Origin of the sequence: Streptomyces sp. NPDC050504 (genome assembly GCF_044458065.1) — a bacterium.
GTDB lineage: Bacteria > Actinomycetota > Actinomycetes > Streptomycetales > Streptomycetaceae > Streptomyces.
Genome location: NZ_JBITHO010000001.1, coordinates 890,946 through 1,004,308, shown reverse-complemented (window position 1 = coordinate 1,004,308; position 113,363 = coordinate 890,946). Strand labels below are relative to the sequence as shown.

The 113,363-nt window shown below is 73.7% G+C and carries 91 protein-coding genes and 3 pseudogenes (2 of these 94 cut by a window edge); 44 read left to right on the top strand and 50 right to left on the bottom strand.

Going from position 1 to position 113,363, the window contains the following annotated elements; genetic code table 11:
• Positions 1–454: the 3' portion of a MarR family transcriptional regulator gene (locus ACIBNE_RS04150; protein ID WP_399269261.1), read on the top strand. 11 nt of this gene lie to the left of the window's left edge; the window shows 454 of its 465 coding nt (coding positions 12–465); its start codon lies beyond the left edge, outside the window; its stop codon occupies positions 452–454.
• Between the two features lie 19 nt (positions 455–473).
• Here the strand turns inward: ACIBNE_RS04150 and ACIBNE_RS04145 are convergent, their stop codons facing one another.
• Positions 474–914, bottom strand: coding sequence for an Lrp/AsnC family transcriptional regulator (locus ACIBNE_RS04145; protein WP_399269259.1), 441 nt, complete (start codon positions 912–914; stop codon positions 474–476).
• Between the two features lie 124 nt (positions 915–1,038).
• On the opposite strand from ACIBNE_RS04145, the gene ACIBNE_RS04140 reads away from it, so the two are divergent.
• Positions 1,039–1,959, top strand: a complete 921-nt coding sequence (locus ACIBNE_RS04140; RefSeq protein WP_399269257.1) for an SMP-30/gluconolactonase/LRE family protein — start codon at positions 1,039–1,041, stop codon at positions 1,957–1,959.
• Between the two features lie 12 nt (positions 1,960–1,971).
• On the opposite strand, the gene ACIBNE_RS04135 is transcribed toward ACIBNE_RS04140, so the two are convergent.
• The gene (locus tag ACIBNE_RS04135; protein ID WP_399269255.1) at positions 1,972–3,054 is read right to left on the bottom strand and encodes an NAD(P)/FAD-dependent oxidoreductase; all 1,083 of its coding nucleotides are present in this window, start codon (positions 3,052–3,054) and stop codon (positions 1,972–1,974) included.
• A gap of 236 nt (positions 3,055–3,290) precedes the next feature.
• On the opposite strand from ACIBNE_RS04135, the gene ACIBNE_RS04130 reads away from it, so the two are divergent.
• A complete protein-coding gene (locus tag ACIBNE_RS04130; protein ID WP_399269253.1) occupies positions 3,291–4,238 on the top strand; it encodes an RNA polymerase sigma-70 factor in 948 nt (315 codons plus the stop codon).
• 98 nt (positions 4,239–4,336) lie between these two features.
• Here the strand turns inward: ACIBNE_RS04130 and ACIBNE_RS04125 are convergent, their stop codons facing one another.
• Positions 4,337–5,839 (bottom strand): MFS transporter, encoded by a 1,503-nt coding sequence (locus tag ACIBNE_RS04125; RefSeq protein ID WP_399269251.1) that lies wholly within the window; start codon positions 5,837–5,839, stop codon positions 4,337–4,339.
• A 113-nt stretch (positions 5,840–5,952) separates the two neighbouring features.
• Here ACIBNE_RS04125 and ACIBNE_RS04120 point away from each other — a divergent pair, with 113 nt between their 5' ends.
• Positions 5,953–6,387, top strand: a complete 435-nt coding sequence (locus tag ACIBNE_RS04120; RefSeq protein ID WP_399269248.1) for a MarR family winged helix-turn-helix transcriptional regulator — start codon at positions 5,953–5,955, stop codon at positions 6,385–6,387.
• A 15-nt stretch (positions 6,388–6,402) separates the two neighbouring features.
• On the opposite strand, the gene narI is transcribed toward ACIBNE_RS04120, so the two are convergent.
• The 5 genes from narI to ACIBNE_RS04095 form a co-directional block, all read right to left on the bottom strand.
• The gene (narI, locus tag ACIBNE_RS04115) at positions 6,403–7,131 is read right to left on the bottom strand and encodes a respiratory nitrate reductase subunit gamma (protein ID WP_399269246.1); all 729 of its coding nucleotides are present in this window, start codon (positions 7,129–7,131) and stop codon (positions 6,403–6,405) included.
• Positions 7,128–7,763, bottom strand: coding sequence for a nitrate reductase molybdenum cofactor assembly chaperone (gene narJ, locus ACIBNE_RS04110; protein ID WP_399269244.1), 636 nt, complete (start codon positions 7,761–7,763; stop codon positions 7,128–7,130). Before narJ ends, narI begins: the two co-directional genes overlap by 4 nt.
• 1 nt (position 7,764) lies before the next feature.
• On the bottom strand, positions 7,765–9,393 hold the full coding sequence (narH, locus tag ACIBNE_RS04105; protein WP_399269242.1) for a nitrate reductase subunit beta: 1,629 nt from the start codon (positions 9,391–9,393) through the stop codon (positions 7,765–7,767).
• Between the two features lie 10 nt (positions 9,394–9,403).
• Complete coding sequence (locus ACIBNE_RS04100) at positions 9,404–13,102, bottom strand: nitrate reductase subunit alpha (RefSeq protein ID WP_399269240.1); 3,699 nt, start codon at positions 13,100–13,102, stop codon at positions 9,404–9,406.
• 187 nt (positions 13,103–13,289) lie between these two features.
• Positions 13,290–13,901: a hypothetical protein gene (locus ACIBNE_RS04095; RefSeq protein WP_399269238.1), complete on the bottom strand. Its 612-nt coding sequence runs from the start codon at positions 13,899–13,901 to the stop codon at positions 13,290–13,292.
• Positions 13,902–14,082: 181 nt separating this feature from the next.
• Between ACIBNE_RS04095 and ACIBNE_RS04090 the strand changes: the two genes are divergently transcribed.
• Positions 14,083–14,259, top strand: coding sequence for a thiazolylpeptide-type bacteriocin (locus ACIBNE_RS04090; protein WP_399269236.1), 177 nt, complete (start codon positions 14,083–14,085; stop codon positions 14,257–14,259).
• Positions 14,260–14,383: 124 nt separating this feature from the next.
• On the opposite strand, the gene ACIBNE_RS04085 is transcribed toward ACIBNE_RS04090, so the two are convergent.
• Positions 14,384–14,794 (bottom strand): Fur family transcriptional regulator, encoded by a 411-nt coding sequence (locus ACIBNE_RS04085; protein WP_399269234.1) that lies wholly within the window; start codon positions 14,792–14,794, stop codon positions 14,384–14,386.
• A gap of 423 nt (positions 14,795–15,217) precedes the next feature.
• Between ACIBNE_RS04085 and katG the strand changes: the two genes are divergently transcribed.
• Positions 15,218–17,443: a catalase/peroxidase HPI gene (katG, locus tag ACIBNE_RS04080; RefSeq protein WP_399269232.1), complete on the top strand. Its 2,226-nt coding sequence runs from the start codon at positions 15,218–15,220 to the stop codon at positions 17,441–17,443.
• Between the two features lie 69 nt (positions 17,444–17,512).
• Here the strand turns inward: katG and ACIBNE_RS04075 are convergent, their stop codons facing one another.
• Positions 17,513–19,318 carry a protein-arginine deiminase family protein gene (locus tag ACIBNE_RS04075; RefSeq protein ID WP_399269230.1) on the bottom strand — a complete coding sequence of 602 codons (1,806 nt, stop codon included), beginning with the start codon at positions 19,316–19,318 and terminating at the stop codon, positions 17,513–17,515.
• A gap of 317 nt (positions 19,319–19,635) precedes the next feature.
• On the opposite strand from ACIBNE_RS04075, the gene rox reads away from it, so the two are divergent.
• A complete protein-coding gene (gene rox / locus ACIBNE_RS04070) occupies positions 19,636–21,063 on the top strand; it encodes a rifampin monooxygenase (RefSeq protein ID WP_399269227.1) in 1,428 nt (475 codons plus the stop codon).
• 124 nt (positions 21,064–21,187) lie between these two features.
• Here rox and sigJ read toward each other — a convergent pair whose 3' ends face one another.
• Complete coding sequence (gene sigJ / locus ACIBNE_RS04065) at positions 21,188–22,159, bottom strand: RNA polymerase sigma factor SigJ (protein WP_399269225.1); 972 nt, start codon at positions 22,157–22,159, stop codon at positions 21,188–21,190.
• Positions 22,160–22,322: 163 nt separating this feature from the next.
• Between sigJ and ACIBNE_RS04060 the strand changes: the two genes are divergently transcribed.
• The 3 genes from ACIBNE_RS04060 to ACIBNE_RS04050 all read left to right on the top strand — a co-directional run bounded on the left by ACIBNE_RS04060 (position 22,323) and on the right by ACIBNE_RS04050 (position 27,253).
• On the top strand, positions 22,323–22,796 hold the full coding sequence (locus ACIBNE_RS04060; RefSeq protein WP_399269223.1) for a carboxymuconolactone decarboxylase family protein: 474 nt from the start codon (positions 22,323–22,325) through the stop codon (positions 22,794–22,796).
• Between the two features lie 57 nt (positions 22,797–22,853).
• Positions 22,854–23,399 (top strand): YceI family protein, encoded by a 546-nt coding sequence (locus ACIBNE_RS04055; protein ID WP_399269221.1) that lies wholly within the window; start codon positions 22,854–22,856, stop codon positions 23,397–23,399.
• 308 nt (positions 23,400–23,707) lie between these two features.
• A complete protein-coding gene (locus ACIBNE_RS04050) occupies positions 23,708–27,253 on the top strand; it encodes a collagen binding domain-containing protein (RefSeq protein ID WP_399269219.1) in 3,546 nt (1,181 codons plus the stop codon).
• A 106-nt stretch (positions 27,254–27,359) separates the two neighbouring features.
• On the opposite strand, the gene ACIBNE_RS04045 is transcribed toward ACIBNE_RS04050, so the two are convergent.
• Positions 27,360–28,889, bottom strand: a complete 1,530-nt coding sequence (locus ACIBNE_RS04045) for an MFS transporter (protein WP_399269216.1) — start codon at positions 28,887–28,889, stop codon at positions 27,360–27,362.
• Positions 28,890–29,126: 237 nt separating this feature from the next.
• Here ACIBNE_RS04045 and ACIBNE_RS04040 point away from each other — a divergent pair, with 237 nt between their 5' ends.
• A complete protein-coding gene (locus ACIBNE_RS04040; RefSeq protein WP_399269214.1) occupies positions 29,127–30,368 on the top strand; it encodes an amidohydrolase in 1,242 nt (413 codons plus the stop codon).
• Between the two features lie 126 nt (positions 30,369–30,494).
• Here the strand turns inward: ACIBNE_RS04040 and ACIBNE_RS04035 are convergent, their stop codons facing one another.
• The 5 genes and pseudogenes from ACIBNE_RS04035 to ACIBNE_RS04015 form a co-directional block, all read right to left on the bottom strand.
• Positions 30,495–31,166, bottom strand: a complete 672-nt coding sequence (locus tag ACIBNE_RS04035; protein WP_399269212.1) for a GntR family transcriptional regulator — start codon at positions 31,164–31,166, stop codon at positions 30,495–30,497.
• A 63-nt stretch (positions 31,167–31,229) separates the two neighbouring features.
• Complete coding sequence (locus ACIBNE_RS04030; protein WP_399269210.1) at positions 31,230–31,682, bottom strand: pyridoxamine 5'-phosphate oxidase family protein; 453 nt, start codon at positions 31,680–31,682, stop codon at positions 31,230–31,232.
• A 195-nt stretch (positions 31,683–31,877) separates the two neighbouring features.
• Positions 31,878–32,519, bottom strand: coding sequence for a VOC family protein (locus tag ACIBNE_RS04025; RefSeq protein WP_399270070.1), 642 nt, complete (start codon positions 32,517–32,519; stop codon positions 31,878–31,880).
• A 144-nt stretch (positions 32,520–32,663) separates the two neighbouring features.
• Positions 32,664–32,813 (bottom strand): annotated as a pseudogene (locus ACIBNE_RS04020) (helix-turn-helix domain-containing protein); the annotation flags it as partial.
• Between the two features lie 179 nt (positions 32,814–32,992).
• On the bottom strand, positions 32,993–33,403 hold the full coding sequence (locus ACIBNE_RS04015; RefSeq protein WP_399269208.1) for a VOC family protein: 411 nt from the start codon (positions 33,401–33,403) through the stop codon (positions 32,993–32,995).
• 129 nt (positions 33,404–33,532) lie between these two features.
• Between ACIBNE_RS04015 and ACIBNE_RS04010 the strand changes: the two genes are divergently transcribed.
• Complete coding sequence (locus ACIBNE_RS04010; protein WP_399269206.1) at positions 33,533–34,294, top strand: class I SAM-dependent methyltransferase; 762 nt, start codon at positions 33,533–33,535, stop codon at positions 34,292–34,294.
• 136 nt (positions 34,295–34,430) lie between these two features.
• The gene (locus ACIBNE_RS04005) at positions 34,431–34,718 is read left to right on the top strand and encodes an I78 family peptidase inhibitor (protein WP_399269204.1); all 288 of its coding nucleotides are present in this window, start codon (positions 34,431–34,433) and stop codon (positions 34,716–34,718) included.
• Positions 34,719–34,819: 101 nt separating this feature from the next.
• Here the strand turns inward: ACIBNE_RS04005 and ACIBNE_RS04000 are convergent, their stop codons facing one another.
• From ACIBNE_RS04000 to ACIBNE_RS03990, 3 genes are all read right to left on the bottom strand, one after another.
• Positions 34,820–38,323, bottom strand: coding sequence for a S8 family peptidase (locus ACIBNE_RS04000; RefSeq protein WP_399269202.1), 3,504 nt, complete (start codon positions 38,321–38,323; stop codon positions 34,820–34,822).
• A 200-nt stretch (positions 38,324–38,523) separates the two neighbouring features.
• A complete protein-coding gene (locus tag ACIBNE_RS03995; RefSeq protein ID WP_399269200.1) occupies positions 38,524–39,444 on the bottom strand; it encodes an aminoglycoside phosphotransferase family protein in 921 nt (306 codons plus the stop codon).
• Positions 39,441–39,875, bottom strand: a complete 435-nt coding sequence (locus tag ACIBNE_RS03990; RefSeq protein WP_399270068.1) for a MerR family transcriptional regulator — start codon at positions 39,873–39,875, stop codon at positions 39,441–39,443. Before ACIBNE_RS03990 ends, ACIBNE_RS03995 begins: the two co-directional genes overlap by 4 nt.
• Positions 39,876–40,092: 217 nt before the next feature.
• Between ACIBNE_RS03990 and ACIBNE_RS03985 the strand changes: the two genes are divergently transcribed.
• Entirely contained in the window at positions 40,093–41,580 is a 1,488-nt protein-coding gene (locus ACIBNE_RS03985; RefSeq protein ID WP_399269198.1) for a SulP family inorganic anion transporter, read from the top strand.
• Positions 41,581–41,656: 76 nt separating this feature from the next.
• On the opposite strand, the gene ACIBNE_RS03980 is transcribed toward ACIBNE_RS03985, so the two are convergent.
• Positions 41,657–42,223 carry a DUF4291 domain-containing protein gene (locus ACIBNE_RS03980; protein ID WP_399269196.1) on the bottom strand — a complete coding sequence of 189 codons (567 nt, stop codon included), beginning with the start codon at positions 42,221–42,223 and terminating at the stop codon, positions 41,657–41,659.
• Between the two features lie 75 nt (positions 42,224–42,298).
• Here ACIBNE_RS03980 and ACIBNE_RS03975 point away from each other — a divergent pair, with 75 nt between their 5' ends.
• Positions 42,299–43,489, top strand: a complete 1,191-nt coding sequence (locus ACIBNE_RS03975; RefSeq protein WP_399269194.1) for a cytochrome P450 — start codon at positions 42,299–42,301, stop codon at positions 43,487–43,489.
• 98 nt (positions 43,490–43,587) lie between these two features.
• Here the strand turns inward: ACIBNE_RS03975 and ACIBNE_RS03970 are convergent, their stop codons facing one another.
• Positions 43,588–44,817: a cytochrome P450 gene (locus ACIBNE_RS03970; RefSeq protein ID WP_399269192.1), complete on the bottom strand. Its 1,230-nt coding sequence runs from the start codon at positions 44,815–44,817 to the stop codon at positions 43,588–43,590.
• A gap of 52 nt (positions 44,818–44,869) precedes the next feature.
• On the opposite strand from ACIBNE_RS03970, the pseudogene ACIBNE_RS03965 reads away from it, so the two are divergent.
• Positions 44,870–45,694: pseudogene (locus ACIBNE_RS03965) on the top strand (inositol monophosphatase family protein); the annotation flags it as partial.
• 501 nt (positions 45,695–46,195) lie between these two features.
• Here ACIBNE_RS03965 and ACIBNE_RS03960 read toward each other — a convergent pair.
• The gene (locus ACIBNE_RS03960) at positions 46,196–46,654 is read right to left on the bottom strand and encodes a GNAT family N-acetyltransferase (protein ID WP_399270066.1); all 459 of its coding nucleotides are present in this window, start codon (positions 46,652–46,654) and stop codon (positions 46,196–46,198) included.
• 337 nt (positions 46,655–46,991) lie between these two features.
• Here ACIBNE_RS03960 and ACIBNE_RS03955 point away from each other — a divergent pair, with 337 nt between their 5' ends.
• Together ACIBNE_RS03955 and ACIBNE_RS03950 are read left to right on the top strand one after the other, a co-directional pair.
• Positions 46,992–47,369: a VOC family protein gene (locus ACIBNE_RS03955; RefSeq protein ID WP_399269190.1), complete on the top strand. Its 378-nt coding sequence runs from the start codon at positions 46,992–46,994 to the stop codon at positions 47,367–47,369.
• 57 nt (positions 47,370–47,426) lie between these two features.
• The gene (locus tag ACIBNE_RS03950) at positions 47,427–47,849 is read left to right on the top strand and encodes an SsgA family sporulation/cell division regulator (protein WP_399269188.1); all 423 of its coding nucleotides are present in this window, start codon (positions 47,427–47,429) and stop codon (positions 47,847–47,849) included.
• Positions 47,850–47,948: 99 nt separating this feature from the next.
• On the opposite strand, the gene argG is transcribed toward ACIBNE_RS03950, so the two are convergent.
• Positions 47,949–49,403: an argininosuccinate synthase gene (gene argG / locus ACIBNE_RS03945; protein ID WP_399269186.1), complete on the bottom strand. Its 1,455-nt coding sequence runs from the start codon at positions 49,401–49,403 to the stop codon at positions 47,949–47,951.
• Between the two features lie 150 nt (positions 49,404–49,553).
• Here argG and ACIBNE_RS03940 point away from each other — a divergent pair, with 150 nt between their 5' ends.
• The gene (locus ACIBNE_RS03940; RefSeq protein ID WP_399269184.1) at positions 49,554–51,473 is read left to right on the top strand and encodes an AAA family ATPase; all 1,920 of its coding nucleotides are present in this window, start codon (positions 49,554–49,556) and stop codon (positions 51,471–51,473) included.
• Between the two features lie 64 nt (positions 51,474–51,537).
• Here the strand turns inward: ACIBNE_RS03940 and ACIBNE_RS03935 are convergent, their stop codons facing one another.
• Together ACIBNE_RS03935 and ACIBNE_RS03930 are read right to left on the bottom strand one after the other, a co-directional pair.
• Positions 51,538–53,976, bottom strand: coding sequence for a penicillin acylase family protein (locus ACIBNE_RS03935; RefSeq protein ID WP_399269182.1), 2,439 nt, complete (start codon positions 53,974–53,976; stop codon positions 51,538–51,540).
• Between the two features lie 107 nt (positions 53,977–54,083).
• Entirely contained in the window at positions 54,084–54,899 is an 816-nt protein-coding gene (locus tag ACIBNE_RS03930; RefSeq protein WP_399269180.1) for a siderophore-interacting protein, read from the bottom strand.
• A gap of 92 nt (positions 54,900–54,991) precedes the next feature.
• On the opposite strand from ACIBNE_RS03930, the gene ACIBNE_RS03925 reads away from it, so the two are divergent.
• Positions 54,992–56,323 carry a hypothetical protein gene (locus ACIBNE_RS03925; protein ID WP_399269178.1) on the top strand — a complete coding sequence of 444 codons (1,332 nt, stop codon included), beginning with the start codon at positions 54,992–54,994 and terminating at the stop codon, positions 56,321–56,323.
• Between the two features lie 41 nt (positions 56,324–56,364).
• Here the strand turns inward: ACIBNE_RS03925 and ACIBNE_RS03920 are convergent, their stop codons facing one another.
• Both ACIBNE_RS03920 and ACIBNE_RS03915 read right to left on the bottom strand, forming a co-directional pair.
• Positions 56,365–56,886, bottom strand: coding sequence for a hypothetical protein (locus ACIBNE_RS03920; RefSeq protein ID WP_399269176.1), 522 nt, complete (start codon positions 56,884–56,886; stop codon positions 56,365–56,367).
• 99 nt (positions 56,887–56,985) lie between these two features.
• Positions 56,986–58,437, bottom strand: a complete 1,452-nt coding sequence (locus tag ACIBNE_RS03915; protein WP_399269174.1) for an amidohydrolase — start codon at positions 58,435–58,437, stop codon at positions 56,986–56,988.
• A gap of 147 nt (positions 58,438–58,584) precedes the next feature.
• Between ACIBNE_RS03915 and ACIBNE_RS03910 the strand changes: the two genes are divergently transcribed.
• Both ACIBNE_RS03910 and ACIBNE_RS03905 read left to right on the top strand, forming a co-directional pair.
• Positions 58,585–59,451, top strand: coding sequence for a hypothetical protein (locus ACIBNE_RS03910; protein WP_399269172.1), 867 nt, complete (start codon positions 58,585–58,587; stop codon positions 59,449–59,451).
• A gap of 281 nt (positions 59,452–59,732) precedes the next feature.
• A complete protein-coding gene (locus ACIBNE_RS03905) occupies positions 59,733–60,149 on the top strand; it encodes a VOC family protein (RefSeq protein ID WP_399269170.1) in 417 nt (138 codons plus the stop codon).
• Between the two features lie 87 nt (positions 60,150–60,236).
• Here the strand turns inward: ACIBNE_RS03905 and ACIBNE_RS03900 are convergent, their stop codons facing one another.
• Positions 60,237–61,139 carry a DUF4232 domain-containing protein gene (locus ACIBNE_RS03900; RefSeq protein ID WP_399269168.1) on the bottom strand — a complete coding sequence of 301 codons (903 nt, stop codon included), beginning with the start codon at positions 61,137–61,139 and terminating at the stop codon, positions 60,237–60,239.
• A gap of 314 nt (positions 61,140–61,453) precedes the next feature.
• Between ACIBNE_RS03900 and ACIBNE_RS03895 the strand changes: the two genes are divergently transcribed.
• Positions 61,454–61,783, top strand: a complete 330-nt coding sequence (locus tag ACIBNE_RS03895; protein ID WP_399269166.1) for a deoxyxylulose-5-phosphate synthase — start codon at positions 61,454–61,456, stop codon at positions 61,781–61,783.
• A gap of 63 nt (positions 61,784–61,846) precedes the next feature.
• On the opposite strand, the gene ACIBNE_RS03890 is transcribed toward ACIBNE_RS03895, so the two are convergent.
• From ACIBNE_RS03890 to ACIBNE_RS03880, 3 genes are all read right to left on the bottom strand, one after another.
• Complete coding sequence (locus tag ACIBNE_RS03890) at positions 61,847–62,059, bottom strand: hypothetical protein (protein ID WP_399269164.1); 213 nt, start codon at positions 62,057–62,059, stop codon at positions 61,847–61,849.
• 202 nt (positions 62,060–62,261) lie between these two features.
• Positions 62,262–63,182 carry a DUF5829 family protein gene (locus ACIBNE_RS03885; RefSeq protein WP_399269162.1) on the bottom strand — a complete coding sequence of 307 codons (921 nt, stop codon included), beginning with the start codon at positions 63,180–63,182 and terminating at the stop codon, positions 62,262–62,264.
• Positions 63,183–63,294: 112 nt separating this feature from the next.
• Positions 63,295–63,843 (bottom strand): hypothetical protein, encoded by a 549-nt coding sequence (locus ACIBNE_RS03880; RefSeq protein WP_399269160.1) that lies wholly within the window; start codon positions 63,841–63,843, stop codon positions 63,295–63,297.
• Positions 63,844–64,035: 192 nt separating this feature from the next.
• Here ACIBNE_RS03880 and ACIBNE_RS03875 point away from each other — a divergent pair, with 192 nt between their 5' ends.
• Positions 64,036–64,857 (top strand): DUF4389 domain-containing protein, encoded by an 822-nt coding sequence (locus ACIBNE_RS03875; protein WP_399269158.1) that lies wholly within the window; start codon positions 64,036–64,038, stop codon positions 64,855–64,857.
• Here ACIBNE_RS03875 and ACIBNE_RS03870 read toward each other — a convergent pair.
• On the bottom strand, positions 64,841–65,746 hold the full coding sequence (locus tag ACIBNE_RS03870) for a LysR substrate-binding domain-containing protein (RefSeq protein WP_399269156.1): 906 nt from the start codon (positions 65,744–65,746) through the stop codon (positions 64,841–64,843). The two genes, ACIBNE_RS03875 and ACIBNE_RS03870, sit on opposite strands and share 17 nt — an antisense overlap.
• 131 nt (positions 65,747–65,877) lie before the next feature.
• On the opposite strand from ACIBNE_RS03870, the gene ACIBNE_RS03865 reads away from it, so the two are divergent.
• Positions 65,878–66,477: a short chain dehydrogenase gene (locus tag ACIBNE_RS03865; protein WP_399269154.1), complete on the top strand. Its 600-nt coding sequence runs from the start codon at positions 65,878–65,880 to the stop codon at positions 66,475–66,477.
• 63 nt (positions 66,478–66,540) lie between these two features.
• On the opposite strand, the gene ACIBNE_RS03860 is transcribed toward ACIBNE_RS03865, so the two are convergent.
• The gene (locus tag ACIBNE_RS03860) at positions 66,541–66,987 is read right to left on the bottom strand and encodes an SRPBCC family protein (RefSeq protein WP_399269152.1); all 447 of its coding nucleotides are present in this window, start codon (positions 66,985–66,987) and stop codon (positions 66,541–66,543) included.
• Between the two features lie 218 nt (positions 66,988–67,205).
• On the opposite strand from ACIBNE_RS03860, the gene ACIBNE_RS03855 reads away from it, so the two are divergent.
• Both ACIBNE_RS03855 and ACIBNE_RS03850 read left to right on the top strand, forming a co-directional pair.
• Entirely contained in the window at positions 67,206–68,162 is a 957-nt protein-coding gene (locus ACIBNE_RS03855; RefSeq protein ID WP_399269150.1) for a GNAT family N-acetyltransferase, read from the top strand.
• A gap of 18 nt (positions 68,163–68,180) precedes the next feature.
• A pseudogene (locus ACIBNE_RS03850) lies at positions 68,181–68,444 on the top strand (hypothetical protein); the annotation flags it as partial.
• Here ACIBNE_RS03850 and ACIBNE_RS03845 read toward each other — a convergent pair.
• The 3 genes from ACIBNE_RS03845 to ACIBNE_RS03835 form a co-directional block, all read right to left on the bottom strand.
• Positions 68,393–69,682: a VWA-like domain-containing protein gene (locus ACIBNE_RS03845; protein ID WP_399269148.1), complete on the bottom strand. Its 1,290-nt coding sequence runs from the start codon at positions 69,680–69,682 to the stop codon at positions 68,393–68,395. The pseudogene ACIBNE_RS03850 and the gene ACIBNE_RS03845 overlap by 52 nt on opposite strands.
• Complete coding sequence (locus ACIBNE_RS03840) at positions 69,679–70,959, bottom strand: AAA family ATPase (RefSeq protein ID WP_399269146.1); 1,281 nt, start codon at positions 70,957–70,959, stop codon at positions 69,679–69,681. The genes ACIBNE_RS03845 and ACIBNE_RS03840 overlap by 4 nt, the downstream gene beginning before the upstream one ends.
• Before the next feature lie 139 nt (positions 70,960–71,098).
• Positions 71,099–72,535 carry a hypothetical protein gene (locus ACIBNE_RS03835; protein ID WP_399269144.1) on the bottom strand — a complete coding sequence of 479 codons (1,437 nt, stop codon included), beginning with the start codon at positions 72,533–72,535 and terminating at the stop codon, positions 71,099–71,101.
• Positions 72,536–72,723: 188 nt separating this feature from the next.
• Between ACIBNE_RS03835 and ACIBNE_RS03830 the strand changes: the two genes are divergently transcribed.
• On the top strand, positions 72,724–73,398 hold the full coding sequence (locus tag ACIBNE_RS03830) for a TetR/AcrR family transcriptional regulator (protein WP_399269142.1): 675 nt from the start codon (positions 72,724–72,726) through the stop codon (positions 73,396–73,398).
• A 99-nt stretch (positions 73,399–73,497) separates the two neighbouring features.
• Here ACIBNE_RS03830 and ACIBNE_RS03825 read toward each other — a convergent pair whose 3' ends face one another.
• From ACIBNE_RS03825 to ACIBNE_RS03815, 3 genes are all read right to left on the bottom strand, one after another.
• The gene (locus tag ACIBNE_RS03825; protein ID WP_399270064.1) at positions 73,498–74,085 is read right to left on the bottom strand and encodes a phosphatase PAP2 family protein; all 588 of its coding nucleotides are present in this window, start codon (positions 74,083–74,085) and stop codon (positions 73,498–73,500) included.
• 67 nt (positions 74,086–74,152) lie between these two features.
• Positions 74,153–75,505 (bottom strand): diacylglycerol/lipid kinase family protein, encoded by a 1,353-nt coding sequence (locus ACIBNE_RS03820; RefSeq protein ID WP_399270062.1) that lies wholly within the window; start codon positions 75,503–75,505, stop codon positions 74,153–74,155.
• Positions 75,506–75,783: 278 nt separating this feature from the next.
• Positions 75,784–76,176, bottom strand: a complete 393-nt coding sequence (locus ACIBNE_RS03815) for a MerR family transcriptional regulator (RefSeq protein WP_399269140.1) — start codon at positions 76,174–76,176, stop codon at positions 75,784–75,786.
• Between the two features lie 59 nt (positions 76,177–76,235).
• Here ACIBNE_RS03815 and ACIBNE_RS03810 point away from each other — a divergent pair, with 59 nt between their 5' ends.
• Together ACIBNE_RS03810 and ACIBNE_RS03805 are read left to right on the top strand one after the other, a co-directional pair.
• Positions 76,236–77,159, top strand: a complete 924-nt coding sequence (locus tag ACIBNE_RS03810; protein WP_399269138.1) for an NAD(P)-dependent oxidoreductase — start codon at positions 76,236–76,238, stop codon at positions 77,157–77,159.
• Between the two features lie 237 nt (positions 77,160–77,396).
• Complete coding sequence (locus ACIBNE_RS03805; RefSeq protein ID WP_399269136.1) at positions 77,397–78,134, top strand: DUF4232 domain-containing protein; 738 nt, start codon at positions 77,397–77,399, stop codon at positions 78,132–78,134.
• A 221-nt stretch (positions 78,135–78,355) separates the two neighbouring features.
• Here ACIBNE_RS03805 and ACIBNE_RS03800 read toward each other — a convergent pair whose 3' ends face one another.
• Complete coding sequence (locus ACIBNE_RS03800; RefSeq protein ID WP_399270060.1) at positions 78,356–80,428, bottom strand: endo-beta-N-acetylglucosaminidase; 2,073 nt, start codon at positions 80,426–80,428, stop codon at positions 78,356–78,358.
• 356 nt (positions 80,429–80,784) lie between these two features.
• Between ACIBNE_RS03800 and ACIBNE_RS03795 the strand changes: the two genes are divergently transcribed.
• Together ACIBNE_RS03795 and manA are read left to right on the top strand one after the other, a co-directional pair.
• Entirely contained in the window at positions 80,785–85,335 is a 4,551-nt protein-coding gene (locus ACIBNE_RS03795) for an NEW3 domain-containing protein (protein ID WP_399269134.1), read from the top strand.
• A 66-nt stretch (positions 85,336–85,401) separates the two neighbouring features.
• Positions 85,402–86,631: a mannose-6-phosphate isomerase, class I gene (gene manA, locus ACIBNE_RS03790; RefSeq protein WP_399269132.1), complete on the top strand. Its 1,230-nt coding sequence runs from the start codon at positions 85,402–85,404 to the stop codon at positions 86,629–86,631.
• Positions 86,632–86,760: 129 nt separating this feature from the next.
• Here manA and ACIBNE_RS03785 read toward each other — a convergent pair whose 3' ends face one another.
• Complete coding sequence (locus ACIBNE_RS03785) at positions 86,761–87,744, bottom strand: MerR family transcriptional regulator (protein ID WP_399269130.1); 984 nt, start codon at positions 87,742–87,744, stop codon at positions 86,761–86,763.
• A 157-nt stretch (positions 87,745–87,901) separates the two neighbouring features.
• Between ACIBNE_RS03785 and ACIBNE_RS03780 the strand changes: the two genes are divergently transcribed.
• The 5 genes from ACIBNE_RS03780 (at position 87,902) to ACIBNE_RS03760 (ending at position 93,778) form a co-directional block, all read left to right on the top strand.
• A complete protein-coding gene (locus ACIBNE_RS03780) occupies positions 87,902–89,398 on the top strand; it encodes an alpha/beta fold hydrolase (protein ID WP_399269128.1) in 1,497 nt (498 codons plus the stop codon).
• 187 nt (positions 89,399–89,585) lie between these two features.
• A complete protein-coding gene (locus tag ACIBNE_RS03775; RefSeq protein WP_399269126.1) occupies positions 89,586–90,608 on the top strand; it encodes a D-alanyl-D-alanine carboxypeptidase family protein in 1,023 nt (340 codons plus the stop codon).
• Between the two features lie 35 nt (positions 90,609–90,643).
• On the top strand, positions 90,644–91,621 hold the full coding sequence (locus ACIBNE_RS03770) for an endonuclease/exonuclease/phosphatase family protein (RefSeq protein WP_399270058.1): 978 nt from the start codon (positions 90,644–90,646) through the stop codon (positions 91,619–91,621).
• A gap of 97 nt (positions 91,622–91,718) precedes the next feature.
• Positions 91,719–92,480, top strand: a complete 762-nt coding sequence (gene cseB, locus ACIBNE_RS03765) for a two-component system response regulator CseB (protein ID WP_399269124.1) — start codon at positions 91,719–91,721, stop codon at positions 92,478–92,480.
• Positions 92,477–93,778, top strand: coding sequence for a sensor histidine kinase (locus ACIBNE_RS03760; RefSeq protein WP_399269122.1), 1,302 nt, complete (start codon positions 92,477–92,479; stop codon positions 93,776–93,778). Before cseB ends, ACIBNE_RS03760 begins: the two co-directional genes overlap by 4 nt.
• A gap of 94 nt (positions 93,779–93,872) precedes the next feature.
• On the opposite strand, the gene ACIBNE_RS03755 is transcribed toward ACIBNE_RS03760, so the two are convergent.
• A complete protein-coding gene (locus tag ACIBNE_RS03755; protein WP_399269120.1) occupies positions 93,873–94,025 on the bottom strand; it encodes a hypothetical protein in 153 nt (50 codons plus the stop codon).
• Positions 94,026–94,169: 144 nt separating this feature from the next.
• The gene (locus tag ACIBNE_RS03750) at positions 94,170–94,715 is read right to left on the bottom strand and encodes a L,D-transpeptidase family protein (protein ID WP_399269118.1); all 546 of its coding nucleotides are present in this window, start codon (positions 94,713–94,715) and stop codon (positions 94,170–94,172) included.
• A 696-nt stretch (positions 94,716–95,411) separates the two neighbouring features.
• Between ACIBNE_RS03750 and ACIBNE_RS03745 the strand changes: the two genes are divergently transcribed.
• A complete protein-coding gene (locus ACIBNE_RS03745) occupies positions 95,412–96,575 on the top strand; it encodes a 4-hydroxybenzoate 3-monooxygenase (RefSeq protein WP_399270056.1) in 1,164 nt (387 codons plus the stop codon).
• Positions 96,572–97,360, top strand: coding sequence for a hypothetical protein (locus ACIBNE_RS03740; RefSeq protein WP_399269116.1), 789 nt, complete (start codon positions 96,572–96,574; stop codon positions 97,358–97,360). Before ACIBNE_RS03745 ends, ACIBNE_RS03740 begins: the two co-directional genes overlap by 4 nt.
• Positions 97,361–97,401: 41 nt before the next feature.
• Here ACIBNE_RS03740 and ACIBNE_RS03735 read toward each other — a convergent pair whose 3' ends face one another.
• From ACIBNE_RS03735 to ACIBNE_RS03725, 3 genes are all read right to left on the bottom strand, one after another.
• The gene (locus ACIBNE_RS03735; RefSeq protein WP_399269114.1) at positions 97,402–98,229 is read right to left on the bottom strand and encodes an MBL fold metallo-hydrolase; all 828 of its coding nucleotides are present in this window, start codon (positions 98,227–98,229) and stop codon (positions 97,402–97,404) included.
• On the bottom strand, positions 98,222–99,121 hold the full coding sequence (locus tag ACIBNE_RS03730) for an NAD-dependent epimerase/dehydratase family protein (RefSeq protein WP_399269112.1): 900 nt from the start codon (positions 99,119–99,121) through the stop codon (positions 98,222–98,224). Before ACIBNE_RS03730 ends, ACIBNE_RS03735 begins: the two co-directional genes overlap by 8 nt.
• Before the next feature lie 108 nt (positions 99,122–99,229).
• Positions 99,230–102,091 carry an AAA family ATPase gene (locus ACIBNE_RS03725; protein WP_399270054.1) on the bottom strand — a complete coding sequence of 954 codons (2,862 nt, stop codon included), beginning with the start codon at positions 102,089–102,091 and terminating at the stop codon, positions 99,230–99,232.
• Between the two features lie 107 nt (positions 102,092–102,198).
• On the opposite strand from ACIBNE_RS03725, the gene ACIBNE_RS03720 reads away from it, so the two are divergent.
• Complete coding sequence (locus tag ACIBNE_RS03720; protein ID WP_399269110.1) at positions 102,199–102,591, top strand: hypothetical protein; 393 nt, start codon at positions 102,199–102,201, stop codon at positions 102,589–102,591.
• Between the two features lie 45 nt (positions 102,592–102,636).
• On the opposite strand, the gene ACIBNE_RS03715 is transcribed toward ACIBNE_RS03720, so the two are convergent.
• On the bottom strand, positions 102,637–103,890 hold the full coding sequence (locus ACIBNE_RS03715) for an exo-alpha-sialidase (RefSeq protein WP_399269108.1): 1,254 nt from the start codon (positions 103,888–103,890) through the stop codon (positions 102,637–102,639).
• 362 nt (positions 103,891–104,252) lie between these two features.
• Between ACIBNE_RS03715 and ACIBNE_RS03710 the strand changes: the two genes are divergently transcribed.
• From ACIBNE_RS03710 to ACIBNE_RS03695, 4 genes are all read left to right on the top strand, one after another.
• The gene (locus tag ACIBNE_RS03710) at positions 104,253–105,164 is read left to right on the top strand and encodes a diiron oxygenase (RefSeq protein WP_399269106.1); all 912 of its coding nucleotides are present in this window, start codon (positions 104,253–104,255) and stop codon (positions 105,162–105,164) included.
• A gap of 17 nt (positions 105,165–105,181) precedes the next feature.
• Positions 105,182–106,720, top strand: coding sequence for an FAD-dependent oxidoreductase (locus tag ACIBNE_RS03705; RefSeq protein WP_399269103.1), 1,539 nt, complete (start codon positions 105,182–105,184; stop codon positions 106,718–106,720).
• Between the two features lie 63 nt (positions 106,721–106,783).
• Positions 106,784–107,683 (top strand): dienelactone hydrolase family protein, encoded by a 900-nt coding sequence (locus ACIBNE_RS03700; protein WP_399269101.1) that lies wholly within the window; start codon positions 106,784–106,786, stop codon positions 107,681–107,683.
• A gap of 190 nt (positions 107,684–107,873) precedes the next feature.
• The gene (locus ACIBNE_RS03695) at positions 107,874–110,159 is read left to right on the top strand and encodes an ATP-binding protein (protein ID WP_399269099.1); all 2,286 of its coding nucleotides are present in this window, start codon (positions 107,874–107,876) and stop codon (positions 110,157–110,159) included.
• A 355-nt stretch (positions 110,160–110,514) separates the two neighbouring features.
• Here the strand turns inward: ACIBNE_RS03695 and ACIBNE_RS03690 are convergent, their stop codons facing one another.
• Together ACIBNE_RS03690 and ACIBNE_RS03685 are read right to left on the bottom strand one after the other, a co-directional pair.
• Positions 110,515–112,515, bottom strand: a complete 2,001-nt coding sequence (locus tag ACIBNE_RS03690) for an ATP-binding protein (RefSeq protein WP_399269097.1) — start codon at positions 112,513–112,515, stop codon at positions 110,515–110,517.
• 308 nt (positions 112,516–112,823) lie between these two features.
• Positions 112,824–113,363, bottom strand: partial view of a peptidoglycan-binding protein gene (locus ACIBNE_RS03685; protein ID WP_399269095.1) — the 3' portion only. It continues 348 nt past the right edge of the window; only the last 540 of its 888 coding nucleotides appear in the window; the start codon falls outside the window, past its right edge; it ends in the stop codon at positions 112,824–112,826.

Here is a 113,363-nt window from a genome sequence, read left to right as displayed (position 1 = left end):
CGCACCCGCCGTCCCCCTCAACAGCCAGATCATCGGCCGGGCCCACTACGCCGCTCGGGCCCTGCTCGAACGGACCGTCGCCCACGAAGGGCTGGTCTTCGATCAGCAGATCGCGCTGAACGCCGTGGCGGCGGCCGGGGGCGCGGTCGAACACGACAGGATCGTCGAGCAGTTGACCGGCTCACTGAAGATCGACGCGACCAGAGCGCGGGCGCTCATCACCGAGTTGGTCGGACTGGGCATCGCCTCGATGCGCGAGGGCGGCGAATCCGACGCCGTACAGGTCGAGTTGACCGATGAGGGAAAGGCCGTCCGGGCGCGTACGGCAGAGGCGGTCGCCGACGTCGCCGCACGGATCTACGCGGGCATCGCGCCCGACGACCTGGTCACCGCCGGCCGCGTACTGACCCTGCTGACCGAGCACGCCAACGCCGAACTCGCCGCGGGGGCGTAGCGATCGGGGGAGACGGGCCTCACTCCCCCGTCGACACCGGCCGCTCGAAGAACGTCTCCAGCGACACCGTCGCCTGCGTGCCGCTGACGCCCTCGATCGCGTACAGCCGCCGCAGCACGTCCTGGAGCTGCTCGGTCGTCGCGGTCCTGACCTTCACCAGGACCGATGCGCTGCCCGCGATGACGTGGGCCTCCTGGAGCTCGGGGATCGCGGCGAAGCGCGCGCCCGAATCGCCCATCCAGGCGGTCGACTCGACCATGACGAAGGCCAGGACCCCGCCGCCGACCGCGGCGGGGTCCACGTCGACCGTCGTGCGGCGGATGACCCCCGCGTCGCGCAGCTTGCGCACCCTCTCGTGCGCCGCGCCCGCCGAGAGCCCGACGGCCTTGCCCAGCGCCGCGTACGCCTGCGCGGCGTCCTCCTGGAGGAGCTTCAACAGCTTCCGGTCCACCTCGTCCACGGGATGCCTCCACCAATCAACCTCATGCGATCACTTGCTTTCACCATACGACATCCTGCAATACTCACGTTCAACAGGATGCTGTTCGGAAGCAGACTGACGGATCCGTCGAAGGAGCACCCACATGGCCACCGGCCGCCCCGCGCTGTACGAGGTACTGGACGACAGGTTCCGTACGGAGAAGTGCGCCGTGGGAGATCTGCAACTGGAGACGCTGCACGTGGGCTCCCGCTGGGCGGAGGGCCCGCTCTACGTGCCCGCCTGGCGCCAGCTGATCTGGAGCGACATCCCCAACGACCGCATGCTGCGCTGGGACGAGGCGACCGGCGCCGTCAGCCTCTTCCGCTCGCCCGCCGGGCACTCCAACGGCAACACCCTGGACCACCAGGGCCGACTGATCAGTTGCGAGCAGGGCAACCGCCGGGTCACCCGCACCGAGCACGACGGCTCGATCACCGTGCTCGCCGACCGCTACCGGGGCAAGCGGCTCAACAGCCCCAACGACTCCACGGTGAAGTCGGACGGCTCGATCTGGTTCTCCGACCCGGACTTCGGGATCACCAGCGACTACGAGGGCGTGCGCGGCGAGAGCGAGATCGGCGCGAACAACGTGTACCGGATCGACCCCGGCAGCGGCGAGGTGCGGCTCGTCGCGGACGGCTTCGGCGCGCCCAACGGCCTCGTCTTCTCCCTGGACGAGAGCGAGCTGTACGTCTCCGACACCCGGGCCAACCAGATCCGCCGCTTCGAGGTGCGCCCGGACGGCACCCTCTGCGACGGCGAGGTGTTCGCCGAGGCGAAGGGCACCGACGGGCGCTTCGACAACATCCGCTTCGACGACCAGGGCCACCTCTGGGCCGCCGCCATGGACGACGGCGTGCACTGCTACGCCCCCGACGGCACCCTGCTCGGCCGGATCCTGGTGCCCAACACGGTCTCCAACATCCGCTTCGGAGGCCCTCGGCGCAACCGCCTCTTCATCACCGCGAACGACACCCTCTACTCGCTGGTGACGGGAGTGACGGCCGCGCCGAGGGCCCTGTGAGGTCGCGCCCCGTCACGAACCGAGGCCGGTTCCGGCACGCGCCCCGTACTTGGCGCCGCGCGAGCCGAGCTCCTTCACCCGCGCAGCGGTCCGGCCCGCGAGGTACCCGCCGCGCAGGGTGTCGTCGCGGTGGGTGAACTGCGCCACCGCCTCCTCCCGCCCGAGGGTGACGCCCCGCGCCACGTAGCGCATCGCGTACGGCTCGGGCGCACGCCCCTTCAGCAGCCGGGCCAGGTTGTTGACCGCGACGGCGCCCTGCGGCCCGGCCGACTGGCAGGCGAAACGGGTGCCGGGCACCGCGGCGCAGTCGCCCACGACGAAGATCCGGTCGTTGTCGACGCTGCGCAGGCAGTCGTCCACGACCGCGCGGCCCTGCGCGTCGACCGTGAGGCCGCTGCGCGCCGCGAGGTCGGGGACGCCCGACACGATGGCCCACAGGGTCAGGTCCGAGGAGAGCGCGGCGCCGGACGCCAGGCGCAGCACACCGCCGAACTCCCCTTCTCCCGGGTCCACTTCGACGACGCTCTCCTCCACGGTTTCGACGTTCAGCCGCGCCAGTCCGGCGAGCACCCGCCGCCGCGCCGCCCCGGAGAAGTCCGCGGCGACGGAGGACCCGACGAGCCGCACCCGGACGTCGGGCCGCGCGGCGGCGATCTCCGCCGCCGTCTCGATGCCCGTCGCGCCGCCGCCGATCACCGTGACGGCGCTGCCCCGGGCCAGCCCGGCCAGCGCGGCCCCGGCCCGCTCGGCGCCCTCCCACGTACCGACCGGGACCGTGCCAGGCAGGGGGCGCACCGTGCTGCCCACGGCGAGGAACAGGTAGTCGAAGTCCAGGCTCCCGCCGCCCTCCAGGGCGACGGAGTCCTCGCCGATCTTGTCGACCGCGCCGACGTGCAGCTCGACGCCCCCGCTCAGCATCGACGCGAGCGGCGCCACCGCGTCCGACGTCCCCGCGACCCGCTGGTGCAGGCGCACGCGCTCCACGAATTCGGGGCGCGGGTTGACCACCGTGACCCGGGCGCCCCTCACCTTCTTGGCGAGCCGGTTCGCCGCGAGCGTGCCCGCGTATCCGGCGCCCACCACTACGACCTTCATGTCGACCTCCTGCTGCGGTGTCAGTTGCGGTACCTGGTCGTACACAAGGCGCCGCAGCGCCCTCTGCTGTGACGGCCGGGCCGCGTGATCTGCGCCACAGGCGGCCGGTGGGCGTGCTTCCCGTGGCGTACCGGTGTCACAGAACGGCGGTGACCGGCGTCTGATGGGCGACGCACCGCGAGCGCGGGGAACGCGCGCGGGAACGCGCGCACGGAGCAGGAGAACAGGAGCCAGCCATGGCAGACCACCACGCCGCGGGGGCCGGCGGGGGCACGGGCACGCGTGCGGCCGGGGCCGGAGTACCCGACGCGGCGACCGCCGCGTTCCTCGCCCATCGCAACCTGCTCTTCACGGTCGCGTACGAGATGCTGGGCTCGGCGGCCGACGCGGAGGACGTCCTCCAGGAGACCTGGCTGCGCTGGGCCGCGGTCGACCTGGAGCCGGTGCGCGACCGGCGCGCGTATCTGATCAGGATCACCACGCGGCAGGCGCTCACCCGGATGCGCGTGCTCGGCAGGCGCAAGGAGTCGTACGTCGGCCCCTGGCTGCCCGAGCCGCTGCTCACCGTGCCGGACGTGGCCGAGGACGTCGTGCTCGCCGAGCACGTGTCGCTGGCGATGCTGCTGGTCCTCCAGACGCTGGCGCCGACCGAGCGCGCGGTGTTCGTCCTGCGCGAGGTGTTCGACCTCGGGTACGCGGAGATCGCGGACGCCGTCGACAAGAGCGCCGCCGCGGTCCGCCAGACAGCCCACCGGGCGCGGGCGCACGTCGCGGCGCGCCGCCCGCGCGGCGCCGTGTCCCCCGCCGAGACGCGCGCCGCGCTCGACGCCTTCCGGCGGGCCGTCGAGACGGGCGACCTCCAGGGCCTGCTGGACCTCCTCGCGCCGGACGTCGTCGCCCTGAGCGACGGGGGCGGGATCAAGCAGGCGCTGCCGCACCCCGTCGTGGGCGCGGCAAAGGTGGCCCGCGCCCTGACCGCGGGCCTGCCCGTGTTCCGCGCCATGTCGCCGACGCTGGAACCGGCGCACGTCAACGGCCTCCCCGCGCTGGTCATGCGGATCGGCGGCGAGATCGAGCTGGTGGTGGCGGTGGGGACGGACGAGGGCCGGATCACCGGCATCTACACCGTGCGCAACCCCGAGAAGCTGGCGCGTCTCGCGGAGGTGACGCCGGTCGGGTGGTGAGCGTTCCGCACGGGCAGGTCCTGAAAGCTCCGTACGGCCGCGGGGCCCGCCGGACCGGGAGACCGGTGCGGCGGGCCCCGCGGCCGCGTGCGGCAGGACTACCGCACAAGCTCCGCGGCCGTCTCCCGCCGGGGCTCGTCCTGCGACCCGGCGAGCTTGGTCAGGGCTGCTTCCCCGGGGCGCGCCGCCCTGAGGCCCAGCAGCGCGACGAGCACGACCAGCGCGAACGCGCCGCCCGCGATGGCGAAGCTCAGGGTGAACTGGCTCTCCTGGGGCAGTGCGGGCATGCCCTTCGGCAGGGCGATCGTCTTCGACGCGAGCAGCGAGGTGATCACGGCGCTGGCGATCGCGCTGCCGACCGAGCGGGAGATCGAGTTGATGCCGTTGGCGATGCCGGTCTGGTGCGCCGGGACACCGGCGACGATGAGGGCGGGCATCGAGGCGTAGCCGAAGCTGATCGCCAGACCGATGACCATACCGGCGCCGATCACCGAAGCGGTGGTGTCGTGCGCGGCGGTCAGCCAGGCGAAGCCGAGGACGCCGAAGCAGGCGCCCGCCGCCAGCGTGACGCGCGCGCCGACGCGGCGGACGAGCACGCCGCCCAGTTGCGCGCCGACGAGCGAGACGAGCGTGGTGGGCAGCAGGTAGACCACCGCCGCGTCCAGGACCGAGGCGCCGAAGCCGTAACCGGCGAGCGGCTCCGGCATCTGCACGAGGTAGGAGACGCCGATGAACTGCGCGAACATCGCGAAGCCCAGCAGCAGCCCGGCCACGTTGGTGAAGAGCACCGGGCGGTGCACGAACATCTCCATGTCCACCATCGGCTCGCGGACCCGGCGCTCGGTGGCCACCCACAGGGCCGCCATGACGACGGCGCCCGCGAAGGCCCCGAGCGTGCGCCCGGAGGTCCAGCCCCACTCGTGGCCCTGCGAGATGGGCAGGAGCAGCAGGACCAGGAGCAGCGCGAGGGTGAGCGCGCCGAGCCAGTCGGTGCGTCCGCCGGTCTTCGACCGGGACGCGGGCACCAGGAACACCACGCCGGCCAGGGCGACGACGGCGAGGACGACGGCGAGCCAGAACACCCGGTGGTAGTCGGGGTCCGAGCCCTGGGTGAGGAGTCCCGCGCCGACCAGCGCGAGTCCGCTGCCGAACGCGAGCGTGCCGCTGACCAGGGCCATGGCGCCGGGCAGCTTCGCGGGCTCGATCTCCTCGCGCAGCACGGAGAGCGCCAGCGGGAAGATCGCGGTGGCCGCTCCCTGCATCACGCGGCCGACGATGAGCCAGGTCAGCGAGGTCGTGGTGGCGGCGAGCACGGAGCCCGCGATCATCACGAGGAGCACGCCGACGAGGGTGGACTTCTTGCCGTGCTGGTCGCCGAAGCGGCCGAGCAGCGGGGTGAAGACCGCGGCGGACAGCAGCGTGGCCGTGGTCACCCAGCTGACGTTGGCGGTGGTGGCGTCCAGGTCCGCCTGGATGATGCTCAGGACCGGGACGACCAGGGTCTGCATCATCGAGACGACCATGGCGGCCAGGCCCAGGGCGAGGACGACCGAGGTCCGCCCGGGGGTTCCCGCGGACGCCCCGCGATGTGCTTGTGACACGGTAGTTCTCTCTCAATTACTTGACAACCTAGATGCTTGAGGATCTCAAGCAATGCCCTACGGTAAACATCGATATTTGAGATCGTCAACCTTCGGGAGGTAAAGTGCGTCCCATGACAGGAACTCCCCGCGTCGACACGGCCCGGCTCATGGAGACGCTCTCGTTGTCCCTCGGCGCCTACTACGGCGACTTCACGGTCGCCGCGGCGAGCGAGAACCTCACGGCGAGCCAGGGCAAGGCGCTGACCGTGCTGCGCCGGGGCCCCGCCGCGATGCGGGCCCTGGCCACCACCCTGACCTGCGACGCCTCCAACATGACCGGGATCGTCGACCGGCTGGAGAAGCGCGGCCTGGTCCGCCGCGAGGCCAGCCCGTCCGACCGGCGCGTCAAGAACGTCGTGCTCACCGACGAGGGCGAGCGGGTCGCCGACGGCATCCGCGCGAAGATGCGCCTCACGCAGGGCGGCCTGGACCGGCTCGACGACGCGGAGCGCGCCGCCCTGCACGAGCTGCTGGAGCGCGTCTTCCTCACGCCGCCCGCCGACTGACGGCCGCGGGCCTCCTCAGCGGCGGCTCCCCGGGGTGTACGGCGAGTGCCGCACACCCCGGGTGCGCACGGCACGGGAGCGGTAGACGACGTACGGGCGGGTCAGATAGCCGAGCGGCACGGCGAAGGCGTGCACGAGGCGGCTGAAGGGCCACAGCGCGAAGAGCGCCATGCCGAGCAGCGCGTGCAACTGGTACGCGAACGGCGCGGCGGACATCGCGGAGACGTCCGGGTCCAGGGCGAACAGCGAGCGGAACCAGACGGAGACGCCCAGCCGGTAGTCGTAGGGGTCGGGGACGGCGGTCGTCACGGTGGCCGCCATGCCCGCCAGCAGGGCGGCGGCCAGCAGCGGATGGACGAGCCGGTCGCTGCGGCTGGTGGCGGCGCGCACGGCCGGGACGCTGAGGCGCCGGTACAGCAGGACGCCCAGTCCCGCGAGAGTGGCGAGCCCGGCCGTCCCGCCCAGGAGCAGGGCGCTGTCGTGGTACAGCCACTCGTGGACGTGCACCCGCTCGGTGAAGGACTCCGGGACGAGGAGCCCCGCGAGGTGCCCGCCGATCACCATGAACAGGCCGAAGTGGAACAGCGGGCCGCCGATGCTCAGCAGGCGGTGCTCGTGGAGCTGGCTGGAGCGGGTGGTGAAGCCGAAGCGGTCGTAGCGGTGGCGCCAGGCGGACCCCGCCACGAAGACGGTCAGGACGAGGTACGGCAGGACGCCCCACAGGGCGGTGTGCAGGTGGCTCATCGAGGGGTCTCCTGGGGCGGCGGCGACTGCGGGGACCGGACGGCGGGGAACGGCAGCAGGCCCACGGACTCGGTGGGCGGTCCCGTGCGGGCCAGGCGCAGCGCCGCGGCACGGTCGGCGGGCGAGGCGCCGGGCAGGGTGCGGCAGACCCCTTCGAGCACGTCGGCGTAGGGGCTGCGGTGGCTGACGAGCGCGAGGCGGAGCAGTTCGACGGCGGCCCGGTCGTCCTGGAGGGCACGGCGGCCCGGGGCCGGACAGCGGGCGGCGAACTCCAGGGCCAGGGGCAGGAAGTCGGGCAGTTCGTCGGCGGGCGGCTGCCAGCCGTGGCGCAGGTAGAGGCGGCGCCGGGCGAGCAGGGCGGCGCCGCGCCTGCGGGTGTCGCCCTCGGTGTAGTAGCTGAGGTGGAGGGTGCGGCGGCGGCTGCGGTCGAAGGTGGCGACGTAGCGCGCGGACAGCTCCAGCTGCGGGATCCCGGCGACGGCTCCGCAGAACCGCAGCAGCGCGGCGGGCGCCTCGCCCGGCAGCCCCGCGAGCGCGGTGCGCACGAGGTTCAGGCGCTCCGGCCAGTCGTCGTCGGGGTGCTGGAGGAGCAGGGACGCCGCCTGGTGGACGGCGGTGCGGGCCCCGCCCATGTCAGCCCGCCTCCGGGCGGCTCGGGAAGAGTCCTTCAGGACGGCCCCTGCCGTTCCAGTCGAGGAGGTTGACGCGGCCGAGCAGCGACTCCCTGGCCCCCGGCGGCTCCGGGGCCCCCGAGGGGGCGGCGGCCGGGGAGGCGCCGAGCGGGGCGTGGAACGCGTCGGCGCCGTACATGCCGGGGCCGCCCTCGTGGTCGAGGCTGCACCCGTCCCCGTCGGAGCGCGCCTCGTCGGGGACGGCGGTACTGGTCGGGATGACGTACCGGTCCTCGTACTTGGCGAGGGCCAGCAGCCGGTACATCGCCTCGATGCCGGGTCCTTCCATGCCGACCGCGCGGGCGATCGCCGGGTCCCGCTCCTCGCCCAGGTTGACGCGCCGCATGTGGCTGCGCATCGCGGCGAGCCGGCACAGCGCGGCCTCCACCGGCCCGGGGTCCCCCGCCGTGAACAGCTCCGCGAGGTAGCCGACGGGGATGCGCAGCGAGTCGATCGCGGCGAACAGCTTGGCCGGGTCCTCGCCGTCGTGGCCCGTCGCGGTCAGCGACTCCACGACCGGGGAGAGCGGGGGCACGTACCAGACCATCGGCATCGTGCGGTACTCCGGGTGCAGCGGCAGCGCGACCCGGTAGGTGCTGATGAGGGCCCGGACGGGCGAGCGGCGGGCGGCGGTGACCCAGTCGTGCGGAATGCCGCAGCGCTCGGCCTCGGCGGCCACCTCGGGGTCGTCCGGATCGAGGAAGCAGCCGAGCTGCGCCTCGTACAGGTCCTTCTCGTCGGGCACGGACGCGGCCTCGCCCACCCTGTCGGCGTCGTAGAGGACCACGCCGAGGTAGCGCAGGCGGCCCACGCAGGTCTCGGAGCAGACGGTGGGCTGTCCGGCCTCGATGCGCGGGTAGCACAGGGTGCACTTCTCGGCCTTGCCGGTGGAGTGGTTGAAGTACACCTTCTTGTACGGGCAGCCGCTGACGCACATGCGCCAGCCCCGGCAGCGGTCCTGGTCGACGAGGACGACGCCGTCCTCGATGCGCTTGTAGAGGGCGCCCGAGGGGCAGACGGCGACGCACGACGGGTTGAGGCAGTGCTCGCAGATGCGCGGCAGGTAGAACATGAACGCCTCCTCGTACTCCAGGCGCACCCGCTCGTTCATCTTCTTCAGGACGGGGTCGTCCGCGAGGTGTTCGGGGCCGCCGCCGAGGTCGTCGTCCCAGTTGGGGCCCCAGGTGACGGCGGTGGGGCGGCCGTCGACCAGGGAGCGCGGCGGCGCGGTGGGCACGTCGTCGCCCAGCGGGGCGGCGATCAGGTTCTCGTAGTCGTACGTCCAGGGCTCGTAGTAGTCCTGGAGCGAGGGGAGTTCGGGGTTGGCGAAGAGGCAGGCGAGGCGGCGGGCCCGGCCGCCGCTGCGGGGCACGAGGCGGCCGCGCCTGAGCTGCCAGCCGCCGCGCCACTTCTCCTGGTCCTCGTGTCCCCTGGGGTAGCCAAGTCCCGGGCGGGTCTCGACGTTGTTGAACCAGACGTACTCGGTGCCCTGCCGGTTGGTCCAGGTCTGCTTGCAGGTGACCGAGCAGGTGTGGCAGCCGATGCACTTGTCGAGGTTCATGACCATGGCGATCTGTGCCATGACGCGCATGTCTGTACTCCTAGTACGTGACGTCCTGCGAGCGGCGCCGGATCACGGTCACCGCGTCGCGCTGGTTCCCCGTGGGGCCGTAGTAGTTGGGGGCGAAGCTCAGTTGGGCGTGGCCGCCGATCAGGTGGGTGGGTTTGATCAGCAGCCGGGTCAGCGAGTTGTGGACGCCGCCGCGCCGCCCCGTGGTCTGCGACTTGGGGACGTTCACCAGGCGTTCCTGCACGTGGTACATGAAGACGGTGCCGGTGGGCATGCGGTGCGAGACGACGGCGCGGGCGACGACGACGCCGTTGGCGTTGACCGCCTCGATCCAGTCGTTGTCGGCGACGCCGATGGCGTCCGCGTCGCCGGGGCTGAGCCAGATGACGGGACCGCCGCGCGCCAGGGCCTGCATGAGCAGGTTCTCCTGGTACTCCGAGTGGATGGACCACTTGGAGTGCGGGGTGAGGTAGCGGACGGTCACCGACAGCTGGCCCGACCCGTCGTCACGGGGCTGTTCGCCGAGCGCGGCGAGGTCCAACGGTGGCCTGTAGGCGGGGAGTTGTTCGCCGAACTCGCGGATCCACTCGTGGTCGAGGTAGAAGTGCTGGCGCCCGGTGAGGGTGTGCCAGGGCTTGCGGTGCTCGGTGTTGACGGTGAACGGGGAGTAGCGGCGGTCGGGGCCCTCCTTGCCGGACCACTCGAAGCTGGCGCCGACCTGGACGGGGCGGGCCTGAGTGTCGCCGAAGACGATGCGGCGCTCGGCGACGGAGGCCGCGAGCGCTTCGAAGTCGCTGTCCGTGCCGCAGCGTTCGGCGAGCCGCCGGAAGCCCTCGGCGGCGACGCGGCCGTTGGTGGTGCCGGAGAGCGCGAGGATCGCCTCGCAGAGTTTGACGTCGGTGTCCAGCAGGGGCCTGCCCCTGGCGGGACCCGTGGGAGCCGTGCCGCAGCGGGCGGCGAGCCAGCGGACCTCGGGCCCGGTGCGGACGGTGACCCCGCGCACCCGCATGCCGCGCTCGTCCAACAGGGGCCCGACGGCGGCGAGTTGGTCGGCCAGCGCGGTGTAGTCGCGGGTGACCAGCGCGTACTGGGGTTCGGTCGGCCCGTCCGGCGGGGCCTCGGCGGGCGTGTCGTGCTGGAGCGCGGTGGCGACCAGGTCGTGTGCAGTGCCCAGGCGGCCCTCGGCGAGGCGGCTCACCTCGCGGGCGAGGCCGTGGAAGATCTCGAAGTCGGTGCGGGCCTGCCAGGGCGGGCTGATCGCCGGGGAGAAGGCGTGCACGTAGGGGTGCATGTCGGTGCTGGAGAGGTCGTGCTTCTCGTACCAGGTTGCGGCGGGCAGCACCAGGTCGGCGAAGAGGGTGGTGGAGGTCATGCGGAAGTCGAGCGCGAGCAGCAGGTCGAGCTTGCCGCGCGGGGCCTCCTCGCGCCAGGTGACCTCGCGGGGCCGCAGTCCTTCGGGGGTCTCGGCGGCGCTGGCGCCGTCGTCGGCCCCGAGCAGGTGGCGCAGGAAGTACTCGTTGCCCTTGGCGGACGAGCCGATGAGGTTGGCCCGCCACACGGTCAGGACGCGCGGCCAGTTGGCCGGGTCGTCGGGGTCGTCGCAGGCGAACGAGAGGCGTCCCGCGTCGCGCTGTTCGGCGACCCAGCGGGCGGGGTCGACGCCCGACTCGTGGGCGCGGCGGCCCAGTTCGAGCGGGTTGGCGCCGAAGGTGGGGTACGAGGGCATCCAGCCGCGCCGCGCGGAGCGGGCGACCAGGTCGGCGGTGTGCGTGCGGTCGAAGGCGCCGGTGCCGGTCGGCGAGGCCAGCCGGCCCGCGGAGAAGGGGTCGTAGCGCCACTGGTCGGTGTGGACGTACCAGTAGGGCGTGCCGGCCATCTGGCGCGACGGCCCGGCCCAGTCGGCCGCCGTCGCCATCTGCTGCCAGCCCGCGTAGGGGCGGACCTTCTCCTGCCCGACGTAGTGCGCCCAGCCGCCGCCGTTGACGCCCTGGCAGCCGGTCAGCAGCAGGAGGGTGAGGAAGGAACGGTAGGTGGTGTCGGAGTGGAACCAGTGGTTGGTGCCCGCACCCATCACGATCATGCAGCGGCCGTCGGTCTGTTCGGCGGTGCGCGCGAACTCGCGGGCCGCGCGCACCGCCGCGTTGGCGGACACCGAGGTCACGGCCTCCTGCCAGGCCGGGGTGCAGGGGACCGAGGCGTCCTCGTAGGAGGTCGGCCAGTCGCCTTCGAGGCCGGGCCGCCCGACGCCGTACTGGGCGAGGAGCAGGTCGAAGACGGTGGTGACGAGCCGTCCCCCGACGCGCCGCACCGGGACCTCGCGGGTGAGGGTGTCCCCCTGACCGGCGCCGCCCTCCCCCCGGTCGACGCCGTCGAAGCGGGGCAGCAGCACGCGTGCCCGCACGTCCGTGGTGCCGTACAGCGAGAGCCGCGGTTCGACGTCGCCGAGGTCGAGGTTCCAGCGGCCCTCGCCGCCCTTGGCCCAGCGGTCCCCGAGGGTGCCGTTCGGCACGACGGGCCCGCCGGTCGCGGAGTCCAGCAGGACGGGCATCCAGCGGCGGGCCGCCTCCTCGGCGCCCTCCGCGAGCCCGAGGTCGGCGGCGGTCACGAAGCGCCCGGGGGTGTGCGCGTCGCCCCGCTCCGCCAGTTCGACCAGGAACGGCAGGTCGGTGAACCGGCGTACGTAGTCGGTGAAGTAGGGCACCCGCCGGTCGACGAAGCACTCCTTGAGTACCACGTGCCCCATCGCCATGGCGAGCGCCCCGTCGGTGCCGGGGTGCGGGTGCAGCCACTCGTCGGCGAACTTGGTGGCGTCGGCGTAGTCGGGCGAGACCACGACGACCTTCTGGCCCCGGTAACGGGCCTCGGCCATCCAGTGCGCGTCGGGGGTGCGGGTGACCGGGACGTTGGAGCCCCACAGCATCAGGTACGCCGCGTCCCACCAGTCGCCCGACTCCGGCACGTCGGTCTGGTCGCCGAAGACCTGCGGGGACGCGACGGGCAGGTCGGCGTACCAGTCGTAGAAGGAGAGCATCGGGGCGCCGATCAGCGCGTGGAAGCGGGCGCCGACCGCGTGCGAGGCCATCGACATGGCGGGGATGGGCGAGAAGCCCGCGATGCGGTCGGGGCCGTGCTCCTGGAGCGTGTGCACGTGCGCGGCGGCGGCGATCTCCAGGGCCTCCTGCCAGCCGATGCGCACGAGGCCGCCCTTGCCGCGCGCGGACTGGTAGCGCCTGCGCCGGTCGGGGTCGCCGGTCAGCTCCGCCCAGGCGGCCACCGGGTCGCCGCCGTGGCGCCGCTTGGCCTCCCGGTACATCTCGACGAGGACGCCGCGCGCGTGCGGGTGGCGCACGCGCGTCGGCGAGTAGGTGTACCAGGAGAAGGAGGCGCCCCTGGGGCAGCCGCGCGGTTCGTACTCGGGCCGGTCGGGGCCCGTGGTGGGGTAGTCGGTGGCCTGGGTCTCCCAGGTGATGAGCCCGTCCTTGACGTACACCTGCCAGGAACAGGAACCGGTGCAGTTCACTCCGTGCGTGGAGCGCACCACCTTGTCGTGTGCCCACCGCTCGCGGTACGGGGCGTCGTTGACGCCCTGGTCGCTCCTGAAGACGGCCCTGTTGTCGGGTGTGACGGCCGCCGTCCTGCGGAGCAGCTTCCCCGCTTCGAGCAGCCGCTCGGCCGCGTCGTCGGCGGCCCGCGCCGCCCTGCCCTTGATCCTGCCGCGCCCCACGGCCATCACGCTCCTTCGCGCCGCGCACGACCGGGCACGGCGTCACCGGAACTCCGGGACGCGCCCGGACCGCGTCACAGGCGCCACCTTCCTCCCTTCCTCCGGGGTAAGCGGAATCGTTTTCCGGCCACTTGGATGTACTGAGAATCCATTTTTACCGGGCGTTGGGGAAGGCGCGTGAAAGGGTTGACCTTCAGGCGTCTTGAGGCCCGTAGCGCGCCCTGTGCCACGCCACCTGTCCGGCGGTCATCGACGACGAGATCTTGTGGACGTCGCCGACGAGGCCCTTGCCGCGCCGCCCGGACGGGCCCCAGTCGCGGAAGGCCGTGACGGACACCTGGGAGGCGGGCTGCCAGTGCAGCGTGAAGGCCGGTTCGTTGGCGTCCGGCACGTCCTCCAGGCACACGCCGCGGTTCGCCAGCAGCCGCGCCAGCTTGTCGAAGCGCAGATGGCGGTCGAAGCGGCCGTAGCGCTCGCGGAGCGCCGCGTTGACGAGGCCGCCGCCTCCGTGCGCGAGCCGGTGCACCTGGAGGGAGAAGTGGTGCCCCACCCACGGGTGGTCGGGCGACTCCCGGAGCCAGAAGAACTCGACCAGCCCGTAGTCGCGCCACATGCTGAGGTCGTCGAGGGAGTTCTCGGCGAAGTCGGTGCCCAGGAGCGCGCTGACCCGGTCGGGGGTGTCGGTCGGCCGGGCGCCGAGCACCGTCGCGGACGTGACCACGTCCACGTAGAAGGCGAGGGAGTGCGGAGTCAGCGGTTCTCTCCTTGACTGGGGCGGCCGGGTCGGCGCGGACGTTCGCCGCACCCTACGCACCCGCGTGAGCGCGCGCATCCCCGATTTCCCCTGTCACCCGGTGTCAGCGCGGTGAGAGCGGCACGCGCCGCGATCTGACAGCGCCCCGCGCTGCAATGGGCACACCACCGCGGGGCCGCCGGGGCCCCTGCCGGACCGGTCGGCGTCCCGGTGGCACGGAAGGGAGCACCCCATGACCCACAAGCCCGAACTGGCCACGCTCGCGGACGAGATCCTGGAGCTGGAGTCGGAGACCTTCGAGATCGCCGACTACTCCGACGCGTCCGAGGTCGTCCTCGCGGGCTCGACGTCGTGCTCGTCGACCTCCACCTGCTCCGCCACCACCAGCACCACCTCCTGCAGCGCCTGACGGCGGGCGGCACCTCCGTCCGGCGGGCACCGCCCGGCACGACGGGCGGTGCCCGCCGCCGTCCGTCCCGATGACGCCGCCGTCCGTCCCGATGCCGTCGGCCGTCCCGGTGCCCGCCGCCCCGCTAGCGGCACTCCGGGCACAGTCCCCGGTACGTGACCTCCACCCCGGACACCGCGAAGCCGAACCGCTCCTCGACCGGCAGCCCGGCCAGCGGGTCGCCCGCCGGGTGCACGTCGCGGATCTCGCCGCACCCCGAGCAGACCAGGTGCTGGTGCGGGCGGTGCGCGTTCGGGTCGTAGCGCTTGGCACGGCCGTCGGTGGAGAGTTCCACGACCTCGCCGAGCGAGACCATCTCCCCCAGGGTGTTGTAGACGGTGGCCCGGGAGATCTCCGGCAGCCGCTCCGCCGCGCGGGCGTGCACCTCGTCGGCCGTCAGGTGCACGCAGTCGCCGTCGAGGACCTCGGCGACGACACGCCGCTGGCAGGTCACCCGCCAGCCGCGCCCCCGGAGCCGTTCCAACAGGTCGCTCATGTGGATTACCCATTCAGGCTCGTTGAAGTACCCGGATTTTAGCGGTAGTCGTATAGCTTCTGACTCGATTCGGAACAGGTGTGCTTCTTGACCTGGACTCCGTCGATCGTAGGATCGATCGCAGCGCAGGCCAAGGGAGCGGAAAGTCCGGTACGGCGGGAGACTGACGACATGACGGGACCACTGCGGACGTGACCAGCGGTGCTGTCCGGCGGACGGCCGACGCGCGGGGCGCGCGCCCCGGGACCGAGCGGGATGTCGGCCCTTTCGACATCGAGGCACCCACCCGCCTCCCCGGTGTGCGCGTTCGGACAACAAGCCGTTCCAGGATCGGCAATTTCCGTACCGACAACTCGTGTACCAACAGCACCTGTAGATACAGCTTCTGAACGATGCGACCCGCTCGGCCCGGAAGGAACCCTCATGTCTGAGAACCACGACGCGATCGTCACCGACCCGAAAACGGAGGAAGCAAGCGGTGGCTGCCCCGTCGCGCACGAGCGCGCGCCGCACCCCACGCAGGGCGGTGGAAACCGCCAGTGGTGGGCCGATCGCCTCAACCTGAAGATCCTCGCGAAGAACCCGGCCGTGGCGAACCCGCTCGGCGACGACTTCGACTACGCGGCGGCCTTCGAGGCCCTCGACCTGGCGGCCGTGAAGCGGGACGTCGCGGAGGTGCTCACCACCTCGCAGGACTGGTGGCCCGCCGACTTCGGCCACTACGGCCCGCTGATGATCCGCATGGCCTGGCACAGCGCCGGTACGTACCGCATCAGCGACGGCCGCGGCGGCGCGGGCGCCGGGCAGCAGCGCTTCGCCCCGCTCAACAGCTGGCCGGACAACGCCAACCTCGACAAGGCCCGCCGTCTGCTGTGGCCGGTCAAGAAGAAGTACGGCCAGTCGATCTCCTGGGCCGACCTGCTGATCCTCACCGGCAACGTCGCGCTGGAGTCGATGGGCTTCAAGACCTTCGGCTTCGCGGGCGGCCGCCCGGACGTGTGGGAGTCCGAGGAGGACGTCTACTGGGGCCCCGAGACCACCTGGCTCGGCGACGAGCGCTACACCGGCGACCGCGAGCTGGAGAGCCCGCTCGGCGCCGTCCAGATGGGCCTCATCTACGTCAACCCCGAGGGCCCCAACGGCAACCCCGACCCGGTCGCCGCCGCCCGTGACATCCGCGAGACGTTCCGCCGCATGGCGATGAACGACGAGGAGACCGTCGCCCTCATCGCGGGCGGCCACACCTTCGGCAAGACCCACGGCGCGGGCCCGGCCGACAACGTCGGCGCCGACCCCGAGGCCGCCCCCCTGGACGAGCAGGGCCTGGGCTGGTCGAGCACCTACCGGAGCGGCAAGGGCGCCGACGCGATCACCTCCGGCCTGGAGGTCACCTGGACCACCACGCCCGCCAAGTGGAGCCACGACTTCTTCAAGCACCTCTTCGAGTACGACTACGAGCTGACGAAGAGCCCGGCCGGGGCCCACCAGTGGGTCGCCAAGGACGCCGAGGCGATCGTGCCCGACGCGTACGACGCGTCGAAGAAGCACCGGCCCACGATGCTCACCACCGACCTGTCGCTCCGCTTCGACCCGGTCTACGAGCAGATCTCGCGGCGCTTCTACGAGGACCCCGACGCGTTCGCGGACGCGTTCGCCCGCGCGTGGTTCAAGCTGACCCACCGCGACATGGGCCCGGTCGTGCGCTACCTCGGCCCCGAGGTGCCCGCCGAGACGCTGCTGTGGCAGGACCCGCTGCCCGAGCGCACCCACGAGACGATCGACGCGGCGGACGCCGCCGCCCTCAAGGAGCAGGTCCTCGGTACGGACCTGACCGTCCCGCAGCTCGTGTCCGCCGCGTGGGCCTCGGCCTCGTCCTTCCGCGGCAGCGACCTGCGCGGCGGCGCCAACGGCGCCCGCGTGCGCCTGGAGCCGCAGCAGGGCTGGGAGGTCAACAACCCCGACGACCTGGCGGCCGTCCTGCGCGTCCTGGAGGGCGTCCAGGAGTCCTTCAACTCCGCGCAGACCGGGCAGAAGCGGGTCTCGCTGGCCGACCTGATCGTCCTCGCGGGCGGCGCGGCGGTCGAGCAGGCCGCCAAGGACGGCGGCCTCGACGTCGAGGTGCCGTTCACGCCGGGCCGCGTCGACGCCTCGCAGGAGCAGACCGACGTCGAGTCGTTCGCCGCCCTGGAGCCTGCCGCGGACGGGTTCCGCAACTACGTCGGCAAGGGCAGCCGGCTGCGCGCCGAGTACCTGCTGCTCGACAAGGCGAACCTGCTGAACCTGAGCGCGCCCGAGATGACCGTCCTCGTCGGCGGCCTGCGCGTGCTGGGCGCCAACCACCAGCAGTCCAAGCACGGCGTCCTCACCGACAGGCCGGGCACGCTCACCAACGACTTCTTCGTCAACCTGCTCGACCTGGGCACGACGTGGAAGTCGACCTCGCAGGCGCAGGACACCTTCGAGGGCCGCGACGACTCGGGCGCGGTCAAGTGGACCGGCACCCGGGCCGACCTGGTGTTCGGCTCGAACTCCGAGCTGCGGGCGCTCGCCGAGGTGTACGCGAGCGACGACGCGAAGGAGAAGTTCGTGCGCGACTTCGTCGCGGCGTGGACCAAGGTGATGGAACTGGACAGGTTCGACCTGGCCTGATCCGTCGGACGGGGAAGGGGCCCGGTCGGGGTGCGTCGCACTCCGGCCGGGCCCCTTCCCCGTCGCCCGCTACCCGATCTCGCGCAGCGCGTTCGTCGCGCAGTGCACCTCTCCGCCGCCCAGGTGGGCCCAGGAGAAGTTCTCCACCCAGTGCACCCGCACGCCGTTCGCCGCGAGCCGCCGCTCGGCCTCCGTGCGGAACAGGTCGCGCCCGGCGAGCCTGGGGCCGTGCGGCGCGGGGGCCGCGAAGTCGGCGGCCGTCAGCGAGAGGCCGTTGGCCAGGGCCGGGGAGAAGGCCACGTGGCCGCCCTTCGAGCCCGGCGTGTCGTCCACCCGGAAGTAGAGCACCGGCAGCCGTACCAGCTCCGCCGCCTTCAGCCCGGTCGCCCGCAGCAGCACCCGCACCTGCTCGTCCACGCGGCGCGCCGCGTCCTCGTTGTCGCCCCTGGCCTCCTCGTGGCGCAGGAACTGGTCGACGGTGGGCTTGTCCTCCGCATCGGTGTCGGCGAACAGCCGCTGCCCGCCCTCCCCCGCCCGCCGGGCCTTCTCCAGCAGTCCGATCGCGAGGCGGGGGTCGGAGACGGCGAGGGTCCAGCCGCGCGCGTTGTCGGCGCGCACGACGTGCACGGTCTCGTCGGCGTGCCCGACCAGCAGCCACGAGGTGTCGAGCACCACGGGCGGCTGCTCGCCCTGGTCGCGCAGCATCCGCACGAACGAGGGGTCGGGGCGGCGGTCCGCCGAACTCCCGTACACCACACGGCCCTTGGGATAGCCCGCGTACGGGGGCAGCGATTCGATGTTCCCGGTGTAGTTGAGCAGCTCGTCGACGTTCTCGCCCGCGCGGTCGGTCGTGTACTGCTGGACGACGCCCACGCCCGGTCCGCGCAGGTCCTTGAAGAGGAGCCGGCCCGCGCGCCGCAGGCTCGCGCTCCTGCCGTCGGGCGACTTCCAGTAGTTCGGCGAGCGCAGCAGGATCCGCATCGTCCGCGGCCCGCCGGGTCCCGGCCTGGTGACGTAGCCGGGCTCGGCGATGTCCTGCCGCCAGACGTCCTTCCACCACCGGGCGCCGCCCGGCTGGAAGGTCAGTGCGCGGTCCGGCAGCCCGGCCGCGCGGGTCGCGGCGCGCAGCGACCCGGCGAACTCCGCCCACCGGCCGGGCACCCGGGTGGCGATCGGCACTTCGGCGGGCTGCCCAGGCCCCTTTCCCGGGGCGGCGGCGAAGACGTGCCGGGCGCGCTGGAGGTCGTGCTGGAGGAGGACGGGGGCGACGCTCATGCCGAGCCGGGTGCTGCCGGTGCGGCCCCGGTCCGTGACGGCGAGGGTCAGGGTGACGCGGCCGTCCCAGCGGGCGCGGTCGCGGACGACGTCCCGCCCCTCGACGGCGAGGCTCACTCCGTGGCGCAGTTGGCGCGCGGTCAGCGTCCCGTCGGAGCCGAGCGGTACGTACCGGCTGCCGTCCCGGACGAAGATCCGTACGTACGGCCGCTGCGCGGCGGGCAGCGTGAGCCTGCCTTCGGCCCCGCGCCCCACCGCCATGGGCGGCACCCGCAGCGGCGTGAGGTCCTCGGCGTCCTCGGGGCCGTTGACGACGGCGTCCGCGGCGTCGTGGCAGGCGGCGAGGCGTTCGTCCACCTTCACGTCCAGCCGGTCGAGGTCTCCGGGGCGCAGCGTGCAGCGCCGTGAGTCGTCGTCGAGGTTGGGCAGGAACACCGTGCCGAGCGGTGCCCTGATGCCGGGTGCGGGGGTCGGGGCCGGGGTCGCGTCCGCCCCGGCCGGGGTCGGTGCGGTGGCCGCCACCGCGGCGCAGCAGATGCCGATGGCCATGGCGCGCAGCGCCGGGCGGCGGCCTGGGGGAAGTGCGGTGGAGAAGCGCATGGGAACCTTCCGGGGCGGTGCCGTCGGGAAACCTGGATCGCTCTCCACTGTTCCGGCCGCCGCGCCCGGTCGCGTCCTGCGCAGGGGCGAGCCGCGGGTAGATCCTTCGATGCAGTGGCCGACGGGCCGGAGGTCCCTCAGAAGGAACTGTCCTTCGGAAAAAGCGGAGCAAGGAGGAGTACGCACTCCTTTCCACTTTCAACTTATAGCTCACGGGGGGCCTTGCGGCAAGGCCCCCCGCGTGACGCAAAATCATCGGCCTGGGCCCGAACCCGTTCGGTTCGGGTCCCGGCTCAATCCAATTGACAGGGGCTTTGATGATTGACGTGATCGTGGTCGGCGGCGGACCCACCGGCGTGATGCTGGCCGCCGAATTGCGGCTGCGCGGCGTCCACGCACTCGTGCTGGACAAGGACGCGGCGCCGACCGGGGTCGTCCGCGCACTCGGCCTGCATGTGCGCAGCCTCGAACTGATGGACCAGCGCGGTCTGTTGGAGCGCTTCCTGGAGCTCGGCACGCGGTACGAGGTCGGCGGCTTCTTCGCCGGGATCGACAAGCCGTGGCCGACGCGGATGGACACCGCGCACGGTTACGTGCTCGGCATTCCGCAGACCGTCACCGAGCGCCTGCTCACCGAGTACGCCACCGGCCTCGGCGTCGAGATCCGGCGCGGCAGCGAGCTGGTCGGGCTGAGCCAGGACGCCGAGGGCGTGACCGCCGAGCTGGCGGACGGCACGCGGCTGCGCTCGCGCTACCTCGTCGGCAGCGACGGCGGCCGCAGCACGGTGCGCAAGCTGCTCGGCGTCGGCTTCCCCGGCGAGCCCACGCGGGTGGAGACGCTGCTGGGCGAGGTGCGGCTGACGGCGACCCAGGAGGAGCTGGCGGCGGTCACGGCCGAGGTCCGCAAGACCCAGAAGCGGTTCGGCGCCATGCCGCTGGGCGAGGGCTACTTCCGGGTCGTCGCGCCCGCCGACGGGGTGGCGGAGGACCGTACGGTCCCGCCGACCCTGGAGGAGTTGAAGCGGCAGCTGGTCGCCGTGTCGGGCACCGACTTCGGGGTGCACTCGCCGCGCTGGCTCTCCCGCTTCGGCGACGCCACCCGGCAGGCCGAGCGCTACCGCGTGGGGCGGGTGCTGCTGGCGGGAGACGCGGCGCACGTCCACCCGCCGACCGGTGGGCAGGGGCTCAACCTCGGCATCCAGGACGCGTTCAACCTCGGCTGGAAGCTGGCCGCCGAGGTGGCGGGCTGGGCGCCGGACGACCTGCTGGACAGCTACGAGGGCGAGCGGCACCCGGTGGCCGCCGACGTGCTGGACAACACGCGCGCGCAGATGCAGCTGATGTCCACCGAGCCGGGGCCGCAGTCCGTGCGCCGGCTGCTGACCGAGCTGATGGACTTCGAAGAGGTCAACCGGTACCTGATCGAGAAGATCACCGCGGTCGGGGTGCGCTACGACTTCGGCGGGGGCCACGAGCTGCTCGGCAGGCGGCTGCGGGACGTCCCCCTGAAGCGGGGACGGCTGTACGAGCTGATGCGCGGCGGGCGCGGGCTGCTGCTCGACCAGACGGGCCGTCTCTCGGTCGACGGCTGGGCCGACCGGGTCGACCACGTCGTGGACGTCAGCGAGGAGTTGGACGTACCGGCGGTGCTGCTGCGGCCCGACGGGCACGTGGCGTGGGTCGGCGAGGACCAGGCCGGGCTGACGGCCGTGCTGCCGCGCTGGTTCGGCGCGCGCGTCGGCTGATCGCGGGGCGGTCGCCCGGCGGGGCCCGTACGCGTGCGTACGGGCCCCGCCGGGTGCGCGCCTCCCGTGCGGGCCCGCCGGGTGTGTCCTGCTCCCGTACGGGTCCCGCGCGGTTCGCCGTCCGTCAGTCCGCCGTCCAGTGCCGCAGCTTCTCCGGGTTCCGTACGGCCCACAGGGTCTTGATCCGGTCGCCCGCGAAGTCGAACGCGAGCACCGACGTGGTGACGCCGTCCTCCTGGACGACCAGGCCCGGCTGGCCGTTGACCGTGCGCTCCAGGACCGTCTGGCCCGTCGCCGCGCTGGTGGCCGCGATCAGGTAGCGGGCGATCTGCTCGCCGCCGCCGATGGGGCGGAACGCCGCGTCGGCCACGCCGCCGCCGTCGGCGCGGCCCGTGGCGTCGGGGTCGAGCAGCCCGACGAGGGCATCGATGTCCTTGGCCTCCCAGGCCCGTTTGAACCCCCTGACGAGGTCGGCCCGCCGGGCCTTCGTGGTCGCGGGCCCGCGCGCCGCGCCGATGCGGCGGCGCGCCGACGAGGCCAGCTGACGGCAGGCCGCGGGCGACCGGCCGACGATCTCGGCGACTTCGGCGAAGGGGTAGCGGAAGACGTCGTGGAGGACGAATGCGACGCGTTCGGCCGGGGTCATCGCGTCCAGCACGACGAGGAACGCCATGCTGACCGACTCGTCGAGCGTGACCCGGTCGGCCGGGTCCGCCGTCGGCCCTTCGGACCGCCCGCCGCCCCACTCCGTACGGTCGGGCAGCGGCTCGGGTATCCACTCGCCCACGTAGCGCTCCCTTCTGGCGCGCGCCGAGCCGAGCTGGTCGAGGCAGATCCGGCCCGCGACCTTCGTGAGCCAGGCGCCGGGGGACGCGATGGCCCCCTGCTGCCGCGGTGACATGGCGTACCAGCGGGCGTACGTCTCCTGGACGGCGTCCTCGGCGTCGGCGAGCGAACCGAGGAGCCGGTAGGCGAGGTTGATCAGCTTGCGCCGCTCGCCGACGATCGCGCTCAGCCCGGCGTCGGGCCCGTCGCCCTCCCGCCCGTCCCGCTCGCCCCGTGCTTCCCGCCCGTCCCGCTCTGGCGTGGTCTTCATGGTGTCGCCGCTCCCTCGGCCGGTGCCTTCTCCATCCGTACGACGAGGCAGCCCCGCGGAATGTGAGGTCACCGTGCCGCCTCACGTTCCGCGGGGCTGCCTCGTCGTACTGCCGGGACGGCGAAACCGGTCCCGCGAACAGCCGTCACGAATGGAGAGCCCCATGGAACCCCGCTTCGACTTCCTGACCAACCCGGGCACGGCGAAGGTGCTGAAGCACCTCGTCGCGGCCGGCCGGGAGGCCGCCGGGTCGGCGCTGCCGCCCGCGACCCAGCAGTTGGTGGTGCTCCGCGCCAGCCAGGTCAACGGCTGCGGCTACTGCGTCGACATGCACACCAAGGACGCCGAGCACGCCGGGGAGAGCCCGCAGCGGCTCCACCTGGTGGCCGCCTGGCGCGAGGCCACCGTCTTCACCGACGCCGAGCGGGCCGCGCTGGAGCTCTCCGAGCAGGGCACCCGGATCGCCGACGCGGCGGGCGGCGTCCCCGACGAGGTCTGGGCGAACGCCGCCGAGCACTACGACGAGGAGCAGCTGGGCGCCCTGGTCTCGCTGGTCTCGGTCATCAACGCCCTCAACCGGCTGAACGTGATGACCCGGCGCCCGGCGGGCGACTACCGGCCGGGACAGTTCGGCTGACCGAGCGCCCGCCCCTCCCCACCTTTTCGTCTTTCTCGTCCTGAGGAGCATCCAGCCATGTCGACCACCATCGAACTCGGCGAACTGACCGGCGACTACGTCCTCGACACCGCCCGCACCCGCGTCGGGTTCGTCGCCCGGCACACGCTGGGTTCCCGGGTGCGCGGGCACTTCGAGGAGTTCGAGGGCGGCGCGCGCCTCGACGGCGACCGGCCCGCACGGTCCAGTGCCTGGCTCGTGATCCGGGCCGCGAGCATCAGGACCGGCAACCGGCAGCGCGACGAGCAGCTGTGCGGCACGTTCCTGGACGCGGCCGGCCATCCTTCGCTCACCTTCGCCTCGGCGGAGGTGACGCGATTGGACGGGTCCCGTTTCCGGGTCACCGGCGATCTGACCATCCGCGGCACGACCAGGCCGGTCACGTTCGACCTGGAGCTGACCGGGGCGGGGAGCGAGCCGCACGGCGGCCACCGGGTCGCGTTCCGGGGCGGCGTCACCGTCGATCGCGGGGAGTGGGGCGTGAACTGGAACGCCCTGACCTCGCTCCTGCTGAGCCCGAAGGTGACGCTGGAGTTCGACGTCACCGCGATCCGGCAGCCCTGACCCGGGACCGAGCGGCCGGGGTCGGTCCAGTGCCAGGACCGGGAGGGGGCGGGGGCGGGGGCGGGCGCGGAGGGCGAAGGTCATCCGTCCGTCCTCGCCCGAACGGACGCGTGGGGGCGTCCCTGACCGTCCACCGCTCACGAGGGGTGGCCCGGGGGCGCGTACGGCCAGGAATACCGGCCCTCTACACACGGACGGGCGATCGAGTGGGCTGTCCGCGAACAGAGCACAGAGCCGTTAACCGTCATCCATTTATGGCAATTATGTGATTTGTCAGATTTGTTCCCCCGAGAAGGGCTTCCCCCCACATGAAGCACCCACCCGGTCCAGGCCCGAGGCGCAGCTCGCGCTGGGCGGCGGCCGCCGCCCTCCTACTCGTCACTCCTTCCCTGGTCGGCGCCGCCCTGCCGAACGCTCCCGCCGCCAGGGCGGACGGCTCGGTCACCGTCACCGTCGTGCGCGACGTGGACTCCGACGGGAGCTGGACCCCGGCCCTGGAGGTCGGCGAGCGCGGCATTCCCGTCACCATCACCGACGCGTCGGGCAAGTCGGCCACCGTACCCACGGGGTCCGACGGCAAGGCCGTCTTCGACCCGGCGGCGCTGGGGCTGAGCGGTGGCCGCTACCGGGTCGAGGCCGCCATCCCGGCCGACCGGACCTACCTCCAGCCCGCGATGGCGGGCGGCCCCGCGCCGTCCCTGTCCTCGCTGGTGGAGTTCGTGGACGTCTCGGGCGGCCAGGACGCCGAGGTCCTGACGGGCGTGCACAACCCGGCCGACTACTGCGACGCCAACCCCGACCTGGCCACTCCCTGCTCCCGGCAGGACGCGGTGGGCACGGTCGGCACGAAGGCGCTGGTCTCGTGGCCGTACGACCGTACGGGCCAGGAGGAGAAGCCCAACGACGAGGCGACGTTCGAAAAGATCGGCTCCGCGTACGGCCTGGCGCACAAGCGGGACACCGACCAGCTGTTCGTCGGCGCGCTCACCAAGCGCCTCATCCCCTACGGCCCGGCCGGTCCCGGCGGCATCTACGTCGTGGACCGCAAGACCAAGCAGACGTCGCTGTTCACCACCGTCCCTGACGCCGGTGACGCCGTGCACGCCGCGGACCTGAAGCGCGACAGCATGGAGATCAACGACGCGGTGGGCAAGGAGGGCCTGGGCGACCTCGACATCTCCGAGGACGGCAAGACCCTGTACGCGGTCGGCCTCAAGGCCAAGTCCCTCTACGCGTACGACACCACCGCGGCCTCGCCCGCCCCGATCAAGCAGACCATCCCGATCCCCGACCCCGGCTGCCCCTCGGGCGCGGACGACTGGCGGCCCTACGGCCTGGGCATCCACGACGGCGCGATCTACGTCGGCGGCACGTGCAGCGCCGAGTCCACGCAGAAGCGCGAGGACCTGCGGGCGTACGTGCTGAAGCTGGAGGGCACCTCCTTCTCCACCGTGGTCAGCAACAACCTGGCCTACGAGCGCGGCATGGGCTACTCGTCGGTCAAGGGCGACACCCACTGGGAGCCCTGGCTCAAGACCTGGGACCCCTACGGCTGGTTCGTCCAGGCGAACTTCCCCGGACCGATGCTCTCCGACATCGTCTTCGACCGCGACGGGTCGATGGTGCTCGGCTTCCGCGACCGCCTCGGCGACCAGGCGGGCCACGAGGCCCTGGCACCCGAGGGCAGCACGGACACCGCCACCCGGTCGCTGTTCCCCGCGATGGGCGACATCACCCGCGTGTGCAAGACCGAAGGCGGCTGGGTGTGGGACAGCGAGTCCCCCGCGTGCCCGAGCCACTTCGTCAACGGCAGCCAGCCGCCCCAGCAGGACGACGTGCCGGAGTACTACCCCGCAGACTCCGTGATGGGCCAGCACGCCGAGTCCGTCATGGGCGGTCTCGCCTTCGCGCCGCGCTTCACCGACACCGCCGCGGTCATCGTGGACCCGCTGACGATCTTCAGCGGCGGCACCCGGAAGTTCAACAACCTCACGGGTGAGGGCTCGGGCGACTACGAGATCGACGGCGGCACCGGCTCGTTCGGCAAGGCCAACACGCTCGGCGACCTCACGCTCCTCTGCGACGAGGCGCCGATCCAGATCGGCAACCGCGTCTGGTACGACAGCGACAAGGACGGCGTCCAGGGCCCGGACGAGAAGCCCGTGCCGGGCGCGACGGTCAACCTCTACGACGAGAACGGCACCCTGGTCGCCACCACGACGACCACGGACCGCGGCGAGTACTACTTCGACAGCGTCAAGGACGGCCTGAAGCCGAACACGAAGTACGTCGTCAAGATCGACAACCCGGCGGACTACGCCGAGGGCGGCCCGCTCCACGAGTGGGTCGTCACCCAGAACGACGAGGGTGACAACGACTCCGTCGACAGCGACGGCAAGGTGCCGTCGGGCGGCACGTACCCCGAGCACTCCCTCACCACCGGCGCCGCCGGGCACAACGACCACACCTTCGACTTCGGGTTCATGCAGCCCGAGGGCGAGGTGCGGGTCCTGAAGACCGACGCGGACACCGGGGAGCCGCTGGCCGGCGCCGAGTTCCAGCTCTGGCGCGAGACCAACGGCACCGACGGCCTCCAGACCGACGGGGACACCCCGGACACGAAGGTCGGCGACGAGGTCACCAGCGGGGCCGACGGCCTGGCGAAGGTCGCCGAGCAGCCGCTGGGCTCGTACTACTGGCAGGAGACCAAGGCCCCCGCCGGATACACGCTGCCCGACCCCGCGGTCTTCGGGCCGCTGCAACTGACCGCGGACAACGCGGCCGACGGCGTGCAGATCACCGTCGAGGACCAGCCGGTGCCCGTCCCCGTGAAGGGCAGGGCGAGCGTGGTGAAGGTCGACGCCCAGACGAAGGAAACGCTGTCGGGCGCCGGCTTCCAGCTCTGGCACGAGACCAACGGCGAGGACGGCCTCCAGACCGAGGGCACGGCCGACACCGAGGTGGGCGCAGTCTGCACCACCGACAGCAAGGGCACCTGCACCCGCGACGACCTCGAACTGGGCACGTACTACTGGCAGGAGACCAAGGCCCCCGCCGGGTACACGCTGCCCGACCCCGCGGTCTTCGGCCCGCTGGAAGTGACCCGGGCGAACGCCGAGGCGGGCGTCACGGTCACCGTCGAGGACCAGCCGATGCCCCAGCAGGTGACCGGAAAGGCACGGGTCCTGAAGGTCGACGCCAAGACGGCGAAGGCGCTGCCCGGCGGCGTCTTCCAGCTCTGGCACGAGACCAACGGCAAGGACGGTCTCCAGACCTCGGGCACCCCGGACGCCAAGGTCGGCGCGGCCTGCACCACCGACAGCAAGGGCGTCTGCTCCCGCGACGGCCTGGTGCTCGGCACGTACTACTGGCAGGAGACCAAGGCCCCGGCCGGGTACGCGCTGCCCAAGCCGAACGTCTTCGGGCCGCTGGAGGTGACCCGGGCGAACGCCGAGGCGGGCGTCACGGTCACCGTCGCCAACCAGGCGGTCCCGCCGCGGCCGAAGCTCGGCAGGATCACCCTGGTCAAGAAGGACGCGAAGACGGGCAGGCCGCTGCCCGGCGCGGTCTTCGAGCTGTGGCAGGAGACCAACGGCCGCAAGGGCCTCCAGACCTCGGGCAGCAAGCCCGACCGTCGCACGGGGCCCGGTTGCGCGACCAACAGCCGGGGCACCTGCACGTACCAGAAGCTGCCGCTCGGCTCGTACTACCTGCGCGAGACCGGCGTGCCCGAGGGCTACGTGCTGCCGCGCAACCCGGTGAGCGGCCCGCACGCCGTGACCGCGAAGAACGCCGACCGCGGAGTGAAGGTCGTCCGCACCAACAAGAGGGGTGAGGAACCCAAGAAGAAGTAGCGAGAACCGCGACACGCGGAACGCGTCAAGCGGTCCGCGGCAGGCAAAAGGCCGGGGAGGTCCCAGTGGTACGGGGCCTCCCCGGCCCTTGCGCGTCCCGTGGACGTCAGTGCGCCGAGCCCGCCTTGAAGCCGCGCGGGACCAGGGCCACGACCAGCACCGTCACGACGGCGACGATGCCCACCGAGACGTACGCCGTCGTGGTGAGCGCGCCGTCGAAGGCGCCCCTGGCCCGGTCCATGAGCTGTTCGCCCCGGACTCCGCCGAGTTCCCCTGCCGCCTCGTGGGCGCCGCCGATCGAGTCGCGGGCGAGGTCGGGCGCGCCCGCCATGCGGCTCGCGTAGGCCGCGCCGTGGAGGGAGCCGAGCATGGCCACGCCCAGGCCGACGCCGAGTTCGTAGCTGGTCTCGGAGACCGCGCCCGCCTGGCCGGCGCGTTCGGCCGGGACGGCGGAGACCAGGGTGGCGGCGGACGCGGTGATGGCCAGCCCGTCGCCGAACCCGAGGGAGACGAGGACCACGGCCACGTACGGATAGCCGGTCGGCTCCGGGGACAGCGCGAGGACCAGGAAGCCCGTGAGCAGCCCGGTGAGTCCGAGCGCCATCACGGCGCGCACCCCGACGCGCTCCATCAGGCGCGGGGCGAGCAGCGATCCCGCGAGGGTGGCGAGCGCGGCGGGCAGGGTGCGCAGCCCCGCTTCGAAGGGCGAGTAGCCGTGCACGTACTGGAGCCACAGGGAGATCAGGAACAGGGCGGCGCCGATGGCGAGCATGGCCATGAGGGTCGACAGCGCGGCGGCGGTGAACGCGCGCTTCGCGAAGAGCCTGACGTCCAGGAGCGGATCGGGGAGGGCGAGCTGGCGCCGGGCGAAGAGGGCGAGCACGACGACGCCCAGGAGGAGGACCAGCACGTCGGACGCGGCGAGGCTGCCCTTGGCCACGTGCTTGATGCCCCAGGCGAGGGCCACGACGCCGACGACGGAGAGCACGGCGCTCGGCCAGTCCAGTGGGCCGTGTCCCGCGTCCTTGAACTCGGGGAGCATCCGGACGGCGGCGACGACCGTGACGAGGACGACGGGGACGTTGACCCAGAAGGCGGCCGACCAGCCGTGCGCCCCGACGAGCGCGCCGCCGACCAGCGGCCCGACCGCGGCGCCCGCCCCGGCGACCGCGGCCCAGATGCCGATGGCCAGGGTGCGTTCCCTCGGGTCCTCGAAGATGTTCCTGATGAGGGAGAGCGTGCTGGGCATCACCATGGCCCCGCCGATGCCCAGGAGCACCCGCCCGGCGATCAGCTGTCCCGGCGTCCCCGCGGTCGCGGCCACCACGGACGCGACGCCGAAGAGCAGGAAACCGGCCACGAACAGGCGCTTGCGCCCGTAGCGGTCGCTGACGGCGCCGGTCGCGACGAGCAGGCCGCCCAGGACGAGGCCGTAGACGTCGATGATCCAGAGCTGTGCCAGGGAGCTGGGGCGCATGTCGTCGATGAGGGACGGCAGGGCGACGTTGAGGATCGTGGCGTCCATGGCGACCAGCAGCAGGCTGGAGCAGAGCACGGCGAGCATCGCCCAGCGGCTGCCCCCGGCCGGGGAGGCACCGCCCGGGGCCGGGGCCGAAGGATGGATGTCGTGCGGCACGGAGCACCTCCGCCTGGTCGTATGGAGCTTTGTCGCCCATCTATCTACGACTGCGCGGCTTCGGCATGCGTACGGCGCATTCGGGTGACGCGGGACCGGCGCACCACTCCCCCAGAAGGGCTCTTTGTATACCAACAGAAGATCCGGGTGAATAATGGCTGCGAAAATTCCCCACTCGATCAAGTTTTGGTATACGACTCTAGGAGTCGTTCGAGAGCCCAGGAGGAGACCGCCCGCATGAACCGTCAGGACCCGTCGACACCCGCCGCGCCCCGCACCACCGTCTTCCGCCACGTCCGCCCCCTGGGCGGCGCTCCCGTCGACCTGGTCGTCGTCGACGGGGTGATCGCGCGCGATCCGGCCGCCGCGGCGCACGCGGCGGCCGACGTGGAGAGCGTGGACTGCGGGGGCAGGCTCGCGCTGCCCACCCTCGTGGACGCGCACATCCACCCCGACAAGACCTCCTGGGGCGAGGCCTGGCACTCGCGGCGGCCCGCGCCCGGCGGCATCGCCGATTACGTGGCGCAGGACGTCGAGCTGAACCGGAGCCTGCCGACCCCGGTCGCCGAGCGGGCCCTGCGGCTGCTCTCGCACGCGGCGGCGCTCGGCACGCGCGGTGTGCGCGCCCAGGTCGACGTGGCCCCCGCGTACGGCCTGGAGGGCCTGGAGGGCGTACGGGCCGCGGGCAAGAGCCTGGCGGGCGTGGCCGACGTCCAGGTCGTCGCCTTCCCGCAGCACGGCGTGCGGCGCGCGCCGGGCACGGCGGAGCTGCTGGAGGAGGCGGCGCGGACCGGGCTGATCGACTTCGTCGGCGGCATCGACCCGATGGGCTTCGACAGCGCGTCCGACGACCCGACGAGCCAGCTCGACACCGTCTTCGGCATCGCGGAGCGGCACCGGGTCGGCGTCGACGTCCACCTCCACGACCAGGGCGAGCGGGGGCTCGCGCCGCTCAGGGAGATCGTCGCGCGCACCCGGGCGCTGGACATGGGCGGCCGGGTGACGGTCAGCCACGCGTTCTGCGTGCCCGGCACCGAGGGCGCCGAATTCGACAGGATCGCCGACGAACTCGGGGAGGCCGGGGTGTCCCTGACGACGGTCGCGCCCGACACCACCCGCGTACTCCCCCTCGCGCGGCTGCGGCGGCACGGGGTGCGCGTCGGCATCGGCTCGGACGGCGTGCGCGACGCGTGGAGCCCGTACGGCAACGCCGACATGCTCCACCGCGCCCATCTGCTCGGCTTCTGCCTGAACGCCCGCCTCGACGAGGAGCTGGAGGACTGCTACCTGACGGCGGCCCACGACGGCGCGGCGCTGCTCGGTCTCCCGCCCGCCGACTTCTCCCCCGGCGCGCCCGCGGACTTCCTGCTGGTGGACGCCGAGTGCCTGGCCCAGGTCGTCGTCGACATGCCGCGGCGCGACCTGGTCGTACGGGCGGGTCGGGTCGTCGCGCGGGACGGGCGGCTCGTCGGCGCGTGACGGACGGTTCCCGGACGCGTGGCGGGCGGTTCTCTGACGCGTGACGGGCGGCTCTCGCACGCATGGCGGGCGGTTCTCTGGCGCGTGGCGGTGGAGCGGGGCGGGGTCCCGGCGGCGGCGCGGGTGCTAGTCGGTCCGCCGGGCCGCCAGCGACCGCAGCGCCGCCGCCCTGCTGTCCCGTACGTGGATCAGCGTCGCCGCGCCCGCCGTGTCCGCGTCGCCCGCCGCGACGTCGGCGTACATCCTGCGGTGCTGCTCGCGCATCTGCGCCGGCTCGGCGTTCAGCCCGAACAGCAGCCGCAGCTGCCAGTTGAGCTGGTCCATCGTGCGTGCCAGGAGCGGATTGCCGCCGAGGGCCACGACCTCGTCGTGGAACTCGGAGTTGGCGCTCGCCTCCGCCTCCGCGTCCCCCCGCGCGGCCGCCTCGTCGGCGCGCGCGAGCGCGGCCCGCAGCCGCGACAGGCCCTCGGGCTCGTCCGGCGCGCACGCCGCGACCCGGTCGGCCGCGAGCCGCGACGCCTGTACGGCGAGGGGTTCCCACACCTCGTACAGGTGCTCCACGTCGGCGCGCGCCAGGCGTCGCACCCGCGCGCCGCTGTGCGGCAGCATCTCCAGGAGGCCGTCGGCCGCGAGCGCGCGCAGCGCCTCGCGCACGGGCACGCGGGACATGGCCAGTTCCTCGGCGACCTCGCGCTCGATCAGCCGGGAGCCCTGCGGGTAGCGGCCGGTGGCGATGCGCTCGCGGACCGCGTCGCGCGCCCGCTCGCTCAGGGGCGTCCGGCCGGGGGTGTCCGTCACGTGTGCTGCTGCCTCTCGGGCCTGTGGTGCGGGTGCCCCGTCACGATACGTTCCCGGCGCGGCTCAGCCGAGCCACTCGCCGTCCCGCATGAGGTCGCGGCCCGTCAGCTCGTTCGCCTCCCGCCACGCCTGGACGCGCCGCGGGCGGATCCGGAAGTACTGGTAGCGCCCGCCGAGTTCACGCGGATCGAAGCCGGTCCTGGCCGCGAACGCGGCCGCGCCGTCGCCCAGTTGCCCCACGTCGACCGGCTCCGCGGTGCCGTCCACGAGGACGACGTCGCGCGTCGGCCCGAAGCTGAGGCGCACCCGGCCGTCCGCCAGCAGGTTGCGGCCGGTGATCGAGGTGCGGGGCGTCGAGACGAGGATCGTGGTCCCGTCCCAGAGGTAGGAGAGCGGGACGAGGTGCGCGCCTTCGGTGGCGCTCGACGTCGCGACCCAGAGGTCGACGTCGTTCTCCAGCCTCGCGCGGGTGTCCCGCAGTCGCTCCTCGATCCCGCGCGGCGGCGCGTCCGTCATGCTGTCTCCCCGGTTCGTCGTGCGGGCGCCCTGCTCGTGTGCTGACGCTCTGCTCGTGTGCGGATGCTCTGCTCGTGTGCGGATGCTCTGCTCGTGTGCGGTGTCCCAGGCGTGCGGAGCCCTCCTCCCCTGCGGAAGGGCTCCGTGAAGATCTCCGTGCGAGAACTCCGTGCGAGGACTCCGCGGGACGACGCGTCAGGCCGCGGCGGCCAGGGGCGCGGCCTCCCAGGCGAACCCGTCCGGGTCGGTGAAGGGCTCGGCGCCGCCGATCGTGATCCGGTGCGACCCGGTCCCCTCGGGCGGGACGCCCGCGTCCTTGGCGAGGGCGCGGCGCCGGTACAGCGCGAGCTTGACGGGGCCGTCCCCCGCCTCGAACTCCGTGTACACGCGGCCGAAGGTCTTCGCCACCTTCAGGCCCTGCCCGGTGTAGAACCGCCTGCTCGCGGCGACGTCCGCGACGCCCAGCAGGAGGACGACCGAGTCGATGGCGCGCGTGGCGGGCCCGGTGTCCTTCTTCGCCGAGGTGGCGATCTTCCAGATGGCCCCGTCCGGTGCCCGTACGACACCGCCGTAGCCCCACATGGACTTGGTGACGGGCTTCAGCGAGGTGGCGCCCGCTTCGAGCGCGGCGCCGACGAGCGCGTGCACGTCGGCGGGCTGGGCCACCGTGAGCGACAGCGTGTACCCGCGGAAGCCGGTCGACGGCTCCTGCGAGGCCCGCAGCCGCAGCTGTGCGGCGTCGAGCCCGAAGGCGGTGCTGTAGAACCGCTGGGCGGCCGCGGTGTCGGCCACGTCGAGGGTGATGGTCGCGGGGGCGTTGAACGCGTTGTTCTCCATGTCCCTCACGCTAGTTGGGCCCCGGTGACCAGCGCTTCTCCGAAACTGATCGGTGTCGTCGCCGGTACCGGACAGGCCCTGGCGGGCACGCGGCGGAGCGCCGGTCAGGGCGGTGAAGCGGGTGACGAAGATGCCCGGCGTCGGGCAGCCGACCGCGCGCCGGACCTCCTCCGTTCCGAGGTCGCCGCTGCGCAGCAGCGCGGCGGCGTGTTCGACGCGGCGCGCCGTCACGTAGGCGTACGGCGACTTGCCGTACGCGAGCCGGAACGCTCGGCTGAGGTGCCCGGGGGCCATGTTCGCGCCCCGGGCGAGTTCCTCCACGTCCAGCGGTCGCGCGTACTCGCGGTCGATCCGGTCGCGGACGCGGCGCAGTCCTGCGAGGTCGCTCAGGCGCTGGGCCTCGGCGCGGGCGCGCGCCCATCCGGGACGGCACATGACGAAATTCCCCCTCCTCGGCTCAACGGCCTCTCGGTTCAGCGGACTTCCTGGATGCGGACCATGTTCCCCGCCGGGTCGCGGAAGGCGCAGTCGCGGACCCCGTACGGCTGCTGCGTCGGTTCCTGGACGACTTCCGCCTCGGTGGCCTGGACCCGTTCGAAGACGCCGTCGAGGTCCGGGGTGGCCAGCAGGATCCATCCGTACGTGCCCTTGGCCATCATCTCGGCGATGGTGCGGCGCTCGTCCTCGGTGATGCCGGGGTCGGCTGCGGGCGGTGCGAGGAGGATGGAGGTGCCGGGCTGGCCGACGGGGCCGACCGTGATCCAGCGCATCCTGCCCTGGCCGACGTCGCTGCGGACCTCGAAGCCGAGCACGTCCCGGTAGAACACCAGCGACGCGTCCGGGTCGTCGTGGGGAAGGGCGCTCGTGTGAATGGTGATGTCCATGACGATCATGCTAGGTCCCGCGCGTCGGACCGCGCTTCTCGAATCCTGACCTGTCGCCGCCTGCCCCGTCGCCGCCTGCGCCCTGCCGTCCGGTCGCGGCTCTCCGTGCCGAACTGCGAGGATGGCTCCATGGCGCGCACGTTCGAAGAGCTGGTCACGGAGGCGGAGACCGTTCCGGTCGCGGGCTGGGACTTCTCCTGGCTGGCGGGGCGGGCCACCGAGCAGCGCCCCTCCTGGGGCTACCAGCGGCTGATGGGCGAGCGGCTGGCGCTGGCGTCGGCCGCGCTGGACGTGCAGACGGGCGGCGGCGAGGTGCTGGCCGGGGCGCCGAAGCTGCCCCCGCTGACCGTGGCGACGGAGTCGTGGCCGCCGAACGTCGCCAGGGCCACGCGGCTGCTGCACCCGCTGGGCACCGTGGTGGTCGCCGATCCCGACGAGCCGCCGCTGCCGTTCGGCGACGCGGCGTTCGACCTCGTGACCAGCCGCCATCCGGTGACGGTGTGGTGGGCGGAGATCGCCAGGGTGCTCCGGCCCGGCGGCACCTACCTCTCCCAACAGGTCGGCCCGGCCAGCGTCTTCGAGCTCGTCGAGTACTTCCTGGGCCCGCAGCCGGAGGAAGTGCGCCGCGCGCGGCACCCCGACGACGCCCGGCGCGCCGCCACCGAGGCCGGTCTCGACGTCGTCGACCTGCGCGCGGAGTCCCTGCGCACCGAGTTCTTCGACGTCGGCGCGGTGATCTACTTCCTGCGCAAGGTGATCTGGATGGTGCCGGGCTTCACCGTGGACGAGTACCGGGAGCGGCTGCGGGAGTTGCACGGGCGCATCGAACGCGAGGGGCCGTTCGTCGCACGGACGACGCGGTTCCTGATCGAGGCCCGCAAGCCGCTCTGAGCCCGGGGCGTCCGTGGGGACACCCGCATGGAGCAGCGCTCCGGGGTGTCGTCCGGCCGGGGACGGCCCGGGGGCAAGCATGATGGGCCGAAGTGCCGGAAGTCATGTGAAATCACCGAAAGGCTCGTGCTCCGCAATGATGCGTTCCCGTGTCGCCCTCGCCGCGCTCGCCCTCGCGGCGTGCGGCGCCCTCACCACCACCGTCCCGGCCGTCGCGGCCGAGGAGCCCACGCAGTGCGCGTGCGAGGCCGAGGCCGCGAAGTACCAGGCGCTCCGGGGCGAGCCGTACGCCGACCACCCGTCCTCGTACGCACCCAAGCGCGTGTACCACGTCGGGGACATGCTGACCACCGACCTCGTCCACGACCGCCTCAACATCGCGCTCGACGACCACGACCGCATCGAGCGCGCGAGCTGCGGCTGACCCGGGCGCGCGGGACGCCGGGCGGCCGGTACGACGCCGGGCGGGACGTACGGCACCGGGGGCCCGGCGGACCGTGAGGTCCACCGGGCCCCCGGGCCGGGTCACTTGCCCCAGTAGGCGTTGCGTATCGTCTGGCTGAGCGTGTTGCCCCGCTTGTCGACGAGGTCGGCGCGCAGCGAGAGCGCCCGCCCGGCCTTCGGGTTGACGACGTACACGGCGCCCTTCACCACGGGCGCGGGCAGCCAGGTCCTGTTGTCGTAACTCACGCGGACCCGGAGCGACTTGAGGTTGCCCCCGGCCGCCGTTCCCTTGACCTCGACCGGAATCCGGGCGACGGCGCCGGCCTTGGCCGTGCTGTCGAGGGCGAGCTTCGGCTCGAAGCGGACGACGGAGAAGGGCAGCCACTCGAACGCGGTACTGCCCGACGTGAAGCCCCAGGTGGCCGAGACCTCGGTGGGCCTGGTGGCGGACGCGGTGCGCGAGGTCTTCACGGCCAGCTCGAACTTCCCCTTCTCTGCGGGCACCTTGAAGCCGGTGAGGCAGTTCAGGAGTCCGCCGTCCGGCGGGACCGCGACGCCGTTCCTGGTCAGGGTCGTGGTGGTGAGGTCCGGCGCCGAATCGCCCCACATCAGGCTCCGGTTGCCCGCGCCGTCGAGGAGCAGGTCCGTGCAGGGCACGATCGTGTCGCCGCGGCGCGCGATCCCGTAGCCCTCGCCCGCGTCGGGGCCGTAGACCCCGATGCCCAGGTCGTGCCGGTAGGTCCCGCCCGCCCGGTAGCGGACCGACCGCTGCGCCTGGTGGCTGAGTTCGACGGGCTCGTCGGCCCCGTTCCGCTGGATCTCCTCCAGCCGCCACGGGGTGTTCGCGGTCAGGAACACCTTCGGTGCGGCGGGCAGGGGACGGGCGTCGGCGAAGGTGACGAGGGGGACGCCGCCACCGAGGTCGGCGTGGGCCAGGAGGCCGCCGGCCTTCCCCGGCAGCTGGGCCCCGAGCCGGACGTTCACCTCGGCGAAGTCGCCCCGCTCGGCACGCCGGACGAAGCCGGTCGCCAGGCGCTTGGTCACGCCGCCGTAGGCGTGGCGGTACTCCGTGCCGCCGTTGGTCTCGACCGCGTCGAACCCCTGGAACAGCGTGCCGGGGGACGAGAAGTCCGGGCCCAGCTGGGCGAACCGGATGTCGGCGTGGTTCGGGCCACCCGTGCTGACCATGAATCCGTCGCCGTCAGGCAAGGCCAGTTCCACGGTCGTGGAGCCGAACTCCGTCTTCGCCGCCGGATCGGGGCCCGTGATGTCGAGCGGCCTCGCCGTACGCGCGTCGAGGGTGATCGACGTGTCCCCCTTCACCTCGAAGTGCGGCGCGGCGACGTGGGCGCTCCGGTCGGCCGAGAAGATCAGCGATTCGACGAAGTAGAGGCCCTTGGGCACCCGCACGGTGTAGCTGCCGTCGGGGGCGTACGCCGCCCGGTTGCCGCCTCCCGCCTCCGCGAGCGCGCCCGTGCCCGGGTCCGGGTTCGTGCCCGGGTTCGTGCCCGTGTCCGGGTTCGTGCCCGTGCCCGGGTTCGCGCCCGTGCCGCCGAGCCGGTACACGCCCGGCCAGTAGTCCGGCGCGGGCTTGCCGTCCTCCCCGATGTGGTCGACCTTCAGGTCGTACAGCTCGGCCTCGCGCACCACCGCGGCGGCCGTGCGCACGGTGTGGCCGCCGCCGGTCGCGGTGACGAGCGCGCTGTGGGCGCCGAACACCGCGCCGCCGGGGCGGGTGTCCGCCGTCAGTTCGACGGCGGCCGTGCCGCCCGCGGGGACGGTGACCCGCTCGGCGGAGAGGGCGAACATGCCGACGGGCGCGGGCCCGCCGTCGGGGCCCGTGCCGGTCGCCCTCAGGTCGAGGGTGACCGGGGCGGTGCCCAGGTTGCGGTACGTGAGCTTCCTGGTCTCGGGCCTGTCGTCGTCGTGCGGATACGCCTGCGTCGCGAAGCCGATCGCCGTGGGCTCGGCGACGACCGTCTGCGTCAGCGCGGCGGCGACGTCGACCCGGCCGCCGCCGTCGGCGAACGCGCCCGCCCTGCCGGGCTCCGCGCTCGCGATCAGCGCCGCCTTGAGTTCCCGCCGCGTCCACGTCGGGTGCCGCTGCTTGAGCAGGGCCGCGGCGCCCGCGGCGTGCGGGGCCGCCATCGACGTGCCAGAGATGGAGAGGTAGCCGGGCGGGCCCTCGCCGAACTCCCTGGCGAGCACGCTGCCGGGCGCCGCGGAGGCCGCCGTGATGTCGACGCCGGGCGCCGTGAGATCGGGCTTCGGCGTGCCGCCGCCGACCCTCGGGCCCCGGCTGGAGAAGTCCGCGATCGCGTCGGCGCCGTCGACCGCGCCCACGGTGAGCGCGGCGTCCGCGCTGCCGGGCGAAGCGATGGCGCCTTGCCGCGCGCCCGAGTTTCCGGCGGACACCGCGAAGAGGATGCCGCGTTCGGCGGACAGCCGGTCGATGACCGCTTCGAGCGGGTCGGTGTCCGGGGTGTCGGGGGCGCCCAGGCTGAGGTTGACGATGTCGGCCCCCTGCTCGGCCGCCCACTCGATCCCGGCGAGTATCCCCGAGTCGGAGCCGACCCCGTTGTCGTTCAGGACCTTGCCGTCGAGGATGCGGGCGCCGGGCGCGACGCCCTTGTAGGTGCCCTTCGAGCCCTCGCCCGTACCGGCCACGATCGACGCCACGTGCGTGCCGTGGCCGTTGCGGTCCTGGAGGTCGGCGGCCGACGAGAAGTTCCGCTCCGCCTCCTGGCGCCCCTTCAGCTCGGGGTGGTTCTCCTCGACCCCCGTGTCGAGTACGGCGACGCGCACGCCCTTGCCGTCGAAGCCCTTCGCCCAGGCGGCCGGGGCGCCGATCTGCGGGACGCTCTTGTCGAGGCTGGCCCTGCGGACGCCGTCGAGCCAGACCCTGGCGAGCCCGGGGGCGGCCGAGCGCCCCGCGTCGCCGGTCGCGGGCGCCTTCGTCAGGGCCCTCCACACGGCGCCGACGGACGCGTCGGGGACCGTGACCGCCTCGGCTCCGATGCTCGGGAAGGCGTGGCGCACGGTGACGTCGCCGTCCGTCCGCAGTTCGCTCTTGAGCGCGGCGGTGGCGGGTGCGGAGGCGGCCCCGTACGCCACGATCAGCGGCAGCCCGCCACCGGTCTTCGCGCTCCGCGCCTGCCCCTGCTCCTGCCCCGGCCACTGCGCCTGTCGCCGTGTCTGTTCCTGCGCCCCGAGCAGCTCCGCGACGTCGAACAGCCTGCTGTCGACCCGGCCCGACCTGAGCAACTGCCGGGCGTCCCCGGGGACGACGAGGGTGCGACCGCCCTCGCGCTCCACGCGGAAGGGGATGTGTCCACGGCCCTCGCCCCGGACGATCCCGACGACCCTGCCCCGTGCGTCCACGCTCACCGCGTCACCGGTGAGCAGTCCGATCGTGTGCGCCGGCGCCCCGCCCGGCCCCGCCTGCCCCGCCCGCCCCGCGGTCGGCACGACGGTCCCTTCGGGGCCCGGCGCCCCGTACGCCGGCCAGGCGATCGCCGGGCCCGCGGCGAGCGCCAGCGCCGCCGCCGCGGCGAGCGCGCCGCGTCCTCTGCTTCTCTGGTGCAACTCTGCTCCTCTACGAGGTCGTTGTGCACACCTGGGAACCGACAGGTCCCACTGGGCAGACGAACCACACGGAGCGGAGCGTTTCCTACCGCGCCCGGATCGGGGCGAATGCGTCCTGAGTCGTACGGTGGGCGGCGCAAAGACGCCCTGCCGCCGCCGACCCGTTTCCCGGGGCGGCGCCCGCGCTCCCGGGCGCCCGGCTACGCCCCGCCCGCGCTCCGGTCCGCGAGCGCCCGCTCCAGCGCCGCGCGGCCCGCCGGGCCCCAGGTGACCTTGCCGCCCGGCAGGCCGCGTTCCCCGGCCAGTCCGATGCCGATGAGCCCGAGCGCGCGCAGCACCGCCCAGCCGCGTGCGCGCCGGACGGTGGCCGGGTCCACGGCCGCGCCCGTGGCCGCCGCGTACCCGGCGAAGAAGCGGTCGGCCGCTCCCGCAGGCAGGAGCAGCCAGGCCGCGGAGAGGTCCGTGGCGGGGTCGCCCGCGCACAGCTCCCCGAAGTCGAGGACGCCCGCGAGGGTGCCGTCGGCGGTGACCGCGTTCGCCGGGTGCAGGTCGCCGTGGAGCCACAGCGACGGTCCGTGCCACTCGGGCGCGGCGACGGCATCGGCCCAGGTCTTCCGGGCCCCGGCGGCGAGGCCGGTGCCTTCGAGGAGCTCGCTCTGCCTGCCGGGTCCGTCCGCGAACGCCCTCAGGGGGACGCCCCGGTCCGGATTGGCCGGAGCCCCGTCGGGAGCCGCGCGGTGGAGCGCTCCGAGGAAGCCCGCGAGGGCGTCGGCCGCGTGCTCGCCCCTGGTGACGGGGGCCCGGTCGGCGGGTTCGCCCGGGACCCAGACCGCGACCGTCCAGGTGCCGGGGAAGAGGGCGGACGGCTCACCGATCCGTACGGGAGTCGGGACGGGCAGCGGGAGGCGCGGGGCGAGGGCGGGCAGCCAGCGGAACTCCTTGCGCAGCAGCGCGGGCGCCCGTTCCGTGCGCGGCATGCGTACGGCCAGGTCGTCGCCCAGGCGCCAGAGCCTGTTGTCCCAGCCGCCGGCCACCTCGCGCAGGTCGAGCCCCGCCAGGTCGGGGTGCTGTTCGTGCAGCAGGGCGCGGACCAGTGCCCCGTCGATCGCGGTGTCGGTCACGCCCCGCCGTCCTGTCCGACGTGGGAGTCGTCCTGTCCGACGTGGGCACGGAGCGTCGCGGCGAAGTCCTCCGCGCGGGCCAGCTGGACGCGCAGCCGGTCCACCTGCTCGGCTGCGGCCCGCTCGTAGGTCCGTACGCGCTCCAGCAGCGCTTCGCGCTCGGCGGAGGCGAGCCGGGACCCGTCCGCCGCCCCTCTCCCGGCCGCCGCGTCGAGGCGGTCCGTGGCGTCGAGCAGGTCGCGCATCTGTTCCAGGGTGAACCCGAGCGGCTTCATGCGACGGATCACCATGAGCCGCTGGACGTCGGTCTCGGTGTAGAGGCGGAAGCCGCCCTGGGAGCGGGCGGAGGGGGCGACCAGGCCCGTCTCCTCGTAGTGCCGGATGGTGCGCAGGGACAGCTCGGTCCGCGCGGCGACCTCGCCGATCTGCATGTGCTTCTCGTTCACGCCCGTGTTCCCGGCCCTCTCGTAACTCCCGCACCGCTTCGATACCTACCCTAACGTCAGGGTAGAGTTGCCCGGTCGGGCCCGACGGCGTTCCCGCCCGCCCGGCGCGGTGCCCCCGCCCCGGGAGGCGCGCCCCACACCATCTGCCGTACGCCCCCGCCTGCCACCGGGGCGTGCCCGAGCACGACAGGTCTCCGCTCCCTTGTCTCCTTCCGTCTCCGCCGCGCGGCTGCGCGGCCTGAAGCCCGACTGGCTGTCCGACCCCCGGGTCTGGCGCACCGAGGTCCTGGCCGGGCTGGTCGTCGCGCTCGCCCTGATCCCCGAGGCGATCTCGTTCTCCGTGATCGCCGGGGTCGATCCGGCGGTCGGGCTGTTCTCCTCGTTCACGATGGCGGTCACGGTCGCTGTGTTCGGCGGCCGCAGGGCGATGATCTCGGCGGCGACCGGCGCCGTGGCCCTGGTCATCGCGCCCCTCAACCGCGAGCACGGCCTGGGGTACCTGGTCGCCGCCGTCGTCCTGGCCGGTGTCATACAGGTGGCCCTCGGGGTGCTCGGGGTGGCGCGGCTGATGCGGTTCATCCCGCGCAGCGTGATGGTCGGCTTCGTGAACTCGCTGTCCATCCTGGTCGTCGTGGGGCAGGTGCCGGAGCTCCGGAGCGTGCCGTGGGCGGTGTATCCGCTGGTCGCAGCGGGCGTCGCGCTCCTGATGCTGCTCCCGAGGGTCCTCCCGTCCGTCCCCGCCCCGCTGGTGTCGATCGTGCTCCTGACCGTGGTCACGGTCACGGCGGGGATCTCCGTGCCGACGGTCGGCGACAAGGGGGCGCTGCCCTCGTCGCTGCCCGTGCCGGGCCTGCCCGACGTGCCGTTCACCCTGGACACGCTGCGGATCATCGCCCCGTACGCCTTCGCGATGGCGCTGGTGGGGCTGATGGAGTCGCTGATGACGGCGAAGCTCGTCGACGACATCACCGACACCCGCTCCGACAAGACCCGGGAGTCGGTCGGCCAGGGCATCGCCAACGTGGTGACCGGGTTCTTCGGCGGCATGGGCGGCTGCGCCATGATCGGTCAGACGATGGTCAACGTGAAGGTGTCGGGGGCCAGGACGCGGCTGTCGACGTTCCTGGCCGGGGCCTTCCTGATGGTCCTGTGCATCGTGTTCGGGCCGCTGGTGTCCGAGATCCCGATGGCCGCGCTGGTGGCCGTGATGCTCGTGGTGTCGTTCACGACCTTCGACTGGCACGCCGTCGCGCCGAAGACGCTCAAGCGGATGCCGGTCGGGGAGACCACGGTCATGGTGATCACCGTGGTGGTCGTCGTGGCGACGCACAACCTCGCCATCGGGGTCGTGGTCGGCTGCGTCGCGGCGATGGTCGTCTTCGCCAGGCGCGTGGCGCACTTCGCGGACGTGACGGCCGCGCCGGGACCCGACGGCACGTCGGTGGTCTACCGGGTCACCGGAGAGCTGTTCTTCGCCTCGTCGAACGACCTCATCGGCCGGTTCGACTACGCGGGCGACCCGGAGAAGGTGGTCATCGACCTGTCGGCGACGCACATCTGGGACGCGTCGTCCGTCGCGACGCTGGACGCCGTCGAGAGCAAGTACCGGCAGCGCGGCAAGACCGTTGAGATCGTCGGTCTCAACGACCCCAGTTCGGCACTGCGCGACAGGCTCAGCGCACGCGACTGAGGCGGCGGACCCGCCCGGCCCGCACCCGCCCGCACCCGCCCGGCCCGCACCCGGCCGATCCTCACCCGCCCGTTCCTCACCCGCCCGGTGTCAGCGCTTCCTCCAGCGCTCGCGGCAGCGGATAGGGCCGCTCCGGGGGCAGCAGCCGCTGGGCCTTGGCGGCGCCTCCCGTCCGCATCAGCGCCGCCGCTCTGTGGACCTGGGGCGTGACGTCGGTGAGACCGGTGATCCACTCGTCGGTGAACGTACGGATCAGTCGGCGGCCGATGCCGACCTGGATGCTGTAGTGGTTCAGCGCGGCTCCGCGCGCGGAGCGCTCCGGGTCCCACTGGACGTGCACGTCGGCCCGCGCCAGCGCCGCCGGGTCCCCGGTCGTCAACACCGCGCGGGACAGCGCCTCCTCCCAGCCCTCCCGTGTGATCCGCACCGCCAGGACGCGCTCCTGACCCGGCTTGCGGGCCCAGTTGCTGCGGTGCATCAGCCACAGGTACGACGGCTTGATCCACGTCATGCGGTGGAACGAGAACGGCGCGACGAACCGGCCGGCGGCCAGTGCCGCGTCCGCGATGACGGGCGCGTACGCCTGGTAGACGACGATCGTACGGGCGTCGTGGTCGGCACGGATCCGGTACTGGGAGGACATGGCACGCCACCCTGCCACCGGGTCCGCCGCGCCCGCGAACCAATATCCGCGCCCCGCGTGGGGCAGGGTGGAGGCATGACCAACCCGCCCTCCGCACCCGGTCGCGACGAACTGATCGCGTCGCCGTACCCGGTGTACGAACAGCTCCGCGAGCACGCCCCGGTCCAGCGCATCCCCGGGCCCGACGGCAGACCGGCGTGGCTCTTCACCCGGTACGACGACGTGCGCGACGCCCTCGGCGACCCCCGGTACGCCCACGACAGGCAGCACGCCGCCCCCGGCGGCTACCACGGCATCCCCGTGCCGACCGCGCTCGACCGGCACCTCCTGCACATCGACGCGCCGGACCACACCCGCATCAGGCGCCTGGCGTCCAAGGCGTTCACGCCGCGCAGGATCGAGCAGTTGCGGCCCCGCGTCGAGCGCTCGGCACACCAACTCCTGGACGCCGTCGCCGATGCCGGCGGCGCCGACCTGATCACCGCGTACGCGCTGCCGCTGCCGATCATCGTCATCTGCGACCTCCTCGGGGTGCCCGAGGAGGACCGGAAGAACTTCCGGGGCTGGGCCGACGCGCTCATCGCCCCCGACCCGGCCCGGCCGCACCTCGTGACGGAGGCGGTGACCGAGATCCACGCGTTCCTCGTCCGGCTGATCTCGGACAAGCGCGCCACGCCCACCGACGACCTGCTGTGCGACCTGATCGCGGCGCGGGACGAGGGCGACGCGCTCAGCGAGGACGAGCTGCTCTCCTTCGCGTTCCTGCTGTTCCTGGCGGGCTTCGAGAACACCGTCCACCTCATCGGGAACTCCGTCCACAACCTCCTCACGCACCCCGAGCAGCTCGCCGCCCTGCGCGCGAACCCCGGCCTGCTCCCCCAGGCCGTCGAGGAACTGGCCCGCCACAACGGCTCCGTGCTCTTCGCCATCCGCCGCTTCCCGCGCCAGGACGTCACGCTCCACGGCGTCACGGTGCCCGCGGGCGAGACCGTCCTGCTCGGCATCGGCGCCGCCAACCGCGACCCGCGCCGCTTCCCCGACCCCGACCGCCTCGACCTGGCCAGGGACGCCTCGGCCCATCTGGCCCTGGGACGCGGGATCCACTACTGCCTGGGGGCGCCGCTGGCGCGGGTCGAGACAGCCATCGCACTCGGGACGCTGCTCGCGCGCTTCCCCGAACTGCGCCTCGCGGAGCCCGAGGACGCCCTCCAGTGGCGGCCCTCGATCAGGGCGCGCGGACTGCGGGCGCTGCCGGTCCGGTGGTGAACGCGTAGGACCCGGCTGGGAGGAGGGGGCGGAGGCGGGCGCCGACCGAGGGGCGGACACCAGCCGAGGGGGGCGGGCGCCAGCCGAGGGGGCAGGCGCTAGCCGACCTCCACTTCAAGACCCTCCCAGCCGCGCATCACGAAGTTCGGCCGCCGTGCCGCCTCCCCCACCGGCCGCAGCCCAGGCGCCCGGCGCAGCAACTCGCCCATCGAGGCGGTCAGTTCCAGCCGGGCCAGGGCGGCTCCGATGCAGTAGTGGACGCCCGCGCCGAACGAGATGTGCGGGTTTTCGCGCCTGGTCAGGTCGAGCCGGTCGGGCTCGGCGAACACCGCGCCGTCCCTGTTGGCCGAGCCGAACAGCAGCGCCACCTCCGCGCCGCGCGGAACGCGCACGCCCGCGATCTCGATGTCGTCGAGCACCCAGCGCTCGAAGAGCTGGAGCGGGGTGTCGTAGCGCAGCAGCTCGTCCACCGCCGTGGGCAGCAGGCCCTGCGGATCGGCGCGCAGAGCGGCGAGTTGGTCCGGGTGCGCGAACAGCGCGTGCCAGCCGTTCACGGTCGCGTTCACCGTCGCCTCGTGCCCCGCGTTCAGCAGCAGCACGCACGTGGAGACCAGCTCCTGCTCGGTGAGCGCGTCCCCGCCGTCGTGCGCCGCGATGAGCCCCGAGATCAGGTCGTCGCCCGGCGCCTTCCTGCGCGCCGCGACGAGCCCGCGCAGGTACTCGCTGAACTCCAGCGACGCCCGTACGGCCCGCTGCGCGGTCTCGCGCGACGGGTTCAGCTCGTACATGCCGCAGATGGCGGCCGACCAGGGCCGCAGCGGCGCCCGTTCGGACTCCGGGACGCCCAGCATCTGGGCGATGACCGCGACGGGCAGCGGCTCGGCGAGCGCCGTCAGCAGGTCGCCGCCGCCGTCCGCGACCAGGCCGTCCACCAGCTCGCCCGCCAACCGGTGGACGTAGGGCCGGAGTCGTTCGACGGTGCGCGGGGTGAACGCCTTCGAGACGAGACGGCGGATGCGGGTGTGGTCGGGCGGCTCAAGGTCCAGCATCCCGTGGTCGTTGAGGACGTGGAACGGCTCGTGCTCCGGCGGCGGCGCGGTCCGCCCGAACTCCTCGTGCGTGAACCTGTGCCGGTACGCGCGCCCCAGCCGCCGGTCGCGCAGGAGCGCCGACACGTCGGCGTGGTGCGGCACGAGCCACTGCCGCGTCGGCTCGAACCAGTGGACCCGGCCCCTGGCCCGCAACTCCGCGTAGACGGGGTACGGATCGGCCACGAAGCGGGGCGACCACGGGTCGAAGGGTGCGGGATCCACGAGTTCGGTGTCCATTCCCGGACGCTAGCCCACGCTCCTTGCCCGTGCGACGCCGCGTCCGGTTACGCTGCACACCGTGATCGATTCGAACGCGAGTGCCACGAGTGCAGAGAATCCCCAACTCCCCGACGACGCAGGGGTCGCGGTCGCCGCGGCCCGTACCGGCGCCGACGTCGTCAGGTCGCTCTACGGGCAGCGGCTCTCCCGCGTCGACAAGGGCGGCGGGGACTTCGCCACCGCCGCCGACGTGGCGGCCGAGGAGGCCGTCCTCGGCGTCGTGCGCGCCGCGCGCCCGGACGACGCGGTCCTCGGCGAGGAGGGCGGGCAGCGGGGCGAGGCGGGCGCGGCCCGGCAGTGGCTGGTGGATCCGCTGTGCGGCACCTTGAACTACGCCGCGGGAAACATGGCGGTCGCCGTCAACGTGGCGCTGCGCGACGGGGCTTCGGCGGTGGCCGACCCGTTCGCCGACGAGGTGTTCGGCACGGACGGCGTACGCGCCTGGGTGGACCGGGAGGGGACCAGGACGCCGCTGGAGCCCACGGCCGCCACGGGTCTGGTGGACGTGAACCTGGATCCGCCCTTCCCGAGCGCGCCGGACTTCCGGGCGGTGGACCTCCTGGCGCACCCCGGGTTCGTCGAGCGCTTCCGGCCGCGCGTCGTCTCCTCGACGCTGGCGCTGGCCTGGGTCGCGGCGGGCAGGCGCGCCGCGTACGTCACGGACGGCGGCGACCTCTCGCGGAGCGTGCACTTCGCGGCGGGCATCGCGCTGTGCCGCGCCGCCGGTTGCGTGGTCACCGGGATCGACGGCGCACCGCTCGGGGAGACGACGCGCGGGCTCCTGGTGGCGGCGGACGCCGGGACGCACGAAGCGCTGCTGTCGATGGTCCGCGACCGGTCCGCGTCACAGCACCCGGCACGGTCCGCGTCCGGCGCGCCCACCGGCCCCGCGGCCCCGGCCCCGCTCCCCTCCGGCACCAAGGTGCTGTCCATCGGGCTGCACCCGAGCACGCTCGACTACAGCAAGATGCCGGAGGGCGTCGACGAGGAGGTGTTCACCGCCCGCGTCACGGCCGCCAACGCGGTGCTGCGCGAATCGGGCTTCGACGTCGTCCCCTGTCTGATCGGCACGTCCCCCGACCTCGCCGAGGAGGCCGTGCGGGACCAGCTCCGGCAGCACGCCTTCGGCCTGGCGATGATCGGCGGCGGCGTACGGATGCTGCCCGAGAGCACCCTGCTGTTCGAGCGGCTGGTCAACGTCCTCACAGAGGCCGCACCCGGCATCCGGCTGGCCTTCAACTCCTCGCCGGAGACGACGGTCGACGCGCTGAAACGCTGGCTTCCGTGAGTCGGACGCGGGCACCGGGGAAGGGCGGGCGCTCGGGGCGGCGGGCGCTCAGAGAGTCAGCTTGAACCCGTCGTGGCTGGGCACGAAGCCCAGCCCCGCGTAGAACCGGTGCGCGGCCTCGCGGCGCTTGGCGCTGGTCAGTTGGACCAGTCGGCAGCCGCGTCCGCGCGCCCGTTCGATCGTGCGCCCCAGCAGGATCCGGCCCAGGCCGCCGCCCCGCCGGTCCACGCGGATGCGGACCGCCTCGATCAGTGCCCGCTCGGTCCCGCCCCGGCCGAGCCCGGGGATGTACGTCACCTGGAGGCAGCCCACCACCCCGGTGCTGTCGCCCCGGCCGCCCACGCCCTCGGCCAGGACCAGGACCTCGTTGCGCGGGTCCGCCACGATCTCCGCGAAGGCCCGCTCGTACGCCTCGTCGACCGTGACCGTCGCCGGGTCCACCACCCGGTCCTCGTCGGCGAGCAGGGCGAGTACGGCGGGCAGGTCGGCGCGCGTCGCGGGGCGCAGCGTGAGCGCGGGCACGAGCACGTACTCCGACGGGCCCGACGAGGTGTTGGGGTTCGGCGCGGCGCCGGGATCCGACACGGCGCTGGAATCCGACACGGCGCCGGGGTTCGACACGGCCCTTGGGTCCGGTGTGACGCGCGGGTTCGGCGTGGCACTTGGGTTTGGCATGGCACTGACCATAACCGGCGCGTCGGGCCGTTCCGTGCCCACCCGGTGAAGCTCCGCGCCGGCTGTGCGAAGAGGTGGGTTGGCGGGGGCCCGGCGGGGTACCCGGGTGCCGGTCGCGGCGGCCCCCGGGCCGTCCGGGCCGCCGCCGCGAAGAAGAGGAGAGCCCCTCGTGACGGTACACAAGACGGCCGTGCTCGAACTGGACTGCGCCGAGCCCGAGCCACTCGCGAAGTTCTACGCCGAGCTGCTCGGCGCCACCACCCGCCTCGGCCGGGACCCGGACTTCGTGGAGGTCGTCGGCCACGACGGCGTCCGCCTCGCCGTCCACCGCGACCACGGCCACGCGCCGTCGAGCTGGCCGCGCCCCGAGGCGTCGCTCCAGTCCCACCTGAGGATCCTCGTGCCCGCGAAGGACATGGACGAGGCCGAACGCGAGGCGGTCGGCCTCGGCGCCCGCCCGGTCGAGGCGAGGGAAGGCGGCGCGCACGACACCCGTACGTACACCGACCCCGCAGGGCACCCCTTCTCGCTCTCCGCGGACCGGTAGCGGAATCTTCACCGTTCGCCCGGCTTGGGCTCCCGTCGGCGGGGAACGCGGGCTCCCATGCACACCAACCACACCGACCTCAGCACCGCGATACCGTTCCGGCTGCACGTCAGCGAGATCGACCTGGTACTGGAGGCCGAGCTGACCCTCGCCTACACCACCCGCGATCCGTTCGCGGTCACGCTGCTCTTCCCGCCCGTCGAGCCCGAAGAGCCGCCGACCTCATGGGTCTTCGCCAGGGAGCTGCTCGCCTCGGGGCGGCACGAGCGCGTGGGCGAGGGCGATGTGGAGGTCAGGCCGACGGCCGACCGGCACGTGCTCGTCTCACTGGCGACGGAGGAGGGGCACGCCCGGGTCGAAGTGGCGTCGGCCGCGCTGGAGGCGTTCCTCTCGGGCACGTACAGCCTGCTGCCCGCCGGTGAGGAGCCCGGCGCGCTGGACCTGGACGCGCTGGTCGAGGCGCTGCTCACGGAGTGCTGACCGGGACGGGCGCGCCGGAACGGGCCGGAAGGCCGGACCGGCGCTCCACACGCCGGTCCGGCCTTCCCGTACCGCACGATCGCCGCGCGGTACTGCCGGTCAGTCCGTGCCGAACTCCATCGCGGCGCGGTCCAGCAGCTCGTCGTCAGGACAGCAGCCGCCCCGGGACGCGATGACCTCGGCGCCGCCCTCCGGCAGCTCCGGCATGGTGCCGATCAGACCCGTCGCGGCCGCCTGGGCCGCGCCGATGGCGGGGTTGATGGTGCCGATCAGACCGATCCCGGCGTACTGCTCCAGCTTGGCGCGCGAGTCGGCGATGTCGAGGTTGCGCATGGTGAGCTGGCCGATCCGGTCCACCGGGCCGAACGCCGAGTCCTCGGTGCGCTCCATGGAGAGCTTGTCCGGGTGGTAGCTGAACGCCGGGCCCGTGGTGTCGAGGATCGAGTAGTCCTCGCCGCGCCGCAGCCGCAGCGTGACCTCGCCGGTGACGGCCGCGCCGACCCAGCGCTGCAGCGACTCCCGCACCATCAGCGCCTGCGGGTCCAGCCAGCGGCCCTCGTACATGAGGCGGCCCAGGCGCCGTCCCTCGTTGTGGTACTGGGCGAGGGTGTCCTCGTTGTGGATCGCGTTGACGAGCCGCTCGTACGCCGCGTGCAGCAGCGCCATGCCGGGGGCCTCGTAGATGCCGCGGCTCTTGGCCTCGATGATCCGGTTCTCGATCTGGTCCGACATGCCCATGCCGTGGCGGCCGCCGATGGCGTTGGCCTCCATGACCAGGTCGACGGCCGAGCCGAACTCCTTGCCGTTGATCGTGACGGGACGGCCCTGCTCGAAGCCGATCGTGACGTCCTCGGCCTCGATCTCGACCGAGGGGTCCCAGAACCGCACGCCCATGATGGGCTCGACGGTCTCCACGCCGGTGTCCAGGTGCTCCAGCGTCTTGGCCTCGTGGGTGGCGCCCCAGATGTTGGCGTCGGTGGAGTACGCCTTCTCCGTGCTGTCCCGGTAGGGCAGGTCGTGGGCGACCAGCCACTCCGACATCTCCTTGCGGCCGCCGAGCTCGGTCACGAAGTCCGCGTCGAGCCACGGCTTGTAGATCCGCAGGTGCGGGTTGGCGAGCAGGCCGTAGCGGTAGAACCGCTCGATGTCGTTGCCCTTGAAGGTCGAGCCGTCGCCCCAGATCTGGACGTCGTCCTCCAGCATCGCCCGGACCAGGAGCGTGCCGGTGACGGCGCGGCCGAGCGGCGTGGTGTTGAAGTAGGCGCGCCCGCCGGTGCGGATGTGGAAGGCACCGCAGGTCAGCGCGGCCAGACCCTCCTCGACGAGCGCGGCGCGGCAGTCGACCAGACGGGCGATCTCGGCGCCGTAGGTCTTCGCACGGCCGGGGACGGAGCCGATGTTCGGCTCGTCGTACTGGCCGATGTCGGCCGTGTAGGTGCACGGGACGGCGCCCTTGTCGCGCATCCACGCGACGGCGACCGACGTGTCGAGACCGCCGGAGAAGGCGATGCCGACGCGCTCGCCGGCGGGAAGGGAGGTGAGGACCTTAGACATAGGGAGAGTATGCATCAGCTCGCATTGTTATGCAATACCGCTCGGTGGAGGTGCGCGACGCAGGTCTCATCCGGCGGCCGCGCGCCCGTCGGCCGCCCCATCCGTGCCACCGTGATGCCTGACAGACGGCGGCGGACCACGGGGGTGACGGTGACGGACGAGCGGGGCCCGGAGCACTCGGGCCCACGGACGCGGGGCGGGATCCACGACGGCACGGACCGGCAGGGGCACGGCACGGACCAGCGGGCGCACGGCACGGTCCACAACACGATCACCGACGGGGTCGTCCACGGGCCGGTGATCCAGGCGGGGGACATCACCGTACGGCTGCCCCGGCCGTCGCCCACCGCGCTCTCGGGCCTCCCGCCTGCCTGCGGAACCTTCACCGGCCGGGACGCGGAGGTCGCCGCCCTCCTCTCGGCCCTGGCGCCCGGCGCACCGCACCGCCCCGTCCTGGTCTCGGCGGTCGCCGGGCTCGGCGGGATCGGCAAGACGGAACTGGCCGTGCAGACCGCCACGCGCGCGCTGCGCCAGGACGGCTGGTTCCCCGGCGGGGTCCTCTACGTCGACATGCTCGGCTACGACCCCGAGCACCCGCTCGCCCCCGAGCAGGCCCTCGACCGCCTGCTGCGCGCCCTGGGCACCCACCACGAGGACGTACCGCCCGACCTCCAGGGGCGCTCCCTGCTGTTCCGCAGCGTCCTGTCCGCCCTCGCGGCGGACGGCCGTCGCGTCCTGCTCGTGATCGACAACGCGTCGGACGAGGGCCAGGTGCGGCCGCTGCTCCCCACCGACGGCGCCACCGCCACCCTGGTCACCTCCCGCGACACCCTGGACGTGGGTGCCCGGCTGTACGACCTGGACGGCCTCGCCGAGGACGCCGCCGTCGACCTGCTGGACCGGGCGCTCCGCGAGGCGCGGGGACCCGACGACACGCGGGTGTCGGACGCTCCGGGCGACGCCGCCGCCGTCGCCCGGCTCTGCGCAGGCCTGCCGCTCGCCCTGCGGATCACCGCCGCGCTGCTGGCCGACAGCCCCGCGCGGCCACTGGCCTCCCTGGCCGGGGCGCTGGCCGCCGAGCACTCCCGGCTGGACCGGCTCAGCCGCCGGGACCGCACGGTACGGGCCGCCTTCGACCTGTCCTACCGGCGCCTGGGCGCGGACCACGCCAGGCTGTTCCGGCTGCTGCCGCTCAACCCCGGCCCCGACGTCTCCACCGAGGCCGCCGCCCGGCTGGCGGACGTCACCGCGCCCGAGGCCGAGACCCTGCTCCAGGACCTCGCCCGCACCCACCTGGTCGAACCCGGCCCCGTCTGGGGCCGTTGGCGCCTGCACGACCTGGTGCACCTGTACGCCGTGGAGCAGGGCCGCGCCCTCGACGAGGGCTCCCACCGGCGCGCGGCCCTGGCACGGCTCCACCAGTACTACGGGGCCGTCTCCCGGGACGCGCGCACCGTCATGATCGGGGCGACGCGCCCGCCGCCCCGCCCGGTGTCCGCCCGCTTCGCCCACGCCCGCCTGGCCGAGGAGTGGTTCGCGGCCGAACGCCTCAACCTGATCAACACCATCACCGCCGCCCCGCCCCTCGGGAACCCGGCGGTGTCCGCGGTGCTCGCCGCACTGCTCGCCGACTACCTCAGCTGGGAACACCTCCTCGACGACCTCCACACCGTCACCGGGACCGTGCGCGGCCTCGCGGACAGCGGTCGGATCACCCCCGGCCTCGCCGCTCGCGCGCTCTTCCACCTCGGCCACGGGCACCGCAGGGCGGGGCGGCTCAACGGGGCGGTCCACACGCTGCTGGCCGCCGTGCCCCTGGCCCGTGAAGCGGACAACCTCCGCCTCCACCGCAGGATCCTGTACGAGATCCGCCACACCCTGCACAAACTCGCCGCCCCGCCGTGGAAGAACGCCTTCGCCCCCGCGGCCCGCGGGGCGGTCGAGGAGTTCGTCGCCGCGCACCCCCCGGATCCGGCCGTCACCCACACCGACGAAACGTTCCCCTGGGAGTGCGGCTGCCCCGCGTGCTGGCGCAAGCTCCTCGCGAAGGCCGGGAGCGGGGACGCCTGAAGGAACGGTCCGTGCCCCGCCCCCGGGTCGGCCCGGAGCACCGGGCCGACCCGGGGGCACGGGGTCAGTCCCGGAGCGTCGTGACCTTCAGGGCCGGGTCGCCCGCTATCTCCGCCGCCGTGAACCGCTCGGTGACCCACTGCTTGCGGGAGTACAGGCGGGTCTGGTCGGTGTAGTGGGGCGAGGCCGGGTTCGACGACTGGCCGTAGGTGAGCAGCGTCCGGGCCCGGGGGCCCTTCGGGGTCAGCTCCACGGACATCAGGAAGCTCGTTCCGAAGGCGCCCGACGGCGGGGTGCCGGTGCCCGAATCCGGGCCCGCCTCCAGGACGTTGAAGCAGCCCTTGTTGCCCTCGCAGCCCGACAGGGGTATGCCCGCCCACTTCTGTACGGCGCCCAGCTCGACGTCCACCGGCAGGCCCTCGGCCGCGAACGCCTGGACCGCGTCGGCCAGGGCCCGCTGCACCCGGACGTCGTCGCCGTTGATCCCGCGCGGCGTGGTGAGGGGCCGCGCCGGGTCGAAGGGGACGCGGCGCCAGGTCTCGGGCGGGCCCGCCCCCACGACGTGGTCGAAGAAGGTGTTCCAGAGCGCGGCGCCGCGACTGCCGGTGTCCGCGCGGGCGTCCCAGCGGGCGAGCGTCGCACACGCCTGCCGTACGTCCACGTCCTTGCCGTCCGACGCCTTCAGGACCGGCTTGGCCCGGCACAGCCCGACCAGGTCGTCACGGCCCGTCTCGGCCGACAGGACCCGGTTGCCGAGCATCGAAGCCCGCAGCGTGGGCGCGGTGAAGCCCGGGGCGCCGAGCCCGTCCGTGCCCGCCGCACGCTCCGCGATCATCCGCAGTCCCAGCTGGGCGCGCTGGCCGAGGCGGACACCGCCGTCGTACATACCGGGAAGACCGGTGAGCGGCGCGGCGGGATTGGTGTACATCGGGCCGTTGTTGGAGTTGGCGACGTAGTCGGTACGGCTGAGCCTCGGTTGGCGCGACGGCCCGAAGATCCCCGGCACGAGCGCGTCGGGGTCGCTGCCCCAGGCGCAGGCCGCCGTCGAACCGTCCAGCGCGTCGGGCACGTCCCTGCCGCCGGGCAGGAGGCAGCGCTTCAACTGGGCGTCGGTGAGGTGCGGGACGGCCGACGAGTCCGTGAAGTAGGTGCGCCCGCCCGTGTCGGCCGCGAGGGTGTAGGTCCAGGGAATGCCCTGGTAGGTGTCCTGGGCGGCGCGCAGTTGGCTGAGGTTCTCGGCCTTGCTCATGGCCAGCCAGGTGTTCATGGAACGGAGGTTGTCGACGTTGGCGTCGCGGACCGCGTAGGCGGTGGTGGCCGTCCAGCCCTCGGCGAGGACGGCACCGAAGCGGGAGTGGTACAGCGTCCGGTTCACGGTCGTCGGCTCGCCGTTCGCGCCGCGGACGGCGACCGGCACGGTCCGGCGCTCCATCCGCTCGGTCCTGCCGTCGACCACGTAGCTGGTCGGGTCGCCGGGAACGAGCTTCAGCGCGTACGTGGAGGAGTGCTGGGCGTTGCTCGCGGTGTGCGTCCAGGCGACGTTCCCGTTGTGGCCGATCAGCACCAGGGGCGCGCCGTAGAGACTGGCCCCCGACACGTCCAGGGTGCCGGGGATCGTCAACTGGACCTGGTAGAAGCGGAAGTTGCCACCGACCCAGGGGAGGTGCGGGTTGGCGAGGACCATCGCGTTCCCGCTGCGGGTGGCGTCCCGGCCGAGCGCCCAGCCGTTGCTGCCGAAGTCGGGGGAGGCCGGGCCCGCCCTGCCGGAGAGGGCGGCGAGCGCGGAGGCGGCGCGGGGAGCGGGGGCGAGGCGGCCCGGTGCGGCCCGGTGCGGCGCCGCGGCCGCAGGGGGGTTCGCCGAGCCGATCTCGGTCGCCAGCGTCGCCGCCCCGGTCGCGCTGTTCAGGTCGTACACCAGGCTCCACAGGTCGTGCGCGGTGATCGGCCGCACCCACGGCTTGCCCTTGCAGCGCGGGTCGGGCAGCCGGTCGACGCCCGTCTCCCGCACGTAGCGGTTGTACCCGGCGGCGTACCCCTGGACCATCCCGCGCAGTTCGGCCGTCGGCCCGACCGGCGCCCCGCGGTCCAGCAGCCGCCGCACGGTCCCCGCGCGCCGCTGTCCCCGGTAGTAGGTGTCGAGGGCGAGGTTGTGGCCCTCGCCCTCCCCGTCGGGGCCGAGGAATCTGGAGCGCTCGCCCCTCAGCGTCATGATCTGATCGGCCAGTTCGCAGGCGTTGTCCTGGGCGAACGCATAGCCGTAGCCGTAGCCGAGCCCGCGGAAGTCGCGCGCCGAGATGTGCGGGATGCCGTACTCGGTCCTGCTGATCCGTGCCGTGACCCCTTCCTCCGCCACGGTCCGGCCCCGCTCCCCCGCCGAGGCGGACGAGGACGCGGGGAGCAGGACCGCGGCCGTCGACGCGAGGCACAGCGCGGCGGCGACCGCGGCCGACCGCCCCCGCGCTAAGCCGCGCCGGTTCTTCCGTGTTTCCCTGGTTTCACCCATGCCCCCACTTTCGCGGGGGACGCCGCGCGGCAACATCGGGCCGTCGGTGGATTTCCGGGGCGGCGAGTAGACCTGGAGATGTACACCCTGGGGTGCGCGGGCGCGCTTCAGCGCCAGTAGCCGGTGAAGGTCACCGCGTCCTTGTCGAAGCCGCGTTCGCCCACGAGGTAGCGCCGCACCCCGGACGCGAGCCGCTGTCCGCCCGCCGCCCACGCGTATCCCGGCCCGTCCGGCAGCGACGCCGTGCGGAGCGCCGTGAGCGCGGCCTCGCCGTAAGGGGCGCCCTCGCCCCTGGTCACCCAGTGGACCGTGGTGCCGTCCCGGGGCTCGACGGGCTGTGCGTCGTCCACGTGCGGGATCTCGATGTACGCCTCGGTGCGGACGCCGTCGTCGGCCGAGCCGATGATGCCCGCGATGGCGGGCAGCGCGGTCTCGTCGCCGACCAGCAGCCGCCAGCCCGCGTCCCGCGGCGGCAGGAAGGTGATGCCCTCGTCGAAGATGCCGATCTCGTCGCCCGCGGCGGCGTCGCGCGCCCACGCCGCGGCCGGCCCCAGCTCGCCCTTCGCGTCCTCGTGCAGCACGAAGTCGACGTCGATCTCCGGGCCTTCGCCGTACGTCCCCTGCTCGCGATGGGCGCGCACCGTGTAGTTCCGGCCGATCGGCCGGGAGTCCTTCGACATCAGGAAGTACTCGGCGACCCACAGCCCGTTGGTCCGCTTCGGCAGGCGCAGCCCGCGCTCCGTCGGCAGGAAGAGCCGGAACCACTGGTCGTACCCCATCGGCCGGAAGCCGCTCAGCGCCGGGCCGCCGACGGTGACCCGGACGAAGTTCGGGCTAATCCGCTTGCGCCCCACCACCTGCGCGACGAGGAACTCCCGTTCCTCGGGCTTGCGGTACTTCCCGGTCTTCCCGGCCCTGGCCATGGCGCCCACCCCTCTCGACTGAACTTAGGTTAGGCAAACCTAACAGGATCTGATGGCCATCGGCACTCCCCGTCCCGTTAGGGTTCGGACGCATGACCGACCGCGTGCTGGAACTCCTGCGTGCCCGTCCCGACCTGGCCGATCTCGCAGCCTTCCCCTTCGACTTCGACGTGGACCGCGCCCGCCACGTCGAGGACGTGCACCTCGCGTCCGGGAAGCCGCTGGAGCCGATCGCCGGTGACGACACCGGCGGCACGTACTTCCTCTGCGACGGCGGCGCCGTGCTCTACGCGTCCTCCGAGGGCGACGCCGTGTTGATCGCCGAGAGCGTGCGCGAGGCCCTGGAGATGAGCGTCCGGCTGCCCGGCTGGTGCGAGGACCTCGCCCCCGGCCTCGACGAGGAGGGACTGCGTGCCGCGGTCCGCGCGGGCGACGACGAGGCGCGCGAGGAGTTCGCGCCTGAACTGGACGCACAACGCGCGGCACTGCTCGAAGGCCTCGGCCTCCCCGACCGGCCGCTGGCTGAGCTGTACGCCCTCGCCGAATCGGCGGCCGCCCGCACCGAACCCGACCACCTGCTGCTCAACTCCCGCGACCTCTGCGCCTACCGGCTCCACGCGTCCTACCGGCAGTCCCTGCGTGACGTGGCCCTGCGCCCCGGTCGAACGGTGCTGGAGCGGATCCGCTCCGGGGATGCCGGTGCCGGTGAGGAAGCCGCCGCCGATCCGGTGCTGCGCGAGGGCGTGCTGCGGGCCGCGCGGGAGGAGGGGCACGCCGACCACGACGGCGACCCGGCTCTCCTGCGCCCCCTGCTGGAGCGCGAGGCGGCCGCGCGGCACGGCCTCGGCCTGCCGGAGGAGGACGAGTTCACCTGGATCGAACTGGCCCACCGACAGGGCCTCGTCGAGCCCGTCCGGGTCGAACTGATCCGCATGCTGGACGACACGGGCCCGAACGCCGACCGGCTCCGGAGGCTGAGCCGCGCGCTGGAACGCCTCGGCGACCACGCGCAGGCGGCCCGCGCCCAGTACAACCTGGTCCCGCTCCAGGACACCGGTTTCGACCGCGCGGCGCAGGCGCACGTCCTGGCCCGTCTGGAACGGCTCAAGGGCGACCTCGCGGCAGCCGGGCGGGCACTGGCGCGGGCACGCGCCGCCGTCGGCGCCGGCGGCACCGCCCCGGACGAAACGGTGGCGCAGTGGCACCGCAAGGGGCTCGGCCGCCAGATCACCGAACAGCACCTGGAGCTGGTCCTCGCCGCGATCGACGCGGAAGACGCGGAACTCGCGCGCACGACGATGGCCCACGGCAAGGCGCTCCTCGACACGATCGGCAAGCAGTGGGCGAAGTCCCTCAGCCCGCTGTCCACCCGGGCGAAGTGGGCGGTGGCCGCGCTGCGGACGGGGCCCGCCGACGGGGCGTGAGCGGGCCGCGAGGGCACCCGTACACCGAGCCGTACGCGCCCTCAGCCCGCGTACGGCAGCAGCTCCCGTCGCAGGTCAGCCGCGCTCTGGAAGCCGATCGCGGGCTGCTCGGTCAGCGCCCGGTCGATGACCGAGGCCAGCGCCCGGGGCATGCCGGGGTCGCGTCGGCGGATCGGCACCGGGGCCGACTGGAGCACGACCTGCCACGGGTCCTTGGCGCGCGGGAAGTCGCGCGGGGTGTACCCGGTGACGTACTCGGCGACGACCCTCGGCACCCCGTCGATCGCGCGCACGTAGTGGCAGCCGCACACGTGCGGATGCAGTCCGAGCGACACCCAGGTCTCGGCCTCGGCGACGAACCGGTCGAGGAATCCCGGCGACGAAAGCAGCTCGGGGCGCGGGGACTTGACCGCCAGGTCGGTGCCCCACTGGAGGTGGCGAACCCGGTAGACGAGCCCCATTCCGCCGTGCTCGTGGATCCGCAGCACCTCGTAACGCCCGTCGACGACCTCACCGATCCGCCAACGCGGCGCGGCATTCGCCCGCCCGCCGGACACACTCACGTACACCCCCCGCGTTGACGCTCCCCGCAGCCTTGGAGCGGGGCCGGACCGTGCGGCGGGACCGGAGCGGCGATGAGACGCGCCCGCCCGCGCCCGGCTTCAAGGGTCGTAGCGCTGGACGGCTCCGCCGGCCGACAGGTCGACCAACTCCCGCGCCAGCGCACGCGCATGGGCCACCGTCTCCGCCAGGTCCACCTTCGTCGGACACCGGTCGCGCACCACCACCTCCCCGTCGACCAGGACCGTGATCACGTCGGACGCCCGGGTGGAGTACACCAGGGCGGCCATCGGATCGTGCACCGGCTGGTGGTGCGGGCCCGACAGGTCGACCAGGACCACGTCCGCGCGCAGCCCCGGCTCGATCGCCCCGGTCACCCCGGCGAGGCCTGCCGCCGCCGCCCCGCCCCGCGTCGCGAGCCGCAGGGTCTGTGAGAGCGTCATCCACTCGGCGTCCCCCTCCCGTTGCTTCTGGGTCAGTGCCAGCAGCCGCAGCGACTCCCAGACGTCGAGCGTGTTGTGCACGGCGGCGCCGTCCGTCCCCACCCCGACGGCGACGCCCGCCTCCCAAAGCGCCTTGACCGGGGTCGTCGGGCCCATCGCGAGCTTCAGATACACCTTGGGGCAGCACGCGACGGCCGTACTGGCCGAGTGCCGCGCCAGGAGCGGCAGATCGGCCTCCGTGATCCCGCATCCGTGGGCCACCAGCACGTCCTCGCCCAGCACCCCCGTCCGCTCCAGCACTTCGACGGGCGTCGCCCCGAGCCGCTCCACGGACGCGCGGGTCTGCTCCTCGGTCTCGGCGGCGTGCAGATGGATCCGGAAGCCCTCGTCGCCCGCGACGCGCACGGTCCTGGCGAGGTCGTCCTCGGTCACGGTGTACGTGGCGTGCGGCCCCAGCGAGGCCGTCACCCGGGGGTGTCCGTGCCCCCGCCCCGCACGGTCCGACTCCCGTACGGCACGTGCGGCGTCGAACGCCGCTTCCCTGCCCGCGTCGCCGGTGGACGAGAAGAAGGTCGGGGCGATGTCGGCCCGGATGCCGCACTCCAGTGCCGCGGCGGCGATCCTGTCGGCGTGGAAGTAGTGGTCCACGAAGGTCGTCGTCCCGCCCAGCAGCATCTCCGCGCAGGCGAGCCGCGCCCCCACCTGAACCCGCTCGGGCGTCAAATTGACCTCCATGGGCCAGATCCGCCGGTTGAACCAGTCGTCGATCGAGACGTCCTCCGCGGCGCCGCGCATCATCACCATCGGGCTGTGCGTATGGGCGTTGGTCAGCCCGGGGACGGCCAGCAGTCCCGTCGCGTCGATCACTTCCCAGGCCCCCGCTTCCACGTGCCCGGCCACCCCGGCGGCACCGGTCGCACCCTCGGCGCCGGTCCGAGCCGTACCCCCGGTCGGATCCGCGCCGCCGAGCGCCTCGGTCGTCGTGCCCGTCGGCACGACACCCGTGATCACCCCGTTCTCGATGAGGATGTCCTGGCGCTCGGCGACGCCGCACTCCCCCGCATCCGGCACCAGCAGCACTGAACAGTCCCGGATCATCACCCGCGCCATGGTCCCCTCCCACCTGTGACGACAACGGACTTCTGCCTCTAGTACACCGCCGGGCACCTGCGGGTTCCACTTCTCACGACCTCATTCGGGCCCGCCCCGGGTGTCGCACCGGCCAGTAAGGCTCCCCGGCGTGATGCGGTGTCTGCCATGCCGGATCACGAACAGCAGCCGCAGCGGCCCCAGAGACAGCATGAGAAGCCCGACCAGGACACGGTCCGCGACAGCCACCAGGACCGCGAGGACCACGAGCTCGCGCGGGCGCAGGCCGTCGACAGCAAGGGCGGGCCTGGCCACACCCTGCTGATGGCGGTGGTGCTCGCGGTGCCCTGTGTGAAGGTGGCCTACACGGTGGGCGGCGGCGCGAACGCCCGCGACGTGTTCGTGGGCATGGAGCCGTCGAACTGGCCCGACGTACTGCTCGGGATGGTACTGACCGAGCCCGCGCTGGGCTGCGTGCTCGGGGTCGTCGTCTCCCGGGTGGTGTTCGCGCTGTTCGCCGCGCGCGGCTCCGTGCCCAAGGGGAGCCGCCCGGCGGACCGGGCCCGGCGCGTGGCCCTGACCGTCGTCAATCCGGTCGCCGTGGGCGCCATCGCCACCTGTTTCTACGGGTTCTTGTGGGGGCTGGCCACCGGCCTCGCGGCCTTCGCGCTGCGCGAGGGCGTCGTCGTGGAGTACCGCACGGGTCGGCGCGGCAAGCGGCACCACGACTCCGGCTACCGCCCCGCGGGCTGGCTGCGCGGGGCGGCGGCGGCCGAACAGTGGGTCGCCGCCGCACTCACCGTCCTCGTACTGCCGCTGCTCGCGTTCGGCTACGCGCTCGACGGCAGGGCCTGGACGTCGGTCCTGGAGTGCCGGGTGCAGAACGGCACCGAGACCTCGGCCCAGCGGCTGATCGAGCTGGGGCGCAAGGGCAACGGCGTGGTCGGCTGGAACCTGGACACCGAGGAGGTGTCCAACGGCGCCGGTTGCGAGGACTCGGGGAGCATGCGGGTGCGGGCGGCCTGGTGGGACTGAGCGCCCCACCCCTGCGCGGAGCGTAGCTCCCGGCCGCACGCGGTTCGCGATCGGGCTCGGTTCGCGATCGGGCTCCGACCCGATTCCGACCCGGGCCCAATGGGTTGCCGCTCGAACTTGATCAACAGTATTGTCAGCCGGGTGACTACCGGGTCGGCCTTGGGCCATGCACGAGTTGGGTTCCCGGCCTCGGCGTGAGCCCGGGGCGGGCGCGGGCCCCGCCTTTTCCTCCGTTTCTTCAGCTTCCTCGGCGAATCCCAAGAATCGGAGATGTCTCACCCATGTCCAACACCCGTGAAACCGAACTGCCCACCACCGTCGCCCATCTCAACCACATCGCCGTCTACGCCAAGGACCGGCAGCTGTCGGCCGAGTTCATCGCCGCGGTCCTGGGGCTGAAGGTCGCCGCGCCGTTCGGGCCGTTCCTCCCCGTCGACCTCGGCAACGGCGTGACGCTCGACTACTACGAGCTGCGCGACGAACCGGTCCAGGCACAGCACTACGCCTTCCTGGTCCCCGACGCGCAGTTCGACACGATGATCGACCGCCTTGAAGCGGTCGGGGTCACCTACTTCGCCGACCCGAACCACACGGAACCCGGCCGGGTCAACACGCTCTTCGGCGGCCGCGGCGTGTACTTCGACGACCCCGACGGCCACAACATGGAGATCATGACCCGGCCGTACATCCGTCCCTAGCCGAACAGCCCGGCAGCCCGGCAGCCCGGCAGCCCGGCAGCCCGGCAGCCGATGGTCCGGGGCCGCCGGGCCGCTCGCCCTGGCGCATCACCGCGTGCGCGGTGCGTCCTCGGTCTTCGCCCACGGGCTGACCCCGAGCCTGCCCGTCGTCCCGAGGTCCAGCTCCGGCGTCACGATCACGGTCGGCGCGCCGGGCTTGGCGGTCACCCTGAGGTACGGGACGTTCACCGCGGCACCCGTCCCCGTGGTGTTGCGCCACGCCAGCGTGGCGGACGCCCGTTCGCCGGGCCGCAGGGTGATGGGCCGCGGCGGGCCGTCCTGGCCGACGCCCGTGGAGATCTCCCGGGTGCCGTCGAGTATCCGTATCCCGCTGACCGGTTTCCGCTGGTCGTCGAGGAGTTCGAGCCTGGGGTAGCCGTGCAGGCCAACGACGGCGGTACCGCAGTTGGCCAGGTGGAGGCCCACGACCCGCAGCCCCATGGCGGCGTCTCCCCGGTCGGCCGTGACGCGCATGCCGGAGGCCGGGCAGGGCCCGCTCTCGGCCGGCGCCTCGCCCGCCGGAACCGTGCGCACCTTCATGACTCCCACGTTCAGACGCTTCTCTCCGACCATTCCGCCGTCGGGCTCGACCGTCCGCCTGACGGTCTGTCCGGGCCGCACGGCCTCGACCGTCCGCGTCACGCTGTCCATGGCTCGGCCGAGGTCGTCCCGCAGCGAGAAGGTGACGGTGTACGTCAGCGGTTCCGCCGCCGTGTTGGTGACCTCGTACTCGGCGAGGGAGCCGGCGGGCGTGTCGCAGTCCCGCCCTAGCACGGTCACGCCGTCCCGCTTCAGGTCGCCCGCGTCGCCCACGGGCGGCGTCGTCACGCACTCCGCGGGTGACGCGGACCGGCCGCGGGAGCCGGATGCGGCGTCCTCCTCGGCGCATCCGGCGAGGAGGAGCGCGCTCGCGGCGGTGACGGACAGGGCGAGGAGGGCAGTGGGACGCATCCGCTCACCGCATCAGCAACCGATCGTTCGAGCTGTGGGCGGGGTCACATCCCCCGTCACGGTCCTGTCACAACGCCCCCGCAGCCGACCGGAATCGCGGGCCGGTCCATACGCGCGACCCCCAACTGGACGAGGACCCAGGACAGTTGCTCCGACGGCACGGTCGGTGACGTCAGCGGGCGCAGCCGCTCACCGTCACGTACCAGCAACGCCCTCTCGTCGAACGCGCCGTCATCCGCGCCGCCCGTTCCCATGGCGCGGCCTCCGCCGTAAATCCCGTCGCTTCCCGGTCCGGGCCCTTCTACTCTTCCCGCATGCCCCAAGCCAAGACCTCGTACGTGTGCCTGCCCTGCCGGGCCTCGTACAAGCAGCCCTACGACCGGGAGCGGGAGCGGTCCTGTCCGCGCTGCGCGGAGCCGCTCGTCCATGTGGGCTCGGCGTTCGCCGCGCCGAAGCGGCGGGACACCGCGGCCTGGCGGACGCTCTCGGTGCTGCTGCACGCGGGAGTGCGGTTCCACAAGAGCTGTTGCGGCGGCCCCGGGTTCCGGCCGCGCACTCCGCGCGAGGTGCGCGAGCGCATGGTGTACGCGCAGCGGACCGGGACGCCTTACGCCCGAGCGCTCGTGCGGTACGAGGTGCCGTAACGGCGGTACGAGGTCCTGCGTCGACAGGCCGACGTCCCGCACGCGACCGTTCGCGCGTCGCCCTCAGTGTGCCGCCCGCCGGGTGCGGAAGGCTCTGGAGAGGGCCAGGTGGACGCGTCCGCGAGCCGGGCGCTCCTGGACGACCGCCCGGAAGCGGCGGTAGTCGCGCAGCTCCCGGACGGTGCGGACGTCGCGCTCGCCGGGCGCCGGGGGCTGCGGGGTGCCGTGCTGGGCGGCGCGGTAGGAGTCGAGCAGGAACTGCTGGGTAATGCTCATGACAGATGGCCTCTGCTGTGGATCACGCTGAACGTGTGAGGGGGCGATGGTCGTACGAAGGGTCAAGGAGCACGGGAGCGAGGAGAAAGCCGTGGTCAGCGCCTTGTCCGGGCTCCGATGACTTCAGCGTGCGCTCCCTGACGCCCCCCTGTCGCGTCGATTGACACGAGGCGTCAATCGACGGTCGCTTCCCGCCCCGGGATCAGTTCCCCGCGAACGTCCACACCGCTCGCGCGCCCGGCCCCACCGTCAGCGTCGACCTGCCGATGCTCTCCACGCGCTTCCGCGGGACGGGCCGGTTCAGCGACATCCCGACCTTCTTCAGCCCCGCGTGCGCGCGCTCCACCGCGTCGATGCGGATCGTGGTGCCGCCGCCCCGCGCGACGATCCCGCCGTTCCCCACGGGCCTGATCGCGAACCCGCCCGCCCGCAGCAGCGGCACCGTGTTGGCCAGGTCGCGGGCCGTCACCGCGAGGTGGACAGAGGTGATGTCGCGCATCAGGCGCTTGCGGTAGTCGTCGTTGAGGTAGCGCTCCCTGCCGACGTCACCAGGGTGGTCGGCGGGCTCGGTCCTGCCGCGCGGATCCGCGAAGTACTCCGGGAGGTACTCCATTCCCCAGGCGCCGAAGGCGTCGTACTGCCCCGAGGTGAACACCGCGTCGAACCACGGCACCGGCACGCCGTCGCCGAAGTCGCGCGTCTGCCGGAACTCGACCGGGTCCGTGACACCCATGTCCCGCAGCCGCCGCTTCACCACCGCCAGGTCGCCGGCGCGCTCCACCGAGACGCCCATCCCGCCGGCCCCGAGGGTCCCGTCCGGCTCCGGCAGGTCACCCACCCCGAACAGTTCGAGGTAGGTCTCCCGGCCCATGAGATAGCGGCCGGTCCAGACGCTGCCGCCCGATCCGGTCGTCGTACGGACCTGGAAGTTGGCGAACTCCCGCAGGTAGTCCGAGTGCTCGATGGCGTCGGCGGTCTCGCGGTCGAGCACTCCGTAGGCATGGTTGTAGAAGAGCAGCTGCCGTTCGGCGGGCGGCCGCCCGCCCGGATCCGCCGCCGCGGCGGCGGTGCTCGCGCCGCCTTGGAGCACCGCTCCCAGAACGACCGCGAGGACCAGGACCATGCGTGAAACACCGCGGACCACCGTGCGGCGGTCGCCTTCTCGGGAATATCGCGTCACATCAACCGTCCCTTCAGGAATGGAACTTCACTCTCACGTGAACCTCGGGGCCCGATCAGCCCCTTCGCACAACCTCCGGCTCAACCTCCAGCCAGCGCTCGCGGTCGGCACGGCACTCCACCGTCGCCCAGCCCGCCTCGCGCAGGATCTCCACGCAGCGTTGCAGCGCCTCCTGCTGCTCGTACCGCACGCCGCTGCCGCGCGGCCCCCGCCAGTACACCCTCACCGGTCCCGTCGGCTCCCCTTCCGGGCCCGTCGCCCTGATCACGCAGTAGCCCGTGGCGCACGGCCGTCCCTCGGCGTCCACCGCCGACGGCGGCATCCCGCCCGCCTCCAGCGCCAGGGCCACCGCCCGCACCGGCTGACGAAGCTCCCACACCGCGGGCCCGTTCGCCGGGCCCCGCGCGTTCGTCAGCCGACGGATCTCCAGCAGGCCCTCGAACGCCGTCCGCACCTCCGCGGCCCGCCGCTTCCCGCTTCTCGGGCCCCAGCCGCCGTCCTCCTGCCGCTCGCCCCGCTCCGTGCCCGTGGCCGCGGCGAAACCGCCCGCCCCCGCGCCGCCGGCCCCCGCACCGTGCGCCTCCGCGCCCGTACCCGTCCCCATCGCCCGGCCTCCTCGTGCCCTCACTCCGTACGCCGTGTGCCGTACATCGCGTGCCCTGTGCCCCGTTCGGCTGTCGTCACCGCGCTGATCAGCGCCGTTCGGCCGCACGATGGTGCTGTGCGGGCACCGCCGCCAGTCCCACCACAGGACCGGCCGCCCCGCACCACCCGACCGGCACGGATCGGAGCGACCATGTCAGCAGCCTGGAACCCCCGCCCCTCCCACGACCCGTACGCCGCCGAATGGCTGCCCGTTCTGGACGTCCCCGCTCCCGGGCGCCAGCGCCGCTGGACCATCCTGCTGCGCTGGCTGCTCCTGCTTCCGCACTTCCTGGTCCTCATGGTCCTGTCGGTGGTGGCGTTCCTCGTGCTCGTCGTCGGCTGGTTCGCGGCCCTGGTGCTCGGACGGCTGCCCGATCCGGTCCACGCCTTCCTCGGCGGCTACCTCGCGTACCAGACCCGCGTCGGCGCGAGCGCGACGCTGCTCGTGGACCACTACCCGCCGTTCGCGTTCGCCGCCCCCGGCCATCCGGTCCAGATCGAGCTGCGCGCGACCCCGCTCAACCGGCTCGCCGTGCTGTTCCGGATCGTCCTCATGATCCCCGCCGCCATCGTCGCCGGTCTCCTCCTCTCGGGCTGGACCGCGCTCAGCTGGGTGTTCTGGCTGATCGCGCTCGTCCTGGGACGGCTTCCCGGGCCGGTCTACGGCTCGGTCGCCGCGGTGACGCGCTACCGGATGCGCTTCGGGGCGTACGCGATGATGCTCACGCCCGCGTATCCGAAGCGTCTGTTCGGCGACGACACGTCGGTGTCGGACGTGCCCGTGTCCGGCACGCGCCCGCTGGTGCTCAGCACGGGAGCGAAGGTCCTCGTGATCGTGTTCCTGCTGCTCGGGCTCGGCACGTCCACCACGACGTCCACCCAGTACGACGGGGATTTCGACAACGCGGCCCCTTCCCACAGCTTTGTCGTCGGTTCTGTTTCCGGCACTGACGAAGCTAACAAGGGCCACTGACAATCGCGGCCGTCCCACCACTCACCACCTCGCGCACCGCCGCCAGGAACTCCTCGGTGTGCGGATGCGTGGGATGGGCGGGGCGGGCCAGGTAGACCGTGGTGGGCGGGGCGTCGGCCACGCGTACGAAACGGACGCCCGGATGGTTGTGGCTCTCGGCCGTGGCCGCCGCTCCCACGCCGAACGCACCGCCCGTGGCGATGAGGTTCAGCCACTCGTCCACGTTGTGCACCTCGACGGTGCCGACCGGGCGGCGGGCCGGGGGCCACAGGCCGACGGACGCGGTGCCCGTGTCCGGCCACAGGGCCAGCGGCAGGGCGGGCAGCCCGGGTCCCGTGGCGGTCAGTTCGGCCAGCCGCACCTCGTCGCGGTCCGCGAGCGGATGGTCGTCGGGCAGGGCGGCGACGCGGTCCTCGGTGTACAGGGCCTCGGTACGGATGCGCGGCTCGTCCGGGACGGTGCGCAGGACCGCCACGTCGGCGTCGCCGGTCGCGAGGCCCGCCGTCCGGTCGTCCTTGCGGACGACTTCGAGCGGCGCGCGCGGATGGGCGCGGCGCCAGGAACGCAACAGCGGGACGGTCTGGTGGCCGAGCACCGCGCAGGTGTAGCCCACGCGCAGCGGCCGGGAGACCGTGCGGGTCTCGGCGAGCGCCGCGTCGAGGTGGGCGAGGATCGCGCGGCCGTGTCCGAGGAGGGTCCGGCCCTCGTCGGTGAGGACGAGGTGGCGGGAGGACCGGTCGACGAGCCGTACGCCGACGCGGGCTTCGAGCTGGGCGAGCGTACGGGAGAGCGCGGGTTGCGTCATGTGGAGGACGGCCGCCGCCGCCGTGACGGTCCCGGCGTCGGCGATCGCGGTCAGGGCCTTGAGGTGACGGAGTTCCACATCCATGCCTGCCGAGCATAGTCGCTGACCAAACGGCATTTCCGGGGGTCGGGCGAAGTGCGTAGCTTCGGATGCGCCGGAGGGTTCTCCCCGGTCGGACATCACCTGTGTCCGCACTTCCACCCTGAAGGGTTCTCATGAAGGTTCTGCTGATCGGAGCCGGCGGCACGCTGGGCAGCGCGGTGCGGGGCGCGCTGCTCGCGCGCGGGCACGAGGTGGTCGGCGTGGGCCGGTCGAGCGGCGACGTGATCGCCGACGTCACCGATCCCGAGGCGGTCGCGCGGATGTACGCGCAGGTGGGAGAGGTGGACGCGGTGGCGGTCGCGGCGGGTGAGGCGGTGTTCAAGCCGCTGGACCAGCTGACCGCGCAGGACTTCGCGGCGACGCTGCGGGGCAAGGCCCTGAGCCAGGTCGACGTGGTGCGCCAGGGCGTCCCGCACCTCACGTCGACCGGCTCCTTCACGCTGATCAGCGGCGTGCTGACGGATCAGCCGATCGTGGCGGGCGCGGCCGCCGCCACGGCGAACGGCGCGATCGAGGCGTTCGCGCGCGCCGCCGCGATCGAGCTTCCGCCGCAGCGGATCAACGTCGTGAGCCCCACGGTCTTCGAGGAGTCCCTGCCCTCCTACGGGTCGTTCTTCCCCGGGATGGAGGCGGTCCCCGTGGCGCGCGCGGCGACGGCGTACGTCCGCTCGATCGAGGGGGCGCAGACGGGACAGGTGTACCGCCTGCACTGACACCCGCGTGCACCGCCTGCACTGACGCCCGCGCGGGAGGGCCGGGGCTGCTGGCCGCGACTGCTAGCCGCGGCTCAGTGCCCTGTCGGCCGCCGCGAGGATGCTGCCGAAGCTGCGGCTCACGACCGGGCGCATCAGGAGCCTGGTGAGTACGGGGCCGAGCAGCGGGACGCGCATCTCGGCGCGGGTCGTCCAGCACACCCGCGTTCCGCCTTCGACCTCGGTGAACGTCATGCGTCCGAACTCGTGGCGGGCCGGCGGGAAGCTGCGCTCCACGACGTAGTCGGTGGCGTGCGGGGCGTCGTAACCGGTGATGCGCTCCCGGAACCAGCCGGTGGTCCAGAGGTGGAGGCGGACCGCGCCGACGCCGTAGGGCGCGCCTTCGCCGGGCCGGGCCAGGCGGCAGCGCAGCACCAGGGGTGACTTCGCGTAGTGGGTGGTCGTGGTGAGCCAGGCGAACACCGCGTCGATCGGGGCGTCGATCACACGTACGACGGTCACGGTTTCCACAGCGGGACTCCTCCTCGGTCGGGTCACCGCACCGCCTGCGCGGTGCGGCCTGTCCGGGTCTCGTACGGTGATGGGACTGTTGGCGACGGGAGACCGTGACAGGTCCCGGCTGTGACGCCCGTCACCACCCCTCGCGGGCGGCCCCCCGCCGGGCGGACCCGCCGTCCGGCCGAACTATTCGGTTGCGGACCGGGGTTCCGCCCCCGGACAGTGGCACCATGACCTCGATCGCGCCCACTCCCCTGCCGCCCGGCCGGACCGTGCGCCCCGCCACGCCCGCCGACGCGCTGGCGGTGTGCGTCCTGCTCAACGAGATCGACCTGCTGGAGATCGGCCGAGCGGACACCGAAGTCGCCGAGATCGAGGCCGACTTCAAGCATCCGGAGATCGATCTGGAGCACGACTCGTGGCTGCTCTTCGCGGGCGACCGGCTGGTCGGCTACGGCCTGCTCTGGGACGAGTCGGGCGGCGAGCGCATCGACATGGACCACTACGTGCTGCCGGACCAGCCGCAGGGCGCGCTGCACCTCTTCGACCTGATGGAGGCGCGCGCCGTCGAGCGCGCCGCCGCCAACGGCGCGGCGCGGGCCGTCGTGCACATGCACCTCAACATCGCGCCGACCATGGACCTGGCCGCGCTGCGCGGGCGCGGCTGGCGGACGGTCCGCCGCTACAACGTGCTGGCGCGCGACCTCTCCGGGGCCGACGCAGTCCCGGAGCCACCGGCCGGGGTGACGCTGCGCGCCTGCACGGCCGAGGCGGACCGCAGGCTCGCCCACGCGCTGCTCCAGGAGTCGTTCGCCGAGCACTTCGACTTCCAGCCGCGCACGTACGAGCAGTGGCTCGACGATCTCGACGCCGAGCGCGTCGACTGGACGCTGGTGTGGATCGCGCACGTCGACGGCGTCGGGTACGTGGCGGCGCTGCGCACGCACAACGACCGCGCGTCGATGGCCTGGATCGGGCACATCGGTGTGCTCGCCGCGGCCAGGAACCGCGGCCTGGCGAGCCATCTGCTGCGCCACGCCTTCGCGCACTACGCGGGGCTGGGCCGCGACCGCATCGGGCTGGGCGTCGACACCGACAACAGCAGCGGAGCGCTCGCCCTGTACGAGCGGCACGGCATGTCCCTCGACTTCGCCGTCGACACCTGGGAGCTGGTCCGCCCGGTCTGAGCGCCCCGGCCCGGACGTGTGATCCGGCCGGTGCTCGATCCGGCCGTGCGCGGCGGGCAGTTGTGGGGGCCGCGCTTCTTCGGGCTGCGCGGCGCGCCCCGGCGCGAAGCGGCGTGGGCCCGCCTCGCCGACCCCGAGGTCGCGGCGCGGCCGTGGGACGCGAGCCGCGAACTGACCGGCGTAGACGCCGCCGCACCCGGGCAGTGCACCCGGCCCGCGCACCTGCGGCTTCAGCCGATCTCGACCACCCGCGCCCAGTCGGGCGGGAGTTGGGGCTCGTAGTCCGGGTCGTCCTCGTACCCGCCCTCGGGATACGGACGGGGGAACAGACCGACCACGGTCCGGCACGAGGGGCGCGCGGAGGGCCACGGCGTCTGGCCGTCGGTCAGTGCCACGATGACGTCCGGCCGGTTCGGTGACCGCAGCGCCCGCTCGAAGCCCGCGCGCAGGTCCGTACCGCCGCCGCCCACCAGCGGGATGCCCTCCGCGCGGCACAGCGGGTGCACGACCCGCGCCGCCGCGTCGCACGGCAGCACGTTCACCAGGTCGCGGCGGCCGCCCACCGCCCGAGAGATCGCCGCGACCTCCAGCAGCGCGCTGCCCAGCTCGGCGTCGCTGACCGAGCCCGAGGTGTCGATCACCACCGAGACCCGGGGCGGTCTGCGCCGCAGGCTCGGCAGTACGGCGCCGGGCACGCTCGCGGAGCGCCGCGAGGGACGGCCGTACGAGTAGTCCCCGCCCGCTCCCACCGAGGCCGCCGCCGAGCGGACCGCCGCGCCCAGCAGGTCCCGCCACGGCTGCGGCGGGTGGAAGGCCTCCTCGGCCCACCGCTGCCACCCCTCGGGCGCGCTTCCCGGCCGCCCGGTGATGCCCTGTGCGACCCGGAACCTGACCGCGTCCCGCTGTTGCGCGGTGAGGCCGTCCGCGCCGCCGGGGCCCAGCTCCCACTCCCGCTCCCGCCCGTCGGCGCCGCTGCCGCAGTCCAGCCAGGCCAGCTCGTGCGTGCGCGTCCCGAGGCGGAACTGGCGCAGGTAGTCCTCCATCAGCTCGCCCGCCGGCAGCCCCAGGGTCCTGGGGTAGACGGCGTCGTCGGGGGCCACAAGACCCGCCCCGAAGGCGTCGTCGTTGATCTCGCAGTCCGCCGCGATGTTCATCCGCAGCCGCTCCCCCGGGCCCGTCAGTCCGCGCTGCCGGGCCACCCGGTCGCTGCGCCCGTGGTGGTCGCGCAGCAGGTGCGAGACCTCGTGCACCCAGACGCTGGCCAGTTCCTCGACGGGGGTCCTGGCCACGAAGGCGGGTGAGACGTAGCAGCGCCAGTGCCGGTCCACGGCCATCGTCGGCACGCTCCGCGACGCGACGGTGTGCAGGGCGAACAGCGCGGTCGCCAGGTAGGGGCGGACGCGGGCGGCGTGCAGCCGGGCCGCGAAGAGCTTGTCGCGGTCCAGCTCGGCGGGGCCCGTCCGGTACGGGGCGCGGGCGGGAGCGGCGCCGTCCGCGGGTACCGCCTCGTGCCCGCTCATCGGCGCGTCCGCGCGGCCGCCGCGTTCCTGGCCGCCGCGCGGCCCGCCGACTCGTCCGCGCGCTGCGACAGCGTGACCACGCCCGCCAGCCGCTCGATCGCCTCGGGCACGTCCCAGTCGTCCTGTCGCAGCGAGGCCAGCGTCGTCGCGGGGACGACGACCAGGTCCGGCGCACCGGTCTCCAGCGCCCGTACCAGCAGGTCCCACGCCGCGTCCCAGCGCGACCTGTCCGGCCTGTTCCTGACCGCGTCCACCACTCCGTCGAGCGTGGCCTGGCGCAGGTCACCGCGTTCGGGCAGCACCGCGCCCGCCGGGTCGGCGAGCAGCAGTTCGGGGTCAGGCAGGTCCATCCGGTCCAGGCCCGCCATCAGTTCGAGCCCGGGGCCGTCCCCGACCGTTCCCCTGACCAGCAGGGACAGCACTTCCCTGCTGGATCCGGCCGCCGTCGCGAAGGCGACCAGGCAGAGCGCCATCTCCCAGCTCCGGGGCGAGGGCCAGGCGCCGCCCCTGCGGGCCTCGGTGGTGGGCAGGCGGTGGACGAGCGCGGGCCGGGCCGCGAGGAGTCCGCACACCGCTCGGCGTGCGTGGTCCACGGCCGCGGGGAGCTTCACCGGGTCGAGCACGGGCAGCGTCGCCCTGGGCCAGGTGCCGCCGAGGCCGCGCACGACGACGTCGTGGTCGTGGGTCCACTGGAGGTGGACGAAGCGGTTGGCCAGCGGCGGGCTCAGCTCCCAGCCGTCGGCGGCGGACGAGCGCGGGTTGGCCGCGGCCACGATCCTCACGTCGGGCGGCAGTCGGAGCGCGCCGATCCGCCGTTCCAGGACGAGGCGGAGCAGCGCGGCCTGGACGGCGGGCGGCGCGGTGGACAGCTCGTCCAGGAACAGCAGCCCGCGCCCCGCGCGCACCAGGCGCACGGCCCAGTCCGGCGGGGCCATGGGAACGCCCTGCACGGCGGGGTCGTCGCCGACGACGGGCAGTCCGGAGAAGTCGGACGGCTCGTGGACGCTGGCGATCACGGTGGTCAGCGGAAGGTCGAGGGAAGCGGCGAGCTGGGTGAGCGCCGCGGTCTTGCCGATGCCCGGCTCGCCCCACAGGAGTACGGGGAGGTCGGCGGCGACGGCGAGGGTCAGCGCTTCCAGCTGGTCGTCGGGGCGGGGCTCGGTCGAGGCGTCACGGAGCATGGCCAGCAGCTCACCGGCGACGTCCAATTGGGCCGGGGCCGGGGCCGGGGCCGGGGAGACGGTCTCGGGTGCGACGAAGGGGGCGTACGAAGTCATGGGGCATCACCTTGAGGAAGTCGGTGGTGGATTCGGCGGTGGACTCGGTGGCGGGAGCAGGGCGCGGCCGGATCGCGGCTCCGCGGTCGCCGGAAGGTCGGCGATCAGAGGTCTGGGCTCGGCGGTCAGGGGTCGGCGGTCAGCGGGCGTACGTGTGCCGAGGGTGCGCACGGCGGTTTCGCGGGCGGTTCCGCCCCGGAAAGAGGCGCTCGGGCGCGGGGCCGATCAGCCCCGCCCGGTACAGCCCGTAGGTGACGCGCCGCCGTGCCGCCGCCTCCAGCTCGTCCCGCAACGGGCCGTCGCGCAGCGCCGCTTCGGGGCCGAGCAGCCCTTCGACCACGGCGAGCGCTCCGGCGACGTCGCCGTGGTCGAGGCGCTCGCGGACGCCGGTGAGGCAGTCGGGGCGGCGGTGCGCCTCGTCGATCGCCCGCAGGCAGGGCAGCGGGGTGCCGGTGAGGGCCACGAGCAGTTCCTCGCGCCGGAGTTCGTCCGGATGGTGGTCGAGCGGGGCCAGCACCCCGTCGACCAGTCCGATCCGGTGCGGTGCGCCCCGGCACTCCACGATGCGCGGCTCCCCGGCCGCGTACGGCGCCGGGGGCGGTGCGGTCGGGGCGTGGTCGGGTACGAGGGCCGAGGCGACCAATGGGTGCAGCTGACCGGCCCGGAGCGCGCCGGACCGCAGGAGTTCCAGGTCGGGCAGGGTCCAGGTGGCGGCGTCGGGCAGGACGGGCAGGGCGTACGGCACGGGGGCGGCCCGTGGCGGGGGCGGCGTGCCGCCGCCCCTGTCCTCGGTCACCTCCAGGGCGAGGCGCTGCCCGGCGGCGAGCCGTACGGACACGGTGCCGTGCGTCCGCCCTTCGGCGTGGAGCAGGATGCGCGCCTCGTCGGCCCAGCGGTCGACGGCACAGCGGCGCCCGTCGGCCACGAGGTCGCCGTCGAGTGCGGGACCGCCATAGGTCACGAGGTCGCCGTCGGGTGCGGGACCGGCCGCGGCCACGCGGCCGCCGCCCGGCTCCCGACTGCCGCCGCTCCCCGCCCTGTCACGGATTTCCCCGACCCTGTCCGCGTCCCACAGGTGCCGGTGCAGGTCCAGCCGGAAGCGCCGGTTGGGGTGCGGATGGGGGTGCCGCAGGGCGGCGGGTTCGTCGTGCGAGCCGTCCCACAGCGCGAGGCTGATCCGCTGGCCCGCGTCCGCCCAGGCGGGTGGCGTGCGGGCCACCAGGTGGACCGGTTCCGGGCTGCGGCGCCCCACCGTCCCGTAGCGGACCAGTGAGACGGTCAGCCCCGGGCGCAACAGTCCGTCGGGGGCGATCCGCGGCATGTGCCAGCGCAGCAGATCGGGCGTCAACGTGCGCAGATCCGCCCGGAGTCGGCTGACGAGTTCCCGTCCGTGCGTACGCGCGACAGTACGGAGGTCGAGGTCGACGTCGAAGTTCGCGGCGGCGCACGCGCCTGCCCAGTCACCGACGGCACGGCGAGCGGTCGCGGTTTCGATCATGGAGGGCGGCACGGCGAACTCGCGCACGCGCAGCCAGAAGGAGAGTCGGGAATCCCCGTTCGCGGTTCGAGTGAGCATCAGCACTCACCTTGCGCGGACGGGTCCCCCAATCTGTTCAGCGATTGAGTGGTCATCGCGGCGATCGTAGCCTTCGGGCGCAGAAAGGGGCCACCCCCTTTCCGCGCACCGGACTCTCCGCAGCGACCTGCGGACGGCCCGGTCCCGGCAGATGGACGTCATGTCCGCTTCGTCTCTAGGCTGCCGGCATGAACGAACTCCCCCTGCTGCCCCTGGCGGCCGAGCCGCCCCCGGTGGAGCGCGCCGACGCGGCCCGCAACCGGGCCCGGGTCCTCGCGGCCGCCGAACGGCTCTTCGTCGAGCGCGACCCCGCGACGGTGACGATGGACGACATCGCCAAGGCGGCCGGCATCGGACGGGGCACGCTCTACCGCCGCTACCCCGACCGGGCCTCGATCGCCCGCGCGCTCCTCGACCAGCACGAACGGGCGCTCCAGGAGCGGCTGATCCGGGGCGCGGCGCCACTCGGCCCCGGCGAGGACGCCTCCGGCGAAGGCACCTCCCGCGAAGGCAAGGGCAACCGCAACGGCGGGGTGACGGGTGCCGCCCCCGCCGAGCGCCTGGCCGCGTTCTACGCGGCGATGGTCGACCTCCTGGAGACCCATGTCCACCTGGTCCTGGGCGCGGAGACCGGGGAGGCGCGGTACGGGACCGGGGCGTACGCCTTCTGGCGGCTGCACGTCACCCACCTCGTGCGCGAGGCGGGCCTGGAGGATCCCGAGGCGCTGGCCGATCAGTTGCTGGCGCCGCTGGCCCCCGAGCTGTTCCGGCACCAGCGGGGGCGCGGGATCACCACCGAGCGCATCAAGCGGGGACTCGCCGCGCTGGCGCACGGCACGCTCGGCGCGCGCCCGCTGCCCTGAGGTCCCGTACCCGGACCGGAGAGGAACCGCGTCCGGGCCCGAGGAGCCGCGTCCGGGCCCGAGATCCCGCGCCCGGACCCGAGGGCCCGCGTCCGGACCTCAGCCGCCCGCCCTGCGGCGCACCAGCGCGCGCGTGATGCCGAGCCCCGCCGCCCCGCTCGCGATGCCCAGGACCGCACCGGCCGCGACGTCGCCCGGGTAGTGGACGCCCGTGTGGACCCGGGAGTAGCCCACCGCGCTCGCCAGCACTCCCAGCGGCAGCGCGGCGGGCGGCAGCGCCACGCCCACGGCCGTGGCGAAGGCGACGGCCGACGCCGTGTGCCCCGAGGGGAACGACGCCGACTCGGGCATGGGGACGTGCCGGTCCACCGTGACCCTGGCCGCCTCGCGGTCCGGGCGGCGCCTGCGGACCAGCCGCTTGCCGAGCAGGTTGGCGCTCGCCGACGCCACCGCGACCGCCGCGACGCCCGCGAACGCGGCCGTGCGCGCACGGGTGCCGCCCAGGGCGAGGAGCCCGGCGACGGAGAACGAGATCTTCGAGTGGTCGGCCGCCCGCGACAGCCGCCGCAGGCTCCGGTCCAGCGCCGGGGTGGGGGTGGCGGCCACCGCCGCGTAGAGCGCGCCGTCGACGGCCCGCAGGTCCGACACGACGGCGGTCAGGGAACTCCGGCGCTCCCGGCGGCGCACCGCCCGCGCGGCCTCCGCGGCCTCCTCCACGGGGAGCGCCGCCGCCTGTCCCGTCGCCTCGTCCGTCTCAGCCACGTCGGCCTCCAGCATCGTCACGGGTCAGGGCGAGCACGGTGATGCGCCGCCAGTCCAACGGGGTCCGGGGCGCGTCGACCCCCGGCCGGTCGCGCGGCACGAGGACGCGCAGGGCGCCGGGTCTGATCTCGCAGACGACCGGGGTGGGGAAGGTCAGGGCCTCGCCGTCGACGGCGACGGGGATCGTGTCGCTGTCGGCGGTGACCTCGACGCGCCGCGCGGTGAGGACGTTCAGGCCCGTCGCCTGGGCGCCCAGCACCGCCATCTCCGCGGCCTGTACCGCACTCTCCACGCGGACGCCGATCACGCCCAGTTCCCCGCCGTCGAGGCGGAGCCTGCGGCCCGCGTCGAACGGGTCGTCGGTGCCTGCGTACGGGTTGTTGCTGACGAGCACGGCCTGTTGCGCGGGCAGCGTCTCGCCGTCCGCGACGGCGTGGACGCTCCGCCCGTCCTCGCCCGACAGCAGGTCGGGCATGACGCCCAGCGCCGTTCCCGCTTTGGCGTCGCGGTACTCGGGCCGCTGGACGACGTCCGCGTACACCCCGAACGAGACGGTGTTGACGAAGGGCCGGTCCGCGACGGCTCCGAGGTCCACGCGGAGTTCGACCCCGTCGGTCAGGGCGTCGAGGCAGCGGGAGGGGTCGGTGCGGTCGAGGCCGAGGTCCATGGCGAAGTGGTTGCGGGTGCCGGCGGACACCACGAGGAACGGCAGGTCGTGCTCGGCGGCGACCGCCGCGACCAGGGCCTGTGTGCCGTCGCCCCCGGCGACGCCCAGCAGGTCGGCGCCGTCGGCGACGGCGTCGCGGGCCAGCGCCTCGACGTCGGTCTCGGCCTCGGGGTCCAGCAGGAGGACCCGCGCGCCCAGCCCCTCGGCGCGCTCCACGAGGCGGAAGCGCTCCACCTTCCCGCCGCCGGACTTCGGGTTCATGATGATCACGGGCCGCCGTGGCGCGGGGGACCTCTTCGGCTCTTCGGCCTCCTCCTTGCGCTTCTCCTTGCGCTCCGCGCGGCGTTCGGCCCTCAGCGCGGCACGGGCGCAGGCCAGGGATCCGGCCCACAGCGCGAGCGCCAGGAGGGCCGTGGCCCACAGTCCGTCCCGGATGAAGAGGGTGAGCACGGCGACCGGGGCGCCCACCGCCAGTACGGCGCCGAGCACCCGCAGCGCGCCGCGCCGCGCCAGCAGCCACCAGACCCCGACCGCGCAGACGGCCAGGCCCAGCAATCCGCTCACGATGACCAGCAGCCCGGCGACGCCGAGGGCGACGAACAGCACGAGGACGGCGAGCGCGGCCGCGGCCAGGGCGCAGCGGGCCAGGAGGCGCGCCTTGGCGACGGCCGATGCCACCGCGTCCACCGCGCCCGTCACATCCGTAACGCCCGTAACATCCGTCACGGACTTCGCCGGACGCTGCCCGTCGCTGTTCTCCACCAGTCTCTCCCCGCCTCCACGACAGCCCGGACGACCACGCCCGGGGTCCACGACCAGCCTCTTGCGCGTGCGCCCGTACGGCTCTTCGGCGGGGCCGTACGGGTGAACGTCCAGGCTGCGTACGGGCTCATTGGATCATGGAGGCGGGCGGCGCGCGCAGCGCGCGGCGAGGTACGCGGCGAAGTGCGCGGCGGCTACTGCCCGAGCGTGCACGCCGCCACGTCCGCGCTGCCCTCGGGCGCCGTCGCGGCGATCACTTCGTCCAGCTTGTCACGCGCGGTCAGCAGGCTCGCCACGGCGGCGTCGAGCCGGTCCCGTTCGCGGTTGAGGTCGGGCAGCATGCCCGAACAGCCGGGGGTCACGAGCTTTCCGTCCTCGACCATGCAGGGCAGCAGCTCGGCGATGGTGGCGGTGCCCAGACCCGCGCCGAGCAGGGTGCGGATGGCGTGGACGGCGACCTCGTCGGCCTCGGTGAACTCGCGGTAGCCGCTGGGCCTGCGCTCCGGAGCGAGCAGCCCCTGCTCCTCGTAGTAGCGCAGCAGCCGCTGGCTGACTCCGGTCCGACGGGAGAACTCCCCCATGCGCATGTGACGACCACCACGTCCGGTTGACTCTCACACCAGTGTGAGACCGCAGTCTAGGCCGCATGCCGAATCGACTGCCAACACCCTTGACCGACAAGCCCGTTGCCGATGTCACCGTCGTGGGGCTCGGCCCCATGGGCCTCGCCCTCGCCGGGGCCCTGCTGGAGCGCGGGCACTCCACCACCGTGTGGAACCGCACCGCCGCGCGGGCGGACGGCCTCGTCGCGCGGGGCGCCCGCAGCGCCCCGACCGTCGCGGAGGCCGTCGCCGCGAGCCCGGTCACGGTCGTGTGCCTGAAGGACTACGAGACGCTGTACGAGGTCCTCGGACCCGCGAGCGACGCCCTGGCCGGGCGCGTACTGGTGAACCTCGACTCCGGTACGCCGGGGGAGGCACGGGCCGCGGCCCGCTGGGCGGCCGAGCGGGGGCTCGACTACCTGGACGGCGCGATCATGGTGCCGCCGCCGCTCGTCGGGGACCCCGGTTCGGTGTTCCTGTACAGCGGCGCGCGCGAGGTCTTCGACGCGCACCGGCCGGTGCTGGCGGCGCTCGGCGACCCGCGCCACCTGGGTACCGACCCGGGTCTCGCCGTCCTCTACAACACCGCCCTGCTCGACCTGATGTACGCGGCCATGAACGGTTTCCTGCACGCCACCGCCCTGGTCGGCTCGACGGGCGTACCGGCCGCGGAGTTCGCCGACCTGGCGCTGGGCTGGTTCGTGCCCTCGGTGGTGGGCGCGACGCTCGCCGAGCAGGCGCCCGCTCTCGACGCGGGCCACTACCCCGGCGACATCGGCACCATGGAGATGAACCTCAACGCGCTCGACCACATCACCCGCACCTCCGTGGAGCAGGGCGTCCACGCCGGGCAGCCGCGCTTCATGAAGAGCGTCGTGGAGGAGGCGATCGCACGGGGGCACGGCGGCAAGAACTACCTGGCCGTCCACGAGGTCTTCAAACGGGCCGCCGCCCCGTCGGCCCCGTGAACCGAAGCATCCGAATCGGCTGAAACCGGAATGCCCACGACCCGGATAAACGTCCGGGCAATACCCCGAGGGTGGCTGGAAGGGGCCGGAGAGGGCCAGGGAAGTGCCCCGGTTTGGAAGAAATAGCGAAGCGTTAGCGGTACGTAAGCGGAACGCCAGGGTCAGGCGCTTGGCTGTGAACAGACAAGCTGCCCGACCATGGGCATCACCACCGCACCACCCCTCTGGAGCCCCCACATGCGTACCTCCACCCGTCGCCCCGCCGTCATCGCCGCGGCCGCCGTCGCCGCCCTCAGCCTGACCCTCACCGCCTGTGGCGGTGGCGGCGGCACGAAGGACGAGGGTGCGGCCAAGACGGAGAAGAGCGCGGCGGGCACCACCGGCTCCTCCGGCGAGGGCACCACCGGTTCCGGCACCTCCGGTTCGTCGGACTCCGGCACGACCGCATCGGGCACCGAGGGCTCCGGCACCAAGGGCGGCACGGATTCCGGTTCGGCCGGCACCACCGGCACCGCGTCGAACGCCTCGTCCACCAAGGTCAAGGCCCCGGCCTGCAAGGCCGACGACATCAAGATCTCCGCCGCCAAGCAGGCCGGCACCCCCACCACGCACATCTCGCTCACCGCGAAGAACGTGTCGGGCCGCGCCTGCACCCTGCTGAAGTACCCGCTGATCGCCTTCGGCGAGATCCAGACCGCCAAGGACGTCCCGGCCGTCGACAAGAGCAACCCGGGCACCCCCGTCGTGCTCGGCCCCGGCGCCCCGGCCTTCGCCGCCGTGCGCATCGCCGAGGGCGGCGCGCACGAGAACAACCGCGTCGTGAACTCCTTCAACGTGAACCTCTTCGCCGCCGACGGCCCGGCCGAGGGCAGCAAGGTCGTCTCCGCGCCCGGCGGCGGCATCGCGGTCAACGACTCGGTCGCCAAGACGGGCTACTGGACGCCGGAGCTGCGCAACGGCGCCGACGAGTTCTGAGCCGTCACGGCGGTTCGCCGCGCGTCGCGGCACGCGGGGCACGCACGGCGTGCGGGGCGGTGCCCCCGGTCCTGGAATTCGCCCTGGACCGGGGGCACCGCCCTTTCCGTCCGCCCTTTCCGTCCGCGCGGTCGTTGATCACGCGTTGAGCACGCGTTGAACGCCCGGCCCCGACCCGGGCCCTCACGCGGCCCCCGACCCGGCCCCGGGCCCGCCCGCCGTCAGGTCCAGCGGTACCGCGCCGCCGCCGGCCGCGACGCGGTGAACAGCGCGCCGACCGCCCGCACCTCGATGCGGGTCTCCGCCTCGCCGCCCGACCGGACGAGGTCGGGTACGTACAGCGCGCTCGCGCACGTGCCCCCGAGGAAGCGGCGACCGCCGCCGGGCAGGAGCTGGTGCACCTCGTGGTGGCGCGTCCCCGCGCCCTTGCCTGGCCGCCACGTCAGCCGCAGCTCGGCCCGGCCCCCGCCCGTCTCCCGGGACGCGGCGACCCGCAGTCCGCGCGGCTCCCCCGGGGGCGTCGCCCGCGGGTCGCGGTCGCGCACGGCGAGCGCGCCGAGTCGCAGCCTGGCCCCCGGGGCGCGGGCCGTCAGGCGCACGGCGACGGTGTGGACCGTACGGCCCGGCACCGCGTCGAGCCGGATCCGGCTGGTCGTCCAACCGTCGCCCGCACGGACGGTGCCGACCGGGACGCGGTGGAAGACCGGCGCCCGACCGGCCGCGGGCTCGGCGGTGGCGACGGCCAGTTCGAGCACGACGTCCGGGGACCCGGGCTCCAGCCGGTGCGTCAGGTCGACGGTCGCGGCGGCGCGCAGCGGCAGCTCGCACTGGTACAGCTCGACGGTCGCGGGCGCCGTGTCCGCCGCCTCGATCAGCAGGCTGCTGCCGCCGCGCCAGGCCGCGCCGAAGTCGAAGCCCGCCGCGGGCCGCGCGCCTTCCGTGTGGATCGCCCAGCGGCGGCCCGGCAGCACGTCCTGGAGGCCGAGGTGGTTCCAGGGCGTGTCGGCGGTGGGCACGCCGTTCTCGTACCAGGCCCTGCCGTGTCCGGTGTTGAAGGTCGTCGCGAAGGGCAGCGCGGTCACGGTGGTGCGGTCCGGCACGTGCCGGGCGGCAGGTCGCCACCGTCCAGGTCCCTCGGGGCGGGCCGGGTCGGTGTGGCCGCCGCTCCAGAACGCGTCGTCGCGCGCGTGGAACGCCTCCGGGGTGCGGCCGCCTCCGGTGCCGCCCAGCGAGTGGAAGGTCCACTCGGGGCGGTAGAGGCCGTACGAGACGACGTGGTCGCCGCCTTCGGGCGCGATGCGGTCCCAGGCCACGGCGCGGTTCCAGCCGTTCGCCTCGACGTCGACGCCCGCCCACAGCTCGTACGGGTCGCGGCCGAGCCGTCTCGCGTACGCCGCCGAATCGCTCAGCGCCCGCTCGTCACCGGCCCAGCGGAAGTCCACGAACAGCGTGTCGGCCTGCCGCCCGCCGTCCCGTTGGAAGAACATCGCGTTCTGCTCGTTGAGCCGGCCCTGCCAGCCGACGTCACCGTCCGCGTCGAAGGCGTCGTACCAGGTGATCCGCAGGTCGGGGGCGCCCGTGCGCAGGGCGTGCACGAAGTCGGCGAACCTCCGGGCGGTCTCCGGTTCCTTGGGCGCGCCGTCGGCGAGCTGGGTCTCGCCGTTGAGGAACCAGCCGTCGAAGCCGTAGGCCCTGGCCACCTGGATCAGCTTCTCGGCGACCGGGAAGCGGCCCGAGGCGTCGCGCCTGACCAGTTCCTCGGTCCACACGCGCTGCCCGCCGTGCTCCAGTTGCGGGAGGAAGACGTTGCCGAGGACGCGCACGCCGTGCCGGTGGGCGGCGTCCACGACGGGCGCGTTCGGCGCGAGGATCAGCCCCTCGCCCGACGAGCCGCCCCAGAAGACCAGTTCGTCGATGTACGCCCAGTTGCTCAGCGCGTAGAAGTCGGCGGCCTGCGGCCCCCTGGCCCCTTGGGAGGGGTTGCGGGCGGTCGGCCCGAACGACACGAGCGCGGAGATCCCGCCCTGGCCCGGCCTGGCGTGCCGGTTGGGCGCGGGCGGGGTGTGGCGGCGGGCGAGCGGGACGGTGGCCTTGTTGTACGGCAGGTCGGGGTCGTCCTGGGGCCGCCAGCCCTTGAGCCCGCGCCGCACCACGCCCGGGTCGGCGGGGGTGTCGGGGACGCTGTCGGGATACCAGTAGGAGGCGTACGGCTGGAGCGTCGCGGGCGCGGGGGCGTCCGCGGGGACGCGGGCGGCCGCCGGGTTCGCGGCGAACGCCCGGGTCGCGGACAGCAGCGGGAGGACCGCGGCGCCCGCGACGACGCTGCGGCGGGCCGGGGCGGACGCACCGCCGGAGCGGCGGGCCTGGGCACCCGCACCGCCGGGGCGGACGCCTACGCCGGGGCGGACGCCTTCGCCGGTGCCCGTGCCGCTTTCGGGGGCCGCGACGCCCGTGGGTTCAGCTCGGTTCTGCACTGCACGCTCCTTCGGATGCGGTGGTCGGTTACCTCGGATACCCGGGTTGGCCGTGCGCGTGACAACGTTGTCTGGAGCGGCTAGCTTCGTCAATGGCTAATGCGGTTTAGTTCGACGTCCGCACTGGTCCGCCTGCCCCTGCCCGCCCCCAGCCCACCCAGGAGCGTGCGCCGCCCATGGACACCGGCGTCTCGGTCACCGCCCTCACCCCGACCTGCCTGTTCACCGGCCCCGAGGAAGATCCCGCCCAGGTGGTGCGGGTCGGGGTGCGCCGCACCCGCCCCGCGGGCCCCCTCGTCGTGCGCGTCGAGGGACCGGCGGTGACCACGCCCGTGCCGCGCCTGCTGCGGGCCGATGCCGCCGAGGCGTACGCGGTGGTGGACGGCGAGGCCGACGCCACCGGGGGGACCCCGGGCTCCGGCGCCCGCCCGGAGCTGGCGGACACCGTCGAGGTGTCGGTCGCGCTGCTGCCCGGCGCCGACGCCACCCCGGGCGCACGGCACCCCGTGACCGCCCGGGTCGGCACCCCGTACGGCCTCGAACTCGCCTCGCTGGAGGGTGAGCTGCTGGTCGCCGAACCGGGCTGGACGCTGCGCCTCGTCCCGCACTTCCACTACGACCCCATGTGGTGGAACACCCAGGCCGCCTACACCGCGCGCTGGGACGTGCCGCCCGGCCCCGGGGAGACCGAGAAGGGCTGGGAGTACACGGGCGTGCCCGCGTTCACCCTCGTCCCGCTGCACCTCCAGGCGGCCCGTGACGATCCCGCGTACCGCTTCGTGCTCTCCGAGATCGACTACCTCAAGCCGTTCTGGGACAGTCACCCCCAATACCGCGACGAGTTGCGGCAGTTGATCCGCACGGGGCGGCTGGAGATCGTCGGCGGCACCTACAACGAGCCCTCCACCAACCTCACCGGCGCCGAGACGACGGTACGCAGCGCACTGCACGGGCTCGCCTTCCACGAGGGCGTGCTGGGCGCCCGGCCGCGCACCGCCTGGCAGTTGGACGTGTTCGGGCACGATCCGTCGTTCCCCGCCCTGATGGCGGGCGCCGGGCTGGACTCGGCGGTGCTGGCGCGCGGTCCGCACCACCAGTGGGGTCCGATGATGGACACCTGGGGTCCCGCCGCGCGCCCGCCGGACGCGATGCAGCTTCCCGCCGAGTACGAGTGGCTCTCCCCCGGCGGCGAAGGACTCCTGCTGCACTACCTGCCCGCGCACTACTCGGCGGGCTGGTTCTCGCACCTGGCGGCGGGCCGCGAGGAGGCCGCCGAGCAGATCGTCGAGCTGTACGGGCTGCTGCGACGGGCCGCCGCGACGAAGAACGTGCTGGTCCCGATGGGCACCGACTTCTCCTGGCCGCACGAGTGGGGCACGGAGGTCCAGCACCTCCTCGCCCGCCGCTACACCTGGCCGCGCGTCCTGCACACCGGGCCCGCCGAGCATTTCGCCGCCGTACGGGCCGAGTTGACGGCCCGGGTCGAGCGACCGCTGCCCGTGACGCGGGAGATGGGGCCCGTGTACTCCGGCAAGGACGTGTCGTACGCCGACGTGAAGCAGGCGCAGCGGGCGGCGGAGAACGCGCTCCAGCAGGCCGAGACGTTCACGGCGCTGGCGCGGAGCGCGGCCGGGCACGCGGTGCCGCGGGACGCGCTGGACAAGGCGTGGCGCCATCTGCTGCACGCCGCGCACCACGACGGCGTCACCGGCACGTTCTCCGACCAGGTGTACCTGGATCTGCTGCCGACCTGGCGCGAGGCGTACGAGCTGGCCGTCCGGGTCCGGGAGGGCGCGCTGCGGGCGTTGGCGGGGCGGATCGACACGAGGGTGCCGGGGGCCGGGGGCGGAGCGGAGGATGTCGAAACGGCGGCTGCCGAGACGGCAGATGCTGAAACGGCGGAACCGCGGGAGCGGGCCCTCGCGGTGCCGACGCTCGCCGTCACCGTCTTCAACCCGCTCTCCTGGGAGCGGACCGATCTGGTGCGCGTCCAGGTCGAGTTGGCCCCGCTCGGCGTGCGCGACGCCCGGCTGATCGGGCTCCGGGACGCCGCCGGGCGCCTCTCTCCCGTGCACGTCGAGGCCGCCGAAGCCGAGCGCGCCACGGTCTCGTTCGTGGCGCGGGACGTGCCCGCGCTCGGCCATCGCACGTGGTGGCTGACCGGGTGCGGGACACCGCTGTCCGGCGGGTGGAAGGCCCAGGACCCCGCGGAGCCGTACGCGATCGGCAACGCGCACTACCGGGTGACCGCCGATCCCCTGCGCGGCGGCGGTCCCGCGTCCGTCGTGGAGCTGCGCTCCGGGCGGGAGCTGCTGACCGGGGGCGGGGTGTGCGAGCTGGTGGTCCAGGACGAGTACGCCGCCCACCCCTACTTCGGCGAGGGCCCCTGGCACCTGCTGCCCAAGGGGCCGGGCACGGGGTCGGGCGCGGCGCCCGCGGACGACGTACGGGTGGAGCGCGGCCCGCTGGGGTCGCGGATCGTCGCCCGAGGGCGCACCGGCGAGGTGCGCTGGCGGCTCACCAGCACCCTGTGGAACGACCTCGACCGGCTCGAACTGACCACGGACGTGGAGGAGTTCACCGGAAGCGATCAGCTACTGCGGCTGCGCGTCCCGGCCGACGTGCCGGGCGCGCTGCCGGTCGGCGGGACCGCGGCCGCCGTGGTGGGGCGGGGCTTCGCCTTCCCCGACGCGGACGCGGGCGCGGACCACACGCGGGCACCGTGGACGCTGGACACGCCGTGTCTCGACTTCTTCGCGCTGTCGTCGGTGTGCCGCGCCGAGCTGAGCGCCCCGGACGGCTCGGCCGCGGGGGTGCGCGCGTTCGGCGCCGCCGAGATCGTGCTGCCGGACGCCGGACTGCCGGGGTACGGGCGACCGCAGGAGAAGGAGCAGGCGCAGGAGGCGGGGGCCGACGGTCTGCGGGCGCTCGTGACCGCTCTCGGGCGGGCGGGGGCGACCAGCGCGCCGACCCGGGCCACAGGCCCTCGCTGGGGCGACATCGCGGTGGACAGCAGCCTGCCCGACCTGCGGATCGCCGTGGGCGGGCCGGAGGAGAACGCTTTCACGGCGCAGGTGCTGGCGTCGGCGCACCCTGCGTACGCGGAGGCGGTCGCCGGTGCGGTGAAGGGGTGCGACGGGCCGTACGCCCTGGTGTGGGTGCCCGCGCGGCAGGCGCTGCGGGCGGCATGGACGCCGGGCCTCGATCTGACCGGGGCCCGCGACCTCTGTGTCGCGGTGCTGCTCGCACCGGACGACGACGCGATGGCGGCACTGTCCGCGCTGGCCTCGGATCTCGCGAGGGACGGCCGGATCAGGGCCGTTCATCCCGTTCCGGACGAAAGGGCGGATGAGCACGGGGAGTTCGAGGACCGGACCGTGGGAGTCCTGGTGCGTGGCACTCCCGGCTTCGCCGTCGACACGGGCGGTCGGCTGCACAGTTCACTGCTGCGCTCCAGCACCGGACGGCCGAGCGGTGCGTGGATGGACCCGCCCCGCCGTACGGCCCCCGACGGCTCGTCCTTCCAGCTTCAGCACTGGACGCACCGCTTCGAGCACGCGCTGGTGGCGGGCGACGGAGACTGGCGCCGGGTCGATCTGGTCCGCAGGGGGCGGGAGTTCAACAGTCCGCTGACCGCCTTCGCCGCGTCCCCCGCCGAAGGCGGGCTGCGCGACGGGCAGTCGTTGCTGACGGTGGAGCCCGCCGAACGGCTGCTCGTGGAGAGCGTGAAGGTCGGCGGCCCGGGGCAGGACTCGCTGGTCGTACGGCTCCACGAGACGCACGGCGCCCCCGCGCGGCCGGTGTTCTCCGGGCCCGTCGCGCGCGGTACGGCCCGCATGTCGGATCTGCGCGAGCGGCCCGTGGACGGACCGGTGCGGGACGTCAACGGGCACGCCACCGCCACCGTGCTCTTCCCGCTGCCTGCCGGGCCGGGCGCCGAGTCGGCGCACGAGGCGCACGAGGTGCACCAGCCCGTGTTCAGCCGCTACTGGCTGCACAACACCGGTACGGCACCGCTCGGCGACGCGCCCCTTTCCATCACCGTCACTCCCGACGAACTCCCCTGCGCAGGCGCACCGTTGAACGTCCAGGTCACCGTCAGCGCGAACCGCGCACCGGGCGGAGCACCGGTCACCGCCGCGCTCCGGGTGTCGGCGCCGGACGGCTGGCAGGTCTCCTGGGAAGAGTGCGAGGTGTCCCTGGCTTCGGACGGTCACGTCTCTTGTCCGCTGCGGATCGAGGTCCCGCGGTCCGCGCGGCCCGGCACCCACCTGGTCCGGGTCGAGGCGCGCGCGTCGGCGGGCGCTCCCGCGTCCGCATCCGTGCCCGCGTCACCCGCGTCCGTGGAGGACTGCCTGCGGGTCACGGTCGCGGACCCGGACGGAAACGGTGTCCCCGCAGCGGCGCTCACCCTCGTGAACACGACGGAGCACATCGACGTCGCGCCGGGCGGGCGGACCGCACTCCGTTTCAGGTTGGGCAATCCGCTGCGCAGCGGCGTGCGCGGCGAGATCCTTGCCCTCTCGCCCTACGGCGCTTGGGAGTTGACGTCATCCAGGTCCGTCCCCGTGACGGTCGGACCGGACAGCGACGAGGAGGTCACGCTGACCGTACGGCCACCGCTGGACACTCCGCCCGGCACGTACTGGGTGGCCGCGAAGGCCGCCTGTGACGGTCTCGTCGCGTACAGCCCTGCCGTACGGGTCCGGGTCGCCCCGCTGTCGTAGTTCCCGGCCGGGCCCCGGGGCCCGGCCCACCCAGAACCCGCATCCGAACCGAGAAGGACACCGCCCATGGACCGCCTGGTCAACGTCGTCCGCCCCTACGCCTGGGGGTCGACCACCGCCCTGCCCGAGTTGCTGGGCGTCGCGCCGACCGGTGAGCCGCAGGCCGAGATGTGGCTCGGCGCCCACCCCGGCGCACCGTCGCGCACGCCGCGCGGCCCGCTGGACGAGGTGATCGCGGCGGCCCCTGAGGGCGAGCTGGGTGCGGCGACGGTCGGCCGGTTCGGCCCCCGACTCCCGTTCCTGCTGAAGCTGTTGGCGGCCGGCGCGCCGCTCTCCCTCCAGGTCCATCCCGATCTGGCGCGGGCCCGGCAGGGGTACGCCGACGAGGAGCGGCGCGGCGTCCCGCTCGACGCCGCCGAGCGGAACTACAAGGACGCCAACCACAAGCCCGAGTTGATCTGCGCGCTCACCCCGTTCGAGGGCCTGTGCGGCTTCCGCGAACCGCGCGGGACGGCGCTGCTGCTGGAGTCGCTGGGCGTCGACGCGTTGAAGCCGTACGTGGACCTGTTGCGCGCCGGGCCGGTGGAGGCGGCGCTCCGGGAGACCCTGACCGCTGTGCTGGGCGCCGACCGGGCCTCGACGGACGAGACGGTGAGCGCGGTGGCCGCCGCGTGCGCACGGCTGGCCGGGGACGCGACGGCGGCCGGTGAGGTGCGGGCCGCCTGCGCCGCGTACGCCTCGATCGCGCGCCACTGCCCCGGGGACCCCGGTGTCCTCGCGGCGATGCTCCTCGACCACGTACGGCTGGAGCCGGGCGAGGCGCTGTTCCTGGGCGCGGGTGTGCCGCACGCGTACCTCTCCGGTCTCGGCGTCGAGATCATGGCCAACTCCGACAACGTGCTGCGCTGCGGGCTCACGCCCAAGCACGTCGACGTCCCGGAGCTGCTGCGGGTCGTCCGTTTCGAGGCGACGGGCCCGGGGGTGCTGCGTCCGGCGCGGGCCGTGGGCGGCGAGGAGGTCTACGCGACGCCCGTCGACGAGTTCCGGCTCTCGCGCTTCGTACGGGCGAAGGGTGCGGGATCCCGTTCCGCTCACGATCTGACGACCGCCACCGCGCAGATCCTGCTGTGCACCGGGGGCGAGCTGTACGCGGACGCGGACGGCGGCGCGGAACGGCTCGCGCCGGGGCAGGCCGTCTTCGTCCCGGCGGGGGAGCGGATCGCGGTGTCCGGTGCGGGGACGTTCTTCCAGGCGACGGTGGCGGCGGTCGAAACGGAGTTCGCCGTCGGCAGCTGAATGCTCTTCGCGGGTGTCGGGGCCCATGGCGTGGAGGTCGTGGAGCGGGGCGCGGGTGGCGCCCGAGGGCGGCTGCTCGGCTGCGGGCGAGGGCTGCTGGCGAGGAGAGCCGGACCGCCCCGCGGCCCCTCAGAGCGCGTGCTGTTCGACGTCGGCGATCAGCGCGGCGTGGAGCCAGTCGTGGGCGACTCCCGGCGTGGGCGCGGGGCCGCCCGAATCCGGGGCGGTCAGTTCGGCGGTGAGCTGCCAGTAGCGGTCGATGCGAGGGTCCGCCGCGAGCTGGGCGCCCAGGCCGCGCCGGAAGGCAGCCGTGTCGGGCGTGCCGCGCGCGCCGAACGAGCGCGCGTAGGCGGACACGAAGCAGTCGAGCGCCTCGCCGCCGTGCGGCGCCCGCCCCGCGCGCAGCCCTGCGGCGGCCAGTGCGTACGCCTCGGTCAGACCCTCGTACAGCACGGCGGGACGCCAGCCGTCAGCGGGGCGGTGCGCCGCCGGCTGGTTGCGGGCCGAGCCGGGCCCGTCGGGGCACGGGCCGGTGACGAAGGCGTGCAGCCGGGCGAAGGCGAGCACCTGGTCGGGCGTCGGGTCGGCGGGCGGCTCGGGCACGGCCTGTTCCAGGACTGCCGACGCGACGCGGGCCGGGAGCCTCGGCGGCAGCCAGTGCCGCCAGAAGCGGGCCAACGGGGCGGTGCTCGGCGGGGACCCCACGGCGCCGAGCAGCCCCAGCCGGTCGGCGCGCTCCTCGGGCGTGACGTCCTGGAGGAGGAGCAGGGCGGCCTCCCGCCAGCGCAGTGCGGCGAGTTGCGAACCGAGGGCGCTGAGCTGCCTGGACACCGCGTCTTCGAGCACGGGTCCCAGCCCGTCGCCGCCCGCCTCTTCCTCCTCGTCCAGGATCCGGGCCACCTCGGGGACGGGGAGCCCGAGCGAGCGCAGCGAGCGGATCAGCCGGAGCCGGTCGAGCGCCCGGTGGCCGTACCTCCGGTGGCCCCCGGCGCTGCGGGGCGCCTCGGGGAGCAGGCCGCGGTCGGAGTAGAAGCGGACGGTCTTGACGGTGACGCCCGCGCGCCCGGCCAGCTCGCCGATGCTCCAGGCGGGGTCGAGGGGCGCGGTGTGCACGGAGTTGACCTCCCTCTGCGGGGACCGGGGCGTCGGCGGGGCGGTCGTCGCCCGTCACGGGTTGAACCTCCCCCTGGGGGAGTTCCTACCGTACCGGCGAGCGCGGGCCGGGCCTTCGGGGCGGCTCGCTGGGCGACACACGTACAAGGAGCGGTCGATGACGGCGTTCATCCTGGTGCCCGGCACCTTCACCGGCGGTTGGATCTGGCAGGACACGGCCGAGCGGCTGCGGGCCGCCGGGGCGTCCGCCCATCCCGTGACGCTCTCCGTGCCGGGCGGGCGGCAGCGAACCGGCGCTCCCGGCGCCGACTTGGAAACCCACGTACGGGAGGTCGTGGCGCTGATCGACAGCTTGGCCGACGAGTCCGACCTCGTGCTCGTCGGCCACGACTACGGCGTCCATCCGATGGTCGGCGCCGCCGACCGGCGCCCCTCTCGCGTCGCCCGTCTCGTCCATCTGGACACGGGGCTCGTGCGGGACGGCGATCCCGCGCTGGCGCTGGTGCCCGACCGGGAGCTGCGGGAGCGGCTGTCGGGGGCGCGGGGCGACGTGGCCCCGCCGTCCGCCGACGGCTGGCGGCTGTGGGGCAGCACGGCGGGCGTCCCGGACGGCGCGCTGGCGCGGCTCGTCGAACGGGCGGCGCCGCAACCGGTCCGTACGCTCACCGAACCGCTCCGCCTGTCGGGCGCGGCCGACGCGCTCCCCGTCAGCGGGGTGCTGTGCACCGCCAACGGTTCGAGCATCGCGGGCATCGAGAACCTGGTCCGCCTCGGCGACCCCCGCCTGCTCGCGCTCGCGGAGCCCCGGGTGTCGTTCCTCGAACTCGACACCGGCCACTGGCCGATGCTCTCCCGCCCCGCCGAACTCGCCGCCCTCCTGCTGCGCGCCGCCGCGGGCGAGGGCCGTCGCGTCGACGCGAAGCCCTCCGAGGAGCCCGCGCACCTGCGGCCGTTCCTGCTGGACGTGCCGGACGTCCGCCGCGAGCGCGTCGGCCGCGTCGACCTCCATCTGCCCGACGGTCCGGGCGGGCCATCGCCCGCCGTGGTGTTCGTCCACGGCGGTCCCGTCCCCGCCGAGCTGCGGCCCACTCCGCGCGACTGGCCGACGTACGCCGGGTACGGCTCGTACGTCGCGGGGCTCGGCGCGGTCGGGGTGACCGTGGACCACCGGCTGCACGACCTCTCCGACTACGGGCGCGCCGCCGATGACGTCTCGGCCGCGGTCGACCTGGTCAGGGCCGACCCCAGGGTCGACGCCGACCGCGTCGCGCTGTGGTTCGTGTCGGGGGGCGGGCTGCTGTCGGCGGACTGGCTCGCCGCCCCGCCCCCGTGGCTGCGGTGCGTCGCGGCGACGTACCCGGTCCTCGCGCCGCTCCCGAACTGGGGGCTCTCCTCGTCCCGGTTCCGGCCCGCGGCGGCCCTGCCGAAGGCGGGCGGACTGCCGATCGTGCTGACGCGGGTCGGCCTGGAGTCGCCGGAGATCGCGGCGACGGTCGAGGAGTTCGTCACGGCCGCCACGGCCTGCGACGCGCGCCTGGAGATCGTCGACGTGCCGAACGCCCACCACGGGTTCGAGGCGGTCGACCACACCGACGAGGCGCGGCACGCCGTACGGGACGCGGTACGGCGCGTCCTGGCCCACCTGACGTCCTGAGCCCGTACCCCCTGGTGGGCCCGTCGGCCTCCGCACCCGTGCGCCGACGTGCGCTGATACACGGTCGACACACATCCGCGCGCCAGTGGATGCGCCGTCCTGACCGGCTGGATGCGCCGCTCGCCCAGCCTTGGCGGTGTACACGGCGGGAAGCCGCGTACACCGGGTCGTGGAGAGGTGGTCAACGATGGATTCTCAGCGCGTACGGACGCGAATGGGGTTGCGGGGGCGCGGGGGCGGGCGCGGCGGTCTGCTGTACGGCTCTGCCGCGCTGGTCGTCCTCGTCGGCGTCGGCGGCTGGCAGGGCCTCGCGGGCCCCGCCGACAGCGGCAGCATGGCCGCGCCCGTCCGGGCGGGCGGCTTCCAGGGGGCCGCCCCGTTCGCCGACCGGCTGAGCCTGCCGTGGCCGAAGGACGGCCAGTCGAGCGTCGAGGCCGTGGGGCTCGGCGGCCTGGGCCGCACGGACGGGCAGCGGCCGGTGCCGATCGCCAGTGTCACCAAGGTGATGACCGCGTACGTGATCCTCAAGGGCCACCCGCTGCGCGCGGACGAGCAGGGCCCCGACATCACGGTCGACGCGACGGCGGCCAACGAGTCGTTCTCGGGCAGCGAGTCCACCGTCCCGCTCATCGAGGGGCGCCGCTTCAGCCAGCGCAGGCTGCTGGAACTGCTGCTGCTCCCGTCGGGCAACAACGTCGCCCGGCTGCTGGCGCGCTGGGACGCAGGCAGCGAGCAGGCGTTCGTCGCGAAGATGAACCGCGCCGCCGCCGAGCTGGGGATGGACCGGACCACGTACACCGGCGCGAGCGGCATCGAGCCGACCACCAGGAGCACGGCGGACGACCAGCTCAAGCTCGCCCGCCGGGCCATGGAGCAGCCCGCGCTGCGCTCGGTGGTCGCGCTGCGCAGCACGACCGTGCCCGGTGTGCCCGGCACGGTCGTCAACACCAACCGGCTGCTGGAGAAGCCGGGTGTGATCGGCCTCAAGACCGGTTCGAGCACGCCCGCGGGCGGGAACCTGATGTGGGCCGTGGAGGTGAAGGCCGGGGCGAAGCGGCAGCTGGTGCTCGGTGTCGTGCTGGGCCAGCGCGCCAACACCTCGCCCGCCGAGGGCATGGCGGCGGCCCTGGACAGGAGCGGTGAGCTGATCGAGGCCGTACAGCGCCAGCTGCCCGCCGCGCTCGGCCGCCCCGCGCAGGTGCGGACGTGACGGCGCTGCTCGACCGCGCGGACGGGGCCGAGGACCTGGCCGGACGCGGGGACGTCGGGAACGGGCCGGACGCGGGCCGGAAGCCGGGACCCTGGCGGCGCGGGCGGCTGCTCGCCGCGGCCGCCGGGCTCTGCGCGCTCCTCATGCTCGGGCACTCCCTCGTGCCGAACGGCTTCGGGAACCCGGGCAGTCTGCTGGAGACCTTCCTGCCCTGGCTGGGCGTGGGCGTTCCCGTGCTCCTGGCCCTCGCCGCGCTCAGGAGGTCCGCCACGGCGGCCGTCGCCGTCCTGGTCCCGGCCGTCGTCTGGTGCTCCCTGTTCGGCGGCATGCTGCTGGACAAGCGGGCGGGCGGCACGGCGGACGTGACCGTGGTCAGCCACAACGTCCACGACGCGAACCCGTCGCCCGAGCGCACCGCGCGCTCCCTCGCCGCCTCGGGCGCCGAGGTGATCGCGCTGGAGGAGCTGTCGCCGAAGACGGCCCCCTTGTACGAGCGGGCGCTGGCCGCCACCCACCGCTACCACTCCGTGCAGGGCACGGTGGGGCTGTGGAGCACGTATCCGCTGCGCGACGTGGAACCGCTCGCGATCATGCCGTGGACGCGGGCCCTGCGGGCCACCGTCGACACCCCGAAGGGCCCGCTGGCGGTGTACGTCGCCCACCTGGCGTCGGTGCGCGTCCTGCCGAGCAGCGGCTTCGCCACCGCGCGGCGCGACGAGGCGGCGGCGAACCTCACCACGGCGCTGCGGGCCGAACGGCTGTCGCGGGTCGTGCTGGTCGGCGACTTCAACGGCACGACGGACGACACGGCGCTGCACCCGCTGACGCGCTCATCGGGGCTGCGTTCGGCGCAGGAGGAGGCGGGCGACGGCTTCGGGTTCAGCTGGCCCGCCTCGTTCCCGGTGGCCAGGATCGACCAGGTCCTGGTGAAGGGCGCCACGCCCCTCTCCTCGTGGACGCTGCCGCGCACGGGGAGCGACCACCTGCCCGTAGCGGCGTCCCTGCGGATGTGAAACCCGGCCAGGAGATACGGTCTGACCAGGAACGATCAGCACGAAACAAGATCAGTACGAAACCAGCCGACATACGGCGCGACTCCCGGGTGATGTGATGCGACAGACCACCGACGGCCCGGCAGGACGGAACGGGGAACCTCCCGTACGCATCCTGCTGGTCGAGGACGACGAGACGATCCGCAAGTCCGTCGGCATGGCCCTGGAGCGCTACGGCTACGCGGTGTCGGCCGCGCCCGACGGCCTCTCGGGGCTCGAAGCGTTCCGGGACGCGGACGCGGAGCCCGACCTGCTGATCCTGGACGTGATGCTGCCCCACCTCGACGGCATCGGGCTGTGCCGCAGGATCCGCGAGACGAGCCAGGCGCCCGTCCTGATGATGTCGGCGCGCGGCGACTCGCTCGACGTGGTGGCCGGTCTGGAGGCCGGCGCCGACGACTACGTCGTCAAGCCGGTCGACACCACGGTCCTGCTGGCCCGCATCCGGACCCTGCTGCGCCGTGCCACGTTCGCCGCCGGCCTCGCCGCCGCACCGCACGCCGCCGACGCGGGGGCCGACTCCCCCGCCGACGGCGACGTGCTCGTCTTCCGCGACCTCAGCGTCGACACCCGGGGCCTGGAGGTGCGCGCGGGCGGCAGGCCCGTCCCGCTGACCCCGACCGAGCTGCGCGTGCTCCTGGAGTTCGTGGCCGCGCCCGGCATCGTCCTGGAGCGGCAGACGCTCCTGCGCAAGGTGTGGGACTACGGCTGGGACGGCGACAGCCGGGTCGTGGACCTCACGGTGCAGCGGCTGCGGAAGAAGATCGGGGCCGATCACATCGAGACGGTCCGCGGTTTCGGCTACAAGTTCCGGCGATGAGCGTGCTGGACACGTTGCGGCGGCTCGCCGACCCGAGGTCCCTGCGCTGGCGGATCGCCGCCGTGGTGGCGGCGGCCGCCTGTGTGACGGCCCTGGGCATAGGGATGCTCGTGCACACCAGGACCGAGGAGCGCAACCTGTTCCTCGGGGAGGGCGCGGCGACGCGCGCGCTGGAACAGGCCCTGGTCGAGTACCGCACCCCCCAGAAGGTGCCGGACCACGACCCCGCGCGCCCCGGTTACCTGACCGGCGACCAGGTCCCCGACGCGCTGATCGCCCGGCTCGGCCCCGACGGGTCCGTCGAAACCTGGTACGACACGAGCAAGCCGCTCCAGGGGCCGACGATGTGGGCGGGGACCCGGGTCGAGGGGAACGTGGTCGCGGTCAGCCACAACATGTACGGCGAGCAGCTCAGCCTCGAAGCGCTCGACCGGCACATGCGGTACGCGGCGATGGCGGTGCTCGCCGTGGTCGTGCCGCTCACGCTGCTCGGCGCCGAGCTGGTGCTGCGCAGGCTGCGCCGCGTCGCGCACACCGCGCGCAGCATCCGGCACGGCGACCTCGACGCGCGGACCAGGGGGCGGTGGCGCGACGAGATCGGGGAGATCTCCTCGGCCGTGGACCACATGGCGGACGCGCTCCAGGAGCGGCTGCACAGCGAGCAGCGGTTCACCGCCGACGTCGCCCACGAACTGCGCACGCCGCTGGCCGGGCTGGTCACCTCGGCCTCGCTGCTCCCCGAGGACGAGGCGACCGATCTCGTACGGGACCGGGTGCGGGTGCTGCACGCCCTGGTGGACGACCTGCTGGAGATCTCCCGGCTCGACGCGGGCGCCGAGCGGGCGAACGCCCAGCCGGTTCCGCTGGGCGAGGCCGTGACGGAGTCCGTACGGCGCACTGGCCTCGACACGCGGATCGAGGTCACCGGGAATCCGGTGGCGTCGACCGATCCGCGCCGCCTGGACCGGATCGTCACGAACCTCGTGGTCAACGCCCACCGGCACGGCGGCGCCCCGGTCCTGGTCGGCGTGGCCGGCACGACGGTCACCGTGCGGGACCACGGGCCCGGCTTCCCGCAGGACCTCATCGCGCACGGGCCGCAGCGGTTCAAAACAGGAGCGGCCGAACGCGGCACCGGGCACGGCCTGGGCCTCACCATCGCGTTCGGCCAGGCCCAGGTGATCGGCGCCCGCCTCAGCCTGTCGAACGCCCGGCCCCACGGCGCCGTCGCCGTCCTCGAACTGCCCGCGGGCGAGGCGCCGACGGAGTCCCGGCCCGGTCTGCCCGAAGCCCGCTGAGCCGGAGCCCCGGCCCTGCCCGTCCAGCGTCAGCCCGCGGCGCGCCCGCCCCTCACCGGACCGGATGTCCGGTGAGGGGCGGGCGCGGAAGGGCCTAGCCCTTCTTGTCCGGCGGCGGGACGGCTCCGGCCCGCACGCCCGGCGCGCTTCCCGCTTCCGTGCCCGTGGCCGGACCGGCCACGGCGGGCGACATGCTTCCCGCCACCACCGCGGTGACGAGCGTGGGAGCCCACACCCTTCTGCGCATTTCTTTCCCTCTCTGAAGTCCTGGCCCCAAAACGGGTCGCAGGCGAAATCAATTCATTTCGGACCGACCCCCGTCCCGTGCAGGGAAAAGGTTCCACGGAGGGGGGCATTTCTAATCCCCCCGCACCGGACAATCGAGAGGTTTTTACCGTGGCCGCCGACCCCAGATGCGCACCTTGTCGTTCTTGCGCAGGATTTTCCAGAGCTTCACCGAGTCGTCGTACCTGAGGTTGACGCATCCATAGGACGCGGGATTCCTGAGGAGGTTGCTGTAGATTCCGTGGAAAGCCTGCCCACCCGAGAAGAACTGGGAGTAAGGCATGGGGGAGTGATAGGCCGTGGACCAGTGGGCCTTGTGCCGCCAGTAGACGCGGAACCATCCCGTGCGGGTTTCGTGCCCGGGTCTCCCGCTACGGATCGGCACGGGCCCGAAGAGGACCTTCCCCCGCTTCTTGACCCAGAGGATCTGGTGCGAGAGGTCCACGCAGACGATCCTCTTCCGGCTCGCCGGGCAACCCTTGAGCCGGCCCGGACGGGCCGACGCCCACCGTGCGTACAGCGTGGTGTACGTGATGGCCCCGGCCGCTCCGTTCGCGGGCTCGACCCCGTACTTCCGCTGGAACGCGCGGATCGCCCGGCAGTCCGCGGCCGACTGCTTCCCGTCCGCCTTGAGGCCCAGCAGCGATTCCACCTTCCGCTGGTAGCGGCTCCGCGGGGCCGTGCACCTGCCCGGCGGCACGCTCCTTGTCCCCGCTCGGTCCCCGCTGTCGCCCTCGAACCGGCCGCGCGGCGGAACGGGACCCTCCTCCCCCACGGACGCGGAAGTGTCCGGGAAGTACTCCCAGCTCTGGTCCGGGGTGACGTCTTCGGCCGCATCGCCGTACGGTGCGGCGCCGCCCGAGGTCCCCATTTCCCAAAACGCCTGGTTTCCCTGTTCGGAAACCAGCGGGGTCGACGACGCTTCGAGAGTTCCCGCGCCCAGCATCAGCACGGCGAGGAACACTGCACCGATTCCCCTCCGGATGGTTCTCCAGGAATTCAGGACGCCCGTCTTCCAGGAAGTTTTCCGCACCCAGAACCCTTACCCGTCGAATTCAGAAGAAGCCGGACCCGAGCCGTGGAAAATCCTCGCCAGGGGGAGCTCCAGAATTGGTCGCACTCCGGCATCGTGCCGCAGCGGCCAAGACCGCCGCCAGCACGGTGCGGCCAATCGGGTCCCCGGCCCCGGAAGCGGCCACGACGCGCTGGTCGCGGCGAGCAGGACCACCGCTTCCCACGCCGTGCACCCGATCGGGTGATGGTGGCGAATCGGCCTATTCCTCTCTGCATATGATCCGTGCTCGTGACACAGCGACAGGGCCGTGCGAAGGCTCATGCCACGGCCGACGTGGTCATCGTCGGAGCGGGTCCGGCGGGACTCGTCCTCGGAAACGTCCTGCACAGCGGCGGCGTCGACTGCGTGATCCTGGAGCGCGCCGCGGAGGAGCACGTCACGACCCGGGCGCGCGCCGGATTCCTCGCCGCGCACACCGTGCGGGTCCTTGAGCGCAACGGCCTCGCCGAGGGGCTGCGCCGGCGTGGACAGCGGCACGGCGTCTGTGAGTTCCGTACCGAGGACGACCGATTCCGCCTGGACTACGGCCGGTTCGGCAGGGGCGAACACCACACCGTCTACCAGCAGCACGAGTTGCTCGCCGACCTCCTTGAGCGGTTCCGGGGCTCGGGCGGACGGATCCTCTTCGAAACCGAGGCGACGGTCGTGCGCGACGCCGACACCACGCGGCCCTCCGTGGCGGTACGGGAGCCGGACGGCCGCCCCGGCACGTGGCGGACGAGGTACGTCGCGGGCTGCGACGGACGACACGGGGCGGCGCGGCGGGCGCTCAAGCCCGGTTCGGTCCGTCACCACCGTGACCACGGGGTGTCCTGGCTGGGTCTGCTCGCCGAAGCGCCGCCGAGCCTCGACGCGGTGGGGTACGCGCTGCACCGCCGGGGCTTCGCCGGGCACATGGCACGCTCGTCCGCGACCACCCGCTACTACCTCCAGTGCGCGCGCGGCACCACCCCCGAGACCTGGTCGGAGGAGCGGATCTGGGACGAACTCGCCCTGCGGATGCGTGCGGCGGACTACGGCCCCCTGCGCCGCGGTCGGATCCTCCAGCGCACCGTCGTCGCCCTGGAGTCCGACGTGCTCGAACCGCTGCGCCACGGCTCGCTCTTCCTGGCGGGTGACGCCGCGAGCCTGGTCGCCCCGTCCGCCGCGAAGGGCGCGAACCTCGCCGTGCTGGAAGCGGAGATCCTCGGCCGCGCCCTGATCGACGACCTCGTGCACGCCGACCCCGAACCCCTCGACCGCTACTCGGCACGGTGCCTACAGCACATCTGGCGCGCACAGGCGTTCTCGCACTGGATGGTCGAACTGCTGCACGGCGCGACCGACCCGAACGGCGACTGCCGGTTCCAGGACGGCTTACGCCACTCCCGCATCGAGGCGCTGCGCACCTCGCGCACCCAGCAGGACTGGTTCGCCGAGAACTACGTCGGCGTATGAGGACCGGGCAAGGAGCAGAAGGACGGGCGGGGACCCGCGCGGCGAGTGCCGTCCTGCTCCCCGCCGACCTCCCCGCCGACGATCTCACCCGCTTGAGCGCGGCGGCCGAGTACGTCAGGGTCCGGGAGTCCGACGCGCTGCTCCCCCTCCTGCTACCGGGCCTCGACGGCCCGGAGTTACGAACACTGACGGAACGCTGCCGCTTCGAGCACGCCGCGCTCGTCGTCTTCCCGCCCGACCCCCGGGCACTGCGCGCGGACCTGGCCGCGTGCGGCCTGACAGCGGCCGCGCCGCCCCGGCCGAGCGTCGTGGTCCGCGAGCGGCTGGCACTGCGCCACCGGCGCGACGCGAAGGACCTCGACGTGCGGATCCTGCGCCCTGGCGCGTACGGCCCCGACGGGAGCAGGCGGGTGGTCGAGGTGTTCACGCTCGTCGTCCCACCGGGCTCCGCGCTCACCGCGATCGCCGCGCACGAACGCGTCCACGAGCACGAGGCGCATCTGGCCTTCGAAGTGGACCGCCCCGACGGGCCGGCGCTGCGCGGCCTGTGCGCGAGCTTCGTCCGCCACGGGGCGGTCGCCGACGGGGGCGGCTACAACCCCCACGAGAACGGCACGGTGCTGTACTTCACCGCCCCGGCCGCCGCGAACGCCGGATACCGGCGCGTGGAGCTCCACGCGGACGGCGACCACCGGGACGTTCTCGCCGCGCACCTGGACGGACACCGGGCGCGGCGGCCCGCGACGAACGACCGCGGGCCCCGGCGGCAGCGCGGCTCTCCGTGACGGGTGCGTCGCGGCCCCGGCCCGCCGCCGACGGACCGCCGCTAGTCCGGGACCCCGGCCCCGGCCTGCGCGAAGCGGAGGTAGCGCTCGACGGACCGGGCCAGCACCTCGTTCGCCCGGGAGGTGACGACCCTGTTCCACCACGCGCCGTACAGCCGCTCGAACCGGTATCCGGCGAGCAGGTCCGCCGCCGCGCGGACCGCCTGCGGACGCTCCGGGATGTGGTTGGCGTAGCTGTACATGAGGGTCACCCAGCGGGCGTCCGGGCAGACGTTGACCACGTCGCCCGTGAACAGCGCCCCGTCGCCCGCGCTCCAGTGCAGCACCGCACTGCCCGGAAAGTGCACGCCCGGGTTGATCAGGGTCACCTCGTCGGTGAGGCGGAGCGTGCGCCCGCTCCAGAACCGCACGGCCGGGTCCGGGCGGCCCACCCACTGGCGGTCGGCTTCGTGCAGGTGGACCGGCGCGTCGAAGGCGTGCGCCCACTCCACCATCGAGGAGTAGAAGTGCGGGTGGCTGATGGCGATGTGGTCGATGCCGCCGAGCTCCTCGACGGCCCGCACCATCGTGTCGTCGAGGTAGGGCACGCAGTCCCACAGCACGTTCCCCGCGGCGGTGCGCAGCAGCAGGGCCCGCTGGCCGATGGCGAACTGCGGGGTGACGCCGATGCCGAGCACGTCGGGCCCCTGCTCCTCGAAGTGGCCGCTGTGGCCCTCCTCGCGCAATCCGGCCAGCGTCGTCCACTGCTGGCCGTCCCGGCCCACGTACTGCCGCTCGTCCAGACAGACCGGGCAGTCCTGACGCGCGGCGGCGTACTGGGTGCCGCAGGTGCGGCAGATCGGAAGCCCCGGAAGGGTGGTGTCAGCCACGGTTGCCTCCGGCGAGGTCGGTGCGGTCGGTGAGGTCAGCGAGGTCGGTGAGGACGTACGGACGGCTCGGCCGCCAGCCCAGTTCCTCGACGGCGCGGCGTCCCGACACCACCTGGTCGAGCGCGAGCGCCTCGGCGAACGGCTCCCCCAGCACCTCGGCCGCCTCGGCCCGCGGCCACGGCTCGGCCCGGCCGGTGCCGCCCGCGGCGACGTCGGCGGCCGCCGCGACCGCGGCCGCCGGGACGGACTCCCACGCCACGCCGTGCAGCAGGGCACCCGCGTGCGCCTTGGTCAGCGCGAGGACGTACAGCTCGGCGAGGTCGTCGACGTGGACCATCGGCCAGCGGGTCGCGACCTGCCCCACGTAGCGGCCCGTGCCGTGCTCCCTGGCCCAGCCGGTCATCAGGCCGGGAATGCCGCCGCCCCGGCCGTACACGATCCCCGGGCGTATCACCACGGCCCGCACGTCGTCACCCGCGGCGGCCAGCACCCGCTGCTCGATCCGCGGCCGGTAGCCGACGATCGCGATCGGGTCGGTGTCGGCGTCCTCGGCCAGCGGGACGTCCCCGGTGGCGCCGAGCACCCACACGCCGCTGGTGTAGACGTACGCGCGTCCCGTGCCGCGCAGGGGCGCGACCAGCGCCTCCAGGGCGGCGGCGTCCACCGCCTCGTCACCGGTCGGGGTGGCCAGGTTCACCACCGCGTCCACGTCCTCCGTCACCGCCGCGCGCAGCGACTGCGGGTCGGTCAGGTCGCCGACCCGCACCGGCGCGTCCGGGCTCGCCGCGGCCGCGTTCTTGACCAGGGGCACCACCTCGTGGCCCTCCCGCGTCAGCCGTGACACCACCGCGGATCCGATGTAGCCGGTGGCACCGAGTACCAGGACCTTCATGAACTCTCCCCAGTTGACTTGTCCGAGAACGGAAGAACAGTAGGGACACCGCCCCGACCCGCGGATCCGTCGAATGACCTGGGTGCCGTGCCGGGGTGTGGGCACACGTCAGCCCAGGTCGAGCGCTCCTAGGGCGGCCCGCGACGTCACGCCGAGCTTCGGGTAGGCGTTGGACAGGTGGTAGCCGACCGTGCGCGGGCTCAGGAACAGGCGCGCCCCGATGTCCCGGTTACTCAGGCCCGTCGCCGCGAGCCGGGCCACCCGCAGCTCCTGTGCGGTCAGCCGGCCCACGAGGTCCGCGCCCGCCGCCGGGGCGGCCGGGGTGGCACCGGCGGCCCGCAGCTCCGTGCGGGCCCGGTCCGCCCACGCCGCCGCAGGCATCCGCTCGAACGACTCCAGCGCCGCGGTCAGTGCCTCCCGGGCGGCGGCCCTGCGCTTCGCCCGGCGCAGCCACTCCCCGTACAGCAGCCGGGTGCGCGCCTCCTCGAAGGGGCGGCCGTCGCCCTCGTGGGCCGCGAGTGCACGCTCGTAGTACTCCTGCGCCCCCGTGGCGTCGGCGGCGAGCAGGGCGCGGCAGCGCAGTTCCACCGCCGCCGCCCAGGCGGTTCCGGTGGCCCCGGCCCAGTGCGCGAAACGTTCGGCCGCCCGTCCTGCGTCGGCGGCCCGATCGATCCGGACGGCGGCCTCCACCTGGTCGGGCAGGCTGTGCACGGAGACCATGAGGTGCCGGTGCGGGCCGCCGGTCAGGTCCGCGAAGCGGTGCAGCGCCCGGTCGTAGCGGCCGAGGCACAGGTCGAACAGGCCCTGCGCCCTGGCCAGCCAGATCGGGATCGGCGCGACGTCCGGGTACGGGTCCGGGCCCGGCCGCCCTGCGGACCGCCGCCCGCCGTCCGGCCGACCGCCGACGTCCGGCCCGTCGGCCCCGGCCGGACCGGGCAGACCAGGCGGACCGGCCGGACCGGGCGGTTCCTCCCCTTCGAGCGCGGCCAGCACCGCGAGGACGCCGCTGAGCATCGTGGCGAGATGGCGCTGGCCGGTGTCGCAGGCGATCTCCAGGCCCTCGACCGCCGTCGTGTACGCGTCCCGGTGCCTGCCCAGGAACAGCCGCAGCCGCGCCAGTCGCAGCAGCACCCGCGGCAGCACCCCGACGGCTCCCTCCGCCCGGCACTCCCGCTCCAGGGCGACCGCCTCGTCGTGCACCGTGCGGTACTCGCCGAGCAGCATGTCCCAGCCGTGCAGGCGCACCTGTTCGGTCAGGCTCCGCTCGTGCCGGGTCCGTACGACGTACGCGGCGAACTCCCGTACCGCCGCCGCCCCGCCCTCCGGATCGCCCGCCAGAGTGTCGAGCACCCCGGCCGCGCCCCGGTGCACGGGATGCCCGCCGAAGTCCAGACCGGCCGTCCGTTCCCGGGTGTCCCGAGCCGCCGCGACCGGGTCCGGCGCGTCCCAGGCCATCGCCGCCGATTCGAACAGCAGCCACGCCCCCGTGGCCGGACGGTCCGCGGTCACCTCGGACACCGCGTCGACGAGCAGCAGACGCGCCGACTCCGCGCGGCCCTGCCCGTGTTCGAGCGCCGCCCGGACGCTGGCGAGCCGGGCGACCGCCGACGGACCGCCCATCGGCGCCGCCTCGTCGGCGAGCGTCCCCGCGAGCTCCACCTGTCCGGCCTCGGCCGCGGCGGCCGCGGCGGCGGTCAGCCGCACCGAGCGCGCTTCCTGGTCCTCGGTGAGCCGTGCGGACCGCCGGTAGGCGGCGGCGACCGCCGCCCGGCCGCCCCGAGAACGGAACAGCTCGGCGCTGCGCTCCAGTTCGGCGGCGACCTCCTCGTCGTAGCCGACGGTCGCCGCGGCCAGGTGCCAGGCCCGGCGGCCCATGTCCCCCGCGACCGGCGCCGCTTCGGCGAGCGCCCGGTGCGCGGCGGTCCGCTCGACCAGCACCGCCCCCTGGTAGGCGGCGGCCCGCGCCAGCGGATGCCGGAACAGCAGCCGCCGCCCCGACACGCTCACCAGGCCCGCCGCCTCCGCCGGGCCGAGGTCCCCGGCGGCCGCGCCCACCCGTTCGCCCGCCGCCACCACCAGCGCCACGTCACCGGTGTCGTCCGCGGCGGCGACCGTCAGCAGCAGCCGCGTCGGCGCGGGCAGCGCGCGGATCCGCTCGTCGAAGATCCGCCGCACCCGCCACGAGGCCGGCAGGACGGCGATCTCCCGTGCGTCGAGCTGCTCGCTCCCGCTCCGCTGGGCCGCCGTCAGGGCCTCCACGAGTTCGACGAGGGCGAGCGGATTGCCCCGCCCCAGCCCCAGGACCCGGCTGCTCACGGAGGAATGCAGGTCGGGCGCCCGTGCGGCCAGCAGCGCCGTTCCCTCCGCGTCGGTCAGCGGACCGAGGCGGAGCGTCGGCAGGCCAGGGGCGCCGTCGAAGGCCGCCGAGTCCTCCTGCGCGGCGAACACGACGGCCACCCGCCCCACGCCGAGGCGACGGGCCGCGAACAGCAGCGCGTCCACGGTCTCCAGGTCCAGCCAGTGCGCGTCGTCGACCAGGGCCACGACCGGGCGTTCCTCGGCCAGTTCGTCGAGCAGGCCCAGCGTCGCGGCCCCGACCCGGAAGCGGTCCCCGGCGGGCGCGTCGTCGGGCGCTATCGCCCCGCGCAGCGCCAGCGACTGGCGCTCCGGCAGGCTCCTGACCCGGTCCAGGGTGCCCCGCAGGAGCACCTGAAGACCGGCGTACGGCAGCGCCGCCTCCGACTGGACGCCCGTGCACCGCAACAGCAGGGCGTCGTCAGCGGCCGCCGAGGCGCACCGGTCGAGCAGCGCCGTCTTTCCCGAGCCGGCCTCGCCGAGGAGCACCACGGCGCCGCCCCTGCCCTCCCGCGCCCCCGCCAGGAGTCCGTCCAGGACGTCCCGTTCGTGGTCCCGGCCACTGAGACCGGCGGGCCGCCGGTCGACGGCGCCCGCCCAGACCGCGTCGGTCATCAGCACTTTCCCCCTCCTTCGAGACGCCCCACCCTATTAGTGATCATGACCGCGCACGCGGGCCGGTGACCGTGCGCCGGACGCCCGGGGCTTCCTATGATCACGGGGTGAGGATCTGGACGGAGCACCCCGCCAAGACCGACGTCGAAGCGCTCGTCGGCCGCTACTTCGGCCTGCTCCGAGCGGGCAGGACCCGCGAGGCCGAGCGGCTCGTCGAGCACACGTCGCTCCGGCACGTGCTCAGGGCGCTGTGGACCGGCTCGGTCGGAGCGGGCGCCGATGACGACCGGGCGGGGCGCGGCCCTGCTCCCGCCCCGTGGGAGCAGGACCTTTCGTGGCTCCGCGAGCTGGGTCTCGGGGAATTCAGCTGGGGCGAGAGCGGCGACGGCTTCTACGTCAAGGTGGTCCACCGCGAGCGGACGATCGAGGTGGCGTTGGGCTTCTGGATCAAGCAGACCGACGCCGGTTGGGTCCTCTCGGGACCGTCCACCCTCTGGTAGGACGGAGGCCGGCAAAGAGGATGCCGAACGCCCTCCCCCGCGGCTTCAGTTGTTCGGGCCGTTGAGGATCCAGGAGAGGTTGAAGCGGCGCCAGACGACGGAGCGGTACGAGTCCTTGCCCGTACCGTCGTTGAAGAAGTCGGACTCCACGAGGGCGCCGATCTTGTAGTCGGCGGTCTTCGTCATGCTGGAGTAGCCGCCCTCGTGCCCCGCCCCGCTGACCGGCGCGTCGCTCAGGGCGCGGCCGTAGGTGAAGGTGCGGGCGTCGGCGTCGTAGCTGATCCGCACCCGCATCGCCCTGCGGCTGTCGGTGGACGCGGAGTTCATGAAGAGGGTGCGGGCGGGCGCGTCGAGGTTGTACGAGAGGACCGAGCCCTCGCACCGGGGGTCGGGCAGGCCCGTGTCCTTGCTGAACGCGCCGAAGCCGTCGAGCGTGCCGCGCGCCACCTTGCGGTGGGTGTCGCTGCCGGAGGGCCGGTCGTTGCGGTAGAGGTTGCCGTCGGGCGTCTGGGCGATGGTGCCCTCGCTGCCCGCGCCGCTCAAAGCCTGATAGGTCCAGGTGCGGTTGCCCGCGGGACCCCGTCCGACGATGTTGCGCCCCTGGGCGGGCACGACGAGTTCGCCCGAGCGCAGCACGATGCCGTTGCCTGGGCCGACCGCGTCCCACGCCTGCCCTGCCGGGGTGAGCCGATCGGTCATGTCCTTGGGCGTGGTCCAGGTGGCGCCGTCGTCGGTGCTGGTGGTCAGGAACAGGCGGCGACGGCCCTGTTCGGTGGAGTCGACCTTCTTGGTGACGGTGCCGTCGGGGAGGGTGTCGCCGCCGTTTTGGCTGCGGTCGCCCGCGTTCCACGACAGGAACAGGTAGACGGTGTCGCCGTCGACGACCGGGGTCGGGTTGCCCCAGGTGCCGTTGCCCGAGCCGACGACCTCCTTCAGGGACTCCCAGTCCGCCGGGTCGGCGCCGTGGTCGGTCGTGGTGCGGGTGCGCTTGTAGACGAGGTTGATGTCGCCGTAGTCGCGGTTGTCGTGCCGCCGCCCCTCGGCGAAGGCCAGGATCCGGCCGCTGGCGGTCTTGACCACGGCGGGGATGCGGAAGGAGTGGAAGCCGACCCCGGAGGCGAGGCGGTCGGGGGACGCCATGTTGGCGCTGCGGAACAGCGCGAACTCGCGGTGGTACTGGGCCGCGGACTTCGCGGGGTCGACCACCGCCGCGACGGCCGTGCCGTTCGGCACGGCGAGGGTGGTGAGGGCCGCGGTCAGGGCGGTTGCCGCGGCGACGGCCAGGCGAGTGGAACTCAACTTCGACGCTCCTCGGGCCCTTGGGCGGGCCGTTCGACGATCTCGTGCACGGACGCGTACCAAGGCATCAGACGCTTCCGGCCGCCGCACCCAACTCCGTGCGAACCGGACGTGAAGATATCGAACCCGCGTGCCCCGTCGCTGGTCACCCCCGGTGCCGCGGCCCTTCGCCCCGCCCGCCCCGTGCGGCGGCCGCCGCACGGGGCCGGAACTTCTCCCTACTCGGGGGTAGGCCGACCCCGGGCCCTTGTTATACGGTCCGTCTAACAAGGAGCCGGGACACGCGCCGCACTCCGGCCTCCCCCGCCCCGCAGACCTCCGTGCCCGCACGCCCCGTCACGCGCGAATCGAGGAGCCGCACCATGGCAAGCACCGCCGCCCAGCCAAGCGCCCCGCACCAGCCCCGGGACGAAGTCGCCGAGCGGCTGCTCGCATCCGCGGCGACGCTCTCGTACGACCCCGCCACCGAGGTCGACTGGCAGACCCCGCTCGACGAGGACTTCCACGGCGCGAGCCCCGAGTGGAGCACGCTGTACGGCACGGCCTACTGGAGCGAACTGACCGACGCCCAGCGCAAGGAGCTGACGCGGCAGGAGGCGGCGTCCGTCGCCAGCACCGGCATCTGGTTCGAGATGATCCTCCAGCAGCTGGTGCTGCGGGACATCTACGCCAAGGACCCGACCACCGCCACGTTCCAGTGGGCGCTCACCGAGATAGCCGAGGAGTGCCGGCACTCCATCATGTTCGCGCGCGGCGCGAAGAAGCTGGGCGCTCCCGCGTACCGGCCGCGCAGGCTCGCGGTCGAACTCGGCCGCTTCTTCAAGACCGTCGGGTTCGGCGAGTCCGCGTACGCCTCGATCCTCGTCGCCGAGGAGGTGCTCGACGTCATGCAGCGCGACTGGATGCGCGACGAGCGGGTCGTGCCGTTCGTCCGCACGATCAACAACATCCACGTCGTGGAGGAGTCGCGGCACATGAAGTTCGCGCGCGACGAGACGCGCAAGCGCATGGCGAAGGCCGGCTGGGCGCGCCGCCAGACCAGCGCGCTCCTCATCGCGGTCGCCTCGTACTTCATCGTCACCAGCATGGTGAACAAGGAGGTGTACGCGAACGCGGGCCTCGACCGGGAGCGGGCGCTGCGCGAGGCCGCCGCCAATGAGCACCACAAGTCCATGATGCGCTCCAGCTGTTCGGGCCTGATGGACTTCCTGGCCTCGGCCGGACTGCTCACCAGGCCCGCCCTCGCGTTCTACAAGCGCGCCCACCTGATCTGAGCGGACCGGACGACGCCATGCCCTACGCCATCACCCAGAACTGCTGCAGCGACGCCACCTGCGTCGCCGTCTGCCCGGTCAACTGCATCCACCCGACGCCCGAGGAACGCGCCTTCGGCAGCACCGAGATGCTCCACGTCGACCCGAAGACCTGCATCGACTGCGGCGCCTGCGCGGACGCCTGCCCCGTCGACGCGATCTTCCCGGTCGACCGGCTCCTGCCCTCCCAGCGGGAGTACGCCTCGATCAACGCCGCGTACTTCGAGGGCGTCGACGTGGAGGGCGTCGGCTTCGAGGGCGTCGAGCCCGCGCCCGTCGAGGACGGCCCCAACTTCCACGCCTGGGGCGCCCCGACGTTCGAGCGCACCCTGCCGTCCGACTTCGCGCCGCTCAGGGTCGCCGTCGTCGGCACGGGCCCCGCCGGGATGTACGCGGCCCAGGACCTGCTGCTGCACACCCCCGCCGAGGTCACCTTGATCGACCGGCTGCCGGTCGCGGGCGGCCTGCTGCGGTACGGAGTGGCGCCCGACCACCCCGCGACGAGGAAGGCCCAGGACTCCTTCGCCCGCTTCCACACCCACCCCCGGGTGCGCACGCACCTCGGGATCGAGGTCGGCCGTGACGTCACCGCCGACGAACTGGCCGCGCACCACGACGCGGTGATCTACGCGGTGGGCGCCTCCACCGACCGCCGTCTGGGGATCCCCGGCGAGGACCTGGCGGGCAGCGCCGCCGCGACGGCGTTCGTCGCCTGGTACAACGGCCATCCCGAGGTCCCCGCCGACGCGGTCGAGCTGTCGGGCGAGCGCGTCGTCGTCGTCGGCAACGGCAACGTCGCCCTCGACGTCGCCCGCATCCTCGTCTCCGATCCGGACGCCCTCGCCGCCACCGAGATCGCGCCGCACGCGCTGGCGGCGCTGCGCGCGAGCACGGTGCGCGAAGTGGTGGTGCTCGGCAGGCGCGGGCCCCGGGACGCCGCGTACAGCCGCTCCGAACTGCTCGCGCTGCGGCACCTGCCGGGCGTGGAACTGGTCGTGGACGACTCCGACCCGCGCACCGGCCGGGCGATCGAAGCGGCGGCGCCCGGCGACAGGGCGGCCGTCCTGCGCGACGTGCCGCGCCGCGCGGTCGACTGGTCGCTGCCGCCCGCCGGAGGGCGGCGCATCGTCCTGCGCTTCCACTCCGCGCCCGTGGCGGCGGTGGGGGACGGCGCCGTACGTGCCGTGCGGGTCACGGACGACGGCGCCGAGGACGGTGTGGAGGTCCCGACGGGGCTGCTGCTGCGGGCGATCGGCTACCGGGGGGTGCCCGTCCCCGGGCTGCCCTTCGAGGAGTCCACCGGAACCGTGCCGCACGAGCGCGGGCGCGTGCGCGGGCTGCCCGGCACGTACGTGGTGGGCTGGATCAAGCGCGGCCCGTCCGGCGGCATCGGCGCGAACCGGGGCTGCGCGGCGGAGACGGTGGGTACGCTGCTGGCCGACGCCGTGGCGGGCGCGCTGACCGCGCCCACGGGGAGGCCCAGGGCGTTCCGGCGGCTGGTCAAGCGCCGGCGCTGACCGCCGCGCCGCCCCGGAATTCCCCGCACGCCGTTCGCACCGCGAACCGGAAGGAGACCACGCATGGCCGACCACGACCTCTCGGGGTTCGAGCGGAGCACCTTCGCGCACGGGGGCACCGCCCACGACGTCCTGCGGCGCGGCACGGGGCCCGCCGTCGTCGTGATCGCGGAGGTTCCCGGCATCACGCCCAAGGTGCTGGAGTTCGCCGAGCGGGTCGCGGACGCGGGGTGCACGGCGGTGCTGCCCGTGCTGTTCGGCAGACCCGGAGTGGACCCCCACCCCAAGGCCCACGGCAGGCTGGCGACCGCGCGCTACGGGGCCTCCACCCTGCTGAAGGTCTGTGTGAGCCGCGAGTTCACGGTCCTGGCCACCGGTCGCACCTCGCCCGTCGTGGACTGGCTGCGCGCGCTCGCCGCCGCCGAGCACGAGCGGTGCGGCGGCCCCGGCGTCGGCGCGGTCGGCATGTGCCTCACCGGTGGGTTCGCGCTGGCGATGGCAACCGACGAGCGGCTGCTCGCGCCCGTGCTCGCACAGCCCTCGCTGCCGCTGGCGATCACCACGGGCAGGGCCCGCACCATCGACATCTCGCCCGAGGACCTGGCCGTGGTCAAGGGCCGCTGCGAGCGCGACGGGCTCAAGGTGCTCGGACTGCGCTTCCGGAGCGACACGTTCGTGCCCGACGGCCGCTTCGGCTTCCTGCGCGCGCAGTTGGGGGACGCCTTCGTCGCGGTCGAGCTGGACGACGCGGACGCGAACCCCGAGGCCCTGCTCAAACCCCACTCGGTCCTCACCGAGCACCTGGTCGACGCACCGGGGCAGCCGACCAGGGCGGCGCTGGACGAGGTCCTGGACCTGTTCCGCACGCGGCTGCTGGGCGAGGGCGCCGGCGTACCCGCCGCGGAGCCCGACGGCGGGCAGGGCGCGTCCGACGAGAAGTCCGGTGAGCCCGCGACTCCGTAGATCACCCCGAGCACCCATTTTCGAGGGGGCGCCCGAACGGACGCGCCGTCGCTCCCGTGCGCCCGGCGCGGACCGGAACCGCGTGTACCGCCCCATTATCCGCGCCCCTCCCGCGCGCCTACCCTGCTGTGTCAGGGCCGCTGGATTTTCGTGTACGGCGGCGAGGGCCACGGCACGGGAGCAGGTCTCCATGGGATTCGGCTTCGGACAGCGGCGCGGCGGTCAACTCCCCGTCGAACCGACCAGTTTCGTCGGCAGGACCGAGGACCTGACGCGGGTGCGCGAGGCGTACGACTCGTCGCGCCTCGTCACCCTCGTGGGGCCCGGCGGCGTCGGCAAGAGCCGCACGGCGCTGCGCGGCGCGGGCGGGCTCGGGAAGAGGTTCCCCGACGGGGTGTGGCTGGCCGAACTGTCCGCGCTGCACGATCCCGAACTGGTGCCCGCGACGCTCGCCTCGGTGCTGGAGCTGCCCGAACAGCCGGGCATGCAGCCGCTGGACGCCGTCGTCTCGCACCTCCAGGGCCGCCGTCTGCTGATCCTGCTCGACACCTGCGAGCACCTGATCGACGCGTGCGCGATGCTCTGCGACACGCTGCTGCGCGAGGCGGCCGACGTGTGCGTGCTGGCCACCAGCAGGCAGCCGCTCGACGTGCCGGGCGAGCGCTGTGTGCAACTCGCGCCGCTGGCCTCTGGCGACGCGCTGGAACTCTTCGTGCAGCGGGCGTCCGCCGCCGTGCCGGGATTCTGCGCCACCGACGCCAACAGGGCCCAACTGCGCACGCTGGTCGACCGGTTGGACGGTATCCCGCTGGCGCTCGAACTGGCGGCGGTGCGGCTGCGCGCGGTGCCGCTCGCCCAGCTCGTGGCCCGGCTCGACCAGCGCTTCGGGGTGCTGACCGGCGGGCGGCGCACCGCACTGGGACGGCACCAGGCGCTGCGTACGGCGGTCGACTGGTCGTACGAGCTGTGCACCCCGGCCGAGCGGCTGCTGTGGGCGCGGCTTTCGGTGTTCGCGGGCTCCTTCGAACTTCCCAGGGCTGAGTGGGTGTGCGCGGGCGGCGACCTGCCGTCGGACGCCGTGCTGGAGGCGCTGGTCGGGCTGGTCGACAAGTCGGTGGTGCAGCGCGTCGGCGCGGACGGCGAGCAGTACCGGCTCCTCGACACGATCCGGGACTACGGCGCCGAGCGGCTGGCCGGGACGGAGGGCTCGACGGCGGTGCGCGAGCGGCACTTCGCGTACTACCGGGAGCTGGGCAGACGGCTCTGGGACGACCTGCTGACGCCTTCGCAGGTGGAGCTGTACCGGCAGGGCCGTGCCCAGGTCGCCGATCTGCGCGCCGCGCTCCAGTACGCCTACGCCCTGGACGGCCGCGCGCCCGAGGGGCTGTGGCTGGCGGCGCAGCTCGCGCCGTTCTGGCGGGCGCTCGGGACGCTGTCCGAGGGGCGGTACTGGATCGACAAGGGTCTCGACCTGGTGCCCGAGGAGTGCGCCGAGCGGGCCTGGGGGCTGCTCATGACGGGGGTGCTCGCGGTGTGGACGGGCGACCTGCTGTCGGCGCCCGAACGGTTCGCGCAGGCCCGGGACGCGGCCGTGCGGTGCGGCGAGGAACGGGTGGAGATGTTCACCGAGCCGTACCTGGGCGCGATGCGGGCGCTGTGCGGCGAGGAGGAGGAAGGGCTCGTCGAGCTGGAGCGGGGGCGCCTGCGGATCGTGGCGGCGCAGGACCCGCTGGGCATGGGCGTCGTGCACTACGAGGCGGCACTGCTGCGGGCCGTGCTCGGGGACGTCGAGGGGGCGCTGGGGCTGTGCGAGGTGGGCCTGGACTTCCTGCGGGAGACCGGCGACCGGCAGCTCTACGCGTCCACGCTGATGGTGCAGGGCATGGTCCTGTGGCTGGCGGGCCGGCACGAGGAGAGCGCGCCGCCGCTGCGGCAGGCGCTGGAAGCGGTGAGCGAGGTCGGTGACGTGCTGGTCGCGGCGCTGTGCTGTCTGGGCCTGGCCTGGCACTGCGCCCGCAGCGGGCGGCACACGCGGGCGGCGTGGCTGCTGGGGTACGCGGAGAGCGCGCGCCGCCTGACCGGTGACCCGGTCTCGATGCTGCCCTCGCTCCTGGAGGAGCAGGAGGCGGTGCAGCGGGACGTCAGGGACGCGCTCGGCCCCGCCGCGTACGAACGCTGGTACGGGCTCGGGGCCCGGCTGTCGGGAACGGACGTGCTGGAGGCCGTACGGGCGGACGTCGACGTGCCGCCCGCGCTGCGCAGCGTGCCCGGAGCGCGCCGGGAGTCCACCGAGGCGGCGCCGCTCACGCCCCGGGAGCGGGAGGTGGCGGTGCTGGTGGCGCAGGGGCTGTCCAACCGGGAGGTCGCGGAACGGCTGGTCATCTCCAAACGGACCGCCGACACCCACGTCGAGCGGATCCTCGCCAAACTCGGCATCACCTCGCGGGGCGACATCACCCGGATCCTGGAGGAGTGACGGGATGCGGTTCGCATGGGTATACGTACGCCGGTAAGGACGTCGGGGCCCGCGGCCCGCCGCGCTCCCCGCACACCTAGGCATACCGATCTGTGCGGAGTACGGATGCCGGGACGTCGGTGCTCGTTGAATGCTGTTCCTGTCGCCCGGAGCTCACAAGGAGCAGCGGGCCCGGACGCGGGCAATGTCAGTCATCCCCACGGCTCGCATGGCTACAGGCGTCCGGTACCGCGGCTCATCGGGGCGGCGCGCGAGGTGTGCGGCTGCCCTCGTCGGCGGGACAGCCGCACGCCTCTTCGCCCTGTGCCTCTGCCGTGCGCGCCACGCCCGGCCCTTCTCCCGCCCGGCGGTCCGGTCAGGGCGCGCCCGAGACCCCGGCGTGCACCGGAAGGACGACCACCGTGCGCGGCAGCGGTACGGGGAAGGCGCGCGGCGAGCCCTGGACCCCGGCCTCGATGTCCGCGATCAGCCGACGCAGCGCCGCCGAGCTGTGCGGCGCGGGCACGCTGTCGTCCAGTGCGGCGAGCGTCCGCCGCGCCCGGCTCCGGGCCCGTCCGCCGCGCCCTTCCAGGTGGTCGACGAGCGCCTTGGCGTAGCGGGCGATGACGCAGGCCCAGGCGTCGTTCCTGAGGCCGGGCCCGGTCAGTGCGCGATGGGCGGCGCGGCGGGCGGCCGCGGGCGCGAAGAACGCCTGGGCGACGGCGAGGGCGGCGAGTCCCACGGCCTGGGAGGGGCCGCCGGGCGCCAGTTCGGGGATGGTGTCCACGGCTTCCGCGAAGTGCTCGGCGGCGGTGCGCGGGTCGCCCTCGTACAGGGCGATGGTGCCCAGCACGAGGGCGATCCTGCCGATCGTGGCGTCGTCGCCCGCGATGACCGCCGCGGGCCAGGCGCGGCCGAGCAGCGCGCGGGCCGCGCGGGGGTCGTTGCCCGCGCTGAGCCAGGCCATGAGCCAGCGGCCGCGCATCACCTGCGGGCTCTCGGCCGGGCACATCGGGAGCAGGTGCAGGAGGTAGCCGCGGCCCTCCTCGGCGGCGTCGTGCACCGCCCACCAGAACCACAGGTTGACGACGGTGTCGAGGGCCACGGCCGCGTGCTCGGGGTGGCCGAGGGCGTACCGGAGCATGGCCCTGATGTCGTCCTCCTCCTCGCGGAAGAGCTGCACGGCCTGCGCCTGGCTGCCGGTGCCCCACAGGTTCTCGGCGACGGCCGCGATCTGCCAGCAGTGGACCATGCGGCGTTGCAGCGCGACCTCGTATTCCCCCGCGTCGCGCAGCCGCTCGGTGCCGAAGTCCCGTGCGGCGCGCGTCATCCGGTAGCGGGGTTCGCGCAGCCCGCCGGGGTCGCGGAGCGCCTCCAGGACGCCGATGCGCGTCAACTGGGCGATGCAGCCGAGCACTTCGTGGGGTTCCACGGTGCCGCCCGCGCACAGCAGTACGGCTGCCGACTCGTTGAAGGCCCCGACGAAGACGCTGGCCCTGCTCCACACGGTCCGTACGGACGGTCCGCACAGCACGTAGCCCGCGCCGAGGGCGTCGCGCAGCGAGCGGTGCCTGCCCAGGTGCGGACGGGGGTCGTCGAGCCAGCACTGGTGGCGCTCCAGCAGGTCCGCCAGGTCGTCCAGGCCGTAGCGGGCGAGCTGCCGCGCGGCCAGTTCGACGGCGAGCGGGAAGCCTTCCAGCGAGCGGCAGACGGCCGCGACCGTGCGCAGGGCGGCGGCGTCGGGGCAGAAGCCGTCGACGGCGCTCCGCGCCCTGGCCAGGAAGAGTTCCACGGCTGGCGCGTGCCCGCCGCCCGTCCCGGGCGGGCGCGTGCTGAGCGGCGCGAGCCGGTACGCGTGCTCGTCGCCGAGCCCCAGGGAGCGGCGCGACGTCACCAGGACGCGCAGTTTCGGCACGGCCATCAGCAGGCTCTGGACGACGCCCAGGCACTCCAGGTGGAACGGGTCGACGTCGTCGAGGAGCAGCAGGACGTCGGTGCCCGGCTGGGCGGCCACCAGTTCGCGGAGCTCGTCGAGCCGGGCGCGGCCCGCGGTCTTGGGGAGCGGGACCATGCCGGTGAACGCCTGCCGTACGGCGGCGGCGAGCGTGCCGGGCGCGCCGGGGCCGCTGCTCTGGGCGCGGACCCGGACGACGCGCCGCCACGGCATGTCCGCCGCGTTCCGTACGGCCGCGTCGGCGAGTCGGCTCTTTCCGACGCCCGCTCCGCCCGTCACCGTCACCAGGCGGTGCTCGGCGAGGAGCGCGCGGAGGTCGGCGACTTCCCGTTTCCGGCCGACGAGGGCGCCGTGCGGCGCCTCGTCGGCTCCTCTTTCGTCGTACGCGGACGGCGCTCCGGGCCTGCCGACACACTTCCACACTGTTCCGGTTCCTCCACCTGGATAGGGCTTCGCCGAGCGGTGGCACCGCTGCTAGGAGGTCGGCAACCCCATGCGCAGAATCGTCACTTCTGCTGCCGTGCCACACGCTTCCAACGCGGTGTCGGCCCCAAGGTGTCGTCGCTGGTCACGGGTTCACACAGCGCGACGAACCTTCGAACTTCCGTGCCAGCTACTGACAGCCGATTCTGTGTTCGGCGGAGCTCGGATCCCGGTGTAGGGGCGGGCGGACGGTTCGGCGACGGGCTTCGGGCCCGTGGCCGGACCGCCCGCCGTGCGGGTCGATGCGCCTAGCGCGCCCGGGGGACCTTGAGCTTGTCCCAGCTGAGCCTGCCCGGTACGCCGTCCGCGTCCTCGCCGGTGAAACCGAGCTTCTTCTGCCACGCCGCGTACGACCTGCGGTCCGCCTCCGACCAGACCGGCCCCGGGCCCTCGGCATAGCGTCCGCAGCCCTCGGCGACCAGGCGGCGGCCCATCGCCGTGATCACGGCGTGCCGCTGCCCCGGGCGGAACAGGGCCGCGCCGGGGAAGGGTTCGTAGCCCGCGGGCCTGGACGGGGGCCTCGGGGCCGGGGCCGGGTCCGGCCTGTCGCGCAGCCTGGCGGCGATGCGCGCCCGCATCGAGTCCATGGAGAAGCCGCGCGGGTCGACCTTGCCCGGCTGCCACTCCTTGTGGCCGATCACCGAGCGCTCGCTCCAGCCGTGCGCCCGGCAGATCGCGGCGGCGGCCTTCTCGATCGCCTCCAGCTGCACGGCGGGCCACGGGTCGTCGCCGTTGCCGAGGTTGACGCACTCGAAGCCGTAGAAGTGCCGGTTGCCGTCGGTGTCGGC

What these genes read in the sequence shown, in the direction of transcription:
- ACIBNE_RS03910 (WP_399269172.1), top strand. Translation starts at nt 58,585, where the DNA reads ATGCCGGATCACGAACAGCAGCCGCAGCGGCCCCAGAGACAGCATGAG.
- narI (WP_399269246.1), bottom strand. Translation starts at nt 7,131, where the DNA reads ATGAGCCACCTGCACACCGCCCTGTGGGGCGTCCTGCCGTACCTCGTC.
- ACIBNE_RS03775 (WP_399269126.1), top strand. Translation starts at nt 89,586, where the DNA reads ATGGATTCTCAGCGCGTACGGACGCGAATGGGGTTGCGGGGGCGCGGG.
- ACIBNE_RS03835 (WP_399269144.1), bottom strand. Translation starts at nt 72,535, where the DNA reads ATGCTCACTCGAACCGCGAACGGGGATTCCCGACTCTCCTTCTGGCTG.
- ACIBNE_RS04120 (WP_399269248.1), top strand. Translation starts at nt 5,953, where the DNA reads ATGACAGGAACTCCCCGCGTCGACACGGCCCGGCTCATGGAGACGCTC.
- ACIBNE_RS03810 (WP_399269138.1), top strand. Translation starts at nt 76,236, where the DNA reads ATGCCGAATCGACTGCCAACACCCTTGACCGACAAGCCCGTTGCCGAT.
- ACIBNE_RS03755 (WP_399269120.1), bottom strand. Translation starts at nt 94,025, where the DNA reads ATGCGCAGAAGGGTGTGGGCTCCCACGCTCGTCACCGCGGTGGTGGCG.
- ACIBNE_RS03900 (WP_399269168.1), bottom strand. Translation starts at nt 61,139, where the DNA reads ATGCGTCCCACTGCCCTCCTCGCCCTGTCCGTCACCGCCGCGAGCGCG.
- ACIBNE_RS04085 (WP_399269234.1), bottom strand. Translation starts at nt 14,794, where the DNA reads ATGAGCGACCTGTTGGAACGGCTCCGGGGGCGCGGCTGGCGGGTGACC.
- ACIBNE_RS03840 (WP_399269146.1), bottom strand. Translation starts at nt 70,959, where the DNA reads ATGACTTCGTACGCCCCCTTCGTCGCACCCGAGACCGTCTCCCCGGCC.
- ACIBNE_RS04135 (WP_399269255.1), bottom strand. Translation starts at nt 3,054, where the DNA reads ATGAAGGTCGTAGTGGTGGGCGCCGGATACGCGGGCACGCTCGCGGCG.
- ACIBNE_RS03875 (WP_399269158.1), top strand. Translation starts at nt 64,036, where the DNA reads ATGTCAGCAGCCTGGAACCCCCGCCCCTCCCACGACCCGTACGCCGCC.
- ACIBNE_RS03895 (WP_399269166.1), top strand. Translation starts at nt 61,454, where the DNA reads ATGCCCCAAGCCAAGACCTCGTACGTGTGCCTGCCCTGCCGGGCCTCG.
- ACIBNE_RS03725 (WP_399270054.1), bottom strand. Translation starts at nt 102,091, where the DNA reads ATGACCGACGCGGTCTGGGCGGGCGCCGTCGACCGGCGGCCCGCCGGT.
- ACIBNE_RS04140 (WP_399269257.1), top strand. Translation starts at nt 1,039, where the DNA reads ATGGCCACCGGCCGCCCCGCGCTGTACGAGGTACTGGACGACAGGTTC.
- ACIBNE_RS03880 (WP_399269160.1), bottom strand. Translation starts at nt 63,843, where the DNA reads ATGGGGACGGGTACGGGCGCGGAGGCGCACGGTGCGGGGGCCGGCGGC.
- argG (WP_399269186.1), bottom strand. Translation starts at nt 49,403, where the DNA reads ATGTCTAAGGTCCTCACCTCCCTTCCCGCCGGCGAGCGCGTCGGCATC.
- ACIBNE_RS04055 (WP_399269221.1), top strand. Translation starts at nt 22,854, where the DNA reads ATGTCGACCACCATCGAACTCGGCGAACTGACCGGCGACTACGTCCTC.
- ACIBNE_RS03975 (WP_399269194.1), top strand. Translation starts at nt 42,299, where the DNA reads ATGACCAACCCGCCCTCCGCACCCGGTCGCGACGAACTGATCGCGTCG.
- ACIBNE_RS03870 (WP_399269156.1), bottom strand. Translation starts at nt 65,746, where the DNA reads ATGGATGTGGAACTCCGTCACCTCAAGGCCCTGACCGCGATCGCCGAC.
- ACIBNE_RS03855 (WP_399269150.1), top strand. Translation starts at nt 67,206, where the DNA reads ATGACCTCGATCGCGCCCACTCCCCTGCCGCCCGGCCGGACCGTGCGC.
- ACIBNE_RS03905 (WP_399269170.1), top strand. Translation starts at nt 59,733, where the DNA reads ATGTCCAACACCCGTGAAACCGAACTGCCCACCACCGTCGCCCATCTC.
- ACIBNE_RS03930 (WP_399269180.1), bottom strand. Translation starts at nt 54,899, where the DNA reads ATGGCCAGGGCCGGGAAGACCGGGAAGTACCGCAAGCCCGAGGAACGG.
- narH (WP_399269242.1), bottom strand. Translation starts at nt 9,393, where the DNA reads ATGCGCGTCATGGCACAGATCGCCATGGTCATGAACCTCGACAAGTGC.
- ACIBNE_RS04015 (WP_399269208.1), bottom strand. Translation starts at nt 33,403, where the DNA reads ATGGACATCACCATTCACACGAGCGCCCTTCCCCACGACGACCCGGAC.
- ACIBNE_RS03760 (WP_399269122.1), top strand. Translation starts at nt 92,477, where the DNA reads ATGAGCGTGCTGGACACGTTGCGGCGGCTCGCCGACCCGAGGTCCCTG.
- ACIBNE_RS03980 (WP_399269196.1), bottom strand. Translation starts at nt 42,223, where the DNA reads ATGTCCTCCCAGTACCGGATCCGTGCCGACCACGACGCCCGTACGATC.
- ACIBNE_RS03915 (WP_399269174.1), bottom strand. Translation starts at nt 58,437, where the DNA reads ATGGCGCGGGTGATGATCCGGGACTGTTCAGTGCTGCTGGTGCCGGAT.
- ACIBNE_RS04075 (WP_399269230.1), bottom strand. Translation starts at nt 19,318, where the DNA reads ATGCGCTTCTCCACCGCACTTCCCCCAGGCCGCCGCCCGGCGCTGCGC.
- ACIBNE_RS03885 (WP_399269162.1), bottom strand. Translation starts at nt 63,182, where the DNA reads ATGGTCCTGGTCCTCGCGGTCGTTCTGGGAGCGGTGCTCCAAGGCGGC.
- ACIBNE_RS03730 (WP_399269112.1), bottom strand. Translation starts at nt 99,121, where the DNA reads ATGAAGGTCCTGGTACTCGGTGCCACCGGCTACATCGGATCCGCGGTG.
- ACIBNE_RS03710 (WP_399269106.1), top strand. Translation starts at nt 104,253, where the DNA reads ATGGCAAGCACCGCCGCCCAGCCAAGCGCCCCGCACCAGCCCCGGGAC.
- ACIBNE_RS03805 (WP_399269136.1), top strand. Translation starts at nt 77,397, where the DNA reads ATGCGTACCTCCACCCGTCGCCCCGCCGTCATCGCCGCGGCCGCCGTC.
- ACIBNE_RS03780 (WP_399269128.1), top strand. Translation starts at nt 87,902, where the DNA reads ATGACGGCGTTCATCCTGGTGCCCGGCACCTTCACCGGCGGTTGGATC.
- cseB (WP_399269124.1), top strand. Translation starts at nt 91,719, where the DNA reads ATGCGACAGACCACCGACGGCCCGGCAGGACGGAACGGGGAACCTCCC.
- ACIBNE_RS04010 (WP_399269206.1), top strand. Translation starts at nt 33,533, where the DNA reads ATGGCGCGCACGTTCGAAGAGCTGGTCACGGAGGCGGAGACCGTTCCG.
- ACIBNE_RS03795 (WP_399269134.1), top strand. Translation starts at nt 80,785, where the DNA reads ATGGACACCGGCGTCTCGGTCACCGCCCTCACCCCGACCTGCCTGTTC.
- ACIBNE_RS03830 (WP_399269142.1), top strand. Translation starts at nt 72,724, where the DNA reads ATGAACGAACTCCCCCTGCTGCCCCTGGCGGCCGAGCCGCCCCCGGTG.
- ACIBNE_RS03815 (WP_399269140.1), bottom strand. Translation starts at nt 76,176, where the DNA reads ATGCGCATGGGGGAGTTCTCCCGTCGGACCGGAGTCAGCCAGCGGCTG.
- ACIBNE_RS03740 (WP_399269116.1), top strand. Translation starts at nt 96,572, where the DNA reads ATGAGGACCGGGCAAGGAGCAGAAGGACGGGCGGGGACCCGCGCGGCG.
- ACIBNE_RS04025 (WP_399270070.1), bottom strand. Translation starts at nt 32,519, where the DNA reads ATGGAGAACAACGCGTTCAACGCCCCCGCGACCATCACCCTCGACGTG.
- ACIBNE_RS03990 (WP_399270068.1), bottom strand. Translation starts at nt 39,875, where the DNA reads ATGCAGATCGGCGAGGTCGCCGCGCGGACCGAGCTGTCCCTGCGCACC.
- ACIBNE_RS03845 (WP_399269148.1), bottom strand. Translation starts at nt 69,682, where the DNA reads ATGAGCGGGCACGAGGCGGTACCCGCGGACGGCGCCGCTCCCGCCCGC.
- ACIBNE_RS04040 (WP_399269214.1), top strand. Translation starts at nt 29,127, where the DNA reads ATGAACCGTCAGGACCCGTCGACACCCGCCGCGCCCCGCACCACCGTC.
- narJ (WP_399269244.1), bottom strand. Translation starts at nt 7,763, where the DNA reads ATGGGCGGGGCCCGCACCGCCGTCCACCAGGCGGCGTCCCTGCTCCTC.
- ACIBNE_RS04060 (WP_399269223.1), top strand. Translation starts at nt 22,323, where the DNA reads ATGGAACCCCGCTTCGACTTCCTGACCAACCCGGGCACGGCGAAGGTG.
- katG (WP_399269232.1), top strand. Translation starts at nt 15,218, where the DNA reads ATGTCTGAGAACCACGACGCGATCGTCACCGACCCGAAAACGGAGGAA.
- ACIBNE_RS04130 (WP_399269253.1), top strand. Translation starts at nt 3,291, where the DNA reads ATGGCAGACCACCACGCCGCGGGGGCCGGCGGGGGCACGGGCACGCGT.
- sigJ (WP_399269225.1), bottom strand. Translation starts at nt 22,159, where the DNA reads ATGAAGACCACGCCAGAGCGGGACGGGCGGGAAGCACGGGGCGAGCGG.
- manA (WP_399269132.1), top strand. Translation starts at nt 85,402, where the DNA reads ATGGACCGCCTGGTCAACGTCGTCCGCCCCTACGCCTGGGGGTCGACC.
- rox (WP_399269227.1), top strand. Translation starts at nt 19,636, where the DNA reads ATGATTGACGTGATCGTGGTCGGCGGCGGACCCACCGGCGTGATGCTG.
- ACIBNE_RS04090 (WP_399269236.1), top strand. Translation starts at nt 14,083, where the DNA reads ATGACCCACAAGCCCGAACTGGCCACGCTCGCGGACGAGATCCTGGAG.
- ACIBNE_RS04100 (WP_399269240.1), bottom strand. Translation starts at nt 13,102, where the DNA reads ATGGCCGTGGGGCGCGGCAGGATCAAGGGCAGGGCGGCGCGGGCCGCC.
- ACIBNE_RS03950 (WP_399269188.1), top strand. Translation starts at nt 47,427, where the DNA reads ATGCACACCAACCACACCGACCTCAGCACCGCGATACCGTTCCGGCTG.
- ACIBNE_RS04030 (WP_399269210.1), bottom strand. Translation starts at nt 31,682, where the DNA reads ATGACGGACGCGCCGCCGCGCGGGATCGAGGAGCGACTGCGGGACACC.
- ACIBNE_RS03935 (WP_399269182.1), bottom strand. Translation starts at nt 53,976, where the DNA reads ATGGGTGAAACCAGGGAAACACGGAAGAACCGGCGCGGCTTAGCGCGG.
- ACIBNE_RS03925 (WP_399269178.1), top strand. Translation starts at nt 54,992, where the DNA reads ATGACCGACCGCGTGCTGGAACTCCTGCGTGCCCGTCCCGACCTGGCC.
- ACIBNE_RS03890 (WP_399269164.1), bottom strand. Translation starts at nt 62,059, where the DNA reads ATGAGCATTACCCAGCAGTTCCTGCTCGACTCCTACCGCGCCGCCCAG.
- ACIBNE_RS04005 (WP_399269204.1), top strand. Translation starts at nt 34,431, where the DNA reads ATGATGCGTTCCCGTGTCGCCCTCGCCGCGCTCGCCCTCGCGGCGTGC.
- ACIBNE_RS03705 (WP_399269103.1), top strand. Translation starts at nt 105,182, where the DNA reads ATGCCCTACGCCATCACCCAGAACTGCTGCAGCGACGCCACCTGCGTC.
- ACIBNE_RS03695 (WP_399269099.1), top strand. Translation starts at nt 107,874, where the DNA reads ATGGGATTCGGCTTCGGACAGCGGCGCGGCGGTCAACTCCCCGTCGAA.
- ACIBNE_RS04050 (WP_399269219.1), top strand. Translation starts at nt 23,708, where the DNA reads ATGAAGCACCCACCCGGTCCAGGCCCGAGGCGCAGCTCGCGCTGGGCG.
- ACIBNE_RS03970 (WP_399269192.1), bottom strand. Translation starts at nt 44,817, where the DNA reads ATGGACACCGAACTCGTGGATCCCGCACCCTTCGACCCGTGGTCGCCC.
- ACIBNE_RS03700 (WP_399269101.1), top strand. Translation starts at nt 106,784, where the DNA reads ATGGCCGACCACGACCTCTCGGGGTTCGAGCGGAGCACCTTCGCGCAC.
- ACIBNE_RS03865 (WP_399269154.1), top strand. Translation starts at nt 65,878, where the DNA reads ATGAAGGTTCTGCTGATCGGAGCCGGCGGCACGCTGGGCAGCGCGGTG.